The sequence below is a fragment of the Denitrificimonas caeni genome (assembly GCF_905120345.1).
GTDB classification, from domain to species: domain Bacteria; phylum Pseudomonadota; class Gammaproteobacteria; order Pseudomonadales; family Pseudomonadaceae; genus Denitrificimonas; species Denitrificimonas caeni_A.
This window is the reverse complement of record NZ_CAJHOA010000001.1, coordinates 115,344-230,686: the sequence shown is the minus strand read 5'-3', so window position 1 is coordinate 230,686 and position 115,343 is coordinate 115,344. Positions and strand designations below refer to the sequence as shown.

Below are 115,343 nucleotides of genomic sequence, written 5' to 3'. Positions count from 1 at the left end.
TTGCCGCTGCCACAGCGTTTTCATCTGGTTTTGCCAATGCTTTAGGCTTAGGTGAGTTGGCAGTTAAGTCATCGTTAAATCAGCCGCTTAACGCTGAAATATCTTTATTAGAAGTCCGCGATTTAACCTCTGTTGAAATTAAAACGCACTTGGCGTCGCCTGAAGCCTTCAGCAAAGCGGGTGTTGATCGGCAGTTTTTCCTGACCGGCTTAAAATTCACGCCAGTGATTGCCGCCAATGGCAAAAGCATTATTCGGGTGACTAGCAGTAAGCCTGTTAATGAGCCTTATCTGAGCTTTTTAGTTGAAGTTGTTTGGCCAAGTGGCCGCCTCTTACGTGAGTACACATTACTGCTTGACCCGCCTTTATATAAACCTAAGTCCGTTATTTATACTACGCAGCCTGCTGTTGTAGCGGCACCCAGTGCGGTGCGCCCTACATCAAGTCAGGTGAGTCAGCAGGCTAATGCGCAGCCGACAACCGCTCAAAGTACAGCGCAGGCGAGTAGTGCGCGCTCAAATACCGCATACCGCGTACGCAAAGATGATAATTTATGGTACATCGCCAAGCGTGTGAGCGATAAAGCTTCTGTTCAGCAAGCGATGTTAGCGATCCAAGATCTTAATCCTAATGCCTTTTCTGGCGCTAATATTAATCGTATGAAAAGTGGGCAAGTCTTGCAATTGCCGACTGCTGCAGAGATCAATCGTCGTAGTCGCGCCGAGGCTTTGGCACAAGTGGCTCAGCAAAATGTGGAGTGGCAAGCCGCGCGCGCAGCACCCAAACTTACTGAGCGTCAGTTGGATGCAACATCGCGCAGCGAAGTCGATAGAACGCCTGCCCGAGTGGAACAAGCTGATAATTTAAGACTGGTCGCTGATATGCCCGGACAAGCAGAGCAAGCGGCTGATCAAGGGCCAGCAACTGACCTTAAAACCTTACAAGATCAACTGGCATCCAGTCAGGCCCGTCTAGACTCCACCGTGCTTGAATATCAAGATCTTAAAGGACGTGTTGAAGACCTCAATAGTCAGCTCGATAAGTTACAGCACCTGATTGAATTAAAAGACAATCTGCTGGCCCAACTGCAAAACACTCCGGACCTACCTGAGCCCCTCGAGAATAGTGATCCAGCAGCAGATACACAATTGCTGGATAGCGACCTAGAGCAAACAACTCCGCTCGTCGCTGAGACTGATGCTGAATTAATGCCGCAACTCGAAGAGCCTAACTTGCAGCCTGCAGCTCAAACAGAAGCCGCTCTAGACTCTGTAGAACCGAGTCAAGTTCAAGCGCAAGATGAAAGTCTCATTGATGAGAGCATGCTGAGTAACCCTATGTTGTTAGCGGCTGCGGGTGGTGGGGCTATTTTAGCGTTGCTGTTATTATTAATGGCGGTTTCGCGGAGCAATGCACGTAAAGAAGCAGCTCTCGATAACGAGTCGTTTAACGATACTTTGCCGCCAGATTTCAGTGGGGCTATCGCACTAACACCTGTAGAAACTGACTTTTTAACCGAATCTGATTTTTCATCAGTAGAAAAAGATAGCGCCTTTGATAAAGACTTTTCCTTTGATCAGCCGGTTGCCAGCCCTCAGTTCAAACAAGAAGTATCTGATCCCATTGCTGAAGCCAATAGCTACATTAGCTTTGCACGCTTCACGCAAGCGGCGGAAGTGTTAAATAACGCCATTGCTCAAGAGCCGCAACGTACTGATCTACGTTTTAAGCTGCTAGATGTCTTAGCAGCACTTGAGGATCAGGCAGAGTTCGCAAGCCAAGCGCATGCAATCACCGAAATCGGTGGCGCTGATACAGAGCTTGATCAGGTTAAAGCTCGTTATCCGCAGATGGTTCTTGCTGAAAAGAGTGTTACTGCCTCTGTAGACGACGACTTCGCAGATTTAAATTTAGATGATTTAGCCTTGGATATCCCAGCCGATTTGAGTACGACCGCTGAGGCCGAGCTGGATGCCGATCTAGATAATTTGTCAGCTTTAATGACTGAATCAGAATCAGCAGACTTAGCCTTAACTGAAGCAGGTCTTGATGACAAAACTGTTGTCGACGAGTTTGATTTTGATCTTGATTTGCCTGAGCTTGTCGTACCTGCGGTAAAAACTACAGAGCAGTCACTGGATAGTTTGACTGAAATTGAAGACAGTGAACTCAATCTTGATATTGATACGCTTGACTTCAATCTAGAGCGTTCTGAGTACGCTGAAAAAGCCGACAATGATGATGCCTTGTCTCTGGATGATCTGTCGCTTTATTTACCAGAAACGTCAGCAGTAGAAACCTCTGAATCGCCAGAATTTGAATTGCCTGATGATTTTGACTTTGTTGATCCAGCGATTGAGCAGCCGCTCGAAACTGATTTTACTACGCAGTTAGACACAGCGAGTGCAGAGCTCGAGGCATTTAACGCCAGTCTTGATAACGCTGAGTCTGATACGGCTTTGCATGAACAAACGGTTGATACTCTACAGGCAGCTATAACTGCTGAAACCGATTTGGGTGAGCTAGAAGAGCTAGGTCGCATAGATGATGATTTCGGTTTTTTATCTGGTGCTGATGAAGCAGCCTCTAAGCTCGATTTAGCGCGCGCTTACGTTGAAATGGGTGATGCACAAGGTGCGCGTGAAATTCTTGATGAAGTCCTTATTCAAGGTACTGCCGCACAACAAAATGAAGCGCGTGAATTAATCAGTCAGTTAGGATAGTTGATGTCAAGTAAAATACGCCCTGCGGCAGCCCAAGTGGCTGCCGCAGGTGATTTTAGAATAGCCTTAGGTGTTGAATACAAAGGCTCTAATTACCACGGTTTTCAACTGCAAGCAGCCGGCACTCCGAGTGTACAAGGTCACTTAGAAGAGGCCTTGCAACATATCAATGCCGATCTACCGGTGCGCTTAAGCTGTGCCGGTCGGACCGATGCCATGGTGCATGCCTGCGGTCAAGTGGTGCACTTTGATACGTCTGTCGAGCGCCCGATGCGTTCTTGGGTGATGGGCGCCAATCGCTATTTACCCAAAGATATCAGTGTGGCCTGGGCACAACCTATGTCGCAGGATTTTCACTCACGCTTTAGTGCTGTCGCACGGCGTTATCGTTATGTTATTTATAGCGATGAAGTACGCCCCGCACACTTAGCGCAAGAGGTGACTTGGACGCACCAGTCATTGGATATTGAAAAAATGCGTGCTGCCGCACTTTGCTTGGTGGGTACTCATGACTTTAATGCTTTGCGTGCAGCTGGCTGCCAAGCGCATTCGCCAGTGCGTACTATTCATCATTTGCAGATACTAGAGTTTGGTAAACTGATTGTTATTGATGTGCGAGCCAATGCTTTTTTACACCATATGGTTCGTAATATTGCCGGCGTGTTAATGATGATCGGTGCGGGTGAACGGCCGGTTGAATGGGCGCAAGAGGTGTTGGACAGTTGCGATCGTAAGTCTGCCGGTGTGACTGCGGCGCCGTATGGTTTGTATATGGTGCAAGTTGAATACCCTGAGCAGTTTCAATTGCCCAAACGCTACCTTGGTCCACATTTCCTATCGGGCTTACCTGATATCTTTGTGCAGAGCTAAAGAGAATCATCATGCGAGTACGAACTAAAATTTGCGGTATTACCCGTGTCGAAGACGCCTTAATTGCTGCACAAGCAGGCGTGGATGCGATTGGCTTAGTGTTTTACGCAAAAAGCCCACGAGCGGTCAGCGTTGAGCAAGCGCAGAAAATCATTGCCGCATTACCACCTTTTGTCAGCACTGTAGGACTGTTTGTCAATGCCTCGCGGGCTGAAGTGAATGCTGTTCTGAGCCAGGTACCATTGGACGTGTTGCAGTTTCACGGCGATGAAACGCCGGCCGAGTGTGAAGGCTTTGCTCGTCCTTATTTTCGCGCACTGCGTATGCAGCCTGGCGTTGATATTGCTCATTTGGCTGAGCAATATAGCTCTGCGCAAGGGATTTTACTGGATGCTTGGGTGCCAGGCGTGCATGGTGGTACCGGCGAACGCTTTGATTGGGCACGTATTCCTAGCGTCTTAGCCAAACCGCTAATCCTCGCCGGCGGTTTAAACGCGGATAATATTGGCCAAGCAATCGAACAAGTTCAGCCTTGGGCTGTGGATGTCAGTGGCGGTGTCGAAGCCAGCCATGGGATTAAAGACGCAGATAAAGTGCGTAAATTCTTATATGCTGTGCAGATGAAAAATGCTCAGCGATGTGACGGCGCTCAGTAACGAGCCGTCAGTAACTTAATTATTAACCCTACATAAAAGGCACAGTGCACCGTCACTTGCCGCAGGCGGAGTAGACAACTGATGAACAACTGGTTAGTCGATAAACTAATTCCCTCAATCATGCGCTCTGAGGTTAAAAAAAGTTCAGTACCAGAAGGCTTGTGGCATAAATGCCCATCCTGTGAAGCGGTTTTATACAAGCCAGAATTAGAAAAAACCTTAGATGTATGCCCGAAGTGTGATCACCATATGCGCATTAATGCGCGCACTCGTTTAGATATTTTTCTAGATGAAGAGGGCCGTGAAGAAATTGCTGCTGAACTTGAGCCGGTTGATCGGATTAAATTTCGCGATAGTAAAAAATACAAAGACCGTCTGACGGCGGCACAAAAGCAAACCGGTGAAAAAGATGCGCTGGTTGCTATGAGCGGTACCTTGGAAGGTATGCCAGTCGTTGCCGTCGCCTTTGAATTTGCTTTTATGGGCGGTTCAATGGGTGCCGTGGTTGGTGAGCGCTTCGTGCGTGCTGCCAATGTTGCACTTGAGCAACGCTGCCCACTGATTTGCTTCTCTGCTTCAGGCGGCGCTCGCATGCAAGAAGCCTTGATTTCATTGATGCAAATGGCAAAGACCTCAGCCGTGATTGCGCGTTTACGCGAAGAGGGCATTCCATTTGTCTCTGCATTAACCGACCCAGTATATGGTGGTGTCTCGGCCAGTTTGGCAATGCTAGGCGATATTATTGTTGCTGAGCCTAAAGCACTGATTGGCTTTGCTGGTCCACGCGTGATTGAGCAAACAGTGCGTGAAAAGCTTCCTGAAGGTTTCCAGCGCAGTGAGTTTTTATTAGATCACGGTGCTATTGATATGATTATCCCGCGCCTAGAATTACGTCCGCGCGTGGCTAGCGTACTGCGTCAGTTTATGAATGTACCTTCTGTACCTGCACCTGTCGCAATGGTGGATGTAGAGAGCCTCGCAGTAGAAGCACAGGTATAAACCATGATCGTGCGCAATCTTGAGCAGTGGCTGAGTTATTTAGAGCAGTTGCACCCCAATGAGATTGATATGGGTTTGGCGCGCGTGCAGGATGCTGCGCAGCGTTTAGGATTGCCGCGTATTGCCGATAAAATCATTACCGTAACAGGTACCAATGGCAAAGGTTCAACCTGCGCTTTTTTGGCCAGTCTCGTGGCACAACAAGGATTAACGGTTGGTGTCTACAGTTCACCACACTTGTTGCGCTATAACGAGCGAGTCCGTATTAATGGTCAAGAGGTCAGCGATCAGCAGCTTTGTGAGGCCTTTACTGCGGTTGAGCAGGCGCGTGGCGACACGAGTCTAACTTATTTCGAAATGGGCACTTTGGCAGCGTTTTGGCTATTTGCCCAGAGTTCGCTAGATGTGGTGGTACTTGAAGTCGGTTTAGGTGGACGCCTTGATGCGGTCAATATTGTTGATGCAGATGTTGCGGCAGTGACTAATATTGGTCTTGACCATAATGACTGGTTGGGTGATACGCGAGATTCAGTGGCATATGAGAAATCAGGGATTTTCCGTAGCGGACATCCAGCCGTTTGTGGTGATTTAGATCCGCCAGAACAATTGCTCACCCAAGCTGCTCGGCTAAATACACCGTTGCTACTGCGTGGACGTGACTTTGATTTAGCCGTTACTGAGCACTGTTGGCACTGGCGTGGTCTCGACCTGCAAGGCCAAGCATTGCAGTTACAAGACATTCCATTACTTGGCTTACCATTAGAGAATGCAGCACTGGCATTACAAATTTATGCCTTACTCGGATTGGATTGGCAGCCCGATCTGTTATTACAAGCATTAAGCAATACGCGTATGCCAGGCCGCTTACAAAAAGTGAGCGTCATCTGGCAAGATCGTTCGTTAAACGTGCTGTTGGATGTTGCTCACAACCCGCATGCGGCAAGTTATTTAGCTGAGCGACTTAATTCGCAGCCGCTAATAGGGCAGCGTTTAGCTGTATTTGGCATGCTCGATGATAAAGATTTAGATGGTGTACTGAGCGCGATGCAATCACAAATATGTGATTGGGCCGTAGCTTCTTTACCCAGTCCGCGCAGTTGTAAAGTTGAGCGCTTGCAACAGGCATTGCAACAACGAAATGCGTCGGTGACGTCTTATGCCAGCATTGCTCAAGCCATTGAGGCGCAGTGTTCAAACGCCACAGAAAATGATCAAATAATTATTTTTGGTTCATTTTTTACCGTGGCTGAAGCACTAAAATGGTGTGCTGCACAGGCCTAAAACTATAGGCTTTAGCGCTGTGCGCAACTATTGTTCAAACACAGCGTCTATGCTGTAGGGTGCTTTTAAGCTCAATTTGATATCAAAGGGATAGGACGGGGTATTTATGGCGGCGACAGAAAATAAGCTTAAACAACGTATTGTGGGCGCATTAGTACTGATTGCTTTGGCGGTGATTTTTTTGCCTATGCTATTTAAGCAAGAAGATTCAGTCAATGAAGTCGTTGTGCAAGCTCCGCCCATGCCGGAGGCCCCTGCAGCTCCGCAGTTTCCTATCGAAGACGTGGCAGTACCTGAGCCGCTCGCTGATGATATTGACGACGTCTGGGATGAAGTGCTGGTAGCAGAGCCGCCGGCTCAAACCGTCAGCGCAGCAGATTTGCCTATTGCCGCCGCGGTGCCTGCACCACAACCGATTAAGCCTACCCTTACCCAAGAGCAACCTGGCAACGTTATTGCACCACAGACTGAGCCGAAGCCTGTTGCGCCAGGGATCGACAAAAATAATTTACCGGTATCGTGGTCTGTACAGTTGGCGAGTCTAACCAACAAAGTCAATGCTGAAGGTTTACGCGATACCTATCGTAAAAAACAATACAATGCTTATGTGCGTAGTACCGATGGCATCCATCGTGTATTAATTGGGCCTCTGGTCAAGCAAACAGATGCACAGGCGATGTGCAAACGTTTAAAAGATCGAGAAGGCCAAGCATGTTTTGTTGTGCGCTATCAGCCTTAAGCGCACAATGATGCTGAAAACACCAAGTAGCGCTTATCAGCACCGAACAGCTCTGCTAAAATACTCGTTTTACAGAGCAGGCTACTAATCAGTGACTTTCAATTGGGTCGATGTCCTTATTCTTGGCATCGTATTGATTTCATCCTTAATCAGTTTAAACCGTGGCTTTATTAAAGAAGCGCTGTCGTTGGTGATTTGGGTTTTTGCTGGTGTTGTGACTTGGATGTTCGGTGGCAGCTTAGCGCATTACTTAGAGCCGTATATTGATATGCCTTCGGTTCGCACCATTGCAGCCTGTGCGCTGCTCTTTGTGGTGACATTGATGGTTGGCGGTCTAGTAAATTTTTTATTAGCACAATTAATACGGGCCACAGGCTTAACAGGCACAGACCGTTTACTGGGTATGGTGTTTGGTGCAGCTCGCGGATTGTTTTTAGTGGTGGTATTGATTGGTCTATTGAGTCTGGCACCGGTTGAACAAGATACTTGGTGGCAGCAGTCAACTTTAATTCCGCATTTTCTACTGATTGCTGACTGGTCAAAAGATCTGATCTTAGGTTTATCCAGTAAGTGGATCACGACAGCTCAAAATGCTTAGCATTGATGAGCACACTAGACAGTCGATATTCTTATAACTGTCTTTAATTAGAATGACATAGCAGGGGTCGCGTTACATGTGTGGCATTGTCGGTATTGTAGGCAAATCAAACATTAATCAAGCGCTCTATGATGCGCTTACCGTACTTCAACACCGTGGCCAGGACGCCGCTGGAATGGTGACATCAAAGAATGGACGGTTGTTTCTGCGCAAAGACAATGGCTTAGTGCGTGATGTGTTTCGCACACGGCATATGAAAGAGTTGATCGGCAATGTAGGTATCGGTCACATTCGTTACCCGACTGCAGGCAGTTCTAGCAGCGCTGAAGCACAGCCTTTTTATGTCAACTCTCCATACGGTATTACCCTGGCGCATAATGGTAATTTAACCAACGTAAAACAGCTGGCTAAAGAGATTTATCAGTCTGATTTACGCCACGTAAATACCAACTCTGATTCAGAAGTGCTGCTCAACGTTTTTGCGCATGAGCTGAGTGGCCGTGGCAAATTGCAACCGACTGAAGAAGATGTGTTCGCTGCAGTCAGTCGTGTGCATGAGCGCTGTCAGGGCGGTTATGCAGTAGTCGCGATGATTACTGGTTATGGTGTACTGGGTTTTCGTGATCCGAATGGTATTCGCCCCATTGTCTTTGGTCAGCGTCATACCGATGAGGGTGTCGAATATATGATTGCCTCAGAAAGTGTTGCACTGGATGTGCTGGGCTTTACTTTGATTCGCGACTTAGCCCCTGGTGAAGCGGTCTACATCACTGAAGGCGGCCAGCTACACACGCGTCAATGTGCCGCCAATCCAGTGCTCAGTCCTTGCATTTTCGAGCATGTTTATTTGGCGCGTCCAGACTCCATTATTGATGGTATCTCTGTTTACAAAGCGCGTTTACGGATGGGTGAAAAGCTGGCAGATAAGATTTTACGCGAACGCCCTGAGCACGATATTGATGTCGTCATTCCAATTCCTGATACCAGTCGCACCTCAGCTTTAGAGCTGGCCAATCGATTGGGCGTGAAATACCGCGAAGGTTTTGTGAAAAATCGCTATATCGGCCGTACCTTTATTATGCCCGGTCAAGCTGAGCGTAAAAAATCTGTACGCCAAAAACTTAATGCTATTGAACTCGAGTTCCGCGGTAAAAACGTGATGCTAGTCGATGACTCGATTGTCCGTGGTACCACCTGTAAGCAAATTATTCAGATGGCACGTGATGCCGGTGCAAAGAATGTGTACTTCTGTTCAGCCGCACCAGCCGTGCGCTATCCAAACGTGTATGGTATTGATATGCCTAGCGTACATGAGCTGATTGCGCATAACCGTACGACTGAAGAAGTGGCAGATTTGATTGGTGCTGACTGGTTGATTTACCAAGATCTGGAAGATTTAATTGATTCCGTCGGCGGTGGAAAAATTAAAATCGATCAGTTTGACTGTGCGGTATTCAATGGCGTCTATGTCACGGGCGATATTGATCAACAGTATCTACAGCGCATTGAACGTGAGCGTAATGATCTCGAACGCTCGGGTGAGCAGACCAATGCCACCATTGGTCTGCACAACAGCTGACCAACAACTCTCTAAGCGGGGTGTCGATTGACGCCACCGCTGCAAACAAGAGCATGCAAGCCATGCTCTGCTAATTACTCAGTATAAGGTGCAAGTCATGACGACGGATTGGCAGGCGGGTCGACTCAATAGTGAGCTGAGTCATGCAGGTTTTGATACCTTGGCGGTACGTGCTGGGCAATATCGAAGCTTTGAAGCAGAACACAGTGAGGCGATTTTTACCACATCCAGTTATGTTTTTCGCAGTGCGGCTGATGCCGCCGCCACCTTTGCTGGCGATCGTGATGGTAACGTTTACTCACGTTATACCAACCCCACTGTGCGTACCTTTGAGGAACGCTTAGCGGCATTAGAAGGTGCAGAGAAGTGTGTTGCTACAGCATCAGGCATGTCCGCAATTTTAGCGACAGTGATGAGCTTATGTAGCATGGGTGACCAGATTTTAGTGTCACGCAGCATCTTCGGTGCAACTGTCAGCTTATTTGATAAATACTGTGCGCGCTTTGGTATTGCGATTACTTATGTGCAGATTGATGATTTAGCCGCTTGGCAAGCAGCCTGTACTGAAAAGACCAAGTTGCTCTTTATTGAATCACCCTCTAATCCGTTAGCAGAATTGGCAGATATTCGCGCATTAAGCGAGATTGCTCACGCAGCCAATGCTTTATTGATGGTTGATAACTGCTTCTGCACACCGGTATTGCAAAAACCATTAGCGTTAGGAGCGGATATTGTGATTCATTCCGCGACCAAATACATTGACGGGCAGGGCCGTTGCTTAGGTGGTGCGGTGCTGGGTAGTGCTGAAGTTATGAAAGAAGTGGTGGGTTTCTTGCGTACCGCAGGTCCAACCATGAGTCCGTTTAATGCATGGGTGTTCTTAAAAGGTCTTGAAACTTTACGTTTACGTATGAATGCGCACTGCCAAAGTGCACAACAATTAGCGCAGTGGCTTGAACAACAGCCGAAGGTCAAAAAAGTCTATTACTCAGGCTTACCGAGCCATCCACAACACGAGCTGGCTAAACAGCAGCAAAGCGGTTTTGGCGCCGTAGTTAGCTTTGAAGTAGAGGGCGGTAAAGAAGGAGCATGGCGTTTTATTGATGCCACTAAAATGATCTCAATTACCGCGAACTTGGGCGATACCAAAACCACTGTGACTCATCCAGGCACCACCACCCATGGCCGCTTACCCGCAGCAGAGCGTGAGAAAGCCGGTATCCATGATGGGTTGATTCGTATTGCTGTAGGACTTGAGGACTTTGCCGATATTCAGGCCGACGTGCAACTCGGGTTAGATGCGCTGTAAGAATCGTTAGTATTAATAATGTCAAAACCCGCACCTGAAGTACCTCTGAAGGTTGATTGTCCAACTATTAGGTGCACTTCAGGTGCAGGTTTTTATTGACTCAACAATACCCTTGTAAAGATTACTTAAGCTTTTTGGATATACTGAAGACCTTGTTTATACAGCTGCCAGGCCAGCAAGCCTGCAACCAGATTACCCAGTAGCACACCGATATATAACCCGCTCATCCCCGCCAAGCTTGCACCTATCCAAATCGCCGGTAAGTAGCAGGCAAACAGACGCAAGGTAGAAATCAGTACTGCTCGCATAGGCATACCCAGAGCGTTCGACACCGATACCATCAGCATGCATACGCCCAGCGCAGCGTAACTGATCGGCACCCAGAGCATATAACTGAGTAAATAGACTTCAGTTTCCTGGTTGGGTGCGAGAGCCGGAGCGATCCAGTTTCTACTGGCCAGCCAAAATAACGCGATAACCACCTGTAGTCCGATAACAAAGCGTACCGCGATCAACACGAGACTGTGCACTCGCTCGAGCTGCTTAGAGCCAAATAAACGTCCCACCATCGGTGGTAACGCCATGGTCAGCGCCAGCACAATAACAATTGAGAACAGTTCTAAGCGGCTACCTAAAGTCCAAGCGGCAATCGCAGAACCACCAAAACCTGCGACTAAACGGGTGGCCATTAATGACGCTGCGCCAGGCATCAGTTGACTCAGCATCGCTGGTGCACTAGTTTTGAAAATATCATGTAAAGCTTGTTTGGTCGGTAACTTATCTGGATCAAAGGCCAACCAGTGGCGCTTGAAGATCCGCGAATACATAATCGCTGCACCGATTAAGCAGGCAACGGTGGTGGCATAGGCTGCGCCGGGTAAGCCTAAACCGAAGGTGAAAATAAATAGAGGATCAAGCAGCATATTTAACACGCTGGTGATCACCATCATTAAGCCGGGTAAGCGAGTATCACCGTTGGCACGTGAAATACTGTTAGCAAAATATAAAAAAGAACCCAGCCACGCACTGCATAACCATGGCAACCAGTAGCTTTCGGTGTAGGGTAATAACTCAGGACCGGCACCCAAGGCATTCAGCACCGGCACCCGCAGCACATACATCAGTGTGCATAAAAGAAAAGACACACAGCAGCCGCTCAGCACTACAAGTCCGCCCATATGCTTCGCGCGCTCTGGGTTGCCGGCACCAATAGCACGTGAAATCAACGCGGTTGAGGCAATACCAATGCCAATTTGCACTCCAATTAGCAGTTGCTGTAAAGGTAGCGAAAAACCAAGAGCTGCGAGTGGTTGCATACCCAGCATACTGATAAAAATACTATCGACCAGCTGAAAGCTCATTAGCGCAACGACACCAAATAACATCGGCCACGTCATACTGAATAAGACACGAGGCAAGGATTGGTCGGCTAAATATTTTTTTTGCATAAGGCTCTTAAATGCTTACATTTGGCGAGAGGGCAGCTATGGTAGCACTCCTATAGTGTTTATGTGATGCTGATTGCGCAGCATACTATCACTACAATGAAGAGGTATAAGTGTATGCGTTACCAGCAAAAAGTAGCTTTCTCAGTACTCGATTTAGCCTCACGTAGAGACACCGATCAAGGTCCTGCACCGGCGTTGCAACGCTCTTTAGCTTTAGCTCAACATGTTGAAAGTTTAGGCTTTACCCGTTTTTGGGTGGCTGAACATCACAATATGGATGCTATTGTCAGCTCCGCAACTGCAGTGTTAATAGGTTATCTCGCTGCTGGCACACAGCGTATTCGAGTCGGGGCAGGTGGGGTGATGCTGCCTAATCATGCGCCTTTAGTGATTGCTGAGCAATTTGGTACCTTAGAAGCGCTGTACCCAGGACGTATTGATTTAGGATTGGGTCGTGCTCCAGGCAGTGATCAAGTCACAGCGCGGGCCTTGCGTAGAGATCGCAGTGGGAGTGCTGATAATTTCCCGGCTGAGGTTGCCGAGTTGCAAGCGTTTTTAGGACCGCGTACGGCAGGACAACAAGTGGTTGCGATGCCTGGAGTCAATAGTAATGTGCCGATTTGGTTGCTTGGCTCAAGTTTATTTAGCGCGCAATTAGCCGCAGAGAAGGGCTTACCCTATGCCTTTGCTTCGCATTTCGCCCCGCGCATGATGATGCAAGCGATAAACATCTATCGCAGCAACTTTAAGCCTTCGGCAGTACTGGATAAGCCTTATGTGATGCTAGGTGTGCCGCTGGCAGCAGCCGATACTGACGCTCATGCTGAGTTTTTAGTGACCTCTACTTATCAGCGTATTTTGGCCTTAATTCGTGGACAAAGTATGCTCTTGCGTCCGCCAGTAGAGAGCATGCAAGGCCTGTGGAAGCCGCATGAAGAACATGCCGTCAAAGAATTTTTAAGTATGGCGATGATTGGTAGTGCGGAGACAATTGAGCAGAAAATACAGGTGTTACTGCAACATACACAGGCGGATGAATTGATTTTCACCTGTGATCTCTATGAAGAGACTGACCGTTTACGTTCGTTTGAAATTCTTGCCGGACTGCTGCGTTAGCTCACAGCAATCCAGCAAGGATAACAGCGACTTAGCGCGGTTTGGCCGGTGAGCTGCGCTTGCTACCTTTTGCTGCAGGCTTTTTACTTCTATCGGCACGTAGTTTAGCTTCCGCTGCGGCTTTGGCTTGTTCACGTTTGTGCCATTGTGGCTTGTCGTCGGCTGCGCCCGTGGCGCGCGGTGGCAAGCCGGTGTGCTGGGTCAGCAGTGGACGCACAGCCTTCTCGCTTTTCGTTGGTGTGGAGTTTTTACGGCGCGCACTGCGATAGCCTTCAGCTTCAGGCTGATGAGCTGGCACCAGCTGGTTTTTGCCGTCACCAATTAAATCCGTGCGCCCCATACGGATTAACGCTTCACGGATTAAGGGCCAAGATTTTGGATCGTGGTAGCGTAAGAAGGCTTTGTGCAAACGGCGCTGATCTTCGCTTTTCACGATTTCTATGGCTGGACTTTTATAGGTGATTTTGCGCAGTGGGTTTTTACCCGAGTGGTACATCGCCGTGGCGGTGGCCATCGGTGAGGGGTAAAACGCCTGCACTTGGTCTGCACGGAAGTTATTGTTTTTCAGCCAGAGGGCTAAATTGAGCATATCTTTATCGTTGGTGCCGGGGTGGGCAGCGATAAAGTATGGAATCAAATACTGCTCTTTACCGGCTTCTTTAGTAAAGCGCTCAAACATTTTACGGAAGCGGTCATAGGTGCCAATGCCCGGCTTCATCATATGTTCCAGCGGGCCTTGCTCAGTATGCTCAGGGGCAATTTTTAAATAGCCACCGACGTGGTGAGTGACCAACTCGCGCACATACTCAGGTGATTCCACCGCCAAGTCATAGCGTAGACCCGAGGCAATTAAGACCTTCTTTACCCCAGGTAGCGCACGGGCTTTACGGTACAGCTCAATCAGTGAGGTATGGTCAGTATTCAGGTTCTGACAAATCCCTGGGAATACGCAGGAAGGCTTACGGCAGGCTATTTCAATTTCTGGACTGTTACAGGCCAAACGGTACATATTCGCCGTTGGACCACCCAGATCAGAGACCACCCCAGTAAAACCTGGCACCTTATCGCGCATATCTTCGATTTCTTGCAAAATCGACTCGTGCGAACGGTTCTGGATGATCCGCCCTTCGTGTTCAGTAATCGAGCAGAAGGTACAACCACCAAAACAGCCGCGCATGATATTGACGGAGAAACGAATGGTTTCGTAGGCAGGAATTTTCGCCTTGCCATATTTAGGATGCGGAACCCGCGCATAGGTCAAACCAAACACATAATCCATTTCTTCAGTAGTCAATGGAATCGGGGGCGGGTTGAGCCAGACATCTTGGTTCTCATGACGTTGGACAATGGCTCGGGCATTACCCGGATTGGTTTCTAAGTGCAGCACGCGGTTGGCGTGGGCATACAGCACTGGATCGTTACGCACCTTTTCAAACGAAGGGATACGAATCACGGTGCGCTCACGGGTCAAGCGCGGGTGATCCATCAACTGCACCACTTGCACATCAGTGTTTTCAGGCTGTGCCCCAGACTGCTGCTCAATGGCGCAGGCTTCAGTGTCTTGCGTGTTGACATAAGGGTTGATAATGCGGTCAACACGGCCGGGGCGATCAATCCGTGTAGAATCCAACTCAAACCAATCGGTCGGCGTATTACGACGAATAAAGGCGGTGCCGCGGATATCGTCAATCTCAGCAATCGACTCGCCCCAAGATAAGCGCTGGGCGACTTCAACAATGGCGCGCTCAGCGTTACCGTAGAGTAAAATATCTGCCGTAGCGTCCATCAAAATTGAACGACGCACGCTGTCTTGCCAGTAGTCATAGTGAGCAATGCGACGCAGTGAGGCTTCAATACCACCCAGAACGATAGGAACATGGCTGTAGGCTTCTTTACAGCGCTGGCTGTAGACCAAGCTCGCGCGATCAGGACGCTTGCCAGCTAAACCACCGGCGGTATAAGCATCATCTGAACGCATCTTGCGATCGGCGGTGTAGCGGTTAATCATCGAGTCCATATTGCCGGCGGCCACACCAAAAAACAGATTGGGCTCACCCAGTTGCATAAAGTCATCTTTATTACGCCAGTCCGGCTGGCTGATAATACCCACGCGGAAACCTTGCGCTTCCAGCACGCGGCCAATCACTGCCATACCAAAGGAAGGGTGATCGACGTAAGCATCGCCGGTGACGATGATAACATCGCAAGAATCCCAGCCGAGCAGATCCATTTCTTCTCGTGATGTGGGCAGAAAAGGAGCGGGACCAAAACATTCGGCCCAGTATTTAGGGTAATCGTATAAGGGTTTAGCTGCGTGCATGAAAATTGACCTATATCAAGATAGGCGAAATATAGCATAAATGCTTGGAATTAAGGCAGGGTTCAGATAGCAGGAGTAGATTACCTGCATGTGCTAAGGTGCATCGCGAAATTGACACTATCGTAGATTAGGTAGACTCATGCAGATTGAATCGTTAGAACTACGTCCGTTGCGTCAGCTACTGCTCAAGAACAGCTCAGGAAAACACTATTTAAGCGCAGCCAGTGGTATGTGGATGACTGACGACATCCTGTATGTTGTGGCGGATGATGAGTTGCTGCTTGGCGTATTTTCTATGCGGGATAATAGCCCTGGGCAGTCTCTAAAAATACTTCCTGGAGACTTACCCACTGATCCACAGCAACGCAAGGCGGCTAAGCCCGATTTTGAAAGCCTTAGTTGTTTGCCTGCATCCCCTGAATACCCTTATGGTGCTTTATTAGCACTGGGTTCTGGCTCGACTGAGCAGCGCAAACGCGGCATGCTTTGGCCTTTTAACCAGCAGCAACAGTTAATCGGGAACGCGCAAATATTCTCCTTGCAGACCCTCTATCAACCACTGGAGCAGATCTTTGCCGATCTCAATATTGAAGGAGTCACTCTACAAGGAAACTGTTTAAGGCTCTGGCAAAGAGCCAATAATCAGCATCGTGAAAATGCTGTGATTGAATACTGTCTTTCTGATTTATACGCCATGATTGCTGCTAAGCAAGATTCCTTGCAGATTCAGCCACAACGTATCGACTACTATGACCTTGGTGAAGTGACTGGCGTTCCACTTACTTTTACCGATGCTTACGCGCTCGATGACGGTGCGAGCCTATTCACTGCAGCAGCGGAAAATACTGATAACAGCTATCTCGACGGTGAGTGTGTTGCTGCCGCGATCGGTTTAATCGATCAACAGCGACGGTTGTGTTGGCTTAAACCGGTACATCCTATTTATAAACTGGAGGGTATCAGCGCTAAACAGGTTGGCGATCAGTTACAGGTTTATCTGGTCAGTGATGCGGATAACTCAGAAATACCAGCTCAGTTATTCGAAACTCACATCAAATACTCAGTGTAAATACTTTAAATAAGGAGAGCTGATAATGGACGCTCAACAGCATGCTCAGGCACGACAAAAGGCGATGCGCAATACCAGTGTAGTCGCTGCTATCGTCAACTTAGCGCTGACGATAGCTAAAGTTTTTTTTGGGATCGTCGGTCAATCACACGCTTTAATTGCCGATGGTATTCATTCTTTGGCGGATTTAAGTACCGACTTAATGGTCTGGTTTGCCGCCAAATACAGTAATCAACCCGCAGATAAAGAACATCCTTATGGTCATGCGCGAATTGAAACAGCGTTTACTGTTGGCTTAGGTGTGGTGCTAATCGCGACTGCAATTGGTATTGTCGTTGATTCAGCGCAGCGCCTGCTTAATCCTGAACTCATCTTACAACCAACACCGATTGTACTACTGATTGCTTTCATTTCTATTGTTGCCAATGAAGGTCTTTACCAGTACACCATGCGCACGGCACGTGAGTTTAACTCCAACTTACTGCGTGCCAATGCTTGGCATCACCGCTCAGATGCCATTTCCTCCATTGTCGTTCTGGTTGGTGTCGCGGGCAGTTTGCTTGGTTTTCCTTATTTAGATGCCTTTGCCGCTCTCGGCGTGGCCTTTATGATCGGTAAAATTGGCTGGGATCAAGCTTGGGTCTCAATCCGAGAGTTGGTCGATACTGGCATGGAGCCAAAAACCACAGCAGCTATTGAGCGTATTATCGAAAACATTGAAGGTGTTCAGGGTGTGCATATGTTGCGCAGTCGTCGTATGGGCAGCAGCTATCTGATTGATGTGCATATTGAAGTGGATGAGCGCTTAAGTGTCTCCGAAGGGCATAAAATTGCTGAATATGTGCGCTTAAAGCTGATTGATTCCAATAAGGATATCAGTAATGCCTTGGTGCATATTGATCCCGAAGATGATTCTTTAGCACTGTTATGCAGTGGTCTACCGCTGCGCCGTGAAGTTTTGGCAGATTTACGCGAAGCCTGGGCTGGAGAAGTGGATGCGGCGGAGTGTGGTTCGGTAACCTTGCATTATCTTAGTGGTAAAGTGCATGTGGATTTGGTACGCCCAATGAGTGATATGGAGGAGAATGCGCAGAACTTATGCTTGCATCTACAAAATAAAGCACAAGCATTATCCTATATTGGTCAAGTGCGTATTTTTTATCAATTTACTCAACGCACATAGTGCTATTTCTGCGTAATGCTGAGGCTGATTGCTTTAGTATTGCGCAGATATCTCGTCCTCTCTAAAAGAATACATATGACAAGCAGTGCCCGTAGGCAAACGCCGACCCGCTTTGGCGGCATGATGATTATTGCCGGTACCGCGATTGGCGCGGGGATGTTGGCCAATCCAACAGCGACATCGGGGGTCTGGTTTCTAGGTTCTGTCGTCATACTTTTATACGTCTGGCTGTGCATGTATTTGTCAGGCTTGATGCTGCTGGAAGCGACACTGCACTTTCCCCAAGGAGCCAGTTTTCATACGGTGGTCAAAGGTTTACTAGGCCCAGTCTGGAGCTTAATCACCGGCGTGGCGGTGACTTTTGTACTGTATTCGCTGACCTATGCTTATATTTTTGTCGGTGGTGGTCTCACTCAAAACAGTTTAATCAACATTTCTGGTTGGCTGAGCGCTGAGCCAATACAAGTCTCGCGAGCGTTCTCTAGTGCGGTATTTTTGCTGGTTTTAGCCACCTCAGTCTGGGTTTCCACCAAGGTAGTGGATCGCTTTTCTACATTATTGATTGGCGGCATGCTAGTCAGCTTCTTCCTCTCGACAGGCTCACTGCTGCAGAGTGTGACACCGGCGGTGCTGTTTGACCTGAATGCCACAGGCGAGCAAGGTTACTGGCATTATGCGTGGGCGGCGCTGCCAGTGTGTTTGGCTTCTTTTGGTTTTCATGGCAATGTGCCAAGCCTTGTCAGTTATTACAATAAACAAGCTCAGCCAGTGGCGCGCAGTATTTTATGGGGCTCATTGCTCGCATTAGGCATGTATTTGCTGTGGCAGCTGGCTGTGCAAGGTAACTTACCGCGCACTGAGTTTGCCCCAGTCATTAGCGCTGATGGTGATGTCGCGGCGTTGCTCGCGGCATTAAATAATTATGTTCATACCGATACCGTGGCGCGTTTTTTAAATGCTTTTGCATTTATGGCCATAGCCAGCTCGTTTTTAGGTGTGACCTTGGGTTTGTTTGACTATCTACGTGACTTGTTTGGCTTTGCTGATACGGCTGCCGGGCGTTTAAAAACAGCAGCAGTGACGTTTTTACCGCCGTTACTAGCATGTCTGTTGTTTCCCACAGGCTTTGTTAAGGTGATGGGCTATGTGGGTTTGATGGCGGCGATTTGGGCAGCCTTAATTCCGGCCTTACTGGTACATGCTTCGCGTAAGCGTTTTGCCTATGCGCAATACCAAGTTTTCGGCGGAGTTTGGTTGATTGCTTTTGTTGTGGCATTTGCAGTAATAGTTTTTTGTGTGCAAATACTCCTGCTAATGGGTTGGATGCCTTTGTTTCGAGGCTAAAGATCCAGACCATATCGCTAAATTATGCTTGCTTAACTGAGGTATAAACAGCTAGCTTCATCTCCATATTAATTTCTTAAGAACTGAAAGGCGTGCATTATGCGTAATATTTGGAATAGGTTGTCTTTGCGTCTACGCTTATTTGTGTCTTTTGGTGTCTTGTTTACGTTAATGACCGGTTTGGCTTTAGTGCTGCAATCGAGTTTTTATACACAAAATCGGGTGACTCGTTTAGTCGAATATGATCTGCCATCACAACTGCAACAGCTTGCGGCAGAAGTTACAGTCAAGCTTGCGCCCAGTATTGAAGCATCGCATGGTCTAGCCAGTAATATCTACATCCAAGATTGGATCAAACGAGATATGCCAGAGTCTGAGCTGTCTTTGCTGCGCGAGCAAATGGCGACTATTTATCAGCAGCTTGGTGCTAAGTCAGTCTTCTTAGCCGCCAATAATGGCTCTAATGTCTTCTATTATCACTACCAAGAAAGTGCATTTAATTATCGTCAACTTGACCTTAAGGACGAGCAGGATGCTTGGTATTTAGCTTATCTCAAAGGCGGCTTGCCCTATGAGTTGAACCTCGACAGCAACGAATTTACTGGTAGTCAGTTACAGATGTTTGTTAATTACAGCAGTCCAGTAAAGACTGTATCGGGACAGCCTATTAGTGTTGCCGGTGTGGGCTTGGATATGCAACATCTGGCTGAGATGATAGGTACGTACCGATTCCGTAAAAACGGCCGAGCATCTTTAGCCACTGCGCAGGGTGTGGTGGAAGTCAGCTCCGCTGATCTATTGGTCACCGATCTAAATGCGACAGCAGAACTTAAAAGCTTATTAGACAACCAAAAAGTATCCATTGCGCAAATCGACTATAAAGGTCAACAGCTCTTTGTCGGTACAGTATGGATTGCCGATCTACAGCGCTATTTGGTTCTTGAGGTACCTCGAAGTGATTTTATGGGCCCCATTAAAGAGCAGTTGTACCAGTCCTTGATGGCCGGAGTGGTATTATTGTTACTGAGCTTGCTGTTGCTGTATCCGCTGGCGGTGTCTTTAAGCCGCCCCTTGACGTTATTTCAACGTCAACTTGTGAAAATCACTCGTACCCTAAACTTATCACACCGCCTAGAAACCACGGATAAAGCTGAGTTGGGTGAGCTGGCAGAACAAACTAATAGTCTGCTGGAACGATTATCTTTTGCTATTAATGGTGTGCAACGCAGCTCAAATCGTCTGACTGAGACGGCACATAATTTGGCTTGTACTGCTGGTTTAGTCAGTCGTAATACTGATAAGCAGCAAGAGGTCAGCCAGTCGATGGCCGCAGCAGTGGAAGAGATGTCATCTTCCGTAGCAGAAATCACTTCGACCATGGAAGAGTTATCCGCCTCTTCAACACAGATCGCTGACTATTCACAGTCAGTGGTTGAGGTGGCCAACGTCACCCTTGAAAGCAGTAAAAAAGGTGCGGGGGCGATGCAGAACTTGCAGTCGCGTATGGCTGAAATCCATAAAGACAGCGAAACCAGCCTCAATGAAATTGTTCAGTTGGGTAGTAAGTCGAAAGAAATCAGCAAGGTGATGGACTTAATTAACACCTTAGCCGATCAAACCAAGTTAATTGCTTTTAACGCAGCACTGGAAGCCTCCAGCGCCGGTGAGTCCGGTAAACGTTTCTCTGTGGTTGCTAGTGAAATTCGCCGTTTAGCGGATAGTGTGACCGATTCCACCCATGAAATTGAAGATCGTATTCAAGAAATTCAAGACTCGATTAACCGTTTGGTGATTACCTCTGAGAAAGGTGCTAGTTCGATTCAACTGGGTATGCAGGTCAGCTCTGAAACGGCTGAAGACTTAAATGCCTTGGTGCAAGCGGCCAGTAAAACCAGCAGCGCGGCGCAACAAATCTCGCTCTCTACTCGTCAGCAGAAAACAGCGAGCAGCCAAGTGGTGATTGCCTTACGTGATATTGCCAACGCCAGTATGCATAACGCTCAGTCGGTGCGGAGCATCACTGATATCAGCGAAGATATGGTTAAAATGTCTGAGGATTTAAATAATTTAGTTTCTGAGTTTAATCAAACAGAGCCTGAAAAGAAAGAGACTGCTAGCCCTCAGGCACCACGTTCGGAGGTGTAAAACAAACAACGTCTGGCGAACTTAAGCAGTGCGCTGGTGATGCTCATATCATCAGTCCACTCGCATAATAAGATAGCAACGCTGCAGCGGTAACAGGAGTTGAAAAGGCAATGATGACAGCTAAACTAATAAGAGTTTTAATTGTTGACGATAGCAGCGTTGCACGCGATATTTTACGCTCATTGCTAGAAGAACAAGAGGGTATTGAAGTTGTTGCTGAGGCCTGTAATGGCAAGGAAGCGGTTGAATTAGTACAAGCATTACGCCCCGATCTGGTCACTATGGATCTAAATATGCCAGTGATGAGCGGTCTCGAAGCAATAGATTATATTATGCACCACAAGGCTGTGCCTATTTTAGTGGTGAGCAATGAGTCTGATGCAGAACTGGCGTATGAAGCCGTTAACTGTGGCGCGCTAGATGTGATCGCTAAACCGATTCTCGCCTCAGACGAGGCAGAAATATTTATTCGTCAAGTCCGGTTATTAGCGGGGATCCCCGTCATTACGCGCTTGCGCCGTCGTAGTGTGGAGGCTCCGCATCCTACCAGAGCCACACTTCATCCAGTCCTGAGTGCGACTCAGTCAGACTTGCAGAAAATATTTGTCATTGCATCCTCAACTGGAGGACCACAAGTACTCGCTAGCTTACTGCCACAACTACAGGCCGACTTTCCTGCGCCTATTCTTATTGCACAACATATCAGTGATGGCTTTATTGAGGGCATGGCGCAGTGGTTATCAGGCTTGTGTCAATTGACGGTAAAAGTCGCTGAAGAAGGTGAACTATTGCGCGCTGGTTTTGTGTATTTATCGCCGTCGGAGCAACATCTGACAGTCACCTCTGAGCGTCGCGTGAAGTTAAAACAGCGCGCTGATCGTGATATTTACCGACCCAGCTGTGATGCTCTTTTAAGCTCGGTCGCTGATGTCTGTGGTCGCCAAGCAGTAGGTATTATTATGACTGGGATGGGCCGGGATGGCTCAGAAGGAATGCGTGCGATTTATGAAAAAGGTGGAATTACTCTAGCCCAAGATGAAGCCAGCTCAGTGATTTACGGGATGAATGCTGAAGCGGTCAGCAAGGGAGTTATTCAACACGAGATGCCTTTAAGCTCTATCGCTGGTGAAATGCTGCGTATTGCTACTCTTGAGTCGGCAAACTATCGAACTGCAGTGCAGCGAGGCAGGCTATGAGTAGCATTTTACGCTCGTTTAAATCCCTGATTTATGCCCACTGTGGTCTGGTATTAGAAGGCATTGCAGAAGACCGCTTGCGTGACATTGTACAGAGCAATGCAGAGCAAACAGGTTGTGCTAGCTTAAGTGAGTATGAGCGCTTAATACGCAGCAACAGTCAGCTGTTTGATGCACTGGTCGGGCAGTTGACCGTCAATGAAACGTATTTTTTTCGTGAGCCTGAGCAACTCAAACTGCTCACTGAGGTTTTAATACCACAAGTCTTAGCGCAAAAAACCAAGCAACAACCCGTGCGTATCTTAAGCGCAGGCTGCTCCTCAGGTGAAGAGCCTTATAGTTTAGTGATGGCTTTGCACCAGATCTACGGTGAGCGTACCGCTGAACTGTTTCAGATCGATGCTGGGGATCTAGATCAGAACGTTTTGAATAAAGCTGAATCTGCGTTGTATTCGGAGTTTTCTTTTCGTGGCGTCGATGACGCTGTACGCCAGCGCTATTTCAAAGCGCAAAAGAGAGGCTACAAGCTCGCAAACTCTATCAGTGAGCAGGTTAATTTCTATTCGCTCAATTTGCTGGCTCCGCAGTATCCCGCTCAGATCAGCAATTACGACATTATATTTTTCAGGAATGTGTCGATTTATTTTGATTTAGACGCGCGCCTTCGAATTCAGCGTAAGTTTTATAGCTTGATGAACAGCCAATCCATCTTGCTTTTAGGTAGCGCAGAAACCCTTGGGAATGATTTAGGGATCTTTGAGTTGGTGGAGGATAGCGGCCAGTATTTCTTTATCAAAGGTAATGTGTATCGCCCTGTCGCTAGTCAAGCCTTAAGTTTGCCTCAGCTACCATTTGCCGAATTGGCCCGTGTCGATACTGTTGCAACGCTGCACGCTAGCAGAACCGATGCAGAGTTTTTAGTTGAGCCCATACACATACAGTCTGTTGAAGAAATGACACAACCCGCCAGCGCTCGTGATGCGGTCATGCCAAATCGTTTAGTTGATTTAGCGGCGATTCAGCATCTGATCGATGATGGTCAGCAGCAACGTGCTTTACGCTTGCTGGAGAACTTTTCTGTGCACGCTGCTGAGTACTATGCAGCCAGTTTACTGAAAAGCTGGCTGCTGCTTAATAATCAAGCATTTACTGAAGCCGGTCAGCTCTTAGATCAAGCTTTAGAAATTGAGCCTTGGTCAACTGATGCCATGTTGATGAAAGGTTTGCTGTGTAAGTGGCAGCAGCGAGTAGACGAGGCCTGCCAATGGTTTAAAAAAGTCATTTATACCAATCCTGAATGCTGGCCTGCGCATTATTACTTAGCAGATATTCGACGTAACCAGCAACAGTTTGATGCGGCAATTAAGTCCTATCAAATAGTCTTGCGCGTGCTTGCTACACACACATCAACAGATAAGTGCACTGCTTGGATTCCTTTACCCTTGGCCGCCAGTGATGCTTTGTTTCTCAGTCAGCGTTACATACAGCAGCTCACAATCGCCTTGCAAACCACACGAGTGGATGAGTAACCATGGCTCTTGATATTAAAAAATTTATTGGGCGCTTTGTTGAGGAAGCTAAAGATCACTTGGGACGCATGAGCAGTGGTTTATCTCTTTTAGAGCAAGGGGCTGCCAGTACAGAAGAAGTGAATAGCCTATTTCGTTCAGCACATACGCTAAAAGGTTCTTCGCGCATGTTGCGCTTGGAGCCAATTACTCAACTGGCACACAGCTTAGAAGACTTGCTCAGCGCTTTGCGTGAACAGCAGGTGCAGGTTAATCACGCGGTCATGGATGCACTCTATCAAGGTGTTGATGCGTTATCCGATCAAGTTGAACAGTTAATTCAACAAGGCCAGGTTGCTGAACTTAGTACGACACAGAGTCAATTGTGTCAGCGTCTCAGTGGTCTTGCCGAAGGCAAAGAAGTGCTTGCTGACACGCTGGCTTCGTCTGCCGCGATTGAGAGTGAGCAGCCACCTCGTGGGCCTGACACTGAAGTAGAACGTAGCACGCCGTCGTTAAGCACCAGCGATACTGTGCGCATTAAGCTGACTAAATTGGATGAGCTGATTAAGTTAATGGGCGAACTGATTTCTAGTCATGCCAGTATGCGTGACATGGCAGCGACGGCCCAGCGCATCGAAAAGCAACTCCAGCAACAGGTTGAAGGCGAGCTACCGCTCGCCATGCGCCAATTCTCCCGAGATATGCGTGATATTGTTTTATTACAAGATAACTTGACCCAAGAGCTGCATGATAAAGCTCTGCAGTTGCGCATGTTGCCTATGGCTATCGTTCTCGATCCAGCAGCTCGATTAGTGAGAGATATGGCGCGTACATTAGGTAAGCAAGTAGAGTGCCGTGTATATGGCAGCGAGATTGAGCTTGATCGACAAATGATTGATCAGCTCGCCGACCCGGTGATTCATTTGCTGCGTAATGCTTTAGATCATGGCATTGAAACCCCTGAAGTACGTCAAAAAGCCGGCAAACCGGCGCAAGGGTTGTTACAGATTCGCGCTCGGCAAGATGCTGGCTGGGTGGTTGTTGATATTCGCGATGATGGGGCGGGACTATCTGTCGATGCGATACGTGAAAAAGCATTGAAAAAAGGCGTGTTTAGCGGTGCAGTGCTTGAAGAGATGAGTGATCAGCAAATCACCGATCTGATTTTTATGCCAGGCTTCTCGACCAGTGCCATCATTACCGAAGTTTCTGGACGTGGTGTGGGTATGGATGTGGTGAAACGCTCAATTGTTGATGAACTACAAGGCGTTATCAGTATCCAAACAAGCCCAGGCGAGGGCACGTGCTTTACTCTGCGACTGCCTTTATCCCTAGCCATTATGCGGGTCTTACTGATTCGAGCAGGGGCACAAGTCTTAGGGTTCACTGCGCAATATGTCAGTGAACTACTGAGTGTCGCTCCAACTGCTTTGATCCGTGTGGCCGATCGTAATGCGGTGATTATCCGTAATGAATTTGTCCCAGTGATCAAACTAGCTGAGCTGCTTCATTTGCCGCAAGAGACTGCCCCGAAAAAAACCTTGAGTCGCGACGCCAAAAACTTATTATTGCTGGTTATTCGTGTGCATACCGAGAAATTAGCGGTACAAATTGATGAGTTGTTGGATGAACGTGATCTGGTGATTAAACAGCTACCTGAACATCTGCGCAGCAACCAATTAATCTCTGGGATGGTGACCACCGGTCAGAATCAGTTAGTTAATTTGATACACGTGCCTTATGTGTTGGACATGGCGCGAAAAACACGGCAATCAACAAGTACTGTGGTGAGTTCAGAGTATGCTAAACCTAAGCAACGCATCTTGGTGGTTGATGATTCTTTAAACACTAGGGAAATCGAGCGTGATGTCTTAGAGGCGTGGGGCTATCATGTCACGCTTGCAGAGCATGGTGCCGACGGTTTACAAAAAGCGCTTGCTGAAGACTTTGACGCCGTATTGACTGACGTAGAAATGCCGATAATGGATGGGTTTACTTTAACCGCGCGCTTGCGTGAGAACGATAATTATCGTAATAAACCTATTATTATCATTACCTCCAGAGAAAAAGACAGTGACCGACGACGAGGCATCGAAGTGGGCGCCGATGCTTATATTGTTAAAGGTAGTTTTGATCAAACTAGTTTAGTCGATACTTTAAAAGTGTTGCTTGATTAATGCGTAATGAACTTAAGAGAATATGTATGCAAATACTGGTAGTAGATGACGACTTATTGGCGGGCGAGATGACCACCGCGGTTTTGGAAGATCTTGGTTATAAAGTTTTTCAAGCAGAAAACGCTGTGGAAGCCATGGAAGTGCTTAATCAACAACCGGACATTGAACTGATTGTCAGCGATTTGAATATGCCAATGATTAGCGGTATAGAGTTTTATCGAGAACTGAAAGAGCAGGGCTCTAAACTGCCATTTATTTTACTGACAGGTGATGAACCTGAGAAGATCCTGGCGGAAGAACCAGGGCTAGATGCGTGCGTGATGAAAGATTTTAGTATGCAGGAAAGCTTACCAGCGGCAATCCGTACAGTGATGTCAGCATCACCATCATGCAGTTAGCAGAGAGCTATGTCATATGAGTGATAATAAACAGTCGTTGCAGAATAAAATAGCACGTCTTAGGGCCAGTTTTATCAGCCAGCTACCTGATCGGCTGGAAAAAATACAGACGCAGGTACAGTTGCTCATTGATGATCCTGAAAATAACCAAGTCTTGTTACCCGAGCTGCATCGCGCTTTCCATAGTTTGAATGGTACGGGTAAGTCATTTGGTTTGCAGGCTCTTTCAGAGACGGCGGAATCTGCTGAAAGTTTTATAATACAAATCATAGAGACGCCAGATCCGCTTAGACCAGCTGACTGGACAACCTCTTTGAATGATTTTCTAGAACCGCTGATCGCCCAAGTACAGATTTACAGTGGTCTAGATCACGAGATACCGGCTGCTGATGAAATCATTGCTGAGAGTAAGTATGACAAAACGATTGTTTTCAAAAACACGGCTCCGCTTATTTATATTTGTGACGATGAGCCCGAACAAGTGGACTATTTGGGGCATCAACTGAGCTGTCTAGGCTATCAAATAGAACACTTTACCCAGACCTCGACGTTCCGTAATGCCGTGATGGCTAAGCGTCCTGACGCGGTGATTATGGATGTATTTTTTCCACATGGCCGCACCGCGGGTACTGATGAACTCGCCAATATTAAAGAAGCGACAGGCCAACAATTACCGGCCATTGTGTTGTCGGGCAGCAATTCATTTGAGTCACGCTTAGGCGCGGTGCGCGCAGGTTGTTCGGCTTACTTTACCAAGCCAGCTAAGCCGATGGATCTGGCTGCGGCTTTAGATGAGTTAATCGAAGATAAGCAAGAAGAACCTTATCAGATACTGATTGTGGATGATGAGCCTGAGGTCGCCGAGTATCACAGCTTGATTCTAGAAAATGCCGGTATGGTGGTTCATCAAATCCATAATCCTACATTGATTTTCAAAGCGTTAAAAAACTTTAATCCTGATTTAATGCTGGTCGATATGTACATGCCGGAGTGCAGTGGTGCTGAGTTAGCAGCATTAGTACGTCAGGTGCCAGAATATATAGGTCTGCCGATTGTGTTTTTATCGACTGAAACCAATACAGAGAAACAGTTTAGCGCGATGCAAGTAGGTGTTGAAGGCTTTATCACTAAACCGGTGATCCCTCATGATCTGGTGGCCTCAGTACGCTTACGTGCAGATCGCATGCGTACATTACGCGGACTGATGGCCAAAGATAGTCTGACAGGCCTGTACAATCACACGACCACCACAGAAATGTTGGTGTCCTCGTTGGCCTATGCTGAACGACAACAAGAAAGCCTAGCTGTGGTGATGATCGATTTAGATAAATTTAAAAGTGTCAACGACACTTACGGTCACATGGCTGGGGATAAAGTTATTGTTGCAATGGCGCGCATACTTAAGCATCGGCTTAGACATACTGATGTGGTGGGTCGTTATGGTGGCGAAGAATTTGCTTTATTGCTTAAAAACATCACCCCTGACACAGCGCAGTCTCTGGTCAACGAGTTACGAGAGGATTTTTCTAACATTATCTTTAATGCTGGAAATCAACAATTTACTTGTACCTTTAGTGCGGGGATCAGTATGTACCCCGGTTATGACACTCCAGAAGCATTGCGCATGGCGGCCGATGCGGCGTTGTACAGCGCCAAAAAACAGGGGCGTAATCAAGTGGTTGTTAGCGGGTTAGAGCATGAGTGAAAGCCAACTTGATCAGCTGCTAGCGCAGCAGCACAATAATGAGCAGGCAATTATTGATGTTGATGAGCCTGTTATAAAACTGGTGATTTTTAGCCTAGGTGAGTATTACTTTGCTTTTCCGGGCTTGGCTATTAAGGAAGTGCTACCGGGGGATGAGGCGGTTTTTTTTGTCCCAGGAATGCCAGCGTCGGTTGAAGGGGTCATTAATCTACGCGGTGATATTGAATCAGTGATTAGGCTGCATGCCTTGCTACAGCTCCCCAGTGCTGACGAAAAAAATGCGTTGCCGCTGACCTCAATTTTGCTTGCGCGCGGCACAGCGATGCACAGCGGCTTGCGTGTTGACCGCTTATTGGATGTGGTGGATATTGTTGAGAGTCAAATTCAGCCGCCGCCAGACGCACTACCAGAGTACTTGCGATCCTATGTAACAGGGCTTTTGGACTTTACTGGTTTAGCGGTATCTGTATTGGATATTGATGCGGTTTTTGCTGCGTGGCAGAAAGGTCAGGGATGAACATAGAACGCCCGCTAACTTTGCCCGTGGTCATGTTTCGACACCAAGAGCAGTGCTTTGCTATCGAAGCCGCTTATGTGCGCAGTCAAGGTTGTGCGTTAGCCAATGAAGGCGAGATAGACATTCGGCCTTTTGCCACCTTGATTGATCGAACAGCTAAACCGTATCCAGGCGCAACGCAGTATTTGCAGTTGGTAGGTCTAAGCGGATCGTGGCGACTGGGTTTAGAGAGGCCTGCTGAGCTGATTGAGCTACCAGTCGCCAATATTTATGCCTTACCGCCCTTATTACAGGCAAGGCGTCAGTTTCTAGCGCTGCAAGCATTGGCGTGGTACCAAGATGAACTCGTTAGTCTGTTAGATGCCAGAGTCTTGCAGCAACTGGTCACTGCTTAGTGTTATTTAGATAAGTACTAGCAATCTGAGCGAGGGTACGCCAGTCGCTTATGATTTTCATACTTGCAGTGCTTGCAACTTGGTTTGCAGGAAGTCGTCGTAGCCTTTTTGCACCAATTCGAAAGTTTTACCAATCTCAGCCTCAATGGTATTGCCTTCACCGAGCACGCCTAAGCCTTTGAGGATGTTCGTTGCTTCGCTGTAACCTTGCTCAAAACCACCGCGGATTAGACCAACAAAATGACGCACCAGATCCTCGGGTTCTTGGTTCGGATGTTGACGGGCGTAGGCATCAAAAAACGCAGTTGACTGTGACAGGATACGCCCAGCCGTTGCTTCGGCACTGTTGTCTTGTTGCATTGCCGCCTGTAAGGCGTTGGGACCCAGTTCAGGGGCCAGTTGCTCATTAATATGATCGATAGCACTGCGATATAGTAAAGCCATCGAATTGTCACCAGCGCTGATCGAAACGTCTAGAGACGCCTGTAAAATTTGCGCGCCTAACTGAATCCGCTGGCCTTGAGGACTAGCACTGGCTTTTTTTTGTGCCTCATCAAGCGTTGCACCTTGAGACGTCGCTTTCGACGTTGTGCTACTGATGTCGGTCATTGGCAGGCGTGAGAGTGGCGGTAGCATGGCGTGACTCCTTCTGTTAATTCGATCCTTTCTGCAAAGGTATCGCGTCTATACCTTGTTTCGGCTGATAGACGATAAACTGAAGTCTTCTAGACGCTCGTCAGCATCTAAAGATTGAGTCGAATAAGAAAGACACCGGTACTACGGTAAACTACAGGCGAAAAAAAACCCCTGATAAGTCAGAGGTTTAGAATCAAAATATGGCGGTGAAGGAGAGATTCGAACTCTCGACACGATTTCTCGTATACACGCTTTCCAGGCGAGCTCCTTCAGCCACTCGGACACTTCACCGCAATTCTCAAACAAAACAATCACTTGCTCGAGGCGCGCTAATATAGCCGAACATAACCTGTAAGGCAAATATTCATTTCGCCTAACAACTTGCCTTATGATAGTTATTATTTGCACTTTCTCAGCAGACATAGATAAGGCAACAGTATGCGCGTGACGTGGGATGTTTTTTGCCGAGTGATCGACAACTTTGGTGATATTGGCGTGACCTGGCGTTTGGCTCAGCAGCTCAATCAAGAGCACGGTTTTGCGGTGCGGCTGTGGGTCGATGATTTATCGGCATTCCATGCCATTTGTCCAGCGGTGTCTACAACAACTCATCAGCAAACGATTGCGGGCGTAGAGATTTGTTGGTGGACAGCCAACAGTACTGCTGTGTCGCAGCAGCACTGCGCGCAAGTGGTGATTGAAGCGTTTGCTTGCCAACTGCCTGCAGCCTATATCAACTTAATGCGCGCCCAAAACAACGTACTCTGGCTGAACTTGGAGTATTTAACGGCTGAGCCTTGGGCGGCTGAGTGCCATGCTTTACCGTCGATGCAAGGTACTGGCTTGCAGAAGTATTTCTTTTTTCCAGGCTTTACTGAGCAGACAGGAGGGTTGTTGCGTGAGGCGTCGCTACTGAGCCAGCGCGATGCTTTTTTAACCTCAGAGGTGCAGCAAGCTGAGTTTTTAGCCTCACTTGGTGTACAGACAGAACCAAACGAGCGACTGATCAGTTTATTTGCCTATGCTAATCCAGCATTGCCCAGCTGGCTTGATGCGCTCAGTAGTGACATCTGTATCAACCATATTTTGCTGTTACAAGGGCCATTAATACCTATTCTGGCTGAGTATTTTGCCTTACCTGAGCTGCAGCAAGGACGCATTTATCAGCGCGGCAGTTTAAAAGTACAAGTATTACCCTATATTCAGCAAGAAAACTTTGATCGTTTGCTCTGGAGCTGTGATTTTAATTGTGTACGTGGTGAGGATTCTTTTGTACGTGCGCAATGGGCGGCAAAGCCTTTTCTCTGGCATATCTATCCTCAGCAAGATGATGCACATCTAGATAAACTCCAAGCTTTTTTATCTATATATAACAAAGAGTTAGATGAAGAATCTAAAGTGGCTTTAGAGAGTTTATGCCGGGCATGGAATACTGCAGGCGATATGCAACAGGCTTGGCAGCACTGTATTAAGTATGAAAAAGAGCTGCACAAACATGCAATAGGTTGGTGTGAGCAACAAAGAAAATTGCCAGATCTTGCAACAAAGCTAGCATGCTTCTATCAAGATTGGCTATGATGCGCACCTAAATATTTTTTCAACATTCCTAATGGATTTTCAGCATGAAAACTGCACAAGAGTTTCGCGCCGGGCAAGTCGCTAATATTGATGGTTCACCTTGGGTGATTCAGAAAGCCGAGTTCAATAAATCTGGCCGCAATTCTGCGGTAGTTAAGATGAAATTGAAGAATCTACTTAACGGTATGGCGACTGAAACTGTGTTTCGTGCTGACGATAAGTTTGAAGCCATCATCCTTGATCGTAAAGATGTAACCTACTCATACTTTGCTGATCCTTTGTATGTGTTTATGGATGCTGAGTTTAACCAGTACGAAGTTGAGAAGTCTGATGTGGAAGGTGTACTGCCTTACATTGAAGATGGTATGACTGATGAATGCGCCGCCGTTTTTTATGATGACAAAGTCATCTCTATTGAGCTGCCAACCACCATCGTACGTGAAATCATTTACACTGAGCCATCAGTGCGTGGTGATACATCAGGTAAAGTGATGAAAACTGCACGCTTGAGCACTGGCCATGAATTGCAAGTATCTTCATTTTGCGAAATTGGCGACTCAATTGAAATCGATACCCGTACTGGCGAATACAAGTCTCGCGTTAAAGCTTAATTTGTAACTGTCGCTTTGCGATTAAAGCCCAGCTCTTGCTGGGCTTTTTGTTTTCAGTGAGTCTCAAATCAGGCTGCTGAAATATTAAGAGGCAGCATAGGCTATGATGGTTCTTTGGTTGAGCGGAGGGGTGCTTGTACTGCTGGCGGCTTACGTCCTAAAGCACTATTTGTCCCTCCAGAGGCAAGCACGTAAGGAATATGCGGTGTTAGTTGAGCAAGCGCAAAGGCAAGTTATTACTGAAGAAACCGACGAGTACGGTGTGATTCGCGTCGTTGAAGACAACGGTTTTCGCTATTTAGAATTTGGTAGTCAGGTTGAGCAAAGCTGTGTGCTCTATGAAAACCCACTGTGGCTTAAGTACGATTACACCCGCGCCATGTTAGTAGCGAGCTTTTGTCATCAGCACCCAGAAACAGCGCTGTTCTTAGGCTTGGGCGCCGGAAGCTTAACTGAGGTGTGCTTGGCAACTCTGCCATTAGAGGATGTTGAGGTGCTGGAGCTGCGTGAGCCGCTGCCACGTATCGCCATGGAACACCTTGGTATGACTGATGATCCGCGACTCACTATCCGCATTGGTGATGCTCTAGAGCTGATTGATAGCGCAGAAACTGCAGATTTAATTTACTTAGATATGTATACCGATACGGGGCCTTCGGTTGGGCATTTAGCTTGGGGGTTTTTAGCCAAGTGCCAAGATAAACTTAACCCAGGTGGCTGGCTGATTATTAATCAGTGGGCGACTTTAGATGGACGACCTCTTGGTGCTGCACTGCTACGCGGTTTGTTCTATCGCCACTATTGGGAAATACCGGTTAAAGAAGGCAATGTGATTCTCTTGGTTCCTTACAGCTTGGAACAGTACCCCTCAATCCCATTGATGCGTGAACACGCCGCGCGCGTGGCTGAGATACTGGGCTATGACATCAGCTATTTAATTGATGTCATCCGTCCGGCGAGCGAATAAGGCACCCGCACGCTTAAACAAGTATGCGGGTATCCTCAAAAACACTTAAAGCGGTATAGTTTTATCCAGTTCGATCGCGGTATCGAGTTCTTCCAGTAAGTCTTTGCGCACTTTTAGCTTGGTTTTACGGTGCGCTGTCATATTGATTTGCTTCATTTGTGTCGCCATCGTCAACGCCGTTGCCATCAGTTGTTCAGCCGGCACGACACAATCTAAAAAACCCGCATTCACCGCATCAGTTGGGTTGAACAATTCACCATTAATCACCGAGCGTTGAAAAGCAGGTTTAGTCAGGCGGTCTTTGGCCAGAGCAATCCCAGCATAGTGCATAGTCATGCCGATCAGCACTTCGTTTAAGCCAATCTTGAATGCCCCTTCAGTACCAATTCGGTAATCCGCTGCGAGCAATAGAAATGCACCCTTGGCAATGGCATGGCCTGGGCAAGCGACAATGATCGGGTAGGGGTGTGCTAACATGCGTCGTGTTAAAGTTGAGCCAAGCGCGACTAAGTTAAAGGCGTGTTCAGGACCTGAGGTCATCACTTTTAAATCGTAGCCACCGGATAAAATACCGGGTTGGCCAGTGATAATAACGATGGCACGATCCTGCTCTGCCTGATCCAAGCATTGGTTAAATGCGCCAATCATATCGGGTGAAAGCGCATTAACTTTACCGTTGTTTAGCGTTAAGGTAGCGATACCTTCGTTGCAGTTGTAGTGAATCAGTTCGCTCATGACATAGAATCCGTATTATTGTTTGTGAGACGCACACTACCCAGCTCTGAATAAGAGGTAAAGCACAAAGATTGACCCGTCAGTCGAGTTGTTGCGCCGAGTGATGGTAAAAACAAGCGCCGAGTGCTGATTGAGCCAAGTGTTGCTGCCGTGAAAATTAAACTAAAGGTAAATGTCACGTGTCAAACATGCCTATACAGATTGATGCCGAATTGGATGCCAGCGGTCTTTTTTGTCCTGAACCCGTAATGATGCTGCACACTAAGGTCCGTGATCTGGCTGGCGGAGCGGTGTTAAAAGTCACCGCCACCGATCCATCAACGCAACGTGATATTCCTAAGTTTTGTGTTTTTTTAGAGCATCAATTATTAGATAGCAGCGAGCAAAACGGTACTTACACCTATTTGATTCGCAAAAAAGTTTAAGTACAGCAACGCGTCTTAAAATATTTATAAACGCAGTTCAAGCGGGGATCGTATGGAGCAGTTTCGCAACATTGGCATTATCGGACGAATGGGCAGCGCACGCGTCCTCGAGACTATTCGACGCCTGAAGCGTTACCTGATTGGACGGCATTTACATGTCATCCTCGAAGATAGAATTGCCGAAATGCTCCCTGGCCATAACTTGCAAACCAGCTCACGCAAGCTGCTCGGCGAAGTCTGTGATTTAGTGATTGTTGTCGGTGGCGATGGTTCGATGCTGGGTGCCGCACGCGCTTTGGCTCAGCATAATGTGCCGGTACTGGGAATTAACCGCGGTAGCTTAGGTTTCTTAACGGATATTTTGCCTGAGCAGCTGGAATCACAAATCTCCGAAGTGTTAGCCGGTAACTATACCGTTGAGCAGCGCTTTTTATTGGAAACTGAAGTGCGTCGTAATGGTGCACCGATTGGTCAAGGTGATGCGCTCAACGATGTCGTTCTCCATCCAGGTAAATCAACACGAATGATTGAGTTCGAGTTATTTATTGATGGGCAGTTTGTGTATAGCTTAAAAGCTGACGGTCTAATTATTGCCACGCCAACTGGATCAACCGCTTATGCGTTATCTGCTGGCGGTCCAATTATGCACCCGCGACTGGATGCTATTGTCATTGTACCGATGTATCCGCACACCTTGTCCAGCCGACCGATTGTCGTCGACGCCGACAGTGAGCTGAAAGTAGTGATCTCTGAAGATATGAGCATCTATCCATTGGTCTCTTGTGACGGCCAAAACCATGTTACCTGTGCGCCCGGCGACACCCTGCACATACAGAGAAAACCACAGAAGCTGCGCTTGCTTCATCCGTTAGACCATAATTTTTATACAGTCTGTCGTGACAAGCTCGGCTGGGGCAGCCGCTTGGGGCAGGATAATAAGTAATGTGGCTTGATCCATCGCGCAGTTATGACCTAATTGGTGATATACACGGCTGCGCGCAGCCCCTTGAACGCCTCTTAACGGTATTGGGCTATAAAAAGCGTGCAGGCGTGTGGCAGCATGCCTACCGTCAGGCCGTATTTCTCGGTGACTTAATTGATCGAGGCCCGCAGATACGTGAGACCTTACACTTAGTCCATGCGATGGTCGAAGCAGGGCATGCGCATTGCATTATGGGTAACCATGAATATTATGCGCTGGCTTGGAATACACCGCTTGAACAGAATGGTGAGTCCACTTATGTGCGCGAACACAGTCCACGCCATGCTCGTTTGCAGCGCGAAACACTCGAGCAGTTCGAGCAGCATCCTTATGACTGGCAAGACTTTAATCAGTGGTTTTTAACCTTACCGCTGTTTATTGATGCCGAGCGCTTTCGGGCCGTACATGCCTGTTGGGATGACCGTTTAATCAATACTCTACGCAGCCGTTTTCCTGATGGTCGTATCGATACGAACTTTATTCAGCAATCGGCGCTCAGCGGCAGTTTTGCAGATCAAACCTTTAATCGTCTCTTGCGCGGTGTGAACTTACCTTTGCCTTATGGGATCTCACAAATAGGCCAAGACGGTTATCGACGCTCATCGTTTCGTACTAAATTTTGGCATGAAGATGAGTCAGCACTGACTTATGGTGATGTGGTTTTTCAGCCCGATGCGTTGCCTGAGCATATTGCACAAAAGCCTTTACCTGAGCAGTATTTACGTCATATCAATAGCTACGATGCACAGCAGCCGCTGTTATTTGTGGGCCACTATTGGCGGCAAGGCCAGCCCAGTCTGATTCGCCCCAATTTAGCGTGTTTAGATTACAGTGCCGTTAATGGCGGTAAATTAGTGGCTTATCGTTTAGGACAAGAACAACGCTTATTACCGAGTAACTTCGTTTGGGTGGAAGCCCGAGATCAAGGATATTAATGATGAAGTGGAGCAATGCTTTACGTGTGCCACTGGACAGCAACCTCGCGCAATTTCTACAGGTACTGGCGCAGCAAGGTATTGGCCATCGGGTTACCGAAGAAAGTGGTGAGCAGGTGTTATGGGTCGCCAGTGAGGCGCAGGCTGAGCAGGTACGTGCGCTCTACCAGCAGTTTCAGACAGGTCAGTTGACCGTCTACACATCAGTCGAGCCAACCCTGCGGCAAGATCGTGCTTATCAACCACTGGGCTTTGTTCAGCAGTTGCGCCACAGCCCAGTGACGGCTGCAGTTTTAGTGGCCTGCTTAGTGGTCGCACTGATCACGCAATTGGGCGATAATTTAGAGACCGTTCGTTGGTTTACTTTTAATGATTTTAACGTTCAAGGCGACTATGCCTACTTTTTCACATTAGAGCACAGCTTAGAGCAAGGGCAATGGTGGCGTTTATGGTCGCCGATGTTGCTGCATTTCGGTTTTTTGCATTTAGCGATGAATATGATGTGGTATTGGGAGCTGGGTCGGCGGATTGAATATCAGCAGGGCAGATTATTTTTACTATCACTGACTCTAGTGTCTGCTTTGATTTCAAATGTGAGTCAGTTCATCTTTTCCGATGCGTCATTATTCGGAGGTTTATCCGGTGTGCTCTATGCGGTATTGGGTCACTGCTGGATTTACCAGCGTATTTATCCGCAAGCCAGTTATGCCTTGCCGACGGGCGTGGTGGCTATGATGCTGATTTGGCTGCTGTTATGCTTGTTTGGTGTGGTCACTGCTTTAGGTTTTGGGCAGATCGCGAATGCTGCGCATGTCAGTGGTCTGCTCATTGGTTGTTTAAGTGGTGGCGTTTTTGCGCTCATCGCACGCCACCGTGCGGCGTAATGCCTTAAATTTATTTTATGTAGGAATCTATGATGAAAACGTTTACTGATTTAATTCAAAGCATCACGCCTGACACATACAAAACCTTAAAGCTGGCGATGGAAATTGGTAAATGGGGCGATGGTACAAAACTCACTCCAGAGCAGAAAGAATTGACGATGCAAGCGATGATTGTTTGGGAACAAACCAATTTGCCAGAAGAAGAGCGTACCGGTTACTTAGGCGGTCAAGCATGCGCGAAACAAACCAAGAAAAAACTATCTGACGAACAAGCGGCAATGTTTGCGCCTGCGGCAGGGACACTGCACTGATGCTGGAGTTAGGTCGTGGTGCAGTCAGCAAGATGCAGATTGCGCTGGATGCGCCAGCACAATACAGTTTTCGTTTAGATGATGAGCACTATGCGTTTAATTCTCTGATTGGTGAAACCGTGCGCTTAGAGTTTCTCGGCTCAATCAATTGCACTCATTGCAATCGCCTGACCAAGAAAAGCTTTGGTCAAGGCTATTGCTGGCCGTGTTTCGCAAAACTGGCGCAATGTGATAGTTGCATTATGAGTCCAGAAAAGTGCCATTACGATGCTGGTACCTGTCGTGAACCAGAATGGGCACAAGATTTTTGCATGACCGACCACTTTGTCTATCTAGCTAACTCAACGGGCGTGAAGGTCGGTATTACCCGAGCAACTCAGCTGCCAACACGCTGGCTCGATCAAGGTGCCATTCAGGCTATACCGATTTTTCGCGTGGCAACTCGTCAGCAGTCTGGCTTTGTTGAGGATGTCTTACGCAGCCAAGTCGCCGACCGCACCAATTGGCGTGCACTGCTTAAAGGTGATGTGGAACCGATTGATTTAATCGCGATTCGCGAGCAGTTAATGGACAGCTGTGCTGAACCACTAATGGCGCTGCAACAGCGCTTTGGCCTGCAAGCCATTCAAGCCATTACCGATGTCGATGTGCTGGATATTAGTTATCCAGTTGAAGCTTATCCTGCGAAAATAAGTAGCTTTAACTTGGATAAAAATCCAGTTGCAGAAGGCACCTTAATTGGTATAAAGGGTCAGTATCTATTATTTGATACCGGCGTGATTAATATCCGTAAATATACGTCATATCAGTTATCTGTCAGCATCAATAATAATGCAGTGCTTTAATTTTTATCTTTAAGGTCAGTTAGTTTTTTAATCGAGGTTTTAAATATGCGTACCGAACAACCCAAAATGATCACGTTAAGTGATTATCGATTGCCCGACTACTTGATTAATGAGACGCATCTGACCTTTGAGTTATTTGAAGACTATGCGCTGGTACATGCACGTTTACTGATGCAGCGTAATCCGCACTTAGATGCTCACTTGCCACTGTTAGCCTTGGATGGTCAGCATTTAGAGTTGGTCAGTATTGCTGTTGATGGCCAACCACTGTCAGCAGTGGACTATAGGTTGAGCGACAGTCACTTAGAGTTACAACCGAGACAAAATACGTTTGAGCTGAGCAGTACCGTGCGTATTGAACCGCAAAAAAATACCGCACTAGAGGGGCTGTATAAGTCTTCCGGTATGTTCTGTACTCAATGCGAAGCGCAAGGTTTCCGTAAGATTACCTACTACCTTGACCGTCCGGATGTCATGAGTCGTTTCACTACGACCATTCATGCGGAAAAGAAGCGCTACCCAATATTACTGTCCAACGGCAATCCCATTGCTGACGGCGAAGATGAGCACGGTCGTCATTGGGCGACATGGGAAGACCCCTTTAAAAAGCCAGCCTATCTATTTGCCATCGTTGCCGGTGATCTCTGGTGTGTCGAAGACAGTTTTACCACCATGAGTGGACGTGCTGTGGCGCTACGTATTTATGTTGAGCCTGAAAATATCGACAAATGCCAGCACGCCATGGACAGTCTTAAAAACGCCATGCGCTGGGATGAAGAAGTCTATGGTCGTGAATACGATTTAGATATCTTTATGATCGTTGCGGTGAATGATTTCAATATGGGCGCCATGGAGAACAAAGGGCTGAATATCTTTAACTCCAGCTGTGTTCTAGCCAAGGCGGAAACAGCTACCGATGCCGCGCATCAGCGTGTGGAAGGTGTCGTCGCGCATGAGTACTTCCATAACTGGTCAGGTAACCGCGTCACTTGTCGCGATTGGTTCCAGCTCTCACTGAAAGAAGGTTTTACCGTCTTTCGTGACAGTGAGTTTTCCGCCGATATGAACTCGCGTGTGGTCAAGCGTATTGAAGATGTGGCGTATTTGCGAACTCATCAATTTGCTGAAGATGCCGGCCCTATGGCGCACCCAGTCCGTCCTGCGCAATATATGGAAATCTCTAACTTCTACACTCTAACCATTTACGAGAAGGGCGCAGAAGTTGTGCGCATGCTGCATACCCTATTGGGTGCTGACACCTTCCGCAAAGGCTCAGATCTGTATTTTGAACGTCACGATGGTCAAGCCGTGACCTGCGATGACTTTATTGCAGCCATGGAAGCAGTGAGTGGCATCGACTTAGAGCAATTCAAGCGGTGGTACAGCCAAGCTGGAACGCCAGAATTGCAGGTGAGCGACAGCTATGATGCGGCAACGCAAACCTACCAATTACAGGTCAAGCAAAGTTGTCCAGACACCCCAGAACAAAGTAATAAACTGCCGTTTGTGATTCCACTGAGCATGGCGCTGTTAAATAAACAGGGCGCAGCACTGCCTCTGCAGTTGCAGGGTGAAAGTGCTGCAGTATTAGATGAGCGGGTGCTATCGGTCACTGAAGCGGAACAAACCTTTACCTTTATCAATGTTGCCGAGCAACCATTGCCATCCTTGCTGCGTGGTTTTTCTGCACCTGTGCAGCTGCGTTTTGATTACAGTCGTGATGATTTACTGTTTTTATTGCAGCATGACACTGATGGCTTTAACCGTTGGGAAGCAGGGCAGCAATTGGCTCTGCAAGTGCTCGAAGAAGTGGTTGGTCAGATCTACGACACTGACGAGCCGATGTTCGATACGCGTTTAGTAGACGTGTTTGCTGTGCTGCTGCAGCAAGAGGATTTAGACCCAGCGATGCTCGCTGAGTTTTTAGCATTACCGAGCACCGGTTATATCATTGAGCAATACGTGCACGCTGACCCGCTAGCGATTTATCAGGCGCGTGAGCACGTGAGTAATCAGCTCGCTTTTGCATTAAAAGAGCCAATGTTGGCGCGCTATCAGGCCTTGCGTAAGGCGTCACTCGAGACCCCTTATGTTGCGCAAGCGACTGACTTTGCTCGCCGTCGCTTACAAAATATGCTGTTGGCCTATTTGATGCGCACCGAGGACTTAGACATCTTGGATGCCTGTGTCGATCAGTTTGGTGTAGCCGATAATATGACTGAACGCCTAGCCGCTTTAGCCTGTTTAGTCAATTCACCCTTTACTGCTGAAACAGAACAGGCTTTAGAAAGCTTTGCTGAGCGCTTTGCTGATGACCCACTAGTAATGGATCAATGGTTTAGTGTACAAGCCGCGGCGGGGCTGCCGAATGGCTTAGAGCGCGTTCTGCACTTGCTGCATCATCCGGCCTTTAGTATCAAAAACCCGAATAAAGTCCGTGCCGTAGTCGGTGCCTTTAGCACGCAGAACACACCAAACTTCCATGCCATAGACGGCTCAGGTTATGCTTTTTTAGCTGATAAAGTCATTAAGCTCGATGCTTTAAACCCACAAATGGCCGCGCGCATGCTCTCGCCATTAACTCGCTGGCAGCGTTTCGATTTGCATCATCAAGAGATGATGCAGATTCAACTAAAACGGATTAGAAGCTGTAATGATTTATCTGCAGATCTGTTTGAGGTGCTGGAGAAAAGTTTAGCGGTTTAACTATGTAAACCTTGCTAAGTAAGGGGCGTCTACAGCACGCCCCTTTATTTTAATTAACTCGACAGGGTGCAATGCCCTGTCGTCTGATTTTACAGTCTGAAATAATCCAACTGCTGTCGTTTTAATAATATAATTAAGCATCATTAATTATCTTTTTTTATTTGCTCTCTAATCAATATATAGCTTGGCTTTAGTAACTTGCCTTATAAGCTTTAGCTGCTTACTTTTTTGCGCCTAGTTATAAGTAGATAGTTACAAATACCTATATAGGTAGACCGAGGCGATAGTGTAAGCTATATATATATATTAATTAATATTTTTCGATAACTCAGGATTAATCAGGAAGATCATGATGAACAAGCAAATTTTAAAATCAACCTTAATCGCCGCTGCTGGCCTGCTGTTTGCAAATTCAGCCATGGCAGACACGGCTACAACCACATTTAACGTTACAGCCACTGTTCTTAACAGCTGTAACGTTACCGCTACTGATTTGGAATTTGGTAACTATGATCCTACTGCTGGCAATTTAGATAGCACCAGTACCATCACTACGACTTGTACCGCAGGAACCACCTATGCGATTGCTCTAGGCCTAGGTCAAAATACAAGCCGTAAGATGAAGCTCACTTCTGGTCCTGAACTTCTAGATTATGAACTGTACCAGCCAGATGGCTACACTACTGTTTGGGGTGATGTAGGTGGCGCTACTGTTGCGCAAACAAGCACTACAGGAGCGCCTGTTAACTACACCGTAAATGGTAGGGTTACTGGTGGCCAATACGTAACAGCCGGTGCTTACAGTGATGAAGTTCTTGTAACTGTAACCTACTGATTATGCTTGAGTGCTTACTAAGCATACGAGGCTGGCTTAAGGTCAGCCTCGTTTTAGGTCTATTTTTCAGTGCGGCGCAGGCTGCCAGTCTTTCTGTGAGTCCGGTATTAATTACTCTTGATTCCAGTGCTTCGATTGCTGCTATGACAGTAACCAATCGCAGTGACGATGCGGTAGTTATGCAGGCCTTTATTAACAATTGGTCAATTCGCAACAATCAAGAGCACTATGAAGAGACTGATCAACTGATTGTCAGTCCGCCGGTATTTGAAATTGCTCCAGGTAAAAGTCAGATTGTGCGGATTGGCTTGCTTGACACTGAACCTAAGGTGATTGAGCAAAGTTTCCGCGTGTTTTTTGAACAAGCACCTGCCACGCCAAATCTTGAACTCTCAACTGACAACAGCACTACTAACTACCCGCGCGGTGTACAGATTATGTTGCGTATTGGTGTCCCAGTATTTGTAAAGTCAGTTATGCCGAGCGCAAGTAGACTTGTTTGGAGTGCTCAGCGCCAGCCTGATGGACGTTTGCGCATTGAAGCTGATAACCAAGGCGCTGCACATGCGAAAATCTCGCGTTTAGCTTTAATTGATAAAAATAAAAGTGTCGCGAGTAGCGATATGCTGACCTATATTTTGCCCGGCAGCCGTCGTTACTGGATGCTTAATATCCCTGCAGGAATTAACGCCCCCTATGCTATCAAGGTCGATACAAATAATGGTGTGGTTGAGACTCAAGTTTCTGCGAATAAGCCTTAGTGAAACTTATACTTCAGCCTCGCTAGGGCTAATTATTGCTTGTGTTTTGAGCGTAAGTGCGACTTATGCAACAGCTAAAACTGTAGTCAATGATGTCACACCACGCCTGCTAACAATCGAACTGAATGGTGTTGATGTACGATCGGCTACATTTCTACTTGATAGCTTAGAGCAGGGTGTGCTCGTCCCAGCGGCTGAGTTAGCTGCTTGGGGCCTGACGTTATCGCAACCTATCAACACTGTGTTATATAAGGATAAAATATATTATCCTCTGCGTCAGTTTGAAAATTTGCAATACACTATCGATGGTGCCAGCCAAGCACTTATTCTGCAGGTGGGTGCGCGCCAGCTTTCAGGCTCTACTATTGATTTAGATAAAAGCAAATCAAATATCCCACAAACAGATGCCCTTGGCGCTTTTTTTAATTACGATGTAATGCATGAGACCAGTTTCGGAGCTGATAATGCCACCAGCGCTGCTTTTGAGCTGGCAGGGTTTAATCGCCTTGGACTACTGACAACAACGTTACTGGCACGCGATCAAAACCAAAACCGTAAGGGTGGCGTGGTACGTCTAAACAGCACCTTACGCTATGATGATCCAAGTAAACTTCGCACTCTAACGCTAGGAGACACCTATTCACGTTCTGACGCTTGGGGACGTAGTGTGCTTTACGGTGGTATTCAGTGGGGGACTAATTTTGGCACTCGACCTGACTTTATTACCTTCCCAATGCCTGATATGCGTGGCGAGGCAATTGTGCCATCGTCTGTTGAAATCTATGCGAATGACCGCCGCCAAGGTCAGGACCAGCTTAATGCGGGACCATTTTCAATAAATAATATTCCGGTGATGACCGGTACCAATGATTTGCGCATGGTGGTACGTGATGTACTCGGTCGCGAGCAGGTTCTTGAGCAATCCTTCTATGCCAGTCAACAAATGCTGCGTACAGGCTTGCATGATTATAACTACGAAATAGGCTCGATCCGCGAAGACTATTCACTGCATAGCAATAAATACGGGCGAGACTTTGTTACGGCAAGCCACCAACTTGGATTCAACAACAGATTTACCGGCGGCGGACGCTTAGAAGCGCTTAAAAATCAGCAGACAGCAGGCCTAAGTGGTGTGTGGTTAGCCAGTCCACGATTTGGTACAGTCAGCACCTCAGTTGCGGGCAGCACGGCTGAGATCGGTGATGGTGGGCTCGCAAGTCTTGGTATTGAGCACCAAGGTCAGCGCTTTAATTTTGGCGCAAATACTACAGTCACAACCGAAAGATTTCGTCAGATTGGGTTATTTGATAATGAATTAGCGCCACGGCAGATTTTACGTGCGAACATCGGTGCCAGCATATTTAACGGTAAGTCAGTTGGCTTAAACTATATTGAAATTGATCGCCGTAATGAAATTGATAGTCGTGTTGTTAGCGCCAATTACAGTATGGGTATATTGCGTGGCGTGTTCTTTGGTTTGTACGCTTCTCAGGAACTTGAGAGCCGTGACACATTTGTTGGTCTAACGGTAAGTGCCTCGTTAGGCGAGCGTACCAGCGCTAGCATCAACCATACTCGAAACGATGATAGCTATAGCAACAGTGTACAGTTCCAACGCAACTTACCCCGCGGCAATGGCTTTGGTTATAACGTTTCAACTGAAGAAGGTCACGGTGAGCCAAGCCGTAGTAACGCGCGAATGACTGCACGCACTGATTATGGCACCTACAGTGCCGAGGCTGCTCGCTTCCGCGGGGATACTGCTTACCGCTTAAACGCAAGCGGTGGTGTAGTGCTGCTGGGTGGTAATGCTTTTGCGACTCGACGCATTGATGATAGTTTCAGCGTGGTCAAGGTTGGTGATTACCCAAATGTAACGGTTTACAATGAAAATCAAAAAGTTTCGATGACAAACAGTAATGGTGTCGCATTGATATCAGATTTGCGCTCGTTTGAGGAAAACCGTATTAGTTTTGAGCAGTCTGACTTACCCTTGGATGCACGTCTTGAAAGCCGCAATGCCATTATTGTTCCAGGTTTCCGTCGCGGCGTATTAGTGGGTTTTGATGTTGCTTCGGCAAATGGCGCATTACTAACAGTTCTTCAGGCTAACGGTGAACCCTTGCCAGCAGGCACGACTATCCGTGATATTAATACCGGCCAACGTTTCCCCGTTGCACGACGGGGTGAGGCGTGGGTGACTGATCTAAAGGTCAACAATCAGTTTCTTGCGCTGTGGGGTGATAATGTCTGCCGTTTTAGCGCCAGTATGCCGGCCAATCCCGGACCTATGCCGAGAATCGGCCCATTACTTTGTCAGGAGACGCCTTAATGAAACGAATAGTACTGACTGCTCTGTTGCTTGGCAGTGCGGGCTTATGGTCGGCACCTGCATCTGCGCTCAATCTGCTTGGTGATTGTGAGGTTAGTGCAACGGCCACCGCTGGTTTCGGTGTTTACGACACGCTCTCCGACAGTAACAACGATAGCGCTGGCGGTTCGGTAACGTTTACCTGTTACAGCCTTGCAAGTCTACTCGGAGGAACTATATCGTTTACAATTAAGCTTAATAATGGTTTGTGGGGGGTATTTCCACAGCGAGCGATGAGCAGTGGTGGCAATAAACTAAATTACAACTTATATACGAGCAGTGCACGCACTACTATCTGGGGCGATGGAACGTCTGGGACTGGAGTTAAAAGTGGTAGTTTTTACTATCCAGCATTAATTGGTCTAGGTGTGAAGCGTGAAGAGACCCATTACTTCTACGGCCGAATTCCAGCGAATCAGAACGTACCTGCCGGTGAGTATCGCGATACAGTTGGTGTCACTGTATTATATTGAGCAGATCCTTAAACCAATTTTACTTGGTGTAAGTCTAAATCATACAGCACGGTAGTTTTTTGCCTTAAACGCATGTTACACAGCATAAAGTACACCTTTTACTGCCTCTTAGCTCGTCACTGGAACCCAAGCTGCTTGCTGCAAAGTCTACGAGTCACTTTCTTAGAAATTTTCATAACTTACCCGCCCAAAGTGCGGCAGAGTTGTCCTTGTGCTGAACTCATTGATGATGCTAGGCTGATTCTATACTTTTTGATATAGGATTTTGACCATGGACAAACTGACCGCTGCTGAACTCAATGCTTTACACGAGGCGTTGGAAGATGAATACCAAGCGTGGTCAATCTACGATCAAGTGATTGCTGACTTTGGCGAAGTGCGCCCCTTTATCAATATTCGTGAGGCAGAAGCACGGCATATTGAAGCGCTGCGTACGCTGTATATACGCTATGGAGTGCCGATCCCTGAGAATAACTGGCCTGGCAAAGTCGAGCGCTACACTAGTGTGCAGGCCGCTTGTGAGGCCAGTGTTGCGGCCGAGGTTGCCAATGGTGAGTTGTATGACCAGCTGTTTAAGACCGAGTTGCGTCCGGATATTCTTAGGGTGTTGCGTAATCTGCAACAAGCATCACTCGAGCGCCATTTACCGGCTTTTCAACGCTGTGGGGGAGGCGGTGGTGGGCGCAGCCAAGGTATGGGGCAGCGTGGAGGTGACCGCTGCTAAAGCACAATACATCAGCGCCTGCTGAGCCTGCCGCCAATCAACCCGCCGCTGCTTTTAAGCAGCTTTTTGTTATCTGCTTGTGCGCTTTACAATACTTAACAAAACAACGCGCAATAATGATTGCGGGTGTACGCTCGATTTCATAGGATTGATACGTATACACATAGCCAGCAACGGCATGCAACTATAAAAATAATGGGGAATATCTATGCGTGAACCCTTATCGCAAGCAGTCGATACAAACACGGTTGTGACGGGCTTAAGTCATCCATGGCGGAGCTGCATCGCTCTGCTCAAAGTGTTGCCGCTCTGTGCAGCACTATTGTTTCCAAGCCTTTACTCAATGTCTGCAACAGCCAAGAGTGAAGGTGTCGCAGCGCCATCGTATTCGATTGAGTCTGCGGCAGCGACATCCGGCTTATTGTTGGATGTTGTGCGCGCAGGTAAGCGTCTGATTAGCGTGGGTGATCACGGTCATATTCTCTACTCCGATGACGAAGGGCAACAGTGGTTACAGGCTCGTGTGCCAACGCAACAGTTACTGACCGCCGTTTACTTTGTCGATGACCGCTATGGTTGGGCGGTAGGGCATGATGCGTTGATTTTAGCCACGCGTGATGGCGGTGCAACTTGGACCCGTCAATACGATGATATTGAGCAAGAGTCGCCCTTATTGGATATCTGGTTTCAAGACCGTAACCACGGTTATGCCGTCGGTGCTTACGGTATGCTGCTAGAAACTCTGGATGGCGGTAAAGAGTGGCAGCGCATTGATGATCGCCTCGACAATGAAGACGGTTACCACCTCAATGCAATCAGTGCGATCGGTGATGCTGGTATTTTTATTGTCGGCGAAATGGGTGTGATGTTTCGCTCGGCCGATTGGGGACAGTCATGGGAAGTCCTTGCGGGGCCTTACCAAGGTTCGCTATTCGGTATTGTTGCAGGGTCGCAGCCTGATCATGTCTTAGTCTATGGTTTACGCGGGCATATTTTCCGCTCGGCAGACTTTGGTGAAAGCTGGCAAGAAACGCGTGTGCAAACAGACAGCGGTAGTCTGCAGTTTGGCTTAGCCAGTGGCACTTTGCTGAGTAATGGTGATGTCTTGATTGTTGGTCACGGTGGCACTGTATTGCGCAGTAGTAATGCAGGAGAGAGTTTCAGCGTATCGAATCGTGCTGACCGCACATCGTTAGCGGGTGTCGCAGAAGGAACGGCGGGCAGCCTTATTCTTGTTGGGCAAAATGGTATTTATCAAACCGATGCGAACGGCAACGATTTGCTCGATAAACAATAAGACTGGAGTGCGTCATAATGACATCTAAAGCAAGAAACAATCCAGCAGCAGTGCTTGAACGTTTGATTTTTAATAACCGTCCAGCGGTCATTGCGCTGTGCGTACTGATCAGCATTTTCTTATTTTGGAATGCGGCGCAAGTGCGCCCAGAAACCAGTTTTGAGAAAATGATCCCTCTGAAGCATCCATATATTGAGAAAATGCTTGAGCATCGCAATGACCTTGCCAACCTCGGCAATAGCGTGCGTATCTCTGTTGAAAGTATTGAGGGTGATATTTTCAATAAAGACTATATGGAAACCCTACGCCAAATCAGTGATGAAGCATTTTATATTCCTGGTGTTGATCGCTCAGGCTTACGCTCCTTGTGGAGCCCAAACGTCCGTTGGACCGAAGTCACTGAAGAAGGCTTTGCTGGCGGTGAGGTTATTCCACAGACCTATGATGGTTCAGCCGAAAGCCTTGAGGCCTTGCGCAGTAATATTCTCAAATCCGGACAAGTGGGGCGCTTAGTCGGCAATAACTTTAAATCGAGTATTGTCGAAATACCCTTGATGGAAGAGTTTCCTGATCCAGACGATCAGAGCAAAATGCTTAAACTGGATTACCAAGATTTCTCGCACAGTCTAGAGGATAAAATCCGCGAAAAATATCAACTCCAAAATCCAAATGTAAAAATCCATATCATCGGCTTTGCTAAAAAAGTCGGTGATTTGATTGATGGACTGTTTGGTGTTGCGCTGTTCTTTGCTTTCGCTATTGGTATCACCTTTGTCCTGCTGTATTGGTTTACCAAGTGTATTAAAAGCACGTTAGCCGTATTGTTCTCTACGCTGGTCGCGGTAGGTTGGCAGCTGGGTCTCTTGCACTTAATGGGCTTTGGTCTTGATCCCTATTCAATGCTTGTGCCGTTTTTAGTATTTGCCATTGGTATTTCGCACGGTGTGCAAAAAATCAATGGTATCGCGATGGCGTCTGGCACCGCGCTGGATGCGCTCACCGCAGCACGTATGGCGTTCCGGCAGTTGTTTGTTCCCGGCTTAGTGGCGCTGTCGTCGGACGCGGTCGGTTTTATTACCTTGCTATTGATTGATATTGGTGTGATTCGCGAGTTAGCAATTGGCGCCTCAGTCGGCGTAGCAGTAATTATTTTAACCAACTTGATCTTCTTACCGGTGCTGATTTCATATATTGGCATCAGTAAAAAAGCAGTACGGATCAGTCGTGAGAACGCGGTGAAAGACAGTCCTTTATGGCGTCTTATCTCCAACTTCGCCAGTCCTAAAGTTGCACCGATTTCTATAGCTATCGCCGCCAGTGCGCTGTTATTTGGCCTCTGGTATGGGCAGAACTTGAAGATTGGTGACTTGGATCAAGGCGCACCTGAGTTGCATGCGGACTCGCGTTATAACCTCGATAACGACTTTGTTATTCATAACTACTCGACCAGCTCCGATGTATTGGTGGTAATGGTTAAGACCCCGGCTGAAGGCTGTTCCAGTTACAGCACTTTAAAAGCGATGGATGACTTGAGTTGGCGTATGGAAAACACCCCAGGCGTACAATCCGTGGTGTCGATGGTCACTGTCTCCAAGCAAGTGATTAAGGGTATGAACGAGGGCAACCTGAAGTGGGAGACGTTATCGCGTAACCAGCATGTACTAAACAACTCCATCGCCCGCGCCGATGCCTTATACAACACGGATTGTTCGTTAGCGCCACTATTGGTATTCCTCGAGGATCATAAAGCAGAAACGTTAACCACAGCTGTTGCCGCCGTTGAAGACTTTGCGGCAAAAAACAATACTGATCAACACCAGTTCTTATTGGCGGCAGGTAATGCGGGGATTGAAGCAGCAACCAATGATGTGATTGCTGCTTCAGAAACGATGATGCTGATTGCGGTATACAGTGCTGTGATCATTATGTGTTTGATTACTTTCCGCTCAGTGGCCGCAACCATCTGTGTGATTTTACCGCTAGTACTGACCTCAGTATTAGGTAATGCACTGATGGCATGGATGGGCATTGGTGTGAAAGTCGCAACATTACCAGTGATTGCGTTAGGCGTAGGAATCGGGGTGGACTACGGTATTTATATCTACAGCCGTTTAGAAACTTTCTTAAGGATGGGTATGCCTCTGCAAGAGGCCTATTACCAGACGCTGAAGTCTACGGGCAAAGCGGTACTCTTTACCGGGGTATGTTTAGCCATTGGTGTAGCCACCTGGATCTTCTCCGCGATTAAGTTCCAAGCGGATATGGGCCTGATGCTAACCTTTATGTTCTTGTGGAATATGTTTGGTGCGATTTGGCTACTGCCGGCACTGGCGCGTTTCTTAATTAAACCTGAGCGCTTACGTCAGTAAGTCTAACGGGCTGCTGATCACTATCGATCAGCAGCTGCTTGCTAAACATGATCTTGATCGACACAAAAAAGCCCAGCTGATGATGCTGGGCTTTTTATTGGGCAGGTTATCGGGCTGTTACAACACCTGAACGATGGCGTCAGTCACAGTATCAATATTATTCATATTCAACGCAGCGACACAGATACGACCGGTGCCCACAGCATAAATAGCAAACTCATCGCGCAGACGGTCAACTTGCTCTTTAGTCAAGCCAGAGTAAGAGAACATGCCGCGCTGCTCAGCAACAAAACTAAAGTCACGCTTAGCACCTTTAGCCGCCAGTTGCTCAACCAGCAGTTTGCGCATCAGTAAAATACGCTCACGCATTTCAGCCAACTCAGCCTGCCATAAAGCATTTAACTCTGGCGTATTAAGGACATGCCCAACAACTGTGGCACCATGAGTTGGTGGATTGGAGTAGTTGGTACGAATCACGCGCTTAACTTGCGAAAGCACGCGACCGGCTTCCTCTTTCGATTCAGTCACGATCGACAGCGCACCCACTCGTTCACCGTACAGCGAAAATGATTTAGAAAAGGAACTGGAAACAAAGAAGTCCATGCCGGAGTCAGCAAATAAACGTACTGCGGCAGCATCCTCGTAAATCCCTTCGGCAAAACCTTGGTAGGCAATATCGAGGAAAGGGATGTGCTTACGCTCACGCAACACATCTAAAACCTTGAGCCATTGCTCAGGACTTAGATCAACCCCGGTTGGGTTATGGCAGCAAGCATGCAAAATAATGATGGACTCAGTCGGTAACTGACGTAAATCTTCGAGCATACCGTCAAGGTTAATACCTTGCTCAGCGGCATCGTAATAACGGTAATTCTGCACTGGGAAACCAGCAGACTCAAACAGCGCGCGGTGGTTTTCCCAGCTAGGATCGCTGATCGCAACAATGGCATCCGGCAATAAACGTTTTAGATAGTCGGCACCCGTTTTTAGGGCACCCGTACCACCAATCGCTTGGCTGGTGACAATGCGACCCGACTTGATAATTTCAGAATCAGCACCAAATAAAAGCTTTTGTACTGCACTGTCGTAGCTTCCAATACCTTCAATAGGCAGATAACCACGCGGCGCATGCGCTTCGGCACGAGCTTTTTCAGCGAGGGCAACTGCTTTAAGAAGAGGAATACGACCAGCTTCATTGTAATAAACACCAACACCGAGGTTGACTTTTTGCGGACGGGTATCGGCGTTAAAAGCTTCGTTCAGACCCAAAATTGGGTCACGTGGCGCCATTTCGACGGCAGAGAACAGGCTCATGTTTAGCGAACTCGATTAAAATGGAATGGAGGCCTTAGCTTAACAGACACAGCGTCGAGACGCAGCGCGATTCGACAGGTATTATAACGTTCGAACTATGAATATTACGCAAAAACAGTCTGTTGTGTACTTTTAGCGGTGTTTTGCCGCATATGTTATTAGAGGTTTGCATGTCGCGCTTTGAGCTTGTCACACAATTTCAGCCCGCTGGTGATCAGCCCGAAGCCATTCGTCAACTGGTAGCCGGTATCGAATCAGGCCTGTCACACCAAACATTGCATGGTGTGACAGGGTCTGGAAAAACCTTCAGCATTGCCAATGTGATCCAACAGGTACAACGTCCAGCGATTGTTCTTGCTCCAAATAAAACCCTCGCGGCGCAGCTCTATGGTGAGTTTAAAGAATTTTTCCCACATAACGCTGTTGAGTATTTCGTGTCCTATTACGACTACTATCAGCCTGAAGCCTATGTCGCCGCCTCCGATACCTTTATCGAGAAAGATGCCTCAATCAATGATCATATTGAGCAAATGCGCTTGTCAGCAACCAAAGCATTGCTGGAACGTCCCGATGTGATTATTGTCGCGACCGTCTCCTGTATTTATGGTTTAGGCAGCCCAGAAAGCTATTTGAAAATGGTGGTGCACTTGGATCGTGGTGATCGTATCGATCAACGTGCCTTGTTAGCCCGCTTAGCCGACTTACAGTACACCCGTAACGAAGTGGACTTTTCACGCGCGACGTTTCGCGTACGCGGCGATGTGATTGATATCTATCCGGCCGAGTCGGATTTTGAAGCCATCCGTATTGAGCTGTTTGATGATGAAGTGGAAAGCATCAGTGCTTTTGATCCGCTGACGGGCAAGGTGATTGGTAAGCTGCCGCGTTTTACCTTTTACCCCAAGTCGCACTATGTTACGCCGCGAGAAACGCTTCTAGAGGCAATTGAGCATATTAAAGTTGAGCTGGCTGAGCGTTTAGAATATCTACGCACTAATGATCGCTTGGTTGAGGCGCAGCGTTTAGAGCAACGCACTCGTTTTGATTTGGAAATGATTTTAGAGCTGGGTTATTGCAACGGTATTGAAAACTACTCTCGCTATTTATCGGGTCGTGAAGCCGGTGCGCCGCCGCCAACGTTATATGATTACTTGCCGGATAATGCCTTACTGATTATTGATGAGTCGCACGTCTCGGTGCCGCAAATTGGTGCTATGTATAAAGGTGACCGTTCGCGTAAAGAAAATCTGGTCAATTATGGTTTTCGTCTGCCGTCTGCATTAGATAACCGTCCGATGCGCTTTGATGAATGGGAAGCGGCCAGCCCGCAAACGATTTTTGTCTCAGCTACGCCCGGCAATTATGAAGCAGAACACGCAGGGCAGGTGGTTGAGCAGGTGGTGCGCCCCACCGGCTTAATTGACCCTGAGATTGAAGTGCGCCCCGCCTTAACTCAGGTGGATGATTTACTCTCACAAATCAGTGCGCGGATTGCGGTAGACGAGCGCGTGCTAGTGACCACACTTACTAAACGTATGTCTGAAGATCTGACCGATTACTTAACCGATCACAATGTACGAGCCCGTTACTTACACTCCGATATTGATACGGTTGAACGCGTTGAGATTATTCGCGATCTACGCATGGGTGTCTTTGATGTGCTGGTCGGGATTAACTTATTGCGCGAAGGTTTGGATATGCCAGAAGTGTCGCTGGTGGCGATCTTAGATGCCGACAAAGAAGGCTTCCTACGCTCAGAGCGCTCGCTGATTCAAACCATTGGTCGTGCCGCGCGTAACCTCAACGGTAAAGCGATTTTATATGCTGACCGCATGACCGGCTCCATGGAACGGGCGATTGATGAAACCAACCGTCGCCGTGAAAAACAAATTGCCTTTAATACCCTGCATAACATTACCCCGATCGGGGTGAAGAAAAGCGTTAAAGATATTATGGAAGGTGCAGTGGTACCTGGCTCGCGCAGTAATAAGCGTAAAGCACAGGAGCGCGCGGCAGAGCAAGCGGCTGAATATGATCAGCAGATGCGTACACCCAATGATGTCGGCAAGCGCATTAAACAGCTAGAAGAAAAAATGTATCAACTGGCGCGCGATCTTGAGTTTGAAGCGGCTGCACAAATGCGCGATGAAATACAACGCTTACGCTTGCGACTGCTGGATATGTAACGCTATAGCTGAGCTGTTTTACTGAGGTTAAAACTTTCGCCCGAGTCGTCACTGGAGCAGGGCGCTTAGAATTTGTTAAGATGTCTGCTGTAATTTCTATTTTTAAGCTTTGAGTACCCATAATGACCACTGTCCGTACCCGTATTGCACCTTCTCCAACTGGCGATCCGCACGTTGGCACCGCTTATATTGCGTTATTTAATATGTGTTTTGCTCGTCAGCACGGTGGTCAGTTTATTCTGCGCATTGAAGATACTGATCAAGTACGTTCGAGTTCGGAATCAGAGCAACAAATTTATGATGCTTTGCGCTGGTTAGGTATTGAGTGGGACGAGGGTCCAGATGTCGGTGGCCCACATGGCCCTTATCGTCAAAGTGAACGTGCGACTATTTATAAAGAACACTCAGATATTTTGGTTGAAAAAGGTCATGCTTTCCCATGCTTCTGTAGCAGTGAGCGTCTCAATGAAGTTCGTGCACAGCAAATGGCCAATAAACAAACGCCTGCTTACGATGGCCATTGTGCGCATTTAGATCCTGCCGACGCACAACAACGCGTTGCAGCCGGCGAATCCCATGTGATCCGCATGAAAATGCCTACCGAAGGTATTTGCGTCGTTAAAGATATGCTACGCGGTGATGTTGAAATTGGCTGGGACCGTATGGATATGCAGGTCTTGATGAAAGCCGATGGCCTTCCCACCTATTTTTTAGCCAACGTTGTCGATGACCATTTAATGGGCATTACTCACGTTTTACGTGGCGAAGAGTGGCTGCCATCGGCACCTAAGTTGATTAAGTTGTATGAGTATTTCGGTTGGGAACAGCCGGTTTTATGCTATATGCCGCTGCTGCGTAACCCGGACAAGAGCAAGCTCTCTAAGCGTAAAAACCCAACCTCAATTAATTTCTACGAGCGTATGGGCTACTTACCGCAAGCGATGCTGAACTATTTAGGTCGTATGGGTTGGTCGATGCCTGATGAGCGTGAGAAGTTCTCGCTCGAAGACATGATTGAGCATTTTGATATCAATCGTGTTTCTTTGGGTGGACCCATTTTTGATGTAGAGAAACTGTCTTGGCTCAATGGTCAATGGCTGCGTGAGTTAAGCGTAGAGCAGTTTGCTGATGCAGCACGGCAGTGGGCCTTTAATACCGATTACGTGATGCAGATTGCTCCGCATGTGCAGGGCCGCGTCGAAACCTTAAGTCAAATTGCTCCGCTCGCTGGATTCTTCTTCTCGGGTAGCGTGCCACTGACTGCAGAACTGTTTGCGCATAAGAAACTCGATAACAATCAAGTGCGTCAAGTACTGCAAATTGTGCTGTGGAAGCTGGAAAGCTTACGTCAGTGGGATAAAGATGCAATCACCGCGTGTATTAATGCCACTGGCGAACTGCTTGAGCTTAAGCTACGCGATATCATGCCGCTGATGTTTGCGGCTATTACCGGACAGGCCAACTCTGTCTCCGTATTAGATGCTATGGAAATTCTGGGCCCAGACTTAACTCGCTTCCGTTTACGCCAAGCATTAGAGCTATTGGGCGCCGCCTCTAAGAAAGAAAGCAAAGAGTGGGAAAAACTCCTCGCAGAGTAATCAATCGTCTCAATAAAAAAGCTGCACGGCCTTAACAAAGAGCGTGCAGCTTTTTTATTCGCTGAGTCAGATGATAAAGGTTTGACGTATATTCAAACTTTGTGCAGAACCCATTCTCGCAGCCGTTGTGAGTCGTGCGCGGATGGCGCGCGGCAATGGATTGAACCAACTGATTACCGTATGACTGCAACCTAAGCGTAACGCTTCACACGCCAATTCTGGACTGCTTTGTATACCTCTTGGGCGTAACACCAAAATACGTTCACGATTAAGCCCAGTATCGCGCAACCACTGTGCGGTCATGTGCTCAGGTGGCGAGATCAACGTCAGCCAGCGATCATTTTGGTCCTCACTGAGTTCGCGTAGAATAGGTGCGATAAGCTGTAAGCACTGCTGTGCACGTCCCGACAAAGAGATTTCACTGAAGACTCCATCATCTTGTACTGGCGTACCTGTGCAAGTATGACGTGCTACTGCTATTAAGGGTGTAACTGTCGGGCTGTCTATATTGAGTGGTGATTCAAATAGTGCTATTTGGCGATTCATAAAATCTCCTTAGCGACGTATAACGCCGACACTTAAGCCTTCAATAGTCAGATTTTGGGTTTTCAAATCAACTTTAATCGGCTCAAAATCACTATTTTCAGGGAGCAACCAAACCGTATTGCCTTCACGCTTATAGCGTTTTACTGTGACATCATCATCAATACGCGCCACAACAATCTGGCCATTGTGTGCTTCTTGAGTGATATGCACGGCGAGTAAGTCGCCATCAAGAATACCGATATCCTTCATGCTCATACCGCGAACTTGCAGTAAGTAATCTGCACGTGGCTTAAACAAATCAGGGCTGACTGGGCAGGAACTTTCAATATGTTGCTGCGCGAAGATAGGCTCGCCAGCGGCAACGCGACCAATCACCGGAAGCTCATTATCGTTTGCTGGTAATTCATTAGCATCCAATGTTTCAACGATCTTTAAGCCTCGTGACGCACCGGGAATCATTTCAATAGCGCCTTTGCGTGCCAATGCTTTTAAGTGGTCTTCAGCCGCGTTAGGTGACTTAAAGCCTAGATCTTTAGCAATTTCAGCACGAGTGGGTGGGTAACCGTTATCTTCTATCCAGGTTTTAAGAAAGCTTAGAATCTCTGACTGACGTTTCGTTAGCTTAGACATAATAGGACTCTGTTGTTTTATACAGTGACTGGTATTATATACAGTCTTTTGTCAGATGCAACGTTTTGTGACGGGCACTTTTGAGCGCAGACAGAAACACCTAAGAGGTATACGAGAAAGGAAGGGGAGCCCATTAGCTGGGCGGGGCTAAGAACAGCAGTGCCGCGCATGCTATACTACCGCTCCCCTATAAAATAATAGCCTTAGGTATGTAGAGCCATCATGTCCAGCTTAGTCTTTGATATTTCCATAGCTGCGCAGGATTATTTACGCGTTTATCAAGGTACTGCTAACCGAGTACTGATACGTAGCCGTGATGGGCGCACCGTCAGTCTACCTGCGCGGCATTTACAGCCCTTCTTAACTCACGATGGCATAGCAGGCAGTTTTATTATGGAGTTTAATGCACAAGGGCAGTTATTAGACCTGCGTAGGTTACCTTAACCCGCTATAATCAAATCATTCTATTTAACTTATTTGATACTCATCTATGTACAACTTATCTCGTCGTTTACTCTTTAAACTGTCGCCGGAAACAGCGCACGAATTAACTATCGATTTATTAGGTGCGGCGGGACGTCTTGGCTTAACGCGGCGTTTGGTTAAGCAGCCTGCAACGTTGCCAGTCAAAGTGATGGGGTTAGAGTTTCCCAACCCCGTTGGCTTAGCTGCAGGTCTGGATAAAAATGGTGATGCCATTTTAGGTCTGTCAGGTTTGGGTTTTGGTTTTATTGAAATTGGCACCGTAACACCGCGTGCACAGCCCGGTAACCCCAAGCCTCGTTTATTTCGTTTGCCCTCGGTCGAAGGCGTAATTAACCGCATGGGTTTCAATAACCTCGGCGTGGATCATTTATTGTCGAGAGTGCAAAACGCTAATTTCCCTGGAATTCTAGGCATTAACATCGGTAAGAACTTTGACACACCGGTTGAAAACGCGGCTGATGATTATTTGTACTGTTTAGATAAGGTCTACGGTTGTGCCAGTTACATTACAGTGAACGTCAGTTCACCAAACACTCCAGGCCTTCGTTCTTTGCAATTTGGTGATTCATTAAGAAACCTTTTGAATACTTTGCGCGAGCGTCAAGAAGACTTAACGGTATTGCATGGCAAGCGTGTCCCTTTAGCAATTAAAATTGCTCCCGATATGAGCGATGAAGAAATTGCTGATGTTGCAAATATTTTGATAGAGACCGGTATGGATGCAGTGATTGCAACCAATACCACGGTGTCGCGCCAAGGTGTAGAGGGTATGCTGCACTCTGATGAGGCGGGCGGCTTATCCGGTGCACCGGTACGCGAACAAAGTACTCATGTGGTGCGCGTACTGGCCGATACCCTAGCAGGACGTCTGCCCATTATTGCCGCGGGTGGAATCACCGAAGGGCAACATGCCGCAGAGAAAATTCAAGCGGGTGCAAGCTTAGTGCAGGTGTACTCAGGATTTATTTATAAAGGTCCAGAGCTGATTAGAGCATCAGTCGATGCGATTGCTGCAGTATCACGCAGTCGTAACTAAGTTATTTAGAAGACAAAATCGTGAGGCCTTGAATTGCGCCTCACGATACAAAAATCACGCTGTGCTATCCTACGGCGTTGAGTTCATTAAGCCGATGGAGGCCAGCTGTGCCGCGGTAACCATCCCAGTTATCGCCACGACCTTCACGCCAGCCGTTTAACCAAGCTTGGCGAGCAGTTACTAAATTAAATGGACAGAGTTCGCGCGACTTACCAGTGACACCATGTTGGTAGCCACGTAAAAAAGCACGTTCTAACGGATCACGCTTGAGTCTTCTCATTGGGTATAGCCCTCAGTTATTGACTAGAATGTTGCCGCTGGCTTTAGAGTAAAGCCTTATACTGTACAGTTAAGAAACTCATATGCTCCTAGGTGAGTTCCAAGCAATGCAAAAAGCAAAAGCTCATCTAAGTTCTAACCAATGTAGCGTTAGGATGGAATGATTATTTTCGTATATGCCTCTGCTTTTTTCACATTAAAGAGCATAAGTGACAATTTGTTTCATAAGGACATGCCGTAAAGCGCGTAACTACACAAAAACTCAGTGTATTTGACGCTTAAGTAACACGATATGCTTTTACTGAAATCACGAATGAATAGAGTAAAATCGATGAAAGGTCACTCTTTTGACCTTGATTGAAATACATTATGTATAGAAAAAGTTTTGAATTAAGCACCCACTGGAATATTTATGCCCGCCAATAAAGAAGTAGAGCTGTATTTAACCTGTCCGAAAAGCCTCGAAGGGCTGCTGCTTGATGAAGCGCAAGCACTGGGTCTCGACGATGCTCGCGAGCATTTGTCTGGGGTTTCTGGACGTGGCACCATGCAGGTCGCCTATAGCCTTTGCTTATGGTCGCGGCTGGCTAACCGAGTACTGTTGGTGCTTAAGCGCTTTAGCGTCAAAACGGTTGAAGACCTGTACCACGGTATCAATGATTTAGATTGGTCTGAGCATTTGCAGGCCAACGGTACCTTATCCGTTGAGTTTACCGGACGCGGATCAGGGATTGATAACACCCACTTTGGCGCCTTAAAAGTTAAGGATGCGATTGTTGATGCGCTGCGTGATGCTGACGGTAATCGTCCGTCGGTTGATAAGATCAGTCCCGATGTGCGTGTTCATCTGCACCTCAATCGTGGCGAAGCCACCTTATCGCTAGACTTATCGGGTACCAGTCTGCACCAGCGGGGCTATCGTTTACAGCAAGGTGCTGCACCGTTAAAAGAAAACCTCGCCGCGGCAATTTTATTGCGTGCTGGCTGGCCAGCTCTAGCAAAACAAGGCGCAGCTTTAGTTGACCCCATGTGTGGTGTGGGTACTTTCTTAATTGAAGGTGCCTTAATGGCCGCTGATATAGCTCCTAACTTGCGCCGTGAGCGCTGGGGTTTTAGCAACTGGCTAGGTCATAATCCAGAGCAATGGCAACCAATCTTTGAAGAAGCTAAACAACGTGCAGCAATCGGCCTGGCTAAACCACCGCTATGGATTCGCGGCTATGAAGGTGATCCTCGCTTAATTCAGCCTGCACGCAATAATATTGAGCGCGCAGGATTGGCCAGCTGGGTCAATGTGTATCAGGGCGAGTTAGCTACGTTTGAGCCCAAGACTGATCAAGGGCAAACTGGATTGGTCGTCACTAACCCGCCGTACGGTGAGCGTTTAGGCGATGAAGCCAGCTTGCTATATCTTTACCAGTATTTAGGTGAGCGCTTACGCAGTGCTTGTTTAGGATGGGAGGCGGCGGTGTTTACCGGTGCACCACAACTGGGCAAACGTATGGGCTTGCGCAGTCACAAGCAGTATTCGCTGTTTAATGGTGCCTTACCATGCCGTTTATTATTATTCCAAGTACAGCCAGAGCGTTTTGTCCTCTCTGATCGGATGACGACCCACGTCAAGCCTGGCGCACAGGTTGATGACGATGAAGCGCCACGCTTAACAGGCGAACCCGAGCGCACAGCAGCACCGATGGAAACAGCACGCCTCAGCGAAGGCGGGCAGATGTTTGCCAATCGTCTGCAAAAGAACCTTAAACTGCTCGGCAAGTGGGCGCGCAAAGAGCAGATTGAATGCTACCGTCTGTACGATGCCGACATGCCAGAATACGCTCTGGCGATTGATGTCTATGCTGATTGGGTGCATGTACAAGAGTATGCCGCACCAAAAACTATTGACCCTGAAAAAGCTAAAGGTCGCTTTTTGGATGCTTTAGCAGCGATCCCTACCGTACTTGATGTACCACCTGAGCGAATCGTGATTAAACGTCGTGAACGTCAAGCAGGTATGCGTCAATATGAGCGTCAAGCTGAGCGTGGCCAGTTTATGCATATCACTGAAGGTGGCGTGAAGCTGCTAGTGAACTTGACTGACTATCTCGATACTGGTGTCTTCTTGGATCACCGCCCAATGCGCATGCGCATTCAAAAAGAAGCAGCGGGCAAGCGCTTTTTAAATCTATTTTGTTACACCGCTGCGGCAACTGTGCATGCGGCGAAAGGTGGCGCACGCACGACCACCAGCGTGGATCTATCAAAAACCTACCTGGATTGGGCGAAGCGTAATCTAGCATTAAACGGCTTCTCTGATAAACATAGCTTAGTGCATGCCGATGTGATGGTCTGGTTAGAAAGTGATCGCGAAAGCTATGACTTGATCTTCCTTGATCCGCCGACTTTCTCCAACTCAAAACGTATGGAAGATGTGTTTGATATTCAGCGTGATCATGTCCTCCTGCTAGATCGTGCGATGGCACGCTTAGCGCCAGGTGGTAGCCTGTATTTCTCCAATAACTTCCGTCGTTTTGTGATGGATGAAAGTATTGAAGCACGCTATCAAGTGACTAATATCACCGCGCAAACCTTTGATCCTGACTTTGCGCGCAATAAGAAAATCCACCAAGCATGGCATTTAACCCAGCGTACAGACTGATTTATATCGTCTATTAGCAGGGCTAAGCGTATGATAAGCAACTTGCAATTTTTGCAATTTAATAACTGAAAAGCGACCCACCGGGAGGTGCTTAAATGAACGATAAAATCAAGAAAACTGCTGTTGCACCAGCAGGCGATAAACCCAAGAGTGATAAAGTTAAGAAAGCGGCAGCTACACCAGTAAGCGAAAAGCCTAAGAACGATAAGGCCAAGAAAATCGCTGTTACTCCTACCGGCGAAAAACTGCAGAAGGTTTTAGCTCGCATGGGTTTTGGCTCGCGCCGCGATATTGAACAATGGATTTCTGATGGTCGCGTGCTGGTCAACGCACGTGTCGCTAAGCTTGGTGCACGCGTTGATGCATTAGACGCGATCACTGTTGATGGTCGTCCGCTGAAAAAAGATGCCGAAGATTATCTGCAACGCCGTGTGCTAATTTACAACAAGCCTGAGGGTGAAGTGTGCACACGTAAAGATCCAGAAGGTCGCCCAACTGTATTTGATCGTCTACCGCGTCCACATACCGGTCGTTGGATCAATATCGGTCGCCTGGATATCAATACGACTGGCTTGCTGATGTTTACCACTGATGGCGAGCTGGCTAACCGTTTAATGCACCCGTCCTATCAGATGGACCGTGAGTACGCGGTACGTGTGCGCGGTGAAGTCACCGAAGAGATGATTGAAAACCTTAAACGTGGCGTGATGCTTGAAGATGGTCCCGCGAAGTTTACCGACGTGCAGGCTGCGCCCGGTGGAGAAGGTTTTAACCGCTGGTTCCACTGTGTCGTGATGGAGGGCCGTAACCGTGAAGTACGTCGTTTGTGGGAATCACAAGATGTAGTGGTGAGCCGCTTGAAACGTGTACGTTTTGGACCGGTATTCTTAACCTCAGAGTTAAGTGTCGGACGCTGGCGTGAAATGGGCCAGGCTGAAGTCGACATTCTCAGTAAAGAAGTTGGTCTTGAGCCGATTGCTTTAGCAGAAGTAAGCGAGAAAGCGAAGGACAAACTGGAGCGTCAGCAGCGTAAAATAGCTCGCCCTGTTGCTCAGGTACGGGATAACCGTCGTCCAGAAAAGAAAATAGTGTATAGCAGCAGTAAAGATCAGCCGGAAGAGTTTGCTAAGGGCTCAAGAAAGCCACGTCCGAGCACCACAACAGGTGCAAAAAAACCAACGGTACGTCGTCTACGTCCTGAGTAATGATTCTGCTCCAACTAGCGTCTCTTAAGGCGCTAGTTGCACCTGATTGCGGCCACTATGCTTAGCCGCATACAAGGCAATGTCGGAACGCTGTAAAAGTCTTTGCAAGGTTTCTTGAGTAGTGAGGGCAGCGCAACCAATGCTCGCAGTGATCTGAATACTGTGCTGCACATGCTTGATCAGTAATCCCTCTATACTTTCACACAGTCGCTGCGCTACCAGCATGGCATCTTGCTCGTCGGTGTGAGGCAGTACCGCCAAGAATTCTTCACCACCATAGCGAAATAAAGCATCCGTGCTACGCAGTTGCTTTTGGATATGCTGAGCCACCTGAACCAATACTAAGTCACCAACGCTATGGCCGTAGCTATCATTAATGCGTTTAAAATAATCAATATCAATCATCAACACTGACAGCGCTTGCTTGTGTCGGTGCGCCGTATCAATATCGCGCTGCAAGGTTTGTTGCATGCCAAAACGATTACCAACACCGGTCAGTGGGTCTTTTAAGGCACTTTGTAATGCCGCCGCGTACAGCAGACCATTGCGCAATGGAAAAATCAAACTGGAAATAACCGATTCAAAATCGCCCAATTCCTGCTCGCTAAAACGGCTGTCTCGTGTGAAAACAATATGACCTAAAAACTCGCCCTGATAGCTTAATCCGTAATTAATACTGTGTTCCTGAGGAACACCTAGCTCAACGCTAACCTCATGTTCAGCTTGCTTGTAACTCAGAGAGGCATACTGCACAAGACGCTGCGTGCTCTTGAAAAACAAAGTTAGCAGGGTTGTTATATCCAGCGTTGTTTGCAGTTGAGTAACCAGCAACTGACGCAATTCTTCATGCGACAAGGCAATCAGCGGCAGCATATCGGTTTTCACCGCTGCATGGGCTGAGGCTGTTGGCTCTAAATTGACGACATTTGAGGTTGGCTGGGTATTCATAAGCGTGCTTCACATGAGTGATCTTGCTTATAGTTAAGCTATTTTCGTGCCAACTATTAAAACCCTTTATATTCAATAGGTTACAGATATCTTGTAGAGCGGCGTCAAAAAAACATTGCAAATGGCCATCATTGCGTAGAGGCAGTTTAATGGCACTGACAAAATTATGACGGGGGAGTGTAACAATAAGCGCTGTTATTGAACTGATGGGCTCATCATTGCAAATGGCGCAAGAACATCAAGATGAGTGCCACGGCCTAGAGCAATGGCACTCGAATCGAGCACAGTCGAATGGCTGTACTGGGACTATTTACTGAGCATCAAAAGCTTGGCCAGTGACACCTTTGCTATCAGGGCCCATTAAGTACAAATACACAGGCATGATCTCAGCGGGTGTCGGGTTGTTCTCTGGGTTCTCACCAGGGTACGCATGCGCACGCATATCGGTACGTGTCGCGCCAGGATTAAGGCTATTCGCGCGGATTGGCGTGTCGTCCACTTCATCGGCCATCACTTGCATTAAGCCTTCGGTGGCAAACTTAGATACGGCATACGCACCCCAGTAAGCACGTCCTTTGCGTCCTACGCTACTTGAGGTAAAGATCACTGAAGCGTCGCTGGATAAGCGCAGTAACGGTAGCATCGCACTGGTCAGCATAAATACGGCATTAACGTTAATCTGCATGACCTTGGCAAAGTTTTCGCCAGCCAACTGTTCCAGCAGCGTGCGCGGACCTAAAATAGAAGCATTATGCAGCAGGCCATCTAGACGACCGAACTCAGTTTCGATCATTGCTGCAAGCTCGTTATAAGCGTCAGTGCTAGCCTTTTCTAGATCCAAAGGAATCACCACCGGCTCCGCGTGACCCGCAGCTACAATCTCGTCATACACAGCATTAAGACGCTTCTCGGTTTTACCTAACAGTAAAACTGTCGCGCCGTGGGCCGCGTAGGTGCGTGCCGCTGCCGCGCCAATGCCTCGCCCAGCACCCGTCACCAGAATGATACGATTTTTTAATAACTCAGCAGGTGCAGTGTAATCAAACATAACTGATCTCTTTAAAATCAATGATTTAAGCCAATAAGCTTATGTTAAGTCGAGCCTAGTAATGCTTGGCCCAGCCGTTCTCAACAGCCACATTGTGCTGCTAGCAAAGGTTCTAACTCCGCAATTGTATCAATCACTGCGTCGGCGCCCCAATTAGACGGATTGTCGCTCGGTAAGATATAACCGTAGCGCACGGCAACGGTACGCATATTGGCGGCGCGACCGGCATCTATATCGCGTTTATCATCACCAACATACAGTACTTGACGCGGCTCAAGCTGTAACTGCTCACAGGCAGCCAATAACATATCAGGCGCTGGTTTGCTATTTTCAACATGGTCAGGGCAGAGCAGTACGGCGCTGCGGGCAGAGAGATTTAAGGCATCCATAATCGGCTGAGCAAAACGCAAAGGCTTATTGGTTGCCACGCCCCAGCGAAGACCTGCATCGTCTAGACGCTGTAAGACGTCTAAAACGCCAGCAAAAGGCTCAGTAAATTGCGCATGCTGTAGATCATAGATAGCGAGAAACTCATCGCGCAGCAACGCTAACTCAGGATCACTTGCCTCTAAAGCAAAGGCATATGCCACCATGGCTTGTGCGCCCAGTGATACCTGCTGACGAAAGCCTGATTCATCGCACAATGGTGCTAAATCACGCTGTACACGCATGCTCTGGACAATGGCATAGAAATCCTTGGCCGTATCGAGCAGCGTGCCATCCATATCAAACAACACCGCTTGAATACGCATTAGGTGTCCTTAGTGGTGTACAGCATATAGTTCACGTCAACATCCGCTTCAAGCTTGTAACGCTTGGTCAGAGGGTTGTAGGTTAAACCAATAATATCTTTCACTTGCAAGCCGGCAGCACGACTCCAAGCACCCAGTTCGGAGGGGCGAATGAATTTTTTAAAATCGTGAGTACCACGTGGCAATAAACGCATAATGTATTCAGCGCCAACAATGGCAAATAAGTACGCCTTCGGATTGCGATTAATAGTAGAGAAAAACACCTGACCACCAGGTTTGACCAGTGTATAACACGCTCGAATAATTGAAGCAGGATCAGGCACATGCTCAAGCATTTCTAAACAAGTGACCACATCAAACTGACCAGGCATTTCTTCAGCTAAAGCCTCAGCGGTGATCTGTCGATACGTTACCTCAACACCGCTCTCTAGTTGATGCAGACGGGCTACTGCTAGCGGCGCCTCACCCATATCAATACCAGTCACTTGCGCGCCGCGTTGCGCCATTGCTTCACTTAAAATACCGCCACCGCAACCGACATCTAAAACATTCTTGCCGGCTAAGGATGCTCGCTCATTAATCCAGTTGACACGCAATGGATTGATATCATGCAGGGGTTTAAACTCGCTTTCACGATCCCACCAGCGGTGAGCTAAGGCTTCAAACTTCGCAATTTCAGCATGGTCTACATTGGTCATAACCCAGTCCTATACGATATGTGCTGCGATTTAAGCTGCACATCATGCCAGTTTTTGCGGTTTTTTTCCTTAGTGTTCGTTAATCGCGCATATCAACAAATATATTAAACTTTAAGATAGCTCTCTAAACAGCTGATTTATTTGATATTTTACTTGCCCACTGCTGACTTTTAGCAATGATTTTTTGCTCATCCATTCGCACTAATTGCCGACTTTTTAATAACTGTTTACCACCGACCCAGACATGCTCAACGCAGTTACGCCCGGCGGCATAAATCAATTGCGACACCGGATCGTAAACAGGCTGTACCGAAAGATCATTAAAGTTAAACGCGGTGATATCAGCGAGCTTGCCCACTTCTAAAGAGCCGGTTTGCGCATCGATACCCAGCGCCCTCGCGCCATTTAAAGTGGCCATGCGCAGCGCACGATGGGCATCAATAGCACTGGCTGACTGCGCCACCGCTTTTGCCAATAAAGCAGCAGTACGGGTCTCACCCAGCAGATCGAGATTGTTATTGCTGGCGGCGCCATCCGTGCCAATCGCCACGTTAACCCCAGCATTCCAAAGGCGCTCAATGGGGCAAAAACCACTGGCCAGCTTTAAATTCGATTCAGGGCAATGGATAACGCTACTATTGCTTTGCACCAGCAGGGCAATATCTTCATCATTCACTTGGGTCATATGTACGGCTTGAAAACGTGGACCAAGTAAGCCTAAACGCGCTAAGCGAGCTAAAGGGCGCTCACCATATTTGTCTAAACTTTGTTGTATTTCCGCCGCAGTTTCATGCACATGCATTTGCACAGGGGCATCCAATTGTGCGGCGAGCATGACAATGTCATCTAAGCCTTGATCACCGACTGTATAAGGTGCGTGCGGGCCAAAGCCGATGGACAGGCGTGGATGCTGTTTAAAATCATCGAACAACTGCAAACCTTTGCGTAACGATTCAGCACTATTGCGTGCGCCTGGCACAGGGAAGTCGAGCATCGGCACAGTGATTTGCGCGCGAATGCCGCTGCTGTGTACTTGCTGGCAAACGATATCCGGAAAGAAATACATATCAGAAAAACAACTGATACCATTTTTTAATTGCTCAGCAATCGCCAGATCAGTGCCATCTCGAATGAAGTCTTCATTAACCCATTGCGCTTCGGCTGGCCAGATATGCTCATGAAGCCATGCCTGCAACGGCAGATCATCGGCTAAGCCACGAAACAAACTCATTGCAGCATGACCGTGCGCATTGATCAGGCCTGGCGTTAGCAGGGTGTTAGGCAGCTCGCGAATATCAGCGCACGGCACTTTTAATGCTTGCTCACGCGGAGCAATCAAGGCGATACGATCGCCGCGAATACCAATTGCGTAATTTTTTAAAATCACCCCAGCCGGTTCGACGGGCACCAGCCACTCGGGCAATAACAAACAATCTAACGGCGAGTGTGGCATGCGTGGCTTCCTGCTTAAAAAGTGAACCTATGTGAATTTATAGGCAAATGTGTTGAATCTCGATTGACGCCATCACTGCATAATAAGACACAGCTTATATACGGTTTTAACTGCAGATTCGGCTATAATTGCTTATTTTTCAAGGGGTCATGCCAATGATACGCGAACAGATGCTTGCCGCTGAGAAAGTAAAGGCGCTGGAATGGCGTGATAATGCGCTGTATTTATTGGATCAACGCTTACTGCCGCAACACGAGCATTGGCAGCGTTACGAAACAGCTGCTGAAGTAGCGCTAGCCATCCGTGAGATGCGTGTGCGTGGCGCGCCTGCGATCGGAGTGGCTGCGGCTTTTGCTGTGGTGCTCGCGGCACAAAAGCTTGTGGATAGCCCTGTCAGCACTTGGTCCGCAGCATTAGCCGCAGACTTTGCGCTGCTAGCAGAATCCCGTCCCACAGCGGTTAATTTGTTTTGGGCGCTGCAAAAAATGCGTGACTGTTTAGCCATAGCAGTGCAACAGGCACAACCCTTACCAATATTGGCAGCACAAGCTGTAGCGATATTAAACGATGACCGCGAAGCCAATATGCAGACCGCACAACTCGGCCTGCAGGTTATTCGCGAAGCCAGTGCTGCATCACAGCATGTCATGACCCATTGTAATACCGGTGCGCTAGCAACCGCTGGATTTGGTACCGCCTTAGGGGTGATTCGTGCAGCCTATTTAGACGGGCTAGTCAGCTGTGTACACGTCAATGAAACCCGCCCTTGGTTACAAGGCTCACGCTTAACCGCTTGGGAGTTGGTGGGTGAGGGCATTCCTAGCGTACTCAATGTGGATTCCGCAGCAGCACACTTAATGGCGCAAGGTAAAATAACCTGGGTGATTGTCGGTGCTGACCGTATTACTGCTAACGGCGATGTCGCTAATAAAATTGGCACCTATCAGCTGGCGGTATTGGCACGTTATCATCAGGTAAAATTTATGGTGGTTGCCCCCAGTTCAACGATTGATATGCAACTCAGCAGTGGTACAGCAATCCCTATTGAAGAGCGCAATGGAGAAGAAATTCTTTATATTGGCGAGCAACGTGTTGCTGCGCAGATTGATGCGTTTAATCCGGTGTTTGATGTAACACCTGCTGACCTGATCGATGTGATAGTCACTGAGCGCGGCATTGTTATGCAGCCGAACCAACAGAAAATGCATGCGTTGATGCAGGACAATTGAAAACCTTTACCTACACATGCGTGCACTGCAAAAACCTGCCAGAGAGGACGTTAAAGCCTCACAGGCGGTTAAGCCAAGAAAAGCCATAGCGTAGATTGAGCGCGCTAGCATGGCATGTGTTACTATTAGCCGCTTGAATTGGGCATGATGAATTAATAAGGAACCGAGCTTCCATGGGTGATTTGGCCAAAGAAATTCTTCCGATCAGTATCGAAGATGAAATGCGACAGTCGTACCTTGATTATGCAATGAGCGTAATTGTTGGACGGGCGTTGCCAGATGCACGTGATGGTTTGAAACCTGTTCACCGGCGTGTACTGTTTGCGATGCGCGAATTGGGTAATGACTGGAATAAACCCTATAAGAAATCGGCGCGTATCGTCGGTGACGTGATTGGTAAGTATCACCCGCACGGTGATACCGCTGTATACGACACCATTGTTCGTATGGCGCAGCCTTTCTCTTTGCGCTATTTACTAGTGGATGGCCAAGGTAACTTCGGTTCTGTTGATGGTGATAACGCAGCTGCGATGCGTTATACCGAAGTGCGCATGACCAAGTTGGCTCACGAGTTACTGGCTGACTTAGAAAAAGAAACAGTAGATTGGGTGCCGAACTACGACGGCACTGAAATGATTCCTGCTGTTATGCCAACCAAAATCCCCAACTTGTTGGTGAATGGCTCCTCCGGTATTGCCGTAGGTATGGCGACAAATATTCCGCCGCATAACCTGACGGAAGTGATCAACGGCTGTCTAGCATTGATCGATAATCCGGAAATCAGTATTGATGACCTGATGGGGTTTATTCCAGGCCCAGATTTCCCAACGGCCGGTATTATCAATGGTCGCGCCGGTATTATTGAAGCCTACCGCACGGGTCGTGGCCGCATTTATATGCGCGCCCGCACCTTTATTGAAGATATTGATAAAGTCGGCGGTCGCCAACAGATCATTATCAGTGAACTGCCGTATCAGCTCAATAAAGCCCGTTTGATCGAGAAAATTGCTGAACTGGTTAAAGAGAAAAAGCTGGAAGGCATTAGCGAGCTGCGCGACGAGTCGGATAAAGACGGTATGCGCGTAGTGATTGAGCTGCGTCGCGGTGAAGTACCCGAAGTAGTACTCAACAACCTCTATACGCAAACGCAAATGCAAAGTGTGTTTGGTATTAACGTCGTCGCACTGGTGGATGGTCGCCCACGCTTACTCAACCTCAAAGACATGCTCGAAGTCTTTGTACGTCACCGTCGTGAAGTAGTCACTCGTCGCACCGTGTTTGAGTTACGTAAAGCCCGTGAGCGCGGTCACGTCCTAGAAGGACAAGCAGTTGCACTGTCGAATATTGACCCTGTGATTGCGATGATCAAAGACTCACCAACACCAGCAGAAGCCAAAGAGCGCTTAATTGCAACAGCGTGGGAGTCCAGTACTGTATCCGCTATGGTTGAGCGCTCAGGCGCTAACTCGAGCCGTCCAGAAGACTTAGACGAACAGTATGGTATGCGTGATGGTTTTTATCACCTTTCTCCAGAACAAGCACAAGCCATTCTTGATTTACGCTTACACCGTTTGACCGGTCTTGAGCATGAAAAACTGCTCGCAGAATATCAAGAGATTCTATTACAGATCAGCGAACTGCTTAAAATCCTCGGTAGCGCTGAGCGTCTACTTGAAGTCATTCGCGAAGAGCTTGAGAAAGTCAAAGCTGACTTTGGTGATGAGCGTCGTACTGAAATCACCGCATCACAAGTTGACTTAACCATTGCTGACCTGATTACAGAAGAAGAGCGCGTCGTGACTATTTCGCACTCAGGTTATGCAAAAAGCCAGCCACTGGATGCTTACCATGCGCAACGCCGTGGTGGTCGCGGTAAAGCGGCAACTGGCGTTAAAGATGAAGACTATGTTGAACATCTACTGGTAGCCAATAGCCACACCACGTTATTGCTGTTCTCCAGTAAAGGTAAAGTATACTGGATGCGCACCTTTGAAATTCCAGAAGCATCACGCACCTCGCGCGGCCGTCCTATCATCAATTTATTACCACTGGATGCCGGTGAAAAAATCACCGCGATGCTACCGGTTGATGAATACACCGAAGATCACTTTATCTTTATGGCGACCGCTAACGGTACTGTGAAGAAAACGCCACTTGAGCAATTTAGCCGTCCACGAACCTCAGGCTTAATCGCTTTGGCTCTGGATGAAGACGACACCTTGATCTCTGCTGCCGTCACTGATGGCTCGCGCGAAGTCATGCTGTTCTCTGATGGCGGTAAAGTTACCCGCTTTGCGGAAACCGATGTGCGTGCGATGGGTCGTACCGCTCGTGGTGTGCGTGGTATGCGTCTACCAGAAGATCAAAAACTGATTTCGATGTTGATCCCAGAAGAAGGCAGTGAAATCCTCACGGCTTCTGCCCGTGGTTTCGGCAAGCGTACCGCCGTTACTGAATTCCCTAACTACCGTCGTGGTGGCCAAGGTGTGATTGCGATGGTATCCAATGAGCGTAACGGTAAGTTGGTTGGCGCTATTCAAGTACTAGACGGTGAAGAGATCATGCTGATTTCTGACCAAGGTACCTTAGTGCGGACTCGTGTTGACGAAGTGTCATCATTATCTCGCAATACCCAAGGCGTTATGCTAATTCGTTTAGCAAAAGACGAAACTTTAGTGGGTCTCGAGCGCGTTCAAGAACCAACGGCTCTTGATGACGATGAAGTACTAGAAGATATTGAGCAAGGCACAGAAGAGGCGTCCAATGATGAGACGTCAGTGGTTAATCAGGACGTTGTAAGCGAGGATGAACAGCCGCTTATTGACGAGACAAGCAACCCCGAAGAGTGATAGTGCAGTGAGTAGAGTTTATAATTTTTGTGCAGGCCCTGCTGCGCTCCCTGAAGCGGTATTGCAACAGGCGCAAAGCGAGCTATTAGACTGGCACGGCAAAGGTTTGTCAGTCATGGAGATGAGTCACCGTGGTGACGAGTTCACCTCCATCGCCGCTGAAGCCGAGCAAGACTTGCGTGACCTGCTAAGTATCCCGAACGACTATAAAGTGTTGTTTATGCAGGGTGGTGCGAGCCAGCAGTTTGCACAGATCCCACTCAACCTCTTAGCTGATGGCGGTTGTGCGGATTATATCGATACCGGTATTTGGTCACGCAAAAGCATTGATGAAGCACGCCGTTTTGGCAATATCAATGTTGCAGCCAGCGCTAAAGCATTTGACTACTTTGCTATTCCAGGTCAAAACGAATGGAAACTCAGCAAAGATGCGGCCTATTTGCATTACGCCAGCAATGAAACCATTGGTGGTTTGCAGTTTGACTGGACGCCAGAAGTCGGTGATACACCGCTCGTCGTCGATATGTCATCAGACATTCTCTCTAAGCCGTTAGATGTCAGCCGCTACGGTATGATTTATGCCGGCGCGCAGAAAAACATTGGCCCAAGTGGTTTGGTGGTTGGCATTATTCGTGAAGACTTACTCGGTCATGCGCGTGCCAGCTGTCCAACCATGCTCAACTATAAAGTTGCGGCTGATAACGGCTCAATGTACAACACACCGCCTACGTTTTCTTGGTACTTATCAGGCTTAGTCTTTAAGTGGCTGAAACAGCAAGGTGGCTTAGACGCCATGGCTAAGATCAATCATGCGAAGCAAGCACTGCTGTATAAAACCATCGATGACAGCGATTTTTATAGCAACCCGATTGCTGTCAATGCGCGCTCTTGGATGAACGTACCTTTTCGCTTAGCCGATGAGAAGCTGGATAAAACGTTCTTAGCCGGCGCTGATGAACGCGGCTTGCTCAATTTGCAAGGTCATCGCTCTGTCGGTGGCATGCGCGCGTCTATTTATAACGCGGTCTCGTTTGAAGCGGTTGAAGCGCTGGTAGCTTATATGCAAGCCTTCGAGAAGGAGCACGCATAAGTGAGCGATCAAGAACTGCATGCTTTACGCGTGCGGATTGACTCCCTGGATGAAAAAATCCTTGAGTTGATCAGTCAACGTGCCCGCTGCGCCCAAGAAGTTGGACGCATTAAAATGGCTACTTTAGCAGAAGGCGAGCAGGCGGTATTTTATCGTCCTGAACGCGAAGCTCAAGTACTTAAACGTATTATGGAACTCAATAAAGGTCCTCTCGATAACGAAGAGATGGCGCGCTTGTTCCGTGAAATCATGTCGACTTGCCTCGCTCTTGAGCAACCATTAAAAGTGGCATACTTAGGTCCAGAAGGTACGTTCTCGCAAGCAGCGGTACTTAAGCATTTTGGTCAAGCTGTCGTCAGTAAACCAATGACTGCGATTGATGAGATTTTCCGTGAAGTGGCTGCCGGCGCCGTGACCTTTGGCGTAGTGCCTGTAGAAAACTCAACCGAGGGCGCGATTAATCACACCCTTGATAGTTTCCTTGAGCATGACTTAGTCATTTGTGGCGAAGTAGAGCTACGCATTCACCATCACTTACTGGTCGCTGAAAATACTAAAACAGAAAAAATCTCACGTATCTATTCCCATGCACAGTCATTGGCACAATGCCGCAAATGGCTGGACGCTCATTATCCCAACGTTGAACGTGTTGCGGTGTCTAGCAATGCTGAAGCGGCTAAACGGGTTAAAAGCGAGTGGAACAGTGCTGCAATTGCCGGTGATATGGCAGCCCAGTTGTATGGGTTGACTATTCTGGCTGATAAAATTGAAGACCGTCCAGATAACTCGACACGTTTTTTAATTATCGGTAATCAGTCAGTACCGACCACCGGTGATGATAAAACCTCGGTGATTGTCTCAATGAGCAATAAGCCCGGCGCTTTGCATGAGTTGTTAATTCCATTTCATAACAGCGGCATTGACCTGACTCGCATTGAAACGCGCCCATCACGCAGTGGCAAATGGAGCTATGTCTTCTTTATTGATTTTTATGGTCATAAAGATGATCCGTTAGTAAAGAGCGCGCTTGAAACGATTGCTCAAGAAAACGTTGGTCTAAAAGTTTTAGGCTCATACCCCAACGCCGTTCTCTAACCATACTTTAGGCTGTCGCTCGAATAGCGGCAGCTGATTGTTTGAGGCAAGCAAATGAGTTGTGATTTTCTTACTCTGGCACTACCCAGTATCCAAGAGTTATCGCCTTATGTCCCCGGGAAACCGGTTGATGAGCTAGCGCGTGAACTGGGTCTTAATCCGGCTGACATTGTTAAGTTGGCCAGCAATGAGAACCCTTTAGGGCCCAGTGCAAGCGTATGCGCGGCGATCAGTCAAGCGCTGCCCGAGCTGACTCGTTATCCGGATGGTAGTGGCTTTGCTCTAAAGGAAAAGCTGGCTGCACATTATGCACTTGATCCAGCACAGATCACTTTAGGCAATGGCTCCAACGATATTCTTGAGCTGGTTGCGCGAGCATGGTTAGCACCGGGCCGTAACGCGGTATTCAGTGCGCATGCGTTTGCAGTCTACCCGATTGCGACTTTAGCGTCGGGTGCTGAGTGCCGCGAAGTTCCAGCTAAAGACTATGCCCACGATCTTGATGCTATGGCTGCCGCTATCGATAGCAATACTCGCGTAGTCTTTATTGCCAACCCTAATAACCCAACCGGCACTTGGTTTAATCAGGCCTCACTCAATGTGTTTTTAAGCAAAGTACCTGAGAATGTCTTGGTGGTATTGGACGAAGCCTATATCGAATATGCGCTAGACAGCGATCTACCTGACGGCATGGATTACTTAAGTCGCTATCCTAATTTATTGGTTTCGCGAACTTTCTCCAAAGCCTATGGCTTGGCAGCTTTGCGAGTAGGCTACTCAGCCTCATCGAAAGAAATTGCCAATATACTAAACCGCGTACGCCAGCCATTTAATGTCAATAGTTTAGCCCTGGTGGCTGCTTGTGCCGCATTGGATGATAGCGATTACTTGGAGCGTAGCCGAACAGCTAATACTCAAGGTATGCAGCAATTAGAAGACGGTTTTAAACAATTAGGTTTGTCTTGGTTGCCATCACGCGGTAACTTTATTGCCGTAGACTTTAACCGTGATGCTGCTGCAATCAACCAAGCCTTGCTCGAGCAGGGCGTTATTGTTCGGCCGGTTGCTGGTTATGCGATGCCTACTTTTTTACGGGTATCGATTGGTACAAAAGCTGAAAATCAAAGGTTTCTGGATGCATTAACCCATGTTTTAAAGCAGGTTTAAAATGCAGAAATCGCCTCCCATTACACCCCTCATTAATCGCTTAGTCGTCGTTGGCTTAGGCTTAATCGGTGCCTCTTTTGCCAAGGGTGTTCGCGAGGCAGGTTTAGCGCAAGAGGTGATCGGCGTTGATCTTAACTTGCAAGCGTGCCAGCGTGCGGTTGAGCTAGAGGTTGTCGACAGCTGTACCACTGAATTAGATACAGCCTGTAAAAATGCTGATGTAGTGATGTTAGCCGTACCTGTTTTAGCTTTAAAAAAGTTGTTAGCTAAGCTGGCTGCTCTCAAGCTGCAACATACTATTATTACCGATGCGGGTAGTGTGAAAGGTCATTTGCTGAAAGCGGCGCAAGAAATATACGGACAGTTACCGCCGCTTTTAGTGCTTGGTCATCCGATTGCTGGCTCAGAACGCAGTGGGGTTGAAGCCGTCAATCCATGCTTATTTAAACACCACAAGGTCATCCTAACTCCGCATGAACACACAGATCCTGCAGCCTTGTTGTGTGTGCAACAGCTTTGGCAGAGGTTAGGTGCTGATGTTGAGCTAATGAGTGTTGAACAACATGACCGCGTTTTAGCAGCAACCAGTCATTTGCCGCATTTACTAGCGTTTGGTTTAGTCGATTCCTTGGCTAAAAGAAGCGAAAACTTAGAAATATTTCGCTATGCAGCGGGTGGCTTTCGCGACTTTACTCGTATCGCTGGCAGTGATCCACTAATGTGGCACGATATTTTCTTAGCCAATCGCGACGCTGTTTTACAACAGTTAGACCAGTATCGTGATGATCTGGATGCACTGCGTAATGCTATTGCCGAAGAAGATGGGCGTCATTTGCTTGGTGTGTTTACCCGAGCACGTGTAGCCCGCGAACATTTCAGTACAATTTTAGCCCAAAGGGCCTATGTGAAAACCATGCTTGATAATGATCTGATTTTTTTAGCCAGCCCAGGCGGGCAGGTGAATGGCACGATTCGTGTTCCAGGTGATAAATCCATCTCACACCGCGCTATTATGCTCGGCTCGTTAGCCAACGGCGTAACTGAAGTAGAAGGGTTTCTTGAAGGTGAAGATGCACTAGCAACCATTCAAGCGTTTCGCGATATGGGTGTAGTCATTGAAGGCCCAGAAAATGGCCGTGTTGTCGTGCACGGCGTTGGCTTGCACGGTTTACAACCAGCACCCGGTCCGATTTATGTCGGTAACTCTGGCACCACGATGCGTCTGTTGTCCGGTATTTTAGCCGCGCAACCCTTTGATAGCACCTTAACGGGTGATGCTTCACTGTCAAAGCGCCCAATGAATCGCATCGCCAAACCTTTACGTGAAATGGGTGCGGTGATTGAAACCGCTGCAGAAGGCCGTCCACCACTCACACTGCGCGGCGGTCAACGCCTCACTGGCATGCATTATGAAATGCCGATGGCCAGTGCTCAGGTTAAGTCGTGCCTACTATTGGCAGGTATGTATGCCGCTGGTGAGACCTCGGTGACTGAGCCAGCACCAACCCGTGATCATACCGAACGTATGCTGCGTGGCTTTGGTTATCCAGTCGAAGTACGCGGCGCTACCGCTAAAGTTGAAAGCAATCATGCACTGACCAGCACCCATATCGAAGTACCCGCGGATATTTCTTCTGCAGCGTTCTTTATGGTTGCGGCCAGTATTGCCCCAAACTCTGAACTGGTTTTAGAGCATGTTGGAATTAACCCAACGCGCACCGGCATCATTGACATTCTGAAGCTAATGGGTGCAGATTTAAGCCTTGAACGCGTGCATGAAGTGGGCGGCGAGTTAGTGGCTGATGTCCGTGTGCGCAGTGCTCGTTTAAAAGGTATCGAGATCCCATTGGAGTTGGTGCCATTAGCCATTGATGAGTTCCCGGTTCTATTTATTGCTGCAGCTTGCGCGGAAGGGCGTACAGTATTGCGTGGTGCTGAAGAGTTACGCGTTAAAGAATCTGATCGCATTCAAGTCATGGTTGATGGTTTAACCACCTTGGGTATCAACGCGCAAGGCACACCAGACGGTATCATTATTGAAGGCGGACAAATGGGCGGAGGTGAGGTTTGGGCGCACGGCGATCACCGTATTGCGATGTCCTTTAGCGTGGCGTCACTGCGCGCAAGTGCTCCAATCCGTATTCATGACAGTGTGCACGTGGCAACCTCGTTTCCGAACTTCTTAGAACTGTGTAAACAGGTCGGAATGCATGTAACAGAAGAGGGTCAAGTATGAATGAGGCTGTAGTCATCACCATTGATGGGCCCAGCGGTTCAGGTAAAGGGACTGTGGCGGGCTTGCTTGCCTCGACGCTGCAGTGGCACTTGCTCGATTCGGGCGCGCTATATCGCGTGCTGGCCCTCGCTGCGCAAAAACATAACGTTGCGCTAGATGATGAGCATGCCTTAGCAACTCTAGCTACAGATTTAGATGTGCAGTTTGTACTTGATAGCGACAGTAACTCGCAGCGCATTGTTCTTGAGAAGAGTGATGTCACTGACACCATCCGCAATGAAACTGTTGGTGCTCATGCCTCACAAATCGCCGTCTTACCAGCGGTCAGGGCAGGCTTACTGCGCCGTCAGCAGGATTTTCAGCAAGCGCCTGGCTTGATCGCCGATGGTCGTGATATGGGCACTGTAGTGTTTGCCGAGGCACCATTAAAAGTTTTTCTGACCGCCAGTGCCGAAGAGCGTGCGCGTCGCCGTTATTTACAGTTGAAAGACAAAGGCGAAACTGTTACCCTTACGAGTCTCCTCGAAGAGATTCGTGCGCGTGATGAGCGTGACACCAATCGTAGCATTGCGCCGTTGAAGCCTGCAGATGATGCAATTATCTTAGATTCAACGACAATGACCATCGAGCAAGTGTTAGAAAGAATTCTCAGTGAAGTTGCAGTACGCAGCTTAGCTGGATAATAAGAGCAAGCGCGCATGAGTGTGCTTTGACTCTAAAATGAACCATGTGCAGCTCCCAGATAATAGCTGTCATGACTTCAACTTATAAATAAGACCACATTATTCTGGAATGTGGATTTGGGCAGATTTTGCCCTCGATCAGCAGGATTAAACATGAGCGAAAGCTTTGCAGACCTTTTTGAAGAAAGCCTAAAAACCCTAGACATGCAACCCGGTGCAATCATCACTGGTTTAATTGTTGATATTGATGGTGATTGGGTAACAGTACACGCTGGTTTGAAATCAGAAGGCGTTATCCCCGTTGAGCAGTTCTACAATGAGCAAGGCGAACTGACCATCAAGATTGGTGACGAAGTTCACGTTGCACTTGACGCGGTAGAAGACGGCTTTGGTGAAACCAAACTGTCCCGTGAAAAAGCTAAACGTGCTGAGTCTTGGCTGGTTCTTGAAGCGTCTTTCAACGCTGAAGAAGTTGTCATGGGTGTTATCAACGGTAAAGTTAAAGGTGGCTTTACCGTTGATGTGAACGGTATTCGCGCGTTCTTACCAGGTTCTTTGGTAGACGTACGCCCTGTTCGCGACACTGCGCACTTAGAAGGCAAAGAGCTTGAGTTCAAAGTTATCAAGCTTGATCAAAAACGTAACAACGTTGTTGTATCACGTCGTAGCGTTCTGGAAGCAGAGAACAGCGCTGAGCGCGAAGCACTGCTTGAGAACCTGCAAGAAGGTCAACAAGTTAAAGGTATCGTTAAGAACCTTACAGATTACGGTGCATTCGTTGATCTGGGCGGCGTTGATGGTCTGTTGCACATTACTGATATGGCTTGGAAGCGCATTAAGCACCCAGGCGAGATCGTTAACGTTGGCGACGAAATTGACGTTAAAGTACTGAAATTCGACCGCGAGCGTAACCGTGTATCTTTAGGCCTGAAACAGTTAGGTGAAGATCCATGGGTAGCTATCAAAGCCCGTTACCCAGAAGGTACTCGTGTTAATGCACGCGTAACTAACCTGACGGACTACGGTTGCTTTGCTGAGCTGGAAGAAGGCGTTGAAGGTTTGGTTCACGTTTCAGAAATGGACTGGACTAACAAAAACATTCACCCATCCAAAGTTGTACAGGTTGGTGACGAAGTTGAAGTTCAGGTTCTGGACATCGACGAAGAACGCCGCCGTATTTCTCTGGGTATCAAGCAGTGCAAATCTAACCCATGGGAAGATTTCTCTAGCCAGTTCAATAAAAACGATAAAATCTCCGGTACTATTAAGTCAATCACTGACTTTGGTATCTTTATCGGCCTAGACGGCGGCATTGACGGTTTAGTGCACTTATCAGACATCAGCTGGCATGAAGTAGGCGAAGAAGCTGTTCGTCGCTACAAGAAAGGCGATGAGCTGGAAACTGTTATTCTGTCTGTTGATCCAGAGCGCGAGCGTATCTCACTCGGTATCAAGCAGTTAGAAGATGATCCATTCTCAAGCTACGCTTCAGAACACGAGAAAGGCACGATTGTGCGCGGTACCGTGAAAGAAGTTGATGCTAAAGGCGCGGTTATCTTGTTAGCTGACGACATCGAAGCAGTACTGAAAGCATCTGAAATCAGTCGTGACCGTGTAGAAGATGCACGTAACGTTCTGAAAGAAGGCGACGAAGTTGAAGCGAAAATCATCAACATCGACCGCAAGTCTCGCGTAATTAACTTGTCTATCAAGTCTAAAGACGTTGAAGATGAGAAAGATGCGATCAAAGAAATGCGTAAGCAAGAAACAGAGTCAGCCGGTCCAACCACTTTAGGTGATTTGATCCGTGCCGCTCAAGAGAGCAAGAACTAAGTTCTTTGCGATCTAAAAAAGGGTGACTTCGGTCACCCTTTTTTTATACCTAAATAATTTATAATTAGCGTTACTTGCGTAGCAGCTTAAACACCAACGACTTAATCTAAGCTCAATGGCGATTATAAATTAATAGGCGCCCACGGTATTTTTCATGATTTGGATCGGTCTCAACCAGCACTTCATCGGAACTTAACTCAAACCCAAGCCCCTGCATCTTACGGTTAAAGGCGGGTCGGTAGCCACGATTGGGGTCAACAATCCAAACTTCAGCCTGATCATTGGCATACATATTCACAAAGCGCGCCAAGGCACTGGGCATATCAGGCTCATACAGCAAGTCGCTGCCTACAATTAAGTCATATTTTTTATGTAATAGGGCAGCACCAGTGTCAACGATAGAAGGGACAGGATGCTCACCCCATTGGCCGTGTCGAAACGGCAATTTTGGCAGGCTATTTAAGCGTAGATTTTCTTGTAAAAACAATTTGGCTTTTGGATGGCGATCAGACGCGGTAATATTCGCGCCTCTACGGTGTGCAACTAAACTCGCCAAAGCAAGTCCACAACCAATCTCTAAAATTTTCTCATTGATATCAACAGGGCGTAAAGCTAAAGCACTGGCGAGGCGAATACTTGAAGGCCAAAGCATGCCAAATAAAGACCATGACGCTGAACAAATACCCAGCCTTGATGCGGCGCCTAGAGGGTCATAGAATTGCTGTCGATCCAGCAAAGAACGAATAATAAGATCGTTTACACCATCGATCTCAATGGTTTCTGTTTTTGTGTAGTAATCCTGAGTACTCATGAAGTTAACATATAAAAAAGCCTCGAAAACAATGACTCATCTAGTATCGCACAATTAAAAGAATCATTCTTTTAATCTGCTTTTAGCGTTAACTACTCAGCAACTTCAAGGTTTTTAACTGATTTTAGCGACTTCATCAAACCTAACGGTTATAAATTTATTTTAATAGAAGAATAAGCATGTCTGCACATTGTGAGTTATTTGGCACCTTAGGCTGTCACTTATGTGAAGAAGCAGAGCAGGTTTTACAGCCATTTGTTGCACAGGGCCTGGTTGTTGAACTGCTAGATATTATTGAATCGTCTGAATGGCTGGAGCGTTATTCGCTCACTATTCCCGTCTTGCGCCGAGTGGATAATGGTCAAGAGCTGAATTGGCCATTTGATGAAAATGATGTATTACGGCTGTTAACATAATTATTTTCATAGTCGGTACTGGATTTTATTTATCCGCGCACACCAATAGGTCTAAACTATTCGTGCGCCGGCCTTGGCCGGTATCATGTGGCCAATACATATCATGTCAGATAGCAATCCATGCTTAACCTGTGGCGCTTGTTGCGCTTATTTTCGCGTTTCTTTCTTTTGGGGTGAATGTCAATCAGCCGGCGGTACAGTACCCGACGACTCTGTTATTCCTATCAATTCAACCTTTGTTGCAATGATAGGAACTGATCGTAAGCCTGCTCGCTGCACCGCTCTAATGGGCAGTATTGGGCAAGGTGTACGCTGCACAATGTATGAGAACCGCTCATCCAGCTGCCAAGACTTTCAAGCGTCTTGGGAGAATGGCGTGCATAACTCTCATTGTGATGCAGCTCGAGCAGCGCATGGTTTGCTGCCACTCGATCCGCCATTACAGCCCGGTATCAGCCCCGACAGGGTTGCTTAGCAAGGTAGAAACGTCCGCACAACATGCATTATGCGCAATACCCCACTAAACAAGTTGGTTATTGCGCGCGAATTGTTTAGTATACTTGATCGATAAATGAGCGAGGAGAAGTACGATGGATGCCATTGATCTTTTATTAAAGCGCGTATCAGTGCCTCGCTTGCAAGAGCCTGCACCCACTGCTGAACAGCTTGATTTGATGTTGCGTGCAGCGCTACGAGCACCTGATCATGGACAAATAAGACCTTGGCGCTTCTTAACCATTCAAGGTGATGATCGTAAGAAACTAGGTGAGTTATTTGTTCAAGGTTTACTCAGTACGATGCCAGAGGCAAGTAGTGAGCAAATAGAAAAAACTCGAGCAATGCCCCTGCGTGCGCCATTATTATTGATAGTTATTGCTACGATAAGCGAACATCTAACAGTACCTGCCCATGAGCAGTTACTGGCTGCTGGTTGTGCTGCGCACGGAATATTATTAGCTGCGCATGCGCAGGGCGTAGGAGCTGTATGGCGCACTGGCGCTGTAGCAGAGATTACAAAAATCAATACGGAACTGGGCTTACAAGACAATGAGCGTGTTGTTGCCTACATTTATTTAGGTACGCCGATTAACAGCTTACGCAATCCACCAGACCTTGATCCGGCACCTTTTGTACAGGCCTGGCCTGAAGCCTAAGTTATTTAATCAATCTGCGGTAACTGCACGGTGGCGATAAAGCCTCCCTCGGGATGATGGCTGAAAGATATCTGTCCGCCGTGTTGTTCTATAGCGCGTTTGGCAATGGCCAGTCCCAATCCATAACCTTGATGGATTTGTCCAGGCACTCGAAAAAAATTGTCGCCCAGCTTACTCAGCCATTCATCACTGACACCGGGTCCGTGATCGCGGATGCTAATCATTAAACCAGTAGATTGTTGCGTTACGGTAATACAGATAGGATCTGATGACGGATTAAAACGCAGAGCATTGCGCAATAAGTTATCTAAAGCCCGCTGCAAGAGCTCAAACCAACCTTGATAGCTGCAATTGTGCGCGCCTTTGATCTCTATTTTTTGCTCAGGTTCCAGTAAGGCAGCATCATCCACTAGATCATTCAATAACTCATCAATGGCGATATTTTGCTTAGGTGCCTGCACTTGATCTAGACGGGCTAACGTCAGTATTTCATCGATCAAGACGTCCAGACGCTGGCACTCGAGGTGTAAGCGTGGCCATAAGGTCGCACGCTCGTCTTCACTGCAACGCTCAGCCAAAGCTAAAGCAATGTGTAAGCGGGCTAGGGGCGAGCGTAACTCATGAGATACATCCCGCAACAACTGCCGCTGACTTTTAATTAAGCCTTGTAAACGTTGCCCCATATTGTTGAAGTCAGATGCCAAAACACCTAATTCATCGCGTCGTTGGGCCAACTGACTCAGATCTTCTTTTTGATAAGTGGTCTCACCCAAATCATGTACCGCATGCCGTAAGCGATTCAACGGACGAGTAATGGATAAGGTCAACAGTAAACTCATTGCGGTTAATACCAATAACGCAATAACCAACGCAATAACAGGGCGCAGACCGTTACTGCGCTGCCAGGCGCCTAACTCGCTGTGGGCAATACGATAAATAAACAGGTAACTCTGGCCATTACTGCCAGTCGCTTCTTGAGTAATACGACGCCATGGCAAACGCTGCGCACCGCGTTTAGCTTCCCATGCCAGAGAGTGCATTGACAGTCCTTTACTCAGCGATACGCCATTCTCATCGAGGATTTGAGCCTCAATACGATAACGACGTTTTTGCTGCTGTAAGTAGTACAGCGCAGGCTCTGTTGCTCCTGATTCATATAAGCTCAACCAAGAAGCGGCAAAGTTCTTTAAGCCAGGATGGTGATTAAGAATCCAATCATCTTGGTTAAAAATACGCACAAGCAAATAGGTGAGGGCACCCATCAAAACTAAAGCTAACCAAAAGGCGCCAAGTATCCTCCAAAACAATGAGCGCATGATGGTTGTCCTTATAAAAAAGCGGCTCACATAAAACCTGAGCCGCTTAAGGTACGTGTATTACTGCGCAGTGTTGGCACGTTGAGCGCGCTTGTCTTGGCCTGAGCGAGATGATTTATCTGATTTTTGCATATAGTTTTGCATTCTCTCCTGCATCTGCTCCATCTCTTGATCGAAAGTGACACGCTGCTCATCATTTAACAATGCGCGTAACTTATCGTGGTGTGCAGTACGTGCTTTTTGTTGCTGAGCACGGTGTTCTTGCATTTCAGCTTGAAATGCTTCGCGTTGTACAGGTGTCAGCTCTAAACGCTCAAACCAAGCCGCTTGGCGTTTCTGCATTTTGTCTTGGCGCCATTTAGTATTTTTCTGTTTCTGTTCCGCCGACTGTTTCTGCATGCCTTGCTGGCCTTGCATGCCCTGCTGGCTTTGCATATTCTGCTGTTTTTGCTGGCCTTGTTCAGGCATCGCCCAAACACTTAAAGGAAGTATGGCACTGAGCAAAAGGGCTGTAGTTTTAATTCGCATGATAAATCTCCTTAATCACCGATCCGCCGATTGCGGTATGACTCTAGTATGCCTAAACCAGTGTCAACTACAGTCAAGCAGATGTAAAGAAAGGGTAAATTTTAAATACTGTAATAATAGCCTCGTCCACGTAGGGCAACGATACGTGGACTGGCGTCAGCGTGTGGACCGAGTTTTCGGCGCAAGTTACTGACATGCATATCAAGGCTACGATCATACAACGTTAGTTTACGATCAAGCGCTAACTGTGCCAGCTGTTGCTTATCAATCGGCTCACCAGGTGCTGCTAATAACGCGTCTAAAATACGACCTTCGGAGACCGTTAAGATAATATCGTCTTGATCATTGATATTGGCCACGCCACGAGCAGAGCTGTACTGTAAATCACCAACGATAATCGTACTGAGTGTGGCAGGGGCACTCACACTCCGTCGCAATACAGCACGCAGGCGCGCGGTTAACTCACGAGGATCACAAGGTTTAGCTAAGTAATCATCAGCGCCTAACTCGAGACCAATAATACGGTCAGTAGGCTCACCGCGCGCAGACAACATCAAAACCGGTAGTTGTGGGTGTTCAGCTCGTATCTTACGTAGCAATTGCAAGCCATTACCATCAGGCAACATCACATCAAGAATCACCGCATCCGGTTGTGGATGACTGTCTAAATAATCCCGTGCGCTTTGCGTGTCGAAGCATGCATGCAATACAAAGCCTTCTTGGCTAAGCCAGTGGCTTAATAGCTCACATAACTCTTGGTCATCATCCACTAATAAAATGCTGCTCATTGCCTTTTAACGACTCCAACGACTGTCTTGTATAAAGCGTCTAACGTGGAAAAACCTGTTTAAACGGCTTAACCCGAACGTCAGCATAAACACCAGCAGCACAATACGGATCGGCAGCGGCCCAGTCTTGCGCTGCTTGCAAAGAAGCAAACTCCGCAACCACTAAACTACCACTAAAGCCAGCCGAGCCTGGGTCACTGCTATCCACTGCAGGATGCGGTCCAGCAATAACGAGGCGACCCGCTTGCTGCAACGCTTCTAAACGTGCCAAGTGAGCAGGGCGTGCAGCCAAGCGTGCATCTAGACTGTTCGCTACATCTTCGGCAATAATTGCATACAGCATCTTATAACTCCTTATTTGAGCCGTCCGGTGTATCTTGCATATGCCGAGATAAAAACACGCCCTGACCGATTAAAAACAGTACGGTCATCGTGAGGCTGCCAAATACTTTAAAATCCACCCAGATCTCATGGAAAGTGAAGGCGACGAATAAATTAGCCGCACCAGCAAACATGAAGAAGATCACCCAGGCGATATTCAGTTGAGTCCAGATGCGATCAGGCAAATTAATCGCATGGCCCATCACACGCTTAATTAAAGGCTGCTGACCTATAAAGTGGCTACCAGCAAAAGCCAATGCAAATAACCAGTTCACCACCGGTGCTTTCCACTTTAAAAAAGTCTCGCTATGGAACGCTAAAGTTAAGCCACCAAAAAATAAGCAGCCGACTAGCGTTAACCATTGGCCTTTCTCAAGGCGACGATGCATCGCAAATAAAGTGCCATAGACCACTACGGAACTGATAATCAATACTGCCGTTGCGCTAAAAATGCCTCCTATAGAAAAGACCTGTCCAGCCAGTTCAACATCACGAGGATCCAGCTTAAAGACAATAAAGAATAAGATAAGTGGGATAAAATCGATGAATTGTTTCACAGTGCGCGCCATAACAGAAAGGAAACGGCATAATAGCAAACACAGCAGCAAGCGTAAGCATTGAACATGGATATAGATCTACATTGTCACAGTACAGCATCCGATGGCGTCCTAGCACCAAGCGAATTAATTATACGTGCTCATCAGCAAGGCGTGAAAACTCTGGCCCTAACGGATCATGACACCATAGAGGGACTGCCTGAAGCACACCAAGCAGCCAGTGAGCTTGGTATTCAATTAATCAATGGTATTGAGATGTCCTGTCTTTGGGGCGGTGCGACTATCCATATTTTAGGTTATGGCTTTGCCCTAGATGATCCGGAGATTTTAGCCGCGACTCAAACATTACATACCGGACGCTGGTTGCGTTCCGAAGAGATAGCTAAGCGTTTAGCCGCTAAAGGCATTGCAAACGCATTAGAAGGCGCGCAAGCCGTGCAAGCGGCCTTAGGTGACAGTTTGAACGCCCCAGCACGTCCACATTTTGCACAGTTTTTAGTAAAGGAAGGGCACGTACGTGACCATGCCGAAGCTTTTCGTAAATGGCTGGGGGCAGGCAAAATTGGTGATGTTAAACAGCATTGGCCGTCGTTTGAGGAGACTATGGCAACGCTTGGTCGAGCTAAAGCGTTGATTAGTTTGGCACACCTGTATCATTACAACTTTACTCGCACTAAACGGCGGCGTCTGGTGCAAGATTTTGTCAATACTGGCGGACATGCACTGGAAGTGGTCAACGGAATGCAACCCGCTGAGCAGATCGGTACTTTATCGATTCTAGCCCGCGAATTTAATTTAAAAGTGACTGCTGGCAGTGATTTTCACCTGCCGCAGCAGTGGTCTGAGTTAGGGCGTTATCGTGCCGTCCCCGATGATTTAACACCACTGTTTGCGCCGCCTGCAGCGCCAGATGTAACTCTTTAACCATGAGGACATGGCTATGAAATTTTTTCAGATTCATGCGGAAAACCCACAAGAGCGCTTGGTCAAACAAGCCGTAGAGGTGATTCGCAAAGGTGGTGTCATTATTTACCCAACGGACTCATCCTACGCGTTAGGCTGCCGTCTCGGTGATAAAAGTGCACTCGAGCGTATTCGTCGTATTCGTCGTTTAGACGATAAGCACAACTTTACTTTAATGTGCCGAGACTTGTCTGAGTTGGGCGTATTTGCCAAGGTTAACACGACCGCATTTCGCCTATTAAAAGCCTATACCCCCGGCCCTTACACTTACATCCTCAACGCAACTCGAGAAGTGCCACGGATGTTGATGCATCCTAAGCGTCGCACTATTGGCTTACGTGTTCCTGGACATCCGATTGCCCAAGCCTTATTGGCTGAGTTGGGTGAGCCGCTGATGAGTGTGACCTTGATTCTGCCAGATGCCGATGAGCCACTAAGTGATCCTTATGAGATTCGTGACTTACTAGAAAACCAAGTCGATTTAATTATTGATGGCGGCTACGGTGGTATTGAGGCATCGACGGTGGTGAGTTTTGTTGATGAAGAACCAGAAATCCTACGTGAAGGTTGCGGTGACCCTGAACCTTTCCGTAGTCGTTAAGATTTGACTTTGCAGTGACTCAGTCAGCTCACAAAGACAAAACAGAGCAGGGCATACACGCTGCTCTGCAACACCCGTTGGCGATGGTCTATGGTGAAGCGCTGACAGCGCTGCCGATAGATTTATATATTCCACCAGACGCTTTAGAAGTCATTCTTGAAGCCTTTGAAGGACCCTTAGACTTACTGCTGTATCTGATCCGCAAAGAAAATATTGATATTCTTGATATTCAGGTTGCACAAATCACTCATCAATATATGGGGTATGTTGAGTTGATGAAGGCCGTGCGCCTAGAGCTAGCGGCTGAGTATTTAGTGATGGCCGCGATGCTAGCCGAAATCAAATCACGCATGCTGCTGCCGCGTTCGAAACTACGAGCAGCCGATGATGAGGAGGATCCACGCGCAGAACTTATCCGCCGTTTACAAGAGTATGAGCGGATTAAAACCGCCGCTGAAGACCTTGATGAGATTCCGCGCTTGGGTCGCGATATATTTATTGCACAAGCTGTAGCGCCAGAGGCACATTCGCGACGTTTAATGGCTGATGTCGCCTTAGAAGAGGTCTTATTAGCCATGTCTGCAGTGTTGCATCGAACAAATATGTTTGAAAGTCACCAAATCAGTCGCGAAATCTTATCCACTCGAGAGCGAATGAGCATGGTATTGGAGGCCTTACGAGAGGGTCATTTTGTACCTTTTGCGCGTTTATTTACCCTAGAAGAAGGGCGTTTAGGTGTGGTCGTAACCTTTATGGCAATTTTAGAACTGGTCAAAGAATCACTGATTGAGTTGGTTCAAAGCGAGCCTTTTAGTGAGATCCATGTGCGAGCAAGAACACATGAATAATCTTGATTTTGAGAATGCGCAATATTTCGCCAATATTCTTGAGGCGTTACTTTTAGCGGCAGCCAAGCCATTAAGCCTTGAACGTATCGTTGAGCTATTTGATGAGGGAACACGACCCAGCCATCGTCAAATTAATGCGGGTTTAGAGCAGTTAGCCATTGATATTGCACAACGATCTTATCAGTTAAGTGAGGTGGCATCTGGTTTTCGCTTGCAAGTGCGCCCAGAGTATTCAATGTGGGTTGGTCGTTTATGGGAAGAACGACCACAGCGTTACTCAAGAGCCATGCTCGAAACGCTCGCCTTGATAGCGTATCGACAGCCGATTACACGTGGTGAAATTGAAGATGTACGCGGTGTGGCGATTAACTCACACATTATCAAAGCTTTACTGGAGCGCGAGTGGATACGAGTAGTCGGCTATAAGGATGTACCAGGTAAACCAGCCATGCTGGCAACCACTAAAATATTTTTAGATTACTTTAATTTACGCAGCCTCGATGAGTTGCCCAATGTCAGTGCGCTGCAAGAACTGAAAGCCATTGCAGATGAGCCAATTATTCAAAAAGTAGCAGCAGTAGCGGTAACAGCTCAGATCAGCGCTAGTGATACGGTAACTGACGTCATGAACAGTAGTTCACAGGTGAGCTTTAATACGCTACTAGCAGAGCTTGAGAGCATGGAGCACGGATTAACAACAGAGTTCAGTGATCCTGCTATTAATAGTGACGATAACGCCGTAGACGCGATCACAGACGCAATATCACAAAAAAGCAGCAAAGAATGAATCATTCAAATATGCCATAATCAATATTATGTTAAATCGACTATATTCAGTGATAGCAATATAACGCTAATACTGGACTGCTGCGCATTGCCGCATCCCGCTTTACTTCGCAGCATGCTAAATTAATCGCTCTGACAAATATCAAGAACATTAGAATAGGATTCTTTGTTATGCGCTTAACTGCACTTACCGCCAGTTTGTTTGCTTTATCGATGGCTACAGCTATCCCCACTTATGCTGAACAGGAACCGCAGCATGTGATGCCTAGCTCTGAAGCACCACACGCCACTATTAATGTCAGTACGGCCTGGTCGCGCGAATTACCGCCCAATGCACCGGTTGGTGCTGCGTTTATGAGTATCGACAACCACAGCGATCAGCCTGACCGTCTGCTCAGCGCCGACAGTTCGATTGCTGCGATCACTGAACTGCATGCGCATATTCATCAAGATGATGTCATGCGCATGGTTAAAGTTGATGCGATTGATGTACCTGCCCACGGCAACCTAACTCTCGAGCCCGGTGGCTATCACGTGATGTTAATTGACTTGAAAAAACCGCTAATCGCCGGCGAACAATTGCCGCTCACTTTACAATTTGAGCATGCCGGTCAAGTGGATATTATTGTTGATATTAAAACGAGTGATGCCGGCACCTCGGCGGCGCAGCCTCAGATGGATCACTCAGCACACGACAGTCACTAAGAACCTTTCTTTGCTAGTGTATTAACAAGCACAGAGTAAAACGGCGCAAAATATGCGCCGTTTTCGTATCAAACAAAATCTACTGAGGCTACGCACTGGGTGTGCGCATGGTGACAAATTCTTCCGCGGCCGTTGGATGAATACCAATGGTGTCATCAAAAACTTGCTTGGTTGCACCGGCTTTTAAAGCGACGGCAATCCCCTGCATTAATTCGCCAGCATCCGGCCCAACCATATGGCAGCCCAGCACACGATCTGTAGCTTGATCAACAATCAGTTTCATAAAAATACGTTCTTGCTGAGCCGACAAGCTCAGTTTCATCGGTCTAAAACTGCTTTTAAAGACCTCTATAGCAAAGCCATCTGCCCTTGCCTGCTCTTCGCTTAAGCCGACGGTGGCAATATTAGGCAAGCTAAATACAGCTGTCGGAATCAAGTTGTAATCAACGGGACGATACTCTTCCGGGCGGAATAAGCGCCGTGCTACCGCCATTCCTTCAGCTAACGCCACTGGAGTCAATTGCACACGACCCGTGACATCGCCAATCGCTAAAATGCTGCTTTCTGTGGTTTGATACAACTCGTCAACGGCAATAGAACCATCGTCCTTGAGCTTAATATCTACATTTTCCAATCCCAGGTTATCCAGCATTGGTCGCCGACCCGTTGCATAAAAAATACAATCAACTTCAGTGCTTTGGCCATCTTTAAAAGTAATCAGAAGACTGTCATCTTTTTGTTTATCAATGCATTTAACATCGCAGTTAAAACGCAGGGTCATATCTTTTCTTAGTAGTTCTTGGTGCAAATGCTCTCGCACATCTTGGTCAAAACCGCGTAAAAACAAATCACCGCGATACGCTAACTGCGTTTCTGAACCAAGACCATGAAAGACTGAAGCAAATTCAACGGCAATATAGCCACCGCCCACCACCAGCACACGCTTAGGCTGCTCTTTTAAGAAGAACACTTGATTCGAGTCGGTGACGTGTTCACGACCAGGAATATCTGGCACCTGCGGCCAGCCGCCCACCGCTACAAGAATATGCTCAGCGGTGTAGTGCTTACCGTCAACATCAACAGTGTGGGCATCAACCAGCTTAGCGTGACCATTTAGCAAGTTCACACCACTGCTAACCAGCAGTTTTTCGTAAATACCGTTTAAACGCTCAATTTCAGTATTTTTATTCGTGATCAGCGTAGCCCAGTCAAAGCCCTTCGCCTCAACATCCCAACCAAAACTACGACTGAGCTTAAAATCATCTTGAAAGTGAGCGGCATAGACCATTAGTTTTTTCGGTACACAGCCCACATTCACGCAAGTTCCGCCTAAATAACGGCTTTCTGCAACAGCCACTCGCGCACCAAAAGAAGCCGCAAAACGGGCAGCGCGTACACCACCTGAACCTGCACCAATGACAAACAAATCAAAATCATAGGACATACACTACTCTCCAGTTCAGGTGGTTAAGGCGTTCAAGCTAAAACGTTATTTATCAGTTTTGTAAAGGTTTTCGTAACAGAAGTTAGTCGCGTCGATATAGCCTTCAACACTACCACAATCAAAACGTTGGCCTTTAAACTTATAAGCGATTACACAACCTTGTTGCGCTTGTTTCATTAAGGCGTCAGTAATTTGAATCTCACCGCCTTTGCCGGGCTCTGTTTGCGCGATAATGTCAAAGATATCAGGGGTTAGGATATAGCGGCCAATAATAGCTAGGTTTGAAGGTGCATCTTCAGGCTTTGGCTTTTCAACCATCGAATGGACACGGTAAATATCATCGCGAATCATTTCACCGGAAATCACACCGTATTTAGCCGTCTCTTCCATAGGCACTTCTTGAATCGCCACAATCGAACAGCGGAACTGATTGTACAGTTTGATCATTTGCTGCAGTACACCATCGCCATCGAGATTAATACACAGGTCATCGGCTAATACGACAGCGAAAGCCTCATCACCGATCAGTGTACGCCCTGTCAGAATGGCATGCCCTAACCCTTTCATTTGGATTTGTCGGGTATATGAGAAAGTACACTCACTGATTAAACTGCGCACACCAGTAAGGTAATGTTCTTTATCTGTGCCATAAATCTGATGCTCCATTTCAAAGCTAATATCAAAATGGTCTTCTATAGAGCGTTTATTACGACCTGTAACAACTGCGATTTCATGCAAACCAGCTTCGAGAGCTTCCTCTACGCCATATTGAATCAAGGGTTTATTAACGATAGGCAACATTTCTTTTGGCATGGCCTTCGTCGCTGGTAAAAAACGAGTACCGTAACCAGCGGCAGGAAATAAGCATTTTTTAATCATTACAGATCCTTATGTAGTTAGTGCGCATGCCAAACATGCAAATACTATGCGAAGCAAAGTTTAAATAATAAAAAGGCTCTATTGTAAACCAATAGAGCCTAATTTTCTTGATCATTTATCTGTACGACTATTAGTCTCTGCTCGTCACACCAAGAATCTGCAGCAAGCTTAAGAACAGGTTGTAGATAGAAATATACAGGCTGATTGTAGCCATAATGTAATTGCGTTCTCCACCCTGAATAATAGCGCTGGTTTGAAAAAGAATCATCGCTGATGAAAACAGCACAAAACCTGCGCTAATTGCTAACTGTAAACCAGAAATATCAAAAATGAAGCTTGCAATAATCGCTGCCAACAAGACAAAAAAGCCGACGGTGATAAAACCGTTTAAAAAGCTCATGTCTTTACGGGTTATCAGCACATACGCCGATAAACCAGTAAACACAAAAGCCGTCATGGCAAACGCTGAGCTGATCACGCTCGCACCATTGGGCAGACTCATATACATATTTAAGATAGGGCCAAGGGTATAACCCATGAAACCAGTAAGCGCGAAGGTACTCAGCAAGCCCCAACCAGAGTTACGCAATTTCATCGTAAGGAAAAATAAGCCGTAAAAACCGACCAAGGTCAGCATCATGCCGGGATGCGGCATATTCATTTGCTGAGAAATATAGGCAACCAAGCCACTGAAGGCTAAGGTCATAGCTAACAAAGCATAGGTGTTACGCAAAACCGCACTGCTTTCTGATCGTACCGCAGTGCCCTGCTCTAACGAATAATTCTGTTGTTCACGCATTCTAAAACTCCTAATTTATTGTACTGCAAGCCATCATAGCAAAAATATTAATAAATTTACTGAAAACATTTGACAGAAATAAATATTCCGCTATTATAGCCGCCATTGAAAGGGAGGAGTGGCCGAGTGGTTGAAGGCAACGGTCTTGAAAACCGTCGATGGGCGACTATCCGTGAGTTCGAATCTCACCTCCTCCGCCAAATTTAAAAACCCTTGAAGCTCAAGGGTTTTTTTTCGCCTACTGTTTTTGCTAGACACCCTAGTAGACACCTTGAAAAACTGCGCTTCGATCGGCTTACTAAAAAGAAGCAGGCTTTCGCCGGCGAAAGCTTTTGAAAATTAACAACTCATTTTTCAAGTGAAACCCAGCTCGCTATCCAGCAAAAATCAAATACTCAGCCTTAAGTTTTGCTCAACTTCTTCCACTAGCGCTTTAGGTACTCCATTGGTAGTTGCCAGCTTTCTCCAGCTCGCTACGCTCTTAACAGTTTCATTGATGGTATTTATCAATACGACTCCTCGTAAAGAGTGGACTCATTTTTTCGAGCGAATAGAAATCCTCACGAGTAAAGTCATCCCTCTTGCCGTTCAAACTCATCCAGTGGCTATTAATCCAACTGCTACCAGGTCTATAGCTGTACACGAGGTCATATGCAGAAGCTAAACGCCAAGTATTCCCCTGCAATATAAACCCGAAATTTTTCGAGTGATCATCGTGATTTCGAGCCACAATATTAAAAACCATGCGTCTGAGTAACTGTTTGGCATCAACAGCTGGCAACCTAAGCAGTCTTAAAACATTAAACAGTTCTGAATAAGAAAAAAAACCTGGCTTTTTATAAACAATATGAACAAGACCGTTTAAAGCTTGTACGTGTATTTTTTCATTACCAGGACGATCAAAACGCTGTGTAATAAAATGTCTACGCTCACCCTCAGGAAGCAAGCGGCATGGCGCTGATACCACAGTCTTTAGCCATTAAGTGGTAAACATACTCCATCGCTCCAAACCCTAATGGATCACCAAAGGTTTCTTGGTTCTTATTGAATTCGCTCACCCCATCAAGCTTCATCAGATAATGCGTAAATCCATCAGGTACAACAGCCTGCCCTGACCTAACTTGGGTAAAATTATAGGAGTAATGTCGCTTGTAGACTTTCCTCGCATAGCGACCCAGGCATTAAGTACGGCATTACTAAAGCCATCAGATAACGAGTCTGCAATCAGACCCGTTAGCCTCTTGAATGTAGTAAAGTCCAGCTCTGGAAAGCTATAAATACGTTTTTCTAAAGGCATTTTTAGTGGCGATAACTCAATCCCTTTACTCGTAAACCCAGGATCATACTCAAACGCACCTAGCCCAGTACTTGTATCAAAACTAACCGCTCCAACATCAAGCGACTTAAAGCGTACATTAATAACTTTCATTGCCATGAGGGCACATCCTCCTCATCTTGTACTTTTTGTCCTGAAGCACGTTGACGCTGCTTTCCTTGTAGTCTAGCGAGCTGAACTGGTGATATAAGTTGTTTAGGTAGAAATAAATCAAAATGCGCATCTAGATTCAACGCCGCTAAAATAGTGACAAATATCTCCAACTGATCCTTGCCCTTCTCTGCGTGCATGACCGTGTGTCTTAGCCGCTGTAAGGCTGATTACCAACGGGGGTAGCGCCTCACTTACAATTGTTATTAGCTTATTTTGAGTTTTTGATACTGCCACGAATATTCATGGCCGCAAGCGCTATTTGCAAAACAATAAGCGCATAAGCATCCGAATAAAGAGCCCAGATAACCCAAAGCAGGTTACTGGTAATAAAAACCCAGAAGCCGAATTGACGTCGACCCTCTTTTTCAGATCCAACCATCCAAGCTGCGGCGATAGTAACTAACATCGCCGGCCATTGAACCCAGTCTAAATACTCCATTGTCTTCACCGTTAACCATCAAAGCGTATCCGAACAGCATATATTTTCTTATTTATAGCAGTGAGCATTCGCCCCTTATTATCCTAGAACATACGAGAAAATATAGTATTAAAAGCGGGGCATTGTTTTTAGTGTTACACGAAAATTTAATTTAAAATTAATTAATCTTTTTAATTAATAATATTAATAATATTATTAAAGAAAGTATTGCTTGTATTTAATGACGCCCACGCCATAGCATTTTATTATAAAAATAAAGTGGTAAATATTGACTTTCAATAATCAAACAGTAAAGATGAATCTTATAAAAGATTGCCGTATCGCATACGCTCTCATTAATTATATATAAAAATATAACACGTAATTAATGCGCACAAGGAGTATCGGTCATGAATTCTTTAGCAACCTATACATTTTCTTTATTGATATTCATAGTCATTAGTATCTCAGGCTGCTCCTCAGATACTGATGAGTCAAAGACACATTACTATCAGTACCGCTCAAAGCCATCGAGTCTAGCGCTAACGTTTGAACCAGTAGATCATGAAGTTTCATTGTTGAAATTCGAATCTTATAAAGAAAACGCTCCTACAGCATCCCAGACTTACTCGTTTTAGGAGAGTCTAGAGTGCTAATGATTTTAGCTGCTATTCTTTGATCTCTATAAAACCCGACACTCAGCATTTGAACTGAGTGTCGGGTTTTAATCCAAACGACTACAACGATGCAGCATAAGCAATCTAGCCTTCGCTTCATTATGCCAAGTCACGAACCTTAGGCTCTCGTTCCCATAATCGCGATTTAGCATTGCCTATAAAGGCATCCAAATCAGCAAGCGGTGTGACAAAAACATCTTTTTCAATAGGTAACTTAGATAAGATATGCTCATCTGTGGCACCGCAATAAGCAATCGCCTTGCAATGACCATAGGCATCAGTGAACCACTCTAGAGTTGCACTATCTTTGGCCAGTTTTTTAGCTTGTTCTGGCATAACGATACTCACCACCGCATCAAACAGGACTGACGGTGCACCAGCGATACGTTCAGCAGATTGAATACGGGTACCGTCATCCAACACTACTTCACGACCAGGGGCAATAATCTTCACGCTTGCGCCTTCAGCATTAGCAGCCTTCTCATATTTTTCTATTTCACTACGCTTGGAACCTTGCGCAACAAGAATACCAATCAAGCGACCTTTTAAGCTGTTAGGTGTGAGTCCAATCGTCTGCAAAGCAGCAGACGTAGGCATATCTAGTACTGGGGCAGCAGCATCAGCGGCGTCTGGCAACTCCATACCTAAAGCCTTTGCCACACGGCTGGCCAATTCCTCATCAATATGACGCAAGTGACTGAGGGTGCGGGCACGCACATGCGCTGCATCGACTTTACCCAGCTCAAAAGCATAGGCTGAAGCAATGTGTGCTTGTTCTGGCGCCGTTTGGCTACGATAGAACATTCGTGGCTGACTGTAATGATCAGCGAATTTCTCCGCACGAACACGACCTTTGACACCATCATCAAGCTGCTCAGGGAATGATTCAAAACCACGCTTAGCGCTTTCACGCGGCATCGTTGGATCTAAGCTTTGCGGCTCATAATTGACGCGACCTTTGGGCACATGCATCTGCATATGGCCATCACGTTGCATATTAGCAAAGGGGCATTTAGGCGCGTTGATGGGTATTTGCGCAAAATTAGGTGAGCCTAAGCGTGACAACTGAGTGTCTAAATAGCTAAACAGTCGACCTTGCAGCAAGGGATCATTACTGAAATCTATACCAGGTGGAAGATGGGACGGACAAAATGCCACTTGCTCAGTTTCAGCAAAGAAGTTATCTGGGTAACGATTAAGCACCATTTTACCGACTATTTTAACTGGGACCATTTCTTCGGGGATCAGCTTGGTCGCGTCTAAGTGGTCAAACGGAAATTGTTCAGCCTCTTCTTCGGTAAAGAGCTGCACACCAAATTCCCATTCAGGAAAATCTCCATTATTAATTGCCTCAAACAAATCGCGACGATGATAATCAGGATCCGCACCGGAGATTTTTACAGCTTCATCCCATGTGGTCGACTGAACACCAAGCAACGGCTTCCAATGAAAACGTACAAAGGTGCTTTTTCCTTCTTTATTAATCAGACGATAACTATGTATGCCAAAGCCTTCAATCATGCGCAGGCTGCGCGGCAAACCACGATCACTCATCAACCACATCACGTTATGCATGGTTTCAGGGCTGAGAGACACAAAATCCCAGAAGGTATCGTGGGCCGAAGCGGCTTGGGGGAAACCTCGGTCAGGCTCAGGCTTGACCGCATGCACCAGATCAGGGAATTTCATCGCATCTTGGATAAAGAAAATAGGCATATTATTGCCAACGATGTCCCAATTACCTTCGTCGGTGTATATTTTGACCGCAAAACCACGTACATCACGCGGTGTGTCTTTTGAGCCTTGGCTACCCGCAACAGTAGAGATCCGTGTGAATAACGGCGTCTGCTTATTGGTTTCGGTAAGAATTTTTGCTGTCGTATAGTCTTCTAATGACTCGCTCAGTTCAAAATAACCATGTGCTGCACTGCCACGAGCATGAACAATACGCTCTGGAATACGTTCATGGTCAAAATGATTAATTTTTTCACGTAATACAAAGTCTTCGAGAAGCGTTGGACCACGACTACCGGCTTTAAGCGAGTTTTGATTATCATTAATAACTACGCCTTGCTGAGTCGTTAGTGCTGGGGCTGCTTCATCCGCACATTGATGGGTCTCACCACCTTTGCCACGTAAGGTATTCATAGTTTTTGCGGGGTCGATATGATCAATATTCTTTTTCATTATCTATCCTAGCTGTTGTTGTTAGTTGATTTTGCTAAGCATAAACTCTGGTGCTGTCTAACTATATATTAGGACAGACTGTGCTTTAACTGGTTCAATGCTATTTCAAAGCACTTAGCTGACTCACTGTCCTAGCGCTTAACTTCTAGTCTAGGATAAAAAAGGAAGGACAATCGTAAGTCGCCGCCAAGACTCTACTGCACCGACGTGACTCATTTTTAGAGGGCGTAATACGCTATATTTGAGTTTGATTTAGGCTTAAAGCTGATAGAGCGGCACTCAGAACGTTTCCGCTGGTGACTATTACAGCATGTGCATTCATGATGGTTGGTATAGATATCTATGAGCGGCAGTTGCTGAATCGAGGGTAATGTACGCCATCATTACCGATATGGGTCTTATTGGTGGTGGTGCGATTTTTAAAAATCAAGATGTAGCCACTTAGGTCTACGCTGTAAGTAACCTACTTTAAGAGCCAAAAAAAATCTATAATCTATACAGTCTGACTTAGCTGATACGTTTCAATCGGAACTCTTATAATGCAAAGTTTATTCGCTGTGATACGCTTTATTTTATTAGCCGCGATAGGACTATTTCTTAGTGGCTTAGCTATTGTATTGGTTCTCAATTTACACCCTGAGTACCCAGCTGCATCTTGGTTGGCTGCAGCCGTTTGCGCACCTTTAGGTATAAATGCATTGTATTGTTTATACAGTGGCAAGCAAGCGTGGGTAACTCGAATAGGTCCGCTACCTTAGAGTAACCTTGCCTCTATTGTTCAAAAAAATAGATCACTCTTAAATATATCTACAGCGTAGCTTATTAACACTGAGTTTGACCCTACTCAAACCTGCATGATAATAGCTTAGAAAATAATAAAGTATGCTTTATGAGGTCGGCGCTACTGAACATGGCATTTTAAACGAATAGCAATATATTAATATTCCAGAATAGTTTTCCCAGATAACTCTTCATCAAGATAATCAATCAGCATGCGTACTTTTGGTAACAGATGTTTATTGTGAGGATAAATAGCCCAAATCCCTTCATCGGGTGCGCAAAACTCTTCTAGCAACGACACTAATTTGCCACTACGAATATGATTTAACACATACTCCCCAGGTAGTTGCACAATGCCAAGCCCTTTTAACGCGGCATCCGCCAAAGCACGACCACTGTTACAACGCAGGTTACCGCTAATGTGGATATTGCGCATTTTGCTTTTTTCCTGAAAGCGCCAGTGGCCCAGTGAACCTTGCAAACAATTATGCTGGTTTAAGTCCGCTAGTTTCTTAGGTATCCCGAACTCAGCAAGGTATGTCGAGGTTGCACACACATAGAGCGTACGCGAACCAAGACGCTTCGCCATCATGCTAGAGTCCTGCAGTTGACCTTGACGAATACCAAGATCATAACCCTCGGCGACGAGATCCAATTTCTGGTTACTTAGGTGCAACTCGACATCTAACTCAGGGTAACGAGTGATGAAATTATTAATCAGTGGTGCAATAATAAATTCACCATAAGTAATGGGTGCTGTAATTTTGAGCCTGCCTGTGGGTTTGCTTTGCAGGTCGCTCACCGCATGCTCTGCATCTTCTAAGTCATATAACAGTTGGCGACAACGCTGATAGTAAACCGCTCCAATCTCTGTGATAGAGACTTTACGCGTCGTACGATGCAATAATTTTGTCGCCAGACGCGACTCCAACGCACTGACTTGTCGGCTGACATGCGCTGTAGAAATACCTAGTTTTTTTGCGGCTATCGTAAAGCTTTCTGTTTCAGCCACCGTAACGAACTCTGCAATACCTTCCCAGTTATACAACATGCTCACTCCTAACAAGCAAATACATCAAAACTGACCTACTAATTTAGCCTATGCAGGCAAAGGCATTGACGATCAAGGTGCTTAAAGTTTTATTATTCAACGACGACTCATACAGTAGAGCAGATGCGTTTATGCGAGATTTTTAAACGCTTTGAATAAACAAGCTCTAATACAATCACATTGTTACCTGTGAGCAAAAGTAAATTTCAAAACAAGCTGATTATCTTACTACAGCTAACAACTATAATAGTGCCATTAATCTAAAACGGCATAGAAAACCTGCCCGAAAATTGTTAACAGGCAGCAAATGTATGTCTCTGCACGACGCGTAGCTGCTCCCTCGTTGCATCAACTATATAAAACAGAGGAAAACCTGATGACACAAACAATTAAATCTAAAGCCGCTATTGCCTGGGGCGCTGGTTTGCCTCTGTCGATTGAAGAAATTGATGTAATGCCACCTCAAAAAGGCGAGGTACGTGTACGAATCGTCGCAACGGGTGTTTGCCATACTGATGCCTTCACTTTATCAGGTGATGATCCAGAAGGTATTTTTCCTTGCGTGTTAGGCCACGAAGGTGGCGGTATTGTTGAATCCATTGGTGAAGGTGTCACCAGCGTCGCAGTAGGCGACCACGTTATTCCTTTATACACACCAGAATGTGGTGAATGTAAATTCTGTAAATCAGGAAAAACCAACCTGTGCCAAAAAATTCGTGAAACTCAGGGTAGAGGTTTAATGCCAGACGGCACCACTCGTTTCCATAAAGACGGTCAGCCAATTTTTCATTACATGGGCTGTTCAACGTTCTCCGAATACACTGTATTACCAGAAATCTCACTGGCTAAAGTTAATCCAATAGCACCACTGGAAGAAGTATGTTTGTTGGGTTGTGGCGTCACCACAGGCATGGGAGCAGTGATGAATACTGCTAAAGTTGAAGAAGGCGCTACAGTTGCTATCTTTGGCTTGGGTGGTATTGGTCTGTCGGCAATTATTGGTGCAGTAATGGCCAAAGCCAGTCGCATTATTGCTATTGATATCAATGAAAGTAAGTTCGAGCTAGCTCGTCAGTTAGGTGCGACTGACTGTATTAACCCGCAAAAATTCGACAAGCCAATTCAAGATGTCATTGTTGAGCTAACAGATGGCGGTGTTGATTATTCATTCGAATGTATTGGCAACGTTAACGTGATGCGTTCTGCTTTAGAGTGCTGCCATAAAGGCTGGGGCGAATCGGTCATCATCGGTGTAGCAGGCGCAGGACAAGAAATCAGCACGCGCCCATTCCAGTTAGTGACGGGTCGTGTATGGCGTGGTTCTGCGTTTGGTGGCGTTAAAGGCCGCTCTGAATTACCGGACTACGTTGAGCGTTATCTGCAGGGTGAGTTTAAGTTGGACCACTTTATTACCCACACCATGGCACTGGAAAATATCAATGAAGCATTCGACTTGATGCACGAAGGTAAGAGTATCCGGACGGTTATTCATTTCGATAAGTAATTTTTATCACTGATAACAGTACTCTGCTCTCGAATAAGAGCAGAGTATTTTTATATAATGCTAATTAACATCTCTAATAACTAATAATATTCTATATATTATTAGTTAGAATCTTAGCGGCCAACAAAAGCCATTTAATATAAATATATAAACATTTTAATCTATTATTTCCCGACTACACTCTGCAACAGAAAATCTGTATTTTCTATTGATGTGTTAATTAAAAAAATTAACTGTCTGGCTCACTTCTTTAAGCTTTTTCTCACCGCGGAAATCATAACGTCTAGTTGTATCAAGATTCGCATGTCGCATTGCGGCTTGTACAATAAGTGCATCCGCGCCACTTTCAAACATGCGTGTTGCAAAGGTACGACGAGTATCGTGCGGCGCGAATTCATCAATATGCGCTGCAGCTCCTCGCTTCTTAAGAATATAGGTAATGCCCTGCCCTGTAATTGGCGTATCAAGTATTGTGCCATTTTTAAGTATGCGACTGAAAACATAGCCATGCTGCTGACCGCGTATATTAAGCCAACATTGCACTGCCAGAACAGTTGCTGCTGGCATAAAACATTTGGCTTGCTTATTACCTTTACCAATAACATTAAAAGCCGATTCTTTCCAATTAATATCTTCAACTTTCAAACTTGTTACTTCAGCCTTACGCAGTCCGCAACCAATTAATAAAGCAACTATAGCCTTATCGCGAATGCTTGCTGAGCGCTGGTCCGTGCTGCAAGCAGTCATTAATGATGCAACTTCTGTCGGTTCAAGTGCACGCCCAGATGCAAGTCGCGATCCTTTGACTGAAGGTATTTTATAAATTTTCTGATAAGTTTCCGCACTCATCAACTCTAGCATCCACGCCTCTTCACTCACCCCTTTAATAGAAGATAAATAGCTATTTTGCGTTGCTGGAGATAAGCCTTTTTCGGATAAATTAAAGATTATTTGCAAAACGTGTGGTCTTTTCAACTCCTGCCAAGGACAGCTATCAATACCGGTAAAGCCTAACATTTGCGCAACAATACGCAGCGACGACATCACTGTTCTTTTGCTACCTAGCGAACCTAATCGTGTGATGTAAGCCACAGCAGGATTATTGAAAAGCCCTGAAGATTGTTCGAAGGCAGAAATACCTTTGCCAGGATTAGTCTCGTTGATTTGTAGCATATCGCCCCTCTCGGCCAGCTAAATCTGCAGCATAAAAATAGTTGTGTGCTCTCGACTCACAAGCGTCTTGCTTATTTCACTCAGAGAATAAAAGACCAACCCGTCGGCTACAGCTACAGATTGTCACTTTTGACGATTTTCAAGTTATCTGCTTAAAGCTCGATAGTGCTATTTGGTCCAATAATAACACTTATTTTAGTTGTTCAAATAAACATTTGATAAAGTTAATAAAGACAATTGAAACTAACAGATCAATAGCAAATACTAATTTAAGTGTGTGAATCTTAGATAAAAAGCACAATAGTCTTTATACGTCACTAGATAGCTCCTAAGAGACGATCATGCTAAAGAATACAAAGGCAAAGGCCTCGCACAGAAAATTGCTTGTACGCCGCCTCAGAAGGTCGTTTTTTATAAGAATTAAAGTTTTTATTCGAAAATGACTGTATAGGATAGTTTTTAGCTATAAATACAAGCATACAAACCCATGACTACGGGCTATAGCTACAAAAACTCTACAGCCTCTGTCGTCAGATCGCTGGCCAAAGTCTTAGGTGAATTGATACTATAGCCCGCCCAGATTCAATTCGCGGACAGCATGATGAGCGTAGCTAAGAATAATTAGCGCTGTAGTGGTAAAGGTTGCTGCTGCTCTGGATAGGTACGGTTTGCACAAAAACTGCGGACTTCACCACCAGCAAAACGCGCCTCAACATTATAGCCTTTGTACAGCGGATGATTGAGCGCCACTATACGCTTCTCACCTGGCTTGACCTGCAACAACAATATATTTGATTGCGTCAGCCCAAAACCAAACTCAAAACGAACAGACTCAAGCATCACATCATCGGTATTATGTACAGTCACATAGAGAATATCAGTCGTTTGATGATCAGCAAACAGTAGCCAACCAAAGCCTAAGCCAATAATCAAGAATACTGTTCTAAGTGAACGCAAAGCATCAATAAAACGATCAACCCACATGATAAAACCTATTGCCACACAAATGATATGCTTATCATACACTTACAGATAAAATAAAGTATTTGTTTGGCAGAAAGAAATCCTGCAGTTTCAACCCCTTACACCGCGCCCAACTATTCACTGTCCGCGCTGTTCTGCTCTAGCGCAGTGTGCTCGATATTGGCAATGCCAAAAGGAATATGTACAGACGGTAGATATGCTGATGCAGGCTCTAAGTGCAGCTTTTGATCATCAAAGAAAATATGCGGCTGCATAATATCAAGGACTTTAGATTTTTCCACGCCACCCATAAAAAACGCTTCATTGACAGTGATATCCCAATGACGCATGGTATTAATTACTCGCTTATGCGCTGGTGCATTACGCGCTGTAACAATGAAAACACGTAAAATTGGTTGGTATAACGGTTCTTTCTCCCGTTTATCCTGCTCCATCTTTTGAATTTCAGAAATACGCCTTAGAAAAGGTGTCAGAGGCCCAGGCGTATGCGGAATATCTTGACGCAGGGTTTCATGCTGATGAAATCCTGCAAGATTGTGTTCTTTATAAACGGCTTCTGCTTCATCATCGACTAAAACACCATCAAAATCGAAAGCAATTCTGAGCTGTAGATCATCACTGTCGTCCTCAACCTCACCCTTTAATATTTGCCCTGCAGGATAACCTGCTGCCACTGCGCTCTTGACGTCTTCAGCATTGGCGGACAAAAACAGCTCAATATCAAAAGCTGGAATATACGAATGCGGTGACTTGCCTTGCATAAATACAGCCCGAGTAATAGGTAAACCGTAGTGCTGGATGGAGTTCATCACTCGCAGGCCGGTGTCTGGGTCATTACGCGATAGCAGAATCACCTCAACAGGTGGATCATCTGGATTAAGCTGATTCAATGAGAGTAAACGACGAATAAACGGAAAGGCAACCCCCCTCGCAAGCGGGTCATCTTGATTATCACGCTGATGGCCACGGTAGATTTTTTCACCTTCGGCTCTAAATACAGCATCCGATTCTGATAAATCAAATAAGGCACTGGAAGCTAAGCCAATCACTAAGCGGCGACTCAAATCAAAAGCCATAGATCACCTACGAATAATTAAACGACAGCAGTAAAGTACAGATTAGCAATGCAGCAGATGCAGAGAGCCGACTGATGATGGAATAAACAACGGACGTCCTACTCGCGTACCAGGAAAGATGAACATTAACTATAGCAGGATGGTAGAGATACGATGATCCATAAAGCTGAACGGGATAAGATTTTTGTACAAACAAGGATATGTTGATACGGAAGAAAGGTTAAGTACTGCGCCTACTTTAAGTAGGCGCAATCTTATATTTAGCAGGTGCTGGTTGTACTTACACCATCACGATCGGCCAGTGCGTTCCAAGCATCAACAATCAGTCGATTCTCTAAACCCATGGCTGCATTGCAGGACTGTTCTGTCACTTGCATGCTGTTGTTAATTGCATTGATTTGCGCTGCAACGTAGCGACCCATTTTTTTGAATACTTTTAGGTTATCCATATCCTTACCCCTTTTTTTATATTATATGCACAGCAATCGCTGTAAAGCCTCCCGATGAACGAGACATAGCAATAATGCTTATCAAAAAGTAGGTGGTGTTCAGAAATAAAGCAGTACTGAAATCTATGTTCAGTATTGAACCGAGTTTTCTTTGCGAAAACTAAGGTATAGCATTTTGGATTATGCGCAAGCAATTGCCCTAAGGCGTATCAATTATGTCTTTCTCTGTACCACTCCACTCAAATTATCGTTTGAGTCGGGATAGGAGTACAAATATACAGTACCCCTACCAAATAAGCAAGTACCACGTCATAAAGGTTTTTTCAAGCAGTAAACCGCAGTTTTGCACTGATAATGTGAACCGCGTACAAAGTTGCGGCTCAAGTCATTCGAATCTATGCCCTACTACTGTTTGAATAGCCTGATTTAAGCCGCTAATACGCTCCACTTTACGTTTTACGGTTGCGGTAAAAATCCCCGAATGACCTTCGATCAAGGTGAATTTACTCCTTGCACGAGTGATACCGGTATAGAGTAATTCTTTGGTTAACACTGGGTTGAGACGATCCGGTAAAATGAGTGCCGTGTGCACAAACTCCGAGCCTTGCGATTTATGTACTGTCATGGCAAATACAGTCTCAACCGCAGTCAGACGACTGGGTAGTACATAGCGAACGCCTCCCTGCCCGTCATTGCGGGCGAAGGCCACCCGTAATACCTGTTTAGGTTCAGCGTTTGCCTCAGTGGCATCATCATTTGGCAGTAATAAAGCAATACCGATATCACCGTTCATTAAGCCTAAACTGTAATCATTTTTAGTCACCAATACAGGCCGCCCTTCATACCAACCTTCTGCACTACTGATTAAGCCTTTATCGTGCAACGCATTCGCAATACGCTCATTCAGGCCTGTCACACCAAACGTGCCTTTACGTAAAGCACACAACAAGCGGAATTGATCAAACGCCTGTAAAACAGTACAAGCCCATTGCGCCCAGCCTGGATCATCAAATGATAAATCAAGCGCTGGTCGCTGTTGTTGTAACACCTGTAAGTAGTAGGCGTAGCCAGCATTATCTAACGTATCAGTCGCTTGCGCAGTTGGGTTAAGCAGTACTTTGTCCAGCTCTGCTGCATTGGTTTGATTAACAAGCAAGTAGTTGATATCAAGGAACTCACTGTGCAATAACTGCCAAGCCTGCGTTGCTTGACTTTTATTTACCGCATCTGCCAACCGGCCAATACCCGAGTCACCGTCAAAACGGCGAGAATAGCGCAGCATCACGGTATGCTGAGCTAAACGGTGCTGCTGAGCCTCCCCCACACACCACCCCTCTGCATATAGCGTTTCATTGCATAACTGTGCAAGTCGCTGCTGGGTCTCCACAGTGTAATACGCCAACTCGGCATCGGCACAGAGGTCACCCAATACTGAGCCGGCCTCCACTGAGGCGAGTTGGTCTTTATCACCTAGTAAAATCAACCGTGCATGCTTGGGTAAAGCTTGCAGCACGTTATGCATCATTTCCAAGTCAATCATTGATGCTTCATCAATCACTAACACATCTAGCACTAAAGGATTGTTACCGTTATAGCGAAAATGTCGCGTATTGGGCAAGCTACCCAGCAGTCGGTGTAAGGTGGTCACCTCCGTTGGAATATGGTTTTTAACAGAACCAGTTACAGGTAAAGATGCAACCTGCTGACCAATGGACTCCGTTAAGCGTGCTGCGGCTTTACCTGTTGGCGCAGCCAATTGAATACGTAGTGCTTGCCCCGTTGTCAGCGCACTTTGTTGCAAAAGCGCCAATAAACGCACGACTGTAGTCGTTTTCCCGGTACCAGGACCGCCAGTAATCAAAGTTAATTGGCCTTGCGCTGCCATGGCACAAGCGACTTTCTGCCAATCAGTTTGACGCTCACCATCCACTATCAGCGGCTCACTAAATAAATCTGTTAAGCGTGCTGAAAAATCAGCCGACAGCGGCATTTGAGTGTCCATGCGCTGTACTAAACGCTGAGCCACACTGCTTTCATATTGCCAGTAACGATATAAATATAAACGGCCATCAACCAACACTAAGGGTTTAGCAACGTTTTTATCCTGCTGATAGAGCAATGCGCTACCTTGTAATACAGTGAGCCAGCGGGAAAGACTCACAGCCGCTAATAGCTGTGATGGCAAGATCGTCTGCTGCTCCGTATTGCGTCCTTCTGGAGGCAGTAACAGCGCTAGATCAGGATCGCGTAAGACACTCTGCAAGTCTAAGCAAATATGCCCATGGCCCAGTTGATGACTCACCAAAGCAACAGCCAATAACACCAGTGGTTCGGCATCAGCATCGAGTTTAGCTAACAGCTTCACCAAAGCGACATCCAATGCGCGTATCCAGTCAGCTTCGAGCCAGTGGTTAAGGAGCAGCACAACACCGTCACGATCCGCTAAATACTGCTCAGCATTGAGCCTATTCTGAGTGAGCGACACTGTGGCTGGCGGCTCGACATCTTCGCCAAAGAGTTGTCCTTGCTGCATCATTTACTGTGCCTCCTCGGCGCTGGATTTAAACAGCGCATCCAAGCGCTCGATCAGTTCACGCGCAGGTCGTGCATGATGCAAGCCTTGGCTCTCACTGTGTGCACCGCGTAAAAACATATACACCGCACCGCCCATATGGGTGTCGTAGTCATAATCGCTGATGCGTAATTTCAGTAGACGGTGTAGAGCCAAAATATATAAGGTGTACTGCAAGTCATAGCGATGTGTTAACACGCACTCATCCATCGCAGCGCTGCTGTACTCAGTCGCATTATCACCGAGCCAGTTAGACTTGTAATCAATCACATAATAGCGGCCTTGATGCTCAAGTACTAAGTCAATAAAGCCTTTAAACATACCATTTAATCGTTCGGGTTGCAGGTACGGCCGCGCTGCGCCGGGCAAAATAAACTCCCGCGTTAACTGATCAATCTGCAAGGTATTGGCGTGATGGGTGGCAAACCAAAACTCCATTTCTGCTTGGTAGTGATTGAGTTCAAACAAAGCCATTGGCTGCTCGCCCACAAAGAACTGCTGCTGGATATAATCTCTGAGCCATGGCCACAGCAGTTCGACATAGGGTTCAAAGCCATAGGCTTCGCAGCGCGCTTGGATAAATTGCTGCGCGTGTTCTGGCTTATCAAGAACAGCAGCAAACCCTTGCTCAGCAGCCCACTCGAGCAAACCATGTAAAAACGTACCAGGCTTGGCGCCGCGTGGAAAACTATGAATTCCTTCTTGCTCCTGCGAGGTATCCTGATGAAGCACTGCAGGGTCATCAGTGCTTGGATCGTACTGCTCATCATCACTCATGTTTTGCGCTACAGCGGATTGCGGTGCCAAGTCTTCCACTCGTTCAGTGGACTGTAGGTCAACACTAGGAGGCTGAGCCATAAAACGCAGCGCACTGTAAGAGGCTATCCACCAATGCTCACGCGTACGGCGCTGGGCAATACGCCACGATGGCTCAAATGTACCGTTGCGATTTTGTACGCTCTCCTCAGTACTGTCTGGCATAACTCCGACGTAGCTCACCAAGCTGTTTGACTCTAAGGCACTCTCAGCATGGGAAAAAGGTGCTAACCACTGCTCCAGCGCTGAGCTGCTAGTCAAGGGTTGTCCGTTATTTAAGAGATAACCAATCGCACTGTTGTGTAGCACGGAGGTCTTACCTTGACCTTTTTTCAAGTCGGCCATTCCCAACCAACAAGCATGACGTGCACGAGTTAATGCGACATACAACAGACGCAGGTCTTCACCCAATCGCTCTCGTTCAGCCTGCACAAGGCTAGCTTTGTCAGCATGCAGCATTAAAGTACGCTGTCCATCCGTCTGAATAGTAAAAGGCTGCTTACCCTCTTGCGCACGAAATCCACAAATAAAGGGTAAAAAGACCAATGGATACTCCAGTCCTTTGGATTTATGGATGGTGATAACACGCACTAATGATTCATCACTTTCTAGGCGCAGAATCTGTTCTTGTGCACCAGCGGATTGTCCCGCACAAGCGGTCTGTAAGTAGCGCAATACCGCAAATTCACCATCCAGTTCACGAGCAGCATGCTGTAACAGTTCCGATAAATGCAGCACGTTAGTTAACGCCCGCTCGCCATCAGGACGCTGTACTAAACGCTGCGGCAACTCAAAGTCGTGCATGATTTTTCGCAACATCGGCAGCACACCCTGCTTATGCCAGCGCTCTAAATAGTCTTTAAACTGCAATACTCTTTTCTCCCAAAGCAGCTCATCCTGATTGATCCGCTCCAACGCGCTCAGTGGCAAGGCAAAGGTACTGCAAGCTAGAGCCGTTTTTAACGCACGCTCATTGTCAGGATGTAAACACGCATGCAGCCAAGTCATGATATCGCGTGCTTCTTGGCTATCGAACACTGAGTCTTTATCTGACAGATAGACACTGCGTACATTACGTAAAGCCAACTGTTTGCGGATCGCTTGCGCTTCACGCATATCCCGAACCAGTACCGCAATATCATTGGGCTGCAACGTTTGCAACTGGCCTTCAGAGCCCTTAAAGCCTGCTTTATTTTCTGCAGCCAGATTAAGCAGTCGCGCAATTTCTGTGGCGCTACTGGCTGCCATCTCTTCAAGGTACTGATTACGCGAAACCGGTTCATCAGCCTCTAAACGCCAGACAGTCAAAGCGGGCGGTTGCGCTCCATCGACCCACCACTGTTCTTGACGGCCTTTAGCCTGCACCGGTACAAAAGGCAGATCATTACTGCTTTCTTGTTTAAATAAAAAAGCACCTTGACCGTGCTCACGCTGCTCAGCCAACTGAAATAATTGATTGACCGCACTGACCATGCTCTCTGTAGAGCGGAAGTTTGTATCCAAGTCATAGTGACGTCCAGCAGTCGCACGACGCGCATACAAATACGTATGAATATCAGCACCACGGAAACTATAGATGGCTTGCTTAGGATCGCCAATTAAAAACAAACCGGTATCAGGGTTATTTTCCGCAATGCGATAAACAGTATCGAAAATACGGTATTGCAAAGGATCGGTATCTTGAAACTCATCAATCAAGGCAACCGGAAACTGCTGACGAATAACTTCAGCTAAACGTTCGCCACTGGAGCCTTGTAGCGCATGATCAAGACGTGTGAGCATGTCATCAAAACCCATTTCTGCACGCTGCTGTTTCTCAAGATGAAAGCGTTGCTTAATCCAATACGCGGCATGCCATAAAGCTTGTTCATCCAACTCACGGGTGAGATTATCTAATTCAAGCGGTAGTGAGCGCATCGCTTCAAGGGCTGGATGTTGCGGAGCAGTGCTGCTGTCTTTCCAAGCCTCATGCAAACCATCAGGAGTAAGGCGAGTAAAGCCAGTGCCAATATCAAGCTTGGTTTGCTCGACATCTTCAGCCCAGGCCTTGAGCTTATCTAACCACGGCATATAGAAGCGTGCTTGAATAACACGGCCATTCACCGCTTTATCAGCCACGGCCTTATCAAGTATATCGCGCAACTCTTGCGTCCAGATGGACCAGTTGGCCTTGAGCCTGGCAAGGGTCTGTTGTTGCGCGTGAATACCGCTATCGAGCAGCTGCGCAAGTGATTGCGCGTCCTGATGAGGTGCTGTTGTTTGCGCATTGAGCAAGGGATATATTTTGCGTTGTAAATCAGCGGGTTGCTGCCAGTGTTCGAGCGCCCACAGCACGTTGCTACTCTGTAAGGGATAACACTGCTGGCGCCAATAATCTTTCACCACCAATGCCAGTAAATCGCTGTGATCAGTTTCTAATGTCTGGGTAAATAAGCTACCGCTATCAAAAGCATGCTCTCGCAACATGCGCTGACACCAAGAGTGAATGGTCGACACCGCCGCTTCATCCATCCATAGCGCCGCTTGGTCAAGACGCTGCGCACACGCGGCCCATTGTTCTGACGGGTAATCTTCACGCAGAGTTTGCAACAAGGTATCGACATGCTCTTGCTCATTACGAAACACCTGTGCGGCTTCAACTAACTTGGCGCGAATACGATCACGTAACTCTTGTGTGGCCGCATCAGTAAAAGTCACCACTAAAATTTCAGGCGGCAATAAATGGCGATTAAAAGCGCTGCCTTCAAGCAGACCATGTTGCAAGATTAAGCGCACATACAACGCAGCGATGGTATAGGTTTTACCCGTACCGGCACTGGCTTCAATTAAGCGACTGCCATACAACGGAAATTGCAACGCCAAAGGTCGCGGGGTGGCGTGTAGCTGACTCATAATGAATCCCCTTGACGTTCCAACTTAATAATATCGGCGTTAAATAGTGAGCCGTAGAGCAACTCCGCCCACTCAGCAAAGGTTTCATCAGCGATTAAATCGGCATAGCTGGGATATTGACGTGCCAGAGCGGCACTGTGTTGTACTTCACCAGCAGATTGAAAGCCGCCTTCATACACCGACTTAGCTTTACCATCCGATTGATTCTTCAAGAAATCCATCGCGGTTTTTAACGCCACCGGGATCGGTGCATTTAAACCGCTCTGCCAGCACTCCAGCCAACTCTGAGCAATCTGTATAGCCTGCTCAGGATCAAGATGAGCAAAGGCAATGCTACTTTCTTGGGCAATGATAAAGGTCTGCGTTGCCGCACCGGTTGCGTTAATCAAGACGTGCTGCACCCATGGCCGTAATAAGCGATGCCAACTGCGCTCTTTACCTTTATGAATTCTGCCAGGGATAAGCTCAATCCGCGCATACTCAGTCGCTCGGTTGTCGCTGAGCAGTGTCGTACGCAACCCTCCAAGCCAGCCTTCAAGATGAATCTGCCCTTGCTGTAGATCAATAATGCGTGCGGTCTCTTCCTCAGCAGGCCAGGCCTCACAGAGCAAGCGGTAATGTTGCAACTGGGCCAGCAATGGCTCAATCAACTCTCCACGCACCTGCTCACCAAACGCACACATTGGCAAAGCACCACTGCGCTGCAGTTTTTCACTGTGTAATTCTAAGACTGTCGATAAGTCGGCATCACTTGCGGCATGCTGGCCAGCGTTTAATAACTCTGACTGCAGGCTATGACGTTGCAATCCATCCAGGGCAAAAGGCTCATCTTCAAACATCTCTAGCTCAGCTTGGTCGAGATGTACTTTTAAACGCTCAGTAAAGAAAAACCTGACTGGATCGCGTAAAAAACGCTGCAACAACTCTGGCGTTATTTTGCTAACGGGTAGGAATTTAGATAAAGCTGTCGCGCTGTCAGCAGCAGGCTTTTGATGTAAAACAGACCATTCATGCGCATAGGTAAACAAATCTGAATGGTCTTTATTATCAGCAAAGTAATGCTGACTAAAGGGTTGCAATGGATGCACAGTGGTTAATGCGTCCAGTAAGGGCTGTTCATCAGCTAAGCGCCAACCACTACTTATATGATCGCGTAGCTGCGCGATCAGCACAGAGGGCGTACGCTCGGTATTATCGCGCACGCTGCGTCCGATCCAACTGATATAGAGTTTTTCACGTGCGGAAAGCAAGGCCTCTAATAATAAATAACGGTCATCTTCACGTCGTGAACGGTCGCCAGGACGGTAATCAGTCCCCATTAAGTCGAAGTCTAATGGTGCTTGCACACGCGGATAGTCACCGTCGTTCATTCCCAATAAACACACCATACGAAACGGAATAGCGCGCATCGGCATTAGCGTACAAAAATTAACAGAACCGGCTAAAAAACGCTGACTGAGATGATCAGAATCGATATTACTCAGCCATGCTTCACGCGCGACCGCCAAGGTTAGCGGCTCATCCAGTTCCGCCTCAATACACAGCTGATACCATTGCTCACATCCTTCGCGCATACGCTGAATTAATAAGTAGTCCGTATCCTCTTCAACTAAGAAAAATTGCTCAAGCAGTGCTAAGAAAATACTGCGCCACTCGGTAAACAGATGCATCGTACTCAACTGCTCGTGTAACTCTTGCAAGGCATCGAGACAGTGCGTTAGCGGGCCAATTAAAGCAGCGTCTAAACCGCCGACCTCGTCATACGGCTGAATACCTGCATAGGCATCACTGTCACCCATGGCATAACCGAGTAACATGCGCTGCAGGCCAAAATCCCATGTATTTTGTGTTAAGCCTTGCGGTAGAGCAAAATCCTCACGGTGCTTAGCATTCAGCCCCCAGCGCACGCCTGCTCCTGTTAACCAACGTTGCAAAATCGGCAAATGCTCTTCATGGATAGCGAAACGTGCACGTACCGCCGGCACATCCAACAAACTCATGATATCGCTAACCGTCAGGCGTGATTCGGGCAGGCGTAATAACTCATGCATGGCAATCAATAGCGGCTCAGTGCTTTGCTCAGCCTGGTCCGATAAAGTAAAAGGAATGTAGCGCAAGTCATCGCGCGCATACTGGGCAAACACCGCCTGAATATGCGGGGCGTAGCTATTGATATCCGGTACCATCACGATGATATCACGCGGTTTTAAACGGGAATCAGCGTTGAAATGAGCTAATAGCTGGTCGTGCAATACTTCCACTTCGCGCTGCGCACTGTGGGTGATATGAAAGCGCAGTGACTGGTCAGACTGAGGGTTAACAGCAGGCCACGTTACCCGTGTATCGGCTAACGGACGCAGATGTAAAATATCATTGTGCAGCTGCTCTAATAATGTAGCAACGTTACCATCTTCGAAAATATCAACGCGCTGACCCTGACTATTAAATTGGGTTTGGTAAGTATCCAGCTCATCATGTTGATCGAGCAAACTAATATAGTCTCGTCCCTGCTTACCCCAAGCAGCTAATAAAGGATGGGCAAACTGGTGTAACTGCTCAATCGATAACACCTCAGGAAAGCCCTCTTTACGGCTCTGTCGTCGGTACTCATGACGCAGTAATTGCTTATCTTCAACTATATCTGCCCAGTGAAACTGGCAAGGGTTATGCACGCAAAGCATCACTTGGCTAAAACGACTGATGGCGGCTAAGGCCTCAACCATTTGAGCGGGCAGTGAAGAAATACCAAAAATAATAATCCGCCGCGGTAAACCGGCAGGCGCACTGTCCATTGTTTGCATTGCAGCAATAAAACGCGGATGTACTGCAGCACGACTACTATGGATGACATCTTCACCGATATCATCAATCAATAAACGCCACAGTGCTGCTTGCCAAGCCACAATAGGCTCACGTGCTTGGGCTTTTTCAAGACTAACCTGTGGCTGACCATCGATTTGTCGCAACTGATCATCACCCAGCGCCCAATCCTTGAGCCAATCTGAACGGTACACTTGGTATTGGTCAAATAAGTCAGCTAGACGCTCAGACAACTGGTAGCGTTTACGTAAATCAGGATCGCTACCCAAGAAATGCTGCAAAGAGGCAAACACCGGCTGATCAATGATCCGCGGTAAAAGGCGCATTAAACGCCAAGTCAAAGGAGCCTTATCAAAGGGAGAGCTTTTTGCAATAGTCTCAGTACCCAACACTTGACGGTAAATTTGCCACAAAAATCGTGCTGGTAGACCAATCTGTAGACCCGCTGCAATTCCACAGCCGTTATCGTCAGCTAAAGCCAGCTTCAACCACTGCGCAATACCGTTGCTTTGCACTAAAATATGCTCATTTTCGAGCGCATGCAGCGGATTAATCTTTGTCCACTGCACGACTAACTCTCGCAATTCTTCTAAATGGTTGCTGTGTGCAACAATAAATCCTGGCTGTAGCGTCTGTGAGGCTGACATCGAGACGTCCTGTAAAAATATGTCATAGTGTGCCATCTTATGGCGATTTCTGTTGTTACGTAAGAATGATTACAGCATTGACACATCAAAATGGCCTACACTTTACCAGATGGTAATTTTTCGACCATTGTCTAAATGACCTTATGCACCTAAGCATGGTCTAGTGGATACGTCACAACTATTTATAATTTGATCGACTCTGTCTGCATCCCGGAGAACTATAAGAATGAAATTTAGTCCGTTAGCACGTTCAATCAGCTTGGGCACTCTAGCAGTTGCTTTAAGCATTCCAATGGTGGCGCAAGCTGCCTTTATTGAAGATAGCAAAGCGAGTTTAGAGCTGCGCAACTTCTATATGAATCGTGATTTCCGTCATGAAACTGCAACACAATCAAAAGCAGAGGAATGGGCTCAAGGCTTCTTACTTCGTTACGAATCCGGCTTCACTGAAGGCACTGTTGGTGTCGGTGTAGATGCCTATGGTTTTGCTGGCCTTAAGCTTGATTCAGGTGGTGGCACAGCGGGTACACAACTGCTGCTGCCAAAAGATCACAAAGGCAAAGTTCCGAGCAATCACGGCGAGCTAGGCGCAACTTTTAAAGCGCGTGTATCTCAGAGCACTTTAAAAGCCGGTACTTTGATGCCTAAGCTGCCAACTGTTTCCTCAGGTGACGGCCGTCTGATTCCACAAACGTTCACTGGTATGCATGTCAACAGTAAAGAAATTGACAACCTGACAGCTGACATCGGTCGCTTAGGTCGTATGAATCAGCGTAACTCAACTGATAATGCGCCTATTGTTCTGAATAGTCTGTCAGGCAACCAAGGTAAGCGTAACAACACATCAACTCGCTCACTTGCACACCAGAAGGTCACCAGCAAATTTGATTTTGCCGGCGTAAATTACACGTGGGGCGATACTGGCCTAAGCACTGGTTATAACTTTGCTAACTTTGATGGTGCTTATAAACAGCACATCCTCAATGGTGTTTATACGCTTCAACTCGCTGATGATCGCTCATTAAAAACTGATCTACGTTTTGCAAGAACGACTGAAGATGGCAACAGCGGTATTGATAACAAAGCTATTTCTGGAATGCTGACCTATAAAATGGGTTACAACAGCTTTGGCCTAGGTTATCAAAAAATGTCTGGCGATACCGGTTACGCTTATATTGAACTGGTTGACCCATTCCTAACCAACTATGTACAAATTCGTGACTTCGCTGCTACCGATGAGAAATCTTGGCAAGCACGTTACGACTATAACTTTGCTGGTTTAGGCATGCCTGGCTTAAGCCTGATGACGCGCTACATTAAAGGTAGCAACATCTACATGGGCTCTGGCAAATCAAGTGGTAATGAGTGGGAGCGCGATACTGATATCGCTTACGTCTTCCAAGACGGCCCATTGAAAAACCTCGGCGTGAAATGGCGTAATGCAACACTTCGCTCAGATATTTCTAAAAAAATTGACGAAAACCGTCTGATCGTTAGCTACACCATTCCATTGATGTAAGCTATATTATTCGTATTAAATAAACCCGCTTATAAGCGGGTTTATTTTTTATAAAATAGTATCTTTCAAATGGAACCTATAACAGTTACATTGACTCTGATGTTATGAACATTGAATTTACTTATGGAGTACACCTGTCATGGCTAAAAAAAATATACTTAGCAACGCAGACCCACTATTGGCAGAGTTTAAAGCCTTGGTATCGGATACTGAGCAACTACTACAACATTCTGTTGATCTTACCGGTGATAAAGCCGAAGAGCTGCGCGATCAGATTAAGTTGAGTTTACAACGTGCACGCCAAGCACTAGGCTCCACTGAACAAGCGCTGCTTGAGCGTGGTAAAGAAGCGCTAAGTACAAGTGAAGAATATGTACGTGAACACCCACTGCAGTCTTTGGCCGTCGGTGCTGGCGTTGGTTTCTTATTAGGCCTCTTGGTGTCTAGGCGCTAAATATGACAGACCAGTCTTTCTCAGAGACTTCGCGGCGCTTAGGCGCCGCAACTCTGGATTTACTCAGCGATCATGCTGAGTTATTTGCTCTTGAGCTACAAGAGCAAAAAAATCACAGCAGT

The 115,343-nt window shown here is 47.0% G+C and carries 100 protein-coding genes and 2 tRNA genes (2 of these 102 cut by a window edge); 65 read left to right on the top strand and 37 right to left on the bottom strand.

Annotation, left to right across the window (positions count from 1 at the left end):
* The 9 genes from JYJ62_RS01015 to JYJ62_RS00975 all read left to right on the top strand — a co-directional run.
* Nucleotides 1–2,723: the 3' portion of a FimV/HubP family polar landmark protein gene (locus JYJ62_RS01015; RefSeq protein WP_205340321.1), read on the top strand. It extends 31 nt beyond the left edge of the window; the window shows 2,723 of its 2,754 coding nt (coding positions 32–2,754); its start codon lies off the left edge, out of view; the stop codon is at nt 2,721–2,723.
* 3 nt (nt 2,724–2,726) lie between these two features.
* Nucleotides 2,727–3,593: a tRNA pseudouridine(38-40) synthase TruA gene (gene truA, locus JYJ62_RS01010; protein WP_205340320.1), complete on the top strand. Its 867-nt coding sequence runs from the start codon at nt 2,727–2,729 to the stop codon at nt 3,591–3,593.
* A gap of 11 nt (nt 3,594–3,604) precedes the next feature.
* Nucleotides 3,605–4,249 carry a phosphoribosylanthranilate isomerase gene (locus JYJ62_RS01005; protein ID WP_420042808.1) on the top strand — a complete coding sequence of 215 codons (645 nt, stop codon included), beginning with the start codon at nt 3,605–3,607 and terminating at the stop codon, nt 4,247–4,249.
* Nucleotides 4,250–4,330: 81 nt separating this feature from the next.
* Nucleotides 4,331–5,248, top strand: a complete 918-nt coding sequence (accD, locus tag JYJ62_RS01000) for an acetyl-CoA carboxylase, carboxyltransferase subunit beta (RefSeq protein ID WP_205340319.1) — start codon at nt 4,331–4,333, stop codon at nt 5,246–5,248.
* A gap of 3 nt (nt 5,249–5,251) precedes the next feature.
* Nucleotides 5,252–6,529 carry a bifunctional tetrahydrofolate synthase/dihydrofolate synthase gene (gene folC, locus JYJ62_RS00995; RefSeq protein WP_205340318.1) on the top strand — a complete coding sequence of 426 codons (1,278 nt, stop codon included), beginning with the start codon at nt 5,252–5,254 and terminating at the stop codon, nt 6,527–6,529.
* A gap of 106 nt (nt 6,530–6,635) precedes the next feature.
* A complete protein-coding gene (locus JYJ62_RS00990) occupies nt 6,636–7,268 on the top strand; it encodes an SPOR domain-containing protein (RefSeq protein WP_205340317.1) in 633 nt (210 codons plus the stop codon).
* A gap of 91 nt (nt 7,269–7,359) precedes the next feature.
* On the top strand, nt 7,360–7,866 hold the full coding sequence (locus JYJ62_RS00985; RefSeq protein WP_205340316.1) for a CvpA family protein: 507 nt from the start codon (nt 7,360–7,362) through the stop codon (nt 7,864–7,866).
* A gap of 76 nt (nt 7,867–7,942) precedes the next feature.
* A complete protein-coding gene (gene purF / locus JYJ62_RS00980) occupies nt 7,943–9,445 on the top strand; it encodes an amidophosphoribosyltransferase (RefSeq protein WP_205340315.1) in 1,503 nt (500 codons plus the stop codon).
* 97 nt (nt 9,446–9,542) lie between these two features.
* Nucleotides 9,543–10,754 (top strand): O-succinylhomoserine sulfhydrylase, encoded by a 1,212-nt coding sequence (locus JYJ62_RS00975; protein WP_205340314.1) that lies wholly within the window; start codon nt 9,543–9,545, stop codon nt 10,752–10,754.
* A gap of 125 nt (nt 10,755–10,879) precedes the next feature.
* Here JYJ62_RS00975 and JYJ62_RS00970 read toward each other — a convergent pair whose 3' ends face one another.
* Nucleotides 10,880–12,202 (bottom strand): MATE family efflux transporter, encoded by a 1,323-nt coding sequence (locus tag JYJ62_RS00970; RefSeq protein ID WP_205340313.1) that lies wholly within the window; start codon nt 12,200–12,202, stop codon nt 10,880–10,882.
* Nucleotides 12,203–12,316: 114 nt separating this feature from the next.
* On the opposite strand from JYJ62_RS00970, the gene JYJ62_RS00965 reads away from it, so the two are divergent.
* A complete protein-coding gene (locus tag JYJ62_RS00965) occupies nt 12,317–13,318 on the top strand; it encodes an LLM class flavin-dependent oxidoreductase (RefSeq protein WP_205340312.1) in 1,002 nt (333 codons plus the stop codon).
* Between the two features lie 31 nt (nt 13,319–13,349).
* Here JYJ62_RS00965 and JYJ62_RS00960 read toward each other — a convergent pair whose 3' ends face one another.
* The gene (locus tag JYJ62_RS00960) at nt 13,350–15,638 is read right to left on the bottom strand and encodes a YgiQ family radical SAM protein (protein WP_205340311.1); all 2,289 of its coding nucleotides are present in this window, start codon (nt 15,636–15,638) and stop codon (nt 13,350–13,352) included.
* Between the two features lie 139 nt (nt 15,639–15,777).
* On the opposite strand from JYJ62_RS00960, the gene JYJ62_RS00955 reads away from it, so the two are divergent.
* The 11 genes from JYJ62_RS00955 (at nt 15,778) to JYJ62_RS00905 (ending at nt 29,278) form a co-directional block, all read left to right on the top strand.
* Nucleotides 15,778–16,707, top strand: a complete 930-nt coding sequence (locus tag JYJ62_RS00955; RefSeq protein ID WP_205340310.1) for a DUF6929 family protein — start codon at nt 15,778–15,780, stop codon at nt 16,705–16,707.
* A 25-nt stretch (nt 16,708–16,732) separates the two neighbouring features.
* Nucleotides 16,733–17,890: a cation diffusion facilitator family transporter gene (locus tag JYJ62_RS00950; protein WP_205340309.1), complete on the top strand. Its 1,158-nt coding sequence runs from the start codon at nt 16,733–16,735 to the stop codon at nt 17,888–17,890.
* A gap of 75 nt (nt 17,891–17,965) precedes the next feature.
* The gene (locus tag JYJ62_RS00945) at nt 17,966–19,234 is read left to right on the top strand and encodes an amino acid permease (protein WP_205340308.1); all 1,269 of its coding nucleotides are present in this window, start codon (nt 17,966–17,968) and stop codon (nt 19,232–19,234) included.
* Between the two features lie 99 nt (nt 19,235–19,333).
* Nucleotides 19,334–21,379 carry a methyl-accepting chemotaxis protein gene (locus JYJ62_RS00940; RefSeq protein ID WP_205340307.1) on the top strand — a complete coding sequence of 682 codons (2,046 nt, stop codon included), beginning with the start codon at nt 19,334–19,336 and terminating at the stop codon, nt 21,377–21,379.
* A 110-nt stretch (nt 21,380–21,489) separates the two neighbouring features.
* On the top strand, nt 21,490–22,575 hold the full coding sequence (gene cheB / locus JYJ62_RS00935; RefSeq protein ID WP_205340306.1) for a chemotaxis-specific protein-glutamate methyltransferase CheB: 1,086 nt from the start codon (nt 21,490–21,492) through the stop codon (nt 22,573–22,575).
* Nucleotides 22,572–24,104: a CheR family methyltransferase gene (locus JYJ62_RS00930; protein WP_205340305.1), complete on the top strand. Its 1,533-nt coding sequence runs from the start codon at nt 22,572–22,574 to the stop codon at nt 24,102–24,104. Before cheB ends, JYJ62_RS00930 begins: the two co-directional genes overlap by 4 nt.
* A 2-nt stretch (nt 24,105–24,106) precedes the next feature.
* Nucleotides 24,107–26,263 (top strand): hybrid sensor histidine kinase/response regulator, encoded by a 2,157-nt coding sequence (locus JYJ62_RS00925; protein WP_205340304.1) that lies wholly within the window; start codon nt 24,107–24,109, stop codon nt 26,261–26,263.
* A gap of 26 nt (nt 26,264–26,289) precedes the next feature.
* Nucleotides 26,290–26,661 (top strand): response regulator, encoded by a 372-nt coding sequence (locus tag JYJ62_RS00920; RefSeq protein ID WP_205340303.1) that lies wholly within the window; start codon nt 26,290–26,292, stop codon nt 26,659–26,661.
* A 16-nt stretch (nt 26,662–26,677) separates the two neighbouring features.
* The gene (locus JYJ62_RS00915; RefSeq protein ID WP_205340302.1) at nt 26,678–28,366 is read left to right on the top strand and encodes a diguanylate cyclase; all 1,689 of its coding nucleotides are present in this window, start codon (nt 26,678–26,680) and stop codon (nt 28,364–28,366) included.
* On the top strand, nt 28,359–28,883 hold the full coding sequence (locus JYJ62_RS00910) for a chemotaxis protein CheW (protein WP_205340301.1): 525 nt from the start codon (nt 28,359–28,361) through the stop codon (nt 28,881–28,883). Before JYJ62_RS00915 ends, JYJ62_RS00910 begins: the two co-directional genes overlap by 8 nt.
* Nucleotides 28,880–29,278 (top strand): hypothetical protein, encoded by a 399-nt coding sequence (locus JYJ62_RS00905; RefSeq protein ID WP_205340300.1) that lies wholly within the window; start codon nt 28,880–28,882, stop codon nt 29,276–29,278. Before JYJ62_RS00910 ends, JYJ62_RS00905 begins: the two co-directional genes overlap by 4 nt.
* Nucleotides 29,279–29,335: 57 nt before the next feature.
* On the opposite strand, the gene JYJ62_RS00900 is transcribed toward JYJ62_RS00905, so the two are convergent.
* Nucleotides 29,336–29,914 (bottom strand): DUF5610 domain-containing protein, encoded by a 579-nt coding sequence (locus JYJ62_RS00900; RefSeq protein WP_205340299.1) that lies wholly within the window; start codon nt 29,912–29,914, stop codon nt 29,336–29,338.
* Between the two features lie 201 nt (nt 29,915–30,115).
* A tRNA-Ser gene (locus tag JYJ62_RS00895) sits at nt 30,116–30,205 on the bottom strand.
* A 147-nt stretch (nt 30,206–30,352) separates the two neighbouring features.
* On the opposite strand from JYJ62_RS00895, the gene earP reads away from it, so the two are divergent.
* The 3 genes from earP (at nt 30,353) to JYJ62_RS00880 (ending at nt 33,070) form a co-directional block, all read left to right on the top strand.
* Nucleotides 30,353–31,492 carry an elongation factor P maturation arginine rhamnosyltransferase EarP gene (gene earP / locus JYJ62_RS00890; RefSeq protein ID WP_205340298.1) on the top strand — a complete coding sequence of 380 codons (1,140 nt, stop codon included), beginning with the start codon at nt 30,353–30,355 and terminating at the stop codon, nt 31,490–31,492.
* Nucleotides 31,493–31,536: 44 nt separating this feature from the next.
* Nucleotides 31,537–32,103, top strand: a complete 567-nt coding sequence (efp, locus tag JYJ62_RS00885; protein ID WP_205340297.1) for an elongation factor P — start codon at nt 31,537–31,539, stop codon at nt 32,101–32,103.
* Nucleotides 32,104–32,206: 103 nt separating this feature from the next.
* Nucleotides 32,207–33,070 carry a spermidine synthase gene (locus JYJ62_RS00880; RefSeq protein WP_232365685.1) on the top strand — a complete coding sequence of 288 codons (864 nt, stop codon included), beginning with the start codon at nt 32,207–32,209 and terminating at the stop codon, nt 33,068–33,070.
* 45 nt (nt 33,071–33,115) lie between these two features.
* On the opposite strand, the gene JYJ62_RS00875 is transcribed toward JYJ62_RS00880, so the two are convergent.
* Complete coding sequence (locus JYJ62_RS00875; RefSeq protein WP_205340296.1) at nt 33,116–33,805, bottom strand: crotonase/enoyl-CoA hydratase family protein; 690 nt, start codon at nt 33,803–33,805, stop codon at nt 33,116–33,118.
* 188 nt (nt 33,806–33,993) lie between these two features.
* Between JYJ62_RS00875 and tusA the strand changes: the two genes are divergently transcribed.
* The 14 genes from tusA (at nt 33,994) to JYJ62_RS00805 (ending at nt 49,723) form a co-directional block, all read left to right on the top strand.
* Nucleotides 33,994–34,230: a sulfurtransferase TusA gene (tusA, locus tag JYJ62_RS00870; RefSeq protein WP_205340295.1), complete on the top strand. Its 237-nt coding sequence runs from the start codon at nt 33,994–33,996 to the stop codon at nt 34,228–34,230.
* Between the two features lie 52 nt (nt 34,231–34,282).
* Nucleotides 34,283–35,173, top strand: a complete 891-nt coding sequence (locus tag JYJ62_RS00865; RefSeq protein WP_205340294.1) for an NAD(+) kinase — start codon at nt 34,283–34,285, stop codon at nt 35,171–35,173.
* Nucleotides 35,173–36,147, top strand: a complete 975-nt coding sequence (locus tag JYJ62_RS00860) for a metallophosphoesterase (RefSeq protein WP_205340293.1) — start codon at nt 35,173–35,175, stop codon at nt 36,145–36,147. The genes JYJ62_RS00865 and JYJ62_RS00860 overlap by 1 nt, the downstream gene beginning before the upstream one ends.
* A 2-nt stretch (nt 36,148–36,149) precedes the next feature.
* Entirely contained in the window at nt 36,150–37,031 is an 882-nt protein-coding gene (locus JYJ62_RS00855) for a rhomboid family intramembrane serine protease (protein ID WP_205340809.1), read from the top strand.
* A 32-nt stretch (nt 37,032–37,063) separates the two neighbouring features.
* Nucleotides 37,064–37,342 carry a YeaC family protein gene (locus JYJ62_RS00850; RefSeq protein WP_205340292.1) on the top strand — a complete coding sequence of 93 codons (279 nt, stop codon included), beginning with the start codon at nt 37,064–37,066 and terminating at the stop codon, nt 37,340–37,342.
* On the top strand, nt 37,342–38,187 hold the full coding sequence (locus JYJ62_RS00845) for a DUF2797 domain-containing protein (protein WP_205340291.1): 846 nt from the start codon (nt 37,342–37,344) through the stop codon (nt 38,185–38,187). The genes JYJ62_RS00850 and JYJ62_RS00845 overlap by 1 nt, the downstream gene beginning before the upstream one ends.
* A 45-nt stretch (nt 38,188–38,232) precedes the next feature.
* Nucleotides 38,233–40,893, top strand: a complete 2,661-nt coding sequence (gene pepN, locus JYJ62_RS00840) for an aminopeptidase N (RefSeq protein ID WP_205340290.1) — start codon at nt 38,233–38,235, stop codon at nt 40,891–40,893.
* Between the two features lie 352 nt (nt 40,894–41,245).
* Nucleotides 41,246–41,728, top strand: coding sequence for a spore coat U domain-containing protein (locus JYJ62_RS00835; protein WP_205340289.1), 483 nt, complete (start codon nt 41,246–41,248; stop codon nt 41,726–41,728).
* Nucleotides 41,729–41,730: 2 nt separating this feature from the next.
* Complete coding sequence (locus tag JYJ62_RS00830; RefSeq protein ID WP_205340288.1) at nt 41,731–42,489, top strand: molecular chaperone; 759 nt, start codon at nt 41,731–41,733, stop codon at nt 42,487–42,489.
* Nucleotides 42,490–42,535: 46 nt separating this feature from the next.
* Nucleotides 42,536–44,821: a fimbria/pilus outer membrane usher protein gene (locus JYJ62_RS00825; RefSeq protein WP_205340287.1), complete on the top strand. Its 2,286-nt coding sequence runs from the start codon at nt 42,536–42,538 to the stop codon at nt 44,819–44,821.
* A complete protein-coding gene (locus JYJ62_RS00820; RefSeq protein ID WP_205340286.1) occupies nt 44,821–45,333 on the top strand; it encodes a spore coat U domain-containing protein in 513 nt (170 codons plus the stop codon). Before JYJ62_RS00825 ends, JYJ62_RS00820 begins: the two co-directional genes overlap by 1 nt.
* A 271-nt stretch (nt 45,334–45,604) precedes the next feature.
* Complete coding sequence (locus tag JYJ62_RS00815; RefSeq protein ID WP_205340285.1) at nt 45,605–46,057, top strand: ferritin-like domain-containing protein; 453 nt, start codon at nt 45,605–45,607, stop codon at nt 46,055–46,057.
* Between the two features lie 208 nt (nt 46,058–46,265).
* Complete coding sequence (locus JYJ62_RS00810) at nt 46,266–47,354, top strand: WD40/YVTN/BNR-like repeat-containing protein (RefSeq protein WP_232365684.1); 1,089 nt, start codon at nt 46,266–46,268, stop codon at nt 47,352–47,354.
* Between the two features lie 17 nt (nt 47,355–47,371).
* Complete coding sequence (locus JYJ62_RS00805; RefSeq protein WP_205340284.1) at nt 47,372–49,723, top strand: efflux RND transporter permease subunit; 2,352 nt, start codon at nt 47,372–47,374, stop codon at nt 49,721–49,723.
* Between the two features lie 117 nt (nt 49,724–49,840).
* Here the strand turns inward: JYJ62_RS00805 and JYJ62_RS00800 are convergent, their stop codons facing one another.
* A complete protein-coding gene (locus JYJ62_RS00800; RefSeq protein WP_205340283.1) occupies nt 49,841–51,037 on the bottom strand; it encodes an amino acid aminotransferase in 1,197 nt (398 codons plus the stop codon).
* Nucleotides 51,038–51,207: 170 nt separating this feature from the next.
* Between JYJ62_RS00800 and uvrB the strand changes: the two genes are divergently transcribed.
* Together uvrB and gltX are read left to right on the top strand one after the other, a co-directional pair.
* Nucleotides 51,208–53,223 (top strand): excinuclease ABC subunit UvrB, encoded by a 2,016-nt coding sequence (gene uvrB / locus JYJ62_RS00795; protein ID WP_205340282.1) that lies wholly within the window; start codon nt 51,208–51,210, stop codon nt 53,221–53,223.
* A gap of 122 nt (nt 53,224–53,345) precedes the next feature.
* On the top strand, nt 53,346–54,821 hold the full coding sequence (gene gltX, locus JYJ62_RS00790; protein WP_205340281.1) for a glutamate--tRNA ligase: 1,476 nt from the start codon (nt 53,346–53,348) through the stop codon (nt 54,819–54,821).
* Between the two features lie 66 nt (nt 54,822–54,887).
* Here the strand turns inward: gltX and sulA are convergent, their stop codons facing one another.
* Nucleotides 54,888–55,367: an SOS-induced cell division inhibitor SulA gene (gene sulA, locus JYJ62_RS00785; RefSeq protein WP_205340280.1), complete on the bottom strand. Its 480-nt coding sequence runs from the start codon at nt 55,365–55,367 to the stop codon at nt 54,888–54,890.
* A gap of 9 nt (nt 55,368–55,376) precedes the next feature.
* Complete coding sequence (gene lexA, locus JYJ62_RS00780) at nt 55,377–55,997, bottom strand: transcriptional repressor LexA (RefSeq protein ID WP_205340279.1); 621 nt, start codon at nt 55,995–55,997, stop codon at nt 55,377–55,379.
* A 222-nt stretch (nt 55,998–56,219) separates the two neighbouring features.
* Between lexA and JYJ62_RS00775 the strand changes: the two genes are divergently transcribed.
* Both JYJ62_RS00775 and JYJ62_RS00770 read left to right on the top strand, forming a co-directional pair.
* The gene (locus tag JYJ62_RS00775) at nt 56,220–56,441 is read left to right on the top strand and encodes a DUF2835 domain-containing protein (RefSeq protein ID WP_205340278.1); all 222 of its coding nucleotides are present in this window, start codon (nt 56,220–56,222) and stop codon (nt 56,439–56,441) included.
* A gap of 46 nt (nt 56,442–56,487) precedes the next feature.
* On the top strand, nt 56,488–57,519 hold the full coding sequence (locus tag JYJ62_RS00770; RefSeq protein ID WP_205340277.1) for a quinone-dependent dihydroorotate dehydrogenase: 1,032 nt from the start codon (nt 56,488–56,490) through the stop codon (nt 57,517–57,519).
* A 64-nt stretch (nt 57,520–57,583) separates the two neighbouring features.
* Here JYJ62_RS00770 and rmf read toward each other — a convergent pair whose 3' ends face one another.
* On the bottom strand, nt 57,584–57,799 hold the full coding sequence (rmf, locus tag JYJ62_RS00765) for a ribosome modulation factor (protein WP_205340276.1): 216 nt from the start codon (nt 57,797–57,799) through the stop codon (nt 57,584–57,586).
* Nucleotides 57,800–58,210: 411 nt separating this feature from the next.
* Between rmf and rlmKL the strand changes: the two genes are divergently transcribed.
* On the top strand, nt 58,211–60,451 hold the full coding sequence (gene rlmKL / locus JYJ62_RS00760; RefSeq protein ID WP_205340275.1) for a bifunctional 23S rRNA (guanine(2069)-N(7))-methyltransferase RlmK/23S rRNA (guanine(2445)-N(2))-methyltransferase RlmL: 2,241 nt from the start codon (nt 58,211–58,213) through the stop codon (nt 60,449–60,451).
* A 266-nt stretch (nt 60,452–60,717) separates the two neighbouring features.
* Entirely contained in the window at nt 60,718–61,656 is a 939-nt protein-coding gene (rluB, locus tag JYJ62_RS00755) for a 23S rRNA pseudouridine(2605) synthase RluB (RefSeq protein WP_232365704.1), read from the top strand.
* 24 nt (nt 61,657–61,680) lie between these two features.
* Here the strand turns inward: rluB and JYJ62_RS00750 are convergent, their stop codons facing one another.
* The 5 genes from JYJ62_RS00750 to JYJ62_RS00730 all read right to left on the bottom strand — a co-directional run bounded on the left by JYJ62_RS00750 (nt 61,681) and on the right by JYJ62_RS00730 (nt 66,555).
* Nucleotides 61,681–62,604, bottom strand: a complete 924-nt coding sequence (locus JYJ62_RS00750; RefSeq protein WP_205340273.1) for a GGDEF domain-containing protein — start codon at nt 62,602–62,604, stop codon at nt 61,681–61,683.
* Nucleotides 62,605–62,914: 310 nt separating this feature from the next.
* Complete coding sequence (locus tag JYJ62_RS00745; RefSeq protein ID WP_205340272.1) at nt 62,915–63,652, bottom strand: YciK family oxidoreductase; 738 nt, start codon at nt 63,650–63,652, stop codon at nt 62,915–62,917.
* 80 nt (nt 63,653–63,732) lie between these two features.
* On the bottom strand, nt 63,733–64,404 hold the full coding sequence (locus tag JYJ62_RS00740) for an HAD-IA family hydrolase (RefSeq protein ID WP_205340271.1): 672 nt from the start codon (nt 64,402–64,404) through the stop codon (nt 63,733–63,735).
* Nucleotides 64,404–65,102: a bifunctional 2-polyprenyl-6-hydroxyphenol methylase/3-demethylubiquinol 3-O-methyltransferase UbiG gene (gene ubiG / locus JYJ62_RS00735; RefSeq protein WP_205340270.1), complete on the bottom strand. Its 699-nt coding sequence runs from the start codon at nt 65,100–65,102 to the stop codon at nt 64,404–64,406. The genes JYJ62_RS00740 and ubiG overlap by 1 nt, the downstream gene beginning before the upstream one ends.
* A 124-nt stretch (nt 65,103–65,226) precedes the next feature.
* Nucleotides 65,227–66,555: a TRZ/ATZ family hydrolase gene (locus JYJ62_RS00730; RefSeq protein ID WP_205340269.1), complete on the bottom strand. Its 1,329-nt coding sequence runs from the start codon at nt 66,553–66,555 to the stop codon at nt 65,227–65,229.
* 158 nt (nt 66,556–66,713) lie between these two features.
* Between JYJ62_RS00730 and mtnA the strand changes: the two genes are divergently transcribed.
* The 8 genes from mtnA (at nt 66,714) to rpsA (ending at nt 78,737) form a co-directional block, all read left to right on the top strand.
* The gene (gene mtnA, locus JYJ62_RS00725; RefSeq protein ID WP_205340807.1) at nt 66,714–67,784 is read left to right on the top strand and encodes an S-methyl-5-thioribose-1-phosphate isomerase; all 1,071 of its coding nucleotides are present in this window, start codon (nt 66,714–66,716) and stop codon (nt 67,782–67,784) included.
* 173 nt (nt 67,785–67,957) lie between these two features.
* On the top strand, nt 67,958–70,633 hold the full coding sequence (gene gyrA / locus JYJ62_RS00720) for a DNA gyrase subunit A (RefSeq protein ID WP_205340268.1): 2,676 nt from the start codon (nt 67,958–67,960) through the stop codon (nt 70,631–70,633).
* A gap of 7 nt (nt 70,634–70,640) precedes the next feature.
* Nucleotides 70,641–71,723, top strand: a complete 1,083-nt coding sequence (serC, locus tag JYJ62_RS00715) for a 3-phosphoserine/phosphohydroxythreonine transaminase (protein WP_232365683.1) — start codon at nt 70,641–70,643, stop codon at nt 71,721–71,723.
* Nucleotides 71,724–72,818, top strand: a complete 1,095-nt coding sequence (gene pheA, locus JYJ62_RS00710) for a prephenate dehydratase (RefSeq protein ID WP_205340266.1) — start codon at nt 71,724–71,726, stop codon at nt 72,816–72,818.
* A gap of 54 nt (nt 72,819–72,872) precedes the next feature.
* Nucleotides 72,873–73,985 carry a histidinol-phosphate transaminase gene (gene hisC / locus JYJ62_RS00705; RefSeq protein ID WP_205340265.1) on the top strand — a complete coding sequence of 371 codons (1,113 nt, stop codon included), beginning with the start codon at nt 72,873–72,875 and terminating at the stop codon, nt 73,983–73,985.
* A gap of 1 nt (nt 73,986) precedes the next feature.
* Nucleotides 73,987–76,221, top strand: a complete 2,235-nt coding sequence (locus JYJ62_RS00700) for a bifunctional prephenate dehydrogenase/3-phosphoshikimate 1-carboxyvinyltransferase (RefSeq protein WP_205340264.1) — start codon at nt 73,987–73,989, stop codon at nt 76,219–76,221.
* Complete coding sequence (cmk, locus tag JYJ62_RS00695; protein ID WP_205340263.1) at nt 76,218–76,904, top strand: (d)CMP kinase; 687 nt, start codon at nt 76,218–76,220, stop codon at nt 76,902–76,904. The genes JYJ62_RS00700 and cmk overlap by 4 nt, the downstream gene beginning before the upstream one ends.
* Nucleotides 76,905–77,057: 153 nt before the next feature.
* Nucleotides 77,058–78,737 (top strand): 30S ribosomal protein S1, encoded by a 1,680-nt coding sequence (gene rpsA / locus JYJ62_RS00690; protein ID WP_205340262.1) that lies wholly within the window; start codon nt 77,058–77,060, stop codon nt 78,735–78,737.
* A 112-nt stretch (nt 78,738–78,849) separates the two neighbouring features.
* Here the strand turns inward: rpsA and JYJ62_RS00685 are convergent, their stop codons facing one another.
* On the bottom strand, nt 78,850–79,548 hold the full coding sequence (locus JYJ62_RS00685) for a class I SAM-dependent methyltransferase (RefSeq protein WP_205340261.1): 699 nt from the start codon (nt 79,546–79,548) through the stop codon (nt 78,850–78,852).
* Nucleotides 79,549–79,727: 179 nt separating this feature from the next.
* Between JYJ62_RS00685 and JYJ62_RS00680 the strand changes: the two genes are divergently transcribed.
* The 3 genes from JYJ62_RS00680 (at nt 79,728) to JYJ62_RS00670 (ending at nt 81,118) form a co-directional block, all read left to right on the top strand.
* Entirely contained in the window at nt 79,728–79,964 is a 237-nt protein-coding gene (locus JYJ62_RS00680; protein WP_205340260.1) for a glutaredoxin family protein, read from the top strand.
* Nucleotides 79,965–80,067: 103 nt separating this feature from the next.
* Nucleotides 80,068–80,439: a YkgJ family cysteine cluster protein gene (locus tag JYJ62_RS00675; RefSeq protein ID WP_205340259.1), complete on the top strand. Its 372-nt coding sequence runs from the start codon at nt 80,068–80,070 to the stop codon at nt 80,437–80,439.
* Between the two features lie 115 nt (nt 80,440–80,554).
* Complete coding sequence (locus tag JYJ62_RS00670; RefSeq protein ID WP_205340258.1) at nt 80,555–81,118, top strand: nitroreductase family protein; 564 nt, start codon at nt 80,555–80,557, stop codon at nt 81,116–81,118.
* Between the two features lie 5 nt (nt 81,119–81,123).
* Here the strand turns inward: JYJ62_RS00670 and JYJ62_RS00665 are convergent, their stop codons facing one another.
* The 5 genes from JYJ62_RS00665 to JYJ62_RS00645 form a co-directional block, all read right to left on the bottom strand.
* Nucleotides 81,124–82,434, bottom strand: a complete 1,311-nt coding sequence (locus tag JYJ62_RS00665) for a HAMP domain-containing sensor histidine kinase (RefSeq protein ID WP_205340257.1) — start codon at nt 82,432–82,434, stop codon at nt 81,124–81,126.
* A gap of 60 nt (nt 82,435–82,494) precedes the next feature.
* Nucleotides 82,495–82,962, bottom strand: a complete 468-nt coding sequence (locus JYJ62_RS00660) for a hypothetical protein (protein WP_205340256.1) — start codon at nt 82,960–82,962, stop codon at nt 82,495–82,497.
* Nucleotides 82,963–83,063: 101 nt separating this feature from the next.
* A complete protein-coding gene (locus tag JYJ62_RS00655; RefSeq protein WP_205340255.1) occupies nt 83,064–83,750 on the bottom strand; it encodes a response regulator transcription factor in 687 nt (228 codons plus the stop codon).
* Between the two features lie 40 nt (nt 83,751–83,790).
* Nucleotides 83,791–84,093, bottom strand: coding sequence for a YciI family protein (locus JYJ62_RS00650; protein ID WP_205340254.1), 303 nt, complete (start codon nt 84,091–84,093; stop codon nt 83,791–83,793).
* Nucleotide 84,094: 1 nt separating this feature from the next.
* The gene (locus JYJ62_RS00645; RefSeq protein ID WP_205340253.1) at nt 84,095–84,688 is read right to left on the bottom strand and encodes a septation protein A; all 594 of its coding nucleotides are present in this window, start codon (nt 84,686–84,688) and stop codon (nt 84,095–84,097) included.
* A 66-nt stretch (nt 84,689–84,754) separates the two neighbouring features.
* Here JYJ62_RS00645 and JYJ62_RS00640 point away from each other — a divergent pair, with 66 nt between their 5' ends.
* From JYJ62_RS00640 to JYJ62_RS00620, 5 genes are all read left to right on the top strand, one after another.
* A complete protein-coding gene (locus JYJ62_RS00640; RefSeq protein WP_205340252.1) occupies nt 84,755–85,612 on the top strand; it encodes a PHP domain-containing protein in 858 nt (285 codons plus the stop codon).
* A 16-nt stretch (nt 85,613–85,628) separates the two neighbouring features.
* Entirely contained in the window at nt 85,629–86,252 is a 624-nt protein-coding gene (locus JYJ62_RS00635) for an L-threonylcarbamoyladenylate synthase (protein ID WP_205340251.1), read from the top strand.
* Nucleotides 86,253–86,335: 83 nt separating this feature from the next.
* Nucleotides 86,336–87,100, top strand: coding sequence for a segregation and condensation protein A (locus tag JYJ62_RS00630; protein WP_205340806.1), 765 nt, complete (start codon nt 86,336–86,338; stop codon nt 87,098–87,100).
* Entirely contained in the window at nt 87,093–87,887 is a 795-nt protein-coding gene (scpB, locus tag JYJ62_RS00625) for an SMC-Scp complex subunit ScpB (RefSeq protein WP_205340250.1), read from the top strand. Before JYJ62_RS00630 ends, scpB begins: the two co-directional genes overlap by 8 nt.
* Before the next feature lie 170 nt (nt 87,888–88,057).
* Entirely contained in the window at nt 88,058–88,591 is a 534-nt protein-coding gene (locus JYJ62_RS00620; protein ID WP_205340249.1) for a copper chaperone PCu(A)C, read from the top strand.
* An 88-nt stretch (nt 88,592–88,679) separates the two neighbouring features.
* On the opposite strand, the gene gorA is transcribed toward JYJ62_RS00620, so the two are convergent.
* From gorA to JYJ62_RS00605, 3 genes are all read right to left on the bottom strand, one after another.
* Nucleotides 88,680–90,035, bottom strand: coding sequence for a glutathione-disulfide reductase (gorA, locus tag JYJ62_RS00615; protein WP_205340248.1), 1,356 nt, complete (start codon nt 90,033–90,035; stop codon nt 88,680–88,682).
* Between the two features lie 45 nt (nt 90,036–90,080).
* Nucleotides 90,081–90,914 (bottom strand): UTP--glucose-1-phosphate uridylyltransferase GalU, encoded by an 834-nt coding sequence (gene galU / locus JYJ62_RS00610; RefSeq protein WP_205340247.1) that lies wholly within the window; start codon nt 90,912–90,914, stop codon nt 90,081–90,083.
* 130 nt (nt 90,915–91,044) lie between these two features.
* Nucleotides 91,045–91,713 carry a Bax inhibitor-1/YccA family protein gene (locus tag JYJ62_RS00605; RefSeq protein WP_205340246.1) on the bottom strand — a complete coding sequence of 223 codons (669 nt, stop codon included), beginning with the start codon at nt 91,711–91,713 and terminating at the stop codon, nt 91,045–91,047.
* A gap of 112 nt (nt 91,714–91,825) precedes the next feature.
* Between JYJ62_RS00605 and JYJ62_RS00600 the strand changes: the two genes are divergently transcribed.
* Nucleotides 91,826–91,913: transfer RNA gene (locus JYJ62_RS00600), tRNA-Ser, on the top strand.
* A 290-nt stretch (nt 91,914–92,203) separates the two neighbouring features.
* Here the strand turns inward: JYJ62_RS00600 and JYJ62_RS00595 are convergent.
* The 7 genes from JYJ62_RS00595 to JYJ62_RS00570 form a co-directional block, all read right to left on the bottom strand.
* Nucleotides 92,204–92,680, bottom strand: a complete 477-nt coding sequence (locus tag JYJ62_RS00595) for a type II toxin-antitoxin system HipA family toxin (protein ID WP_205340245.1) — start codon at nt 92,678–92,680, stop codon at nt 92,204–92,206.
* Entirely contained in the window at nt 92,649–92,771 is a 123-nt protein-coding gene (locus tag JYJ62_RS15875) for a hypothetical protein (RefSeq protein ID WP_269751383.1), read from the bottom strand. The genes JYJ62_RS00595 and JYJ62_RS15875 overlap by 32 nt, the downstream gene beginning before the upstream one ends.
* 14 nt (nt 92,772–92,785) lie before the next feature.
* Nucleotides 92,786–93,148: a HipA N-terminal domain-containing protein gene (locus tag JYJ62_RS00590; protein WP_205340244.1), complete on the bottom strand. Its 363-nt coding sequence runs from the start codon at nt 93,146–93,148 to the stop codon at nt 92,786–92,788.
* The gene (locus JYJ62_RS00585; protein WP_205340243.1) at nt 93,139–93,339 is read right to left on the bottom strand and encodes an XRE family transcriptional regulator; all 201 of its coding nucleotides are present in this window, start codon (nt 93,337–93,339) and stop codon (nt 93,139–93,141) included. The genes JYJ62_RS00590 and JYJ62_RS00585 overlap by 10 nt, the downstream gene beginning before the upstream one ends.
* A 71-nt stretch (nt 93,340–93,410) precedes the next feature.
* Nucleotides 93,411–93,641, bottom strand: coding sequence for a hypothetical protein (locus JYJ62_RS00580; protein WP_205340242.1), 231 nt, complete (start codon nt 93,639–93,641; stop codon nt 93,411–93,413).
* Between the two features lie 755 nt (nt 93,642–94,396).
* Nucleotides 94,397–96,484 carry a catalase gene (locus JYJ62_RS00575; RefSeq protein ID WP_205340241.1) on the bottom strand — a complete coding sequence of 696 codons (2,088 nt, stop codon included), beginning with the start codon at nt 96,482–96,484 and terminating at the stop codon, nt 94,397–94,399.
* Between the two features lie 937 nt (nt 96,485–97,421).
* Nucleotides 97,422–98,312: a LysR substrate-binding domain-containing protein gene (locus JYJ62_RS00570; protein ID WP_205340805.1), complete on the bottom strand. Its 891-nt coding sequence runs from the start codon at nt 98,310–98,312 to the stop codon at nt 97,422–97,424.
* A gap of 379 nt (nt 98,313–98,691) precedes the next feature.
* Here JYJ62_RS00570 and JYJ62_RS00565 point away from each other — a divergent pair, with 379 nt between their 5' ends.
* Nucleotides 98,692–99,819, top strand: coding sequence for an S-(hydroxymethyl)glutathione dehydrogenase/class III alcohol dehydrogenase (locus tag JYJ62_RS00565; RefSeq protein WP_205340240.1), 1,128 nt, complete (start codon nt 98,692–98,694; stop codon nt 99,817–99,819).
* Nucleotides 99,820–100,035: 216 nt separating this feature from the next.
* Here JYJ62_RS00565 and JYJ62_RS00560 read toward each other — a convergent pair whose 3' ends face one another.
* The 7 genes from JYJ62_RS00560 to recC form a co-directional block, all read right to left on the bottom strand.
* Nucleotides 100,036–100,992: a site-specific integrase gene (locus JYJ62_RS00560; RefSeq protein ID WP_205340239.1), complete on the bottom strand. Its 957-nt coding sequence runs from the start codon at nt 100,990–100,992 to the stop codon at nt 100,036–100,038.
* Between the two features lie 621 nt (nt 100,993–101,613).
* A complete protein-coding gene (locus tag JYJ62_RS00555) occupies nt 101,614–101,976 on the bottom strand; it encodes a hypothetical protein (RefSeq protein ID WP_205340238.1) in 363 nt (120 codons plus the stop codon).
* A 113-nt stretch (nt 101,977–102,089) separates the two neighbouring features.
* A complete protein-coding gene (locus JYJ62_RS00550) occupies nt 102,090–103,052 on the bottom strand; it encodes a 5'-nucleotidase (protein WP_205340237.1) in 963 nt (320 codons plus the stop codon).
* A 260-nt stretch (nt 103,053–103,312) separates the two neighbouring features.
* Nucleotides 103,313–103,501 (bottom strand): hypothetical protein, encoded by a 189-nt coding sequence (locus tag JYJ62_RS00545; RefSeq protein WP_205340236.1) that lies wholly within the window; start codon nt 103,499–103,501, stop codon nt 103,313–103,315.
* Nucleotides 103,502–103,886: 385 nt separating this feature from the next.
* Nucleotides 103,887–106,034, bottom strand: a complete 2,148-nt coding sequence (recD, locus tag JYJ62_RS00540) for an exodeoxyribonuclease V subunit alpha (RefSeq protein ID WP_205340804.1) — start codon at nt 106,032–106,034, stop codon at nt 103,887–103,889.
* 3 nt (nt 106,035–106,037) lie between these two features.
* Nucleotides 106,038–109,781: an exodeoxyribonuclease V subunit beta gene (gene recB / locus JYJ62_RS00535; protein ID WP_205340235.1), complete on the bottom strand. Its 3,744-nt coding sequence runs from the start codon at nt 109,779–109,781 to the stop codon at nt 106,038–106,040.
* Nucleotides 109,778–113,248: an exodeoxyribonuclease V subunit gamma gene (recC, locus tag JYJ62_RS00530; protein ID WP_205340234.1), complete on the bottom strand. Its 3,471-nt coding sequence runs from the start codon at nt 113,246–113,248 to the stop codon at nt 109,778–109,780. The genes recB and recC overlap by 4 nt, the downstream gene beginning before the upstream one ends.
* 226 nt (nt 113,249–113,474) lie before the next feature.
* On the opposite strand from recC, the gene JYJ62_RS00525 reads away from it, so the two are divergent.
* The 3 genes from JYJ62_RS00525 to JYJ62_RS00515 form a co-directional block, all read left to right on the top strand.
* On the top strand, nt 113,475–114,767 hold the full coding sequence (locus JYJ62_RS00525) for an OprD family porin (protein WP_205340233.1): 1,293 nt from the start codon (nt 113,475–113,477) through the stop codon (nt 114,765–114,767).
* A 139-nt stretch (nt 114,768–114,906) separates the two neighbouring features.
* The gene (locus JYJ62_RS00520) at nt 114,907–115,221 is read left to right on the top strand and encodes a DUF883 family protein (protein WP_205340232.1); all 315 of its coding nucleotides are present in this window, start codon (nt 114,907–114,909) and stop codon (nt 115,219–115,221) included.
* 2 nt (nt 115,222–115,223) lie between these two features.
* Nucleotides 115,224–115,343, top strand: the 5' end (the start) of a protein-coding gene (locus JYJ62_RS00515; protein WP_205340231.1) for a phage holin family protein. Its footprint extends 249 nt past the window's final position; 120 of the gene's 369 nt are visible here — the first part of the coding sequence; the start codon lies at nt 115,224–115,226; its stop codon lies off the right edge, out of view.

Excerpts from the sequence above, each read along its gene's own strand:
- JYJ62_RS00580 (WP_205340242.1), bottom strand. The coding sequence starts at position 93,641 with ATGGAGTATTTAGACTGGGTTCAATGGCCGGCGATGTTAGTTACTATC.
- JYJ62_RS00960 (WP_205340311.1), bottom strand. The coding sequence starts at position 15,638 with ATGCACGCAGCTAAACCCTTATACGATTACCCTAAATACTGGGCCGAA.
- efp (WP_205340297.1), top strand. The coding sequence starts at position 31,537 with ATGAAAACTGCACAAGAGTTTCGCGCCGGGCAAGTCGCTAATATTGAT.
- JYJ62_RS00815 (WP_205340285.1), top strand. The coding sequence starts at position 45,605 with ATGGACAAACTGACCGCTGCTGAACTCAATGCTTTACACGAGGCGTTG.
- JYJ62_RS00945 (WP_205340308.1), top strand. The coding sequence starts at position 17,966 with ATGACAAGCAGTGCCCGTAGGCAAACGCCGACCCGCTTTGGCGGCATG.
- JYJ62_RS00550 (WP_205340237.1), bottom strand. The coding sequence starts at position 103,052 with ATGGCTTTTGATTTGAGTCGCCGCTTAGTGATTGGCTTAGCTTCCAGT.
- JYJ62_RS00525 (WP_205340233.1), top strand. The coding sequence starts at position 113,475 with ATGAAATTTAGTCCGTTAGCACGTTCAATCAGCTTGGGCACTCTAGCA.
- JYJ62_RS01005 (WP_420042808.1), top strand. The coding sequence starts at position 3,605 with ATGCGAGTACGAACTAAAATTTGCGGTATTACCCGTGTCGAAGACGCC.
- JYJ62_RS00955 (WP_205340310.1), top strand. The coding sequence starts at position 15,778 with ATGCAGATTGAATCGTTAGAACTACGTCCGTTGCGTCAGCTACTGCTC.
- JYJ62_RS00910 (WP_205340301.1), top strand. The coding sequence starts at position 28,359 with ATGAGTGAAAGCCAACTTGATCAGCTGCTAGCGCAGCAGCACAATAAT.
- recC (WP_205340234.1), bottom strand. The coding sequence starts at position 113,248 with ATGTCAGCCTCACAGACGCTACAGCCAGGATTTATTGTTGCACACAGC.
- JYJ62_RS00880 (WP_232365685.1), top strand. The coding sequence starts at position 32,207 with ATGATGGTTCTTTGGTTGAGCGGAGGGGTGCTTGTACTGCTGGCGGCT.
- ubiG (WP_205340270.1), bottom strand. The coding sequence starts at position 65,102 with ATGACCAATGTAGACCATGCTGAAATTGCGAAGTTTGAAGCCTTAGCT.
- folC (WP_205340318.1), top strand. The coding sequence starts at position 5,252 with ATGATCGTGCGCAATCTTGAGCAGTGGCTGAGTTATTTAGAGCAGTTG.
- JYJ62_RS00660 (WP_205340256.1), bottom strand. The coding sequence starts at position 82,962 with ATGCGAATTAAAACTACAGCCCTTTTGCTCAGTGCCATACTTCCTTTA.
- JYJ62_RS00900 (WP_205340299.1), bottom strand. The coding sequence starts at position 29,914 with ATGCTACCGCCACTCTCACGCCTGCCAATGACCGACATCAGTAGCACA.
- JYJ62_RS00770 (WP_205340277.1), top strand. The coding sequence starts at position 56,488 with ATGTACAACTTATCTCGTCGTTTACTCTTTAAACTGTCGCCGGAAACA.
- JYJ62_RS00820 (WP_205340286.1), top strand. The coding sequence starts at position 44,821 with ATGAAACGAATAGTACTGACTGCTCTGTTGCTTGGCAGTGCGGGCTTA.
- cheB (WP_205340306.1), top strand. The coding sequence starts at position 21,490 with ATGATGACAGCTAAACTAATAAGAGTTTTAATTGTTGACGATAGCAGC.
- JYJ62_RS00940 (WP_205340307.1), top strand. The coding sequence starts at position 19,334 with ATGCGTAATATTTGGAATAGGTTGTCTTTGCGTCTACGCTTATTTGTG.
- JYJ62_RS00990 (WP_205340317.1), top strand. The coding sequence starts at position 6,636 with ATGGCGGCGACAGAAAATAAGCTTAAACAACGTATTGTGGGCGCATTA.
- gltX (WP_205340281.1), top strand. The coding sequence starts at position 53,346 with ATGACCACTGTCCGTACCCGTATTGCACCTTCTCCAACTGGCGATCCG.
- JYJ62_RS00845 (WP_205340291.1), top strand. The coding sequence starts at position 37,342 with ATGCTGGAGTTAGGTCGTGGTGCAGTCAGCAAGATGCAGATTGCGCTG.
- scpB (WP_205340250.1), top strand. The coding sequence starts at position 87,093 with ATGAATAATCTTGATTTTGAGAATGCGCAATATTTCGCCAATATTCTT.
- JYJ62_RS00855 (WP_205340809.1), top strand. The coding sequence starts at position 36,150 with ATGAAGTGGAGCAATGCTTTACGTGTGCCACTGGACAGCAACCTCGCG.
- JYJ62_RS00730 (WP_205340269.1), bottom strand. The coding sequence starts at position 66,555 with ATGCCACACTCGCCGTTAGATTGTTTGTTATTGCCCGAGTGGCTGGTG.
- JYJ62_RS00775 (WP_205340278.1), top strand. The coding sequence starts at position 56,220 with ATGTCCAGCTTAGTCTTTGATATTTCCATAGCTGCGCAGGATTATTTA.
- truA (WP_205340320.1), top strand. The coding sequence starts at position 2,727 with ATGTCAAGTAAAATACGCCCTGCGGCAGCCCAAGTGGCTGCCGCAGGT.
- JYJ62_RS00750 (WP_205340273.1), bottom strand. The coding sequence starts at position 62,604 with ATGAATACCCAGCCAACCTCAAATGTCGTCAATTTAGAGCCAACAGCC.
- rpsA (WP_205340262.1), top strand. The coding sequence starts at position 77,058 with ATGAGCGAAAGCTTTGCAGACCTTTTTGAAGAAAGCCTAAAAACCCTA.
- JYJ62_RS00585 (WP_205340243.1), bottom strand. The coding sequence starts at position 93,339 with ATGCACGCAGAGAAGGGCAAGGATCAGTTGGAGATATTTGTCACTATT.
- JYJ62_RS00635 (WP_205340251.1), top strand. The coding sequence starts at position 85,629 with ATGAAATTTTTTCAGATTCATGCGGAAAACCCACAAGAGCGCTTGGTC.
- rmf (WP_205340276.1), bottom strand. The coding sequence starts at position 57,799 with ATGAGAAGACTCAAGCGTGATCCGTTAGAACGTGCTTTTTTACGTGGC.
- JYJ62_RS00975 (WP_205340314.1), top strand. The coding sequence starts at position 9,543 with ATGACGACGGATTGGCAGGCGGGTCGACTCAATAGTGAGCTGAGTCAT.
- JYJ62_RS00700 (WP_205340264.1), top strand. The coding sequence starts at position 73,987 with ATGCAGAAATCGCCTCCCATTACACCCCTCATTAATCGCTTAGTCGTC.
- JYJ62_RS00740 (WP_205340271.1), bottom strand. The coding sequence starts at position 64,404 with ATGCGTATTCAAGCGGTGTTGTTTGATATGGATGGCACGCTGCTCGAT.
- JYJ62_RS00675 (WP_205340259.1), top strand. The coding sequence starts at position 80,068 with ATGTCAGATAGCAATCCATGCTTAACCTGTGGCGCTTGTTGCGCTTAT.
- JYJ62_RS00650 (WP_205340254.1), bottom strand. The coding sequence starts at position 84,093 with ATGCTGTATGCAATTATTGCCGAAGATGTAGCGAACAGTCTAGATGCA.
- accD (WP_205340319.1), top strand. The coding sequence starts at position 4,331 with ATGAACAACTGGTTAGTCGATAAACTAATTCCCTCAATCATGCGCTCT.
- JYJ62_RS00670 (WP_205340258.1), top strand. The coding sequence starts at position 80,555 with ATGGATGCCATTGATCTTTTATTAAAGCGCGTATCAGTGCCTCGCTTG.
- JYJ62_RS00630 (WP_205340806.1), top strand. The coding sequence starts at position 86,336 with ATGGTCTATGGTGAAGCGCTGACAGCGCTGCCGATAGATTTATATATT.
- gorA (WP_205340248.1), bottom strand. The coding sequence starts at position 90,035 with ATGTCCTATGATTTTGATTTGTTTGTCATTGGTGCAGGTTCAGGTGGT.
- JYJ62_RS00915 (WP_205340302.1), top strand. The coding sequence starts at position 26,678 with ATGAGTGATAATAAACAGTCGTTGCAGAATAAAATAGCACGTCTTAGG.
- JYJ62_RS00680 (WP_205340260.1), top strand. The coding sequence starts at position 79,728 with ATGTCTGCACATTGTGAGTTATTTGGCACCTTAGGCTGTCACTTATGT.
- JYJ62_RS00865 (WP_205340294.1), top strand. The coding sequence starts at position 34,283 with ATGGAGCAGTTTCGCAACATTGGCATTATCGGACGAATGGGCAGCGCA.
- gyrA (WP_205340268.1), top strand. The coding sequence starts at position 67,958 with ATGGGTGATTTGGCCAAAGAAATTCTTCCGATCAGTATCGAAGATGAA.
- galU (WP_205340247.1), bottom strand. The coding sequence starts at position 90,914 with ATGATTAAAAAATGCTTATTTCCTGCCGCTGGTTACGGTACTCGTTTT.
- tusA (WP_205340295.1), top strand. The coding sequence starts at position 33,994 with ATGCCTATACAGATTGATGCCGAATTGGATGCCAGCGGTCTTTTTTGT.
- JYJ62_RS00575 (WP_205340241.1), bottom strand. The coding sequence starts at position 96,484 with ATGAAAAAGAATATTGATCATATCGACCCCGCAAAAACTATGAATACC.
- JYJ62_RS00805 (WP_205340284.1), top strand. The coding sequence starts at position 47,372 with ATGACATCTAAAGCAAGAAACAATCCAGCAGCAGTGCTTGAACGTTTG.
- rluB (WP_232365704.1), top strand. The coding sequence starts at position 60,718 with ATGGGTTTTGGCTCGCGCCGCGATATTGAACAATGGATTTCTGATGGT.
- recD (WP_205340804.1), bottom strand. The coding sequence starts at position 106,034 with ATGCAGCAAGGACAACTCTTTGGCGAAGATGTCGAGCCGCCAGCCACA.
- JYJ62_RS00930 (WP_205340305.1), top strand. The coding sequence starts at position 22,572 with ATGAGTAGCATTTTACGCTCGTTTAAATCCCTGATTTATGCCCACTGT.
- JYJ62_RS00875 (WP_205340296.1), bottom strand. The coding sequence starts at position 33,805 with ATGAGCGAACTGATTCACTACAACTGCAACGAAGGTATCGCTACCTTA.
- JYJ62_RS00565 (WP_205340240.1), top strand. The coding sequence starts at position 98,692 with ATGACACAAACAATTAAATCTAAAGCCGCTATTGCCTGGGGCGCTGGT.
- JYJ62_RS00800 (WP_205340283.1), bottom strand. The coding sequence starts at position 51,037 with ATGAGCCTGTTCTCTGCCGTCGAAATGGCGCCACGTGACCCAATTTTG.
- JYJ62_RS00605 (WP_205340246.1), bottom strand. The coding sequence starts at position 91,713 with ATGCGTGAACAACAGAATTATTCGTTAGAGCAGGGCACTGCGGTACGA.
- cmk (WP_205340263.1), top strand. The coding sequence starts at position 76,218 with ATGAATGAGGCTGTAGTCATCACCATTGATGGGCCCAGCGGTTCAGGT.
- JYJ62_RS00830 (WP_205340288.1), top strand. The coding sequence starts at position 41,731 with ATGCTTGAGTGCTTACTAAGCATACGAGGCTGGCTTAAGGTCAGCCTC.
- JYJ62_RS00950 (WP_205340309.1), top strand. The coding sequence starts at position 16,733 with ATGGACGCTCAACAGCATGCTCAGGCACGACAAAAGGCGATGCGCAAT.
- sulA (WP_205340280.1), bottom strand. The coding sequence starts at position 55,367 with ATGAATCGCCAAATAGCACTATTTGAATCACCACTCAATATAGACAGC.
- pepN (WP_205340290.1), top strand. The coding sequence starts at position 38,233 with ATGCGTACCGAACAACCCAAAATGATCACGTTAAGTGATTATCGATTG.
- JYJ62_RS00920 (WP_205340303.1), top strand. The coding sequence starts at position 26,290 with ATGCAAATACTGGTAGTAGATGACGACTTATTGGCGGGCGAGATGACC.
- JYJ62_RS00655 (WP_205340255.1), bottom strand. The coding sequence starts at position 83,750 with ATGAGCAGCATTTTATTAGTGGATGATGACCAAGAGTTATGTGAGCTA.
- JYJ62_RS00970 (WP_205340313.1), bottom strand. The coding sequence starts at position 12,202 with ATGCAAAAAAAATATTTAGCCGACCAATCCTTGCCTCGTGTCTTATTC.
- purF (WP_205340315.1), top strand. The coding sequence starts at position 7,943 with ATGTGTGGCATTGTCGGTATTGTAGGCAAATCAAACATTAATCAAGCG.
- JYJ62_RS00560 (WP_205340239.1), bottom strand. The coding sequence starts at position 100,992 with ATGCTACAAATCAACGAGACTAATCCTGGCAAAGGTATTTCTGCCTTC.
- recB (WP_205340235.1), bottom strand. The coding sequence starts at position 109,781 with ATGAGTCAGCTACACGCCACCCCGCGACCTTTGGCGTTGCAATTTCCG.
- JYJ62_RS00555 (WP_205340238.1), bottom strand. The coding sequence starts at position 101,976 with ATGTGGGTTGATCGTTTTATTGATGCTTTGCGTTCACTTAGAACAGTA.
- JYJ62_RS00965 (WP_205340312.1), top strand. The coding sequence starts at position 12,317 with ATGCGTTACCAGCAAAAAGTAGCTTTCTCAGTACTCGATTTAGCCTCA.
- JYJ62_RS00850 (WP_205340292.1), top strand. The coding sequence starts at position 37,064 with ATGAAAACGTTTACTGATTTAATTCAAAGCATCACGCCTGACACATAC.
- JYJ62_RS00860 (WP_205340293.1), top strand. The coding sequence starts at position 35,173 with ATGTGGCTTGATCCATCGCGCAGTTATGACCTAATTGGTGATATACAC.
- JYJ62_RS00620 (WP_205340249.1), top strand. The coding sequence starts at position 88,058 with ATGCGCTTAACTGCACTTACCGCCAGTTTGTTTGCTTTATCGATGGCT.
- JYJ62_RS00665 (WP_205340257.1), bottom strand. The coding sequence starts at position 82,434 with ATGCGCTCATTGTTTTGGAGGATACTTGGCGCCTTTTGGTTAGCTTTA.
- JYJ62_RS00545 (WP_205340236.1), bottom strand. The coding sequence starts at position 103,501 with ATGGATAACCTAAAAGTATTCAAAAAAATGGGTCGCTACGTTGCAGCG.
- rlmKL (WP_205340275.1), top strand. The coding sequence starts at position 58,211 with ATGCCCGCCAATAAAGAAGTAGAGCTGTATTTAACCTGTCCGAAAAGC.
- hisC (WP_205340265.1), top strand. The coding sequence starts at position 72,873 with ATGAGTTGTGATTTTCTTACTCTGGCACTACCCAGTATCCAAGAGTTA.
- lexA (WP_205340279.1), bottom strand. The coding sequence starts at position 55,997 with ATGTCTAAGCTAACGAAACGTCAGTCAGAGATTCTAAGCTTTCTTAAA.
- JYJ62_RS00835 (WP_205340289.1), top strand. The coding sequence starts at position 41,246 with ATGAACAAGCAAATTTTAAAATCAACCTTAATCGCCGCTGCTGGCCTG.
- JYJ62_RS00925 (WP_205340304.1), top strand. The coding sequence starts at position 24,107 with ATGGCTCTTGATATTAAAAAATTTATTGGGCGCTTTGTTGAGGAAGCT.
- JYJ62_RS00745 (WP_205340272.1), bottom strand. The coding sequence starts at position 63,652 with ATGTTTGATTACACTGCACCTGCTGAGTTATTAAAAAATCGTATCATT.
- JYJ62_RS00640 (WP_205340252.1), top strand. The coding sequence starts at position 84,755 with ATGGATATAGATCTACATTGTCACAGTACAGCATCCGATGGCGTCCTA.
- JYJ62_RS00590 (WP_205340244.1), bottom strand. The coding sequence starts at position 93,148 with ATGGCAATGAAAGTTATTAATGTACGCTTTAAGTCGCTTGATGTTGGA.
- JYJ62_RS00685 (WP_205340261.1), bottom strand. The coding sequence starts at position 79,548 with ATGAGTACTCAGGATTACTACACAAAAACAGAAACCATTGAGATCGAT.
- JYJ62_RS00905 (WP_205340300.1), top strand. The coding sequence starts at position 28,880 with ATGAACATAGAACGCCCGCTAACTTTGCCCGTGGTCATGTTTCGACAC.
- JYJ62_RS00810 (WP_232365684.1), top strand. The coding sequence starts at position 46,266 with ATGCGTGAACCCTTATCGCAAGCAGTCGATACAAACACGGTTGTGACG.
- earP (WP_205340298.1), top strand. The coding sequence starts at position 30,353 with ATGCGCGTGACGTGGGATGTTTTTTGCCGAGTGATCGACAACTTTGGT.
- JYJ62_RS00520 (WP_205340232.1), top strand. The coding sequence starts at position 114,907 with ATGGCTAAAAAAAATATACTTAGCAACGCAGACCCACTATTGGCAGAG.
- uvrB (WP_205340282.1), top strand. The coding sequence starts at position 51,208 with ATGTCGCGCTTTGAGCTTGTCACACAATTTCAGCCCGCTGGTGATCAG.